This is a genomic window from Pantoea sp. Mb-10 (assembly GCF_021272205.1).
Classification (GTDB): Bacteria; Pseudomonadota; Gammaproteobacteria; order Enterobacterales; family Enterobacteriaceae; genus Pantoea.
On record NZ_JAJSDX010000002.1, the window covers coordinates 115,344 to 230,247 of the forward strand.

A 114,904-nucleotide genomic window follows, 5' to 3' on the forward strand; every position below is an offset into this window, starting at 1 on the left:
TGAATACGTTACGCTTCGCTCCAGATCGGGGCACCTATCAATTGCCCTCTTTCCATAGCGATTGCAGCTCAGGCGGCGCCTCTGCCTCGGGAATTAAAATCACTATCGATCCGGCGTTATGCTGGGTGCTGTAAGTAATTTGAATACGAAAATAGCGCTGATCGCCGCCGCCGATCCTGGGTGCTTCCTCTTCCGGTTTACCCCGCGCCATCGCCTGTTCCAGCACCGAACACACGTGTTTCTTCTGCGGCTCAGACAGCTGCGCCAGCGCGATACGGCGCTCGGCGCGCAGGCCTGGGATAAACGCGATCCCGCCTTCGCGCGCCAGCTCAATAATGGCATCGTCGCTCAGTGGAATGTTCACAATACGCCCACCTCCTGCCAGGCTGACTCAATGGCCTGCGCCACGGTCTGATCGAAGCGTTCACGGCCGTGCTTGATCGTCAGGTTGGCGAAGGTTTTGAAGTCTGCGTCTTGCGGTAAGGTTTTGTCGCACAGCGTGTCATACCAGGCCCAGCCCGCGCGCTCCCAGGCGAAGCCGCCCAGTGCGGTAGCAGCCAGATAAAACGCGCGGTTAGGAATGCCCGAGTTAAGATGCACGCCGCCATTGTCTTCGCGGGTTTCAATGTAATGCTGCATATCGGCAGGCTGGGGATCTTTACCCAACTGCGGATCGTCATACGCGGTGCCCGGCGCCGACATCGAGCGTAAACCGCGCCCGTTAATGCCTTTCGCCAACAGACCTTCACCAATCAGCCAATCTGCATCCTCGGCGCGCTGCTTGAGGTGGTACTGCTTCACCAGCGAGCCAAACACATCTGACATCGATTCATTCAGTGCGCCCGCCTGCTGAAAATAGATCAAACCCGCTTCAGTTTCGGTCACGCCGTGGGTCAGCTCATGCGCGACCACGTCCAGCGCGATGGTAAAGCGATTAAAAATCTCACCGTCCCCGTCGCCAAACACCATCTGCTGGCCGTTCCAGAAGGCGTTTTGATAGTCTTGCCCGTAGTGGACCGTGCCATCCAGCTTCAATCCTTTGTTATCCAGTGAGTTACGCTGATAAACCGTCCAGAAAAAGTCGTAGGTGACGCCGAGATAGTCCCAGGCTTCGTCTGCCGCCACGTCGCCGTTACCCGCGCTGCCTTCCTCACGCACTAAGGTGCCAGGCAGGTTTTGCGTATTTTTGGCATCGTAAACGGCGCGCAACACGTGGCCGGGCTGTGCCGTCTGGCTGGTGGACGGAACGTGCCGATGTGCGGCCATCAGTTGCTGAACGTGGGTGAGGGTACGGCGCGCGGACGCCTGCGGGACGCCGGAGCAGTGTTCGACAATATTACGCAGGATATACGGAGGAATAACGCTGTAAGACATAGTGAACTCCCTGAAGAATGGCTTCATCAGAAAGTATAGACCCGAGACGGCGGGCGCGAGTCGATTGCGTCCGCGTCGGTTTTAGCGTGGCTTACGCCGGGCCGTTTTCTGCGGCACCAGTGCGGTGACCTGACTCTCTACCCAACCATCATCCAGCCGCGTACGCAGCAGATCGCCTTTGTTCAGCTGCTGGGTTTTTTTCACCACTTGGCCCTGCGTGTCGGTGGTCACGCTAAAGCCGCGTGCCAGCGTGGCAAGCGGACTGACGCCCTCCAGCTGCGCCGCCAGCGTGCCAAATCGCTGGCGCGAATGATTAAGCTGTTTTTCCATGCCCTGCTGCAGGCGATAGTGCCACTGCTGGAGCTGCTGCTGCGCGCGGTAAATGCGACCCTGTGGCTGCTGGGCGGCGAGCCGCTGCTGCAGGCGATCCTGCTGGCGCGTGGCGTGACGCAGACGCTGATCCATCGCTTCGCTCAAGCGACGCTGTAGCTGAAACAGCGCCGTTTGCTGGCGCGCCAGACGCAGCTGTGGATGCTGCTGCTGTAAGCGGTGCTGGAGACGCGTAAAGCGACGCTGCTGTTGGGCCAGGTAATAATCCATCGCCATCTCCATGCGCTGCTGCTGCGACTGCAGGCGGCGCAAGAGCTCAAGCTGATTGCGGCTCACCAATTCGGCCGCCGCCGAAGGCGTGGGCGCGCGCAGGTCGGCCACAAAATCCGCGATGGTCACGTCGGTTTCATGCCCTACGGCGCTCACAATTGGCAGGCGACTGGCGAAGATAGCGCGCGCGACGCGCTCATCGTTGAAGCTCCAGAGATCTTCCAGCGAGCCGCCGCCACGTCCCACAATCAGCACGTCACATTCGCCGCGCTGGTTCGCCTGCTCAATGGCGCGCACAATGCCGGCGGGCGCATCCACGCCCTGCACCGCGGTAGGGTAAATCACCACCGGTAACGAGGGATCGCGCCGCTGCAGCACGCGCAGCACATCGTGCAGGGCCGCGCCGGTCGCCGAGGTGATCACGCCCACCTGACGTGCGGGCTGCGGCAGCGGCTGTTTGTACCGCTCATCGAACAAGCCTTCGGCTGCCAGGCGCGCTTTGAGCTGCTCAAACTGCTGCTGCAACAGCCCTTCGCCTGCCGGGTGCATGCTTTCCACAATCAGCTGATAATCGCCGCGCGGCTCATAGAGCGTGACGCTGGCGCGCACCAGCACCTGCTGACCATGCTGAGGACGAAAGGTGACGCGGCGGTTGCTGTTGCGGAACATCGCGCAGCGCACCTGCGCGCCGTCATCTTTCAGCGTGAAATACCAGTGGCCAGAGGAGGGCTGCGAAAAATTCGATATTTCAGCACTCAGCCACACCAGCCCCATCTCATTTTCCAGCAGTTGACGCACCGTGGTGTTGAGGCGGCTGACGGTAAAAATATTGGCGGTAGGCGGTAGCGACATGTGATGGAGATCAAATTTTAAATCAGAGAGTTAATCCGCTGATACTACAGGGCTGGTATTGAGGATCAAGACATTTTCCTAAAAAACACTGGAGGCAATCGATTTCGGCCTGTATAATGCCGCGGCAATATTTTATCTGTTTTAATCACCCTCAGGTGGAGATATTGCAATGCTAAGAATCGCGAAAGAAGCCCTCACATTTGACGACGTCCTGCTCGTTCCCGCTCACTCCACTGTTTTGCCTAACACCGCTGACCTCAGCACCCAGCTCACGAAAAACATCCGTTTAAACATCCCTATGCTCTCTGCGGCGATGGATACCGTGACCGAAGCCGGTCTGGCTATCGCGCTGGCGCAAGAAGGCGGCCTCGGTTTTATTCACAAGAATATGTCGATTGAGCGCCAGGCGGACGAAGTGCGTAAGGTTAAGAAGCACGAGAGCGGTGTCGTTACCGATCCGCAAACCGTGCTGCCCGAGACGACGTTGGCTGAAGTTCAGGCGCTGACCGAGCGTAATGGCTTTGCTGGCTATCCGGTGGTGAACGGCGATAACGAGCTGGTGGGGATCATCACCGGTCGTGACGTGCGCTTCGTGACCGATATGTCGCTGCCTGTGACGGCGGTGATGACGCCAAAAGCGCGTTTGGTGACGGTCAAAGAGGGTGAAGCACGCGACGTGGTACTGCAAAAAATGCACGAAAAGCGCGTTGAAAAAGCGCTGGTGGTTGATGACAGCTTCCACCTGCTGGGCATGATCACCGTAAAAGATTTCCAGAAAGCCGAACGTAAACCTAACGCCTGTAAAGATGCGCAGGGCCGTCTGCGCGTCGGCGCGGCAGTCGGTGCAGGCGCAGGCAATGAAGAGCGCGTTGATGCGCTGGTCGCTGCGGGCGTTGACGTACTGCTGATTGACTCATCGCACGGTCATTCTGAAGGCGTGCTGCAGCGTATCCGCGAAACCCGCGCCAAATATCCTGACCTCGACATCATCGGCGGCAACGTGGCCACCGGCGCAGGCGCCCTGGCGCTGGCGCAGGCTGGCGTGAGCGCGGTGAAAGTGGGCATTGGCCCCGGCTCTATTTGCACCACGCGCATCGTCACTGGCGTGGGCGTACCGCAGATCACGGCGGTTTCTGACGCGGTTGCCGCGCTGGAAGGCACCGGTATCCCGGTGGTGGCGGATGGCGGCATTCGTTTCTCCGGAGATATCGCTAAAGCGATCGCGGCTGGCGCGGCGGCTGTGATGGTGGGCTCGATGCTGGCAGGCACCGAAGAGTCTCCGGGCGAAATCGAGCTGTATCAGGGCCGTGCGTTCAAATCCTACCGCGGCATGGGCTCGCTCGGCGCGATGTCTAAAGGTTCGTCCGACCGCTACTTCCAAAGCGATAACGCCGCAGACAAACTGGTGCCAGAAGGCATTGAAGGCCGCGTTGCCTATAAAGGCCGTTTGAAAGAGATTGTGCACCAGCAGATGGGCGGCCTGCGCTCCTGCATGGGCCTGACCGGCTGCCAGACCATTGACGATCTGCGCACCAAAGCTGAATTCGTGCGCATCAGCGGCGCCGGCATCAACGAAAGCCACGTGCACGACGTGACCATCACCAAAGAGTCGCCGAACTACCGCATGGGTTCATAAGCTTTAGCATTCAACGCCCGGCACCCGCCGGGCGCTTTTTATTTATTACATCCATCCCAATGGAAACGCCTCAATGACGACTGAAAATATTCATAAACATCGTATTTTGATCCTCGATTTTGGTTCTCAGTATACGCAGCTGGTTGCGCGCCGGGTGCGCGAGCTGGGCGTCTACTGCGAACTCTGGGCATGGGATGTCACCGAAGCGCAAATTCGCCAGTTCAACCCCAGCGGCATCATCCTTTCAGGCGGCCCTGAAAGCACCACCGCGTTAGACAGCCCGCGTGCACCTGACTATGTGTTCAACGCGGGCGTGCCCGTGCTGGGCGTGTGCTACGGCATGCAGACCATGGCGATGCAGCTGGGCGGCAAAGTTGAAGGGTCAAACCAGCGTGAATTTGGTTATGCGCAGGTTGAAGTGACCACGCAAAGCGCCCTGATCCGTGACATCGAAGATGCCATCAGCGCGGCAGGTAAACCGCTGCTGGACGTGTGGATGAGCCACGGCGATAAAGTCACCGCCATCCCCGCTGACTTCGTGACCGTCGCCAGCACCGAATCCTGTCCGTTTGCCATTATGGCCAACGAAGAGAAGAAGTTTTATGGCGTACAGTTCCACCCGGAAGTGACGCACACGCGTCAGGGCCTGCGTATGCTGGAGCGCTTTGTGCGCGACATCTGCGGCTGCGAGGCGCTGTGGACGCCAGCCAAAATCATCGAAGATGCGGTTGAGCGCATTCGTCAGCAGGTCGGCAATGACAAAGTGATCCTCGGCCTCTCGGGCGGTGTGGACTCGTCCGTTACCGCCATGCTGCTGCACCGCGCCATTGGCGAACGCCTTACCTGCGTGTTTGTGGACAACGGCCTGCTGCGTCTGAATGAAGCCGAGCAGGTGATGGAGATGTTCGGCGATCACTTCGGTCTGAACATTGTGCACGTACCGGCGGAAGCGCGTTTCCTGGATGCACTGGCAGGGGAGAACGATCCCGAAGCCAAGCGGAAAATCATCGGGCGCGTATTCGTGGAGCTGTTCGACGAGCAAGCGCTGCGCCTGGAAGACGTTAAGTGGCTGGCACAGGGCACCATTTACCCGGATGTGATCGAATCTGCGGCGTCGGCTACCGGTAAAGCGCACGTGATCAAATCGCACCACAACGTCGGCGGCCTGCCGAAAGAGATGAAGATGGGCCTGGTTGAACCGCTGAAAGAGCTGTTCAAAGATGAAGTGCGCAAAATCGGCCTGGAACTGGGTCTGCCGTACGACATGCTCTATCGTCATCCATTCCCTGGGCCGGGCTTGGGCGTGCGCGTGCTGGGCGAGGTGAAGAAAGAGTACTGCGATCTGCTGCGCCGCGCCGATGCCATCTTTATTGAAGAGCTGCGTAAAGCGGATCTCTACAACAAAGTGAGCCAGGCCTTTACCGTGTTCCTGCCGGTGCGTTCGGTGGGCGTGATGGGCGACGGGCGCAAATATGACTGGGTGGTTTCACTGCGTGCGGTGGAAACCATCGATTTCATGACCGCGCACTGGGCGCACCTGCCGTACGATTTCCTCGGCCGCGTCTCCAACCGCATCATCAATGAAGTCGACGGCATCTCCCGCGTGGTGTACGACATCTCCGGTAAGCCACCGGCCACGATTGAGTGGGAATGATCTCTTTTTATTTTGCTGCTAAGCCCGCTTAACTGCGGGCTTTTTTTTATTGATAAAAGCGGTATTGGGTTGCTGCACCGACGCATAGAAACGCGTCTCTTGCGGCTAAACTTGGCGAAGATTTTATGATGCTGCATGTAACGTTGATATCGTGATATTACATCAGCAAACTGCTGTTTCTGTATTTTTGCAAAAGTACAGGTGGATTTCGTATGCGTGAGGATAAAGGGATTTATGGTTTCGATTCACATGGGCAACGTGGAGAAAACGGCGCAGATCAGCGACTGGGTAATTTACTGGAGCGATAAATATGAAGCGTTGCAGTTGACCTGTCATTACCCGTCGAAAAAAACATTCACGCGCCCGCTGAGTGATTGTCGTGTGAGTCCTTACCGAGAGCTGAATGAGGTATTACTGACCAAGCCGGGTAGCAGCATCGTCACGCCAGTAATGAAGGTTATGATCTATGGTGAGCGTTATGCCGTCGTTTATTACCCTGAAAGTAGAAAACCTTACGTCTATAAGATGGATGACATTCGTTTTGCCGCGTCAACGGGTCTTAAAAAAACGAAGGTGTTTGACTACTTTTTAGCGGTGGCAAGGGCGCGTCAGGCTTGCGCGAAGTCGAAGCTTGATCAGGATATTGCTGCGAACGTAGTGCGCCAACTCGAAAAACTTCCCGACAGCGCAAGCACCGCATTGCAGGCCTATTGCAGCAAGCAAAATGGAACGCTGATGCATGACCAAGCGCTTATTTTTCCTTTCGGCCTGAATGAAAGTCAGCTGGCCGCGGTTGAGCAAGCTTTTCGCGCTCAAATCAGTGTAATTGAGGGGCCACCAGGCACCGGTAAAACGCAGACCATCCTGAATATTATTGCCAATATTTTATTGCAAAGTCAGACCGTAGCCGTGCTGTCTAACAATAATGCCGCCGTAGAAAACGTTTACGAAAAACTCGATAAATGTGGTTTAGGGCATCTCATTGCCAGACTCGGAAATACCGAGAACCGCACTGACTTTTTTGTGCAACTGCCGTCTTTGCCTTCAGGCGAACCGGAACCCGCGCCGTCTATGGAAGCGATTCAACAGCATCTAAAAAATGTGAAGCAGTCTTTGCATGATTACAACCGTGCAGCGCAATTACAGGTTGAACTCGACGAGCTCAGTATTGAACGTCGCTATTTACAGCAGTGGCAGAGTGAGAACAGCGTACAAACGAATATTTCCCTGGACAAATATGGGCTAACGCCGAGCAAAACCACGGACTTAATGGCTTACCTTGCTTATTTGGGTGAAAAACGCATCCGCCTGAAAGATCGCCTTGAGCTGTTATTTAAATTTGGCGTTTTTCGCACCAAACCTTTAGCGCATGAAGATGCCCGCTTGTCGGTATTTCATGCCCTACAAATGCATTACTACGACAAGGCGATTGAAAATAAAGAGGGAGAGTTGCAGGCCTGCCAGAAGCGACTTGAACGCGGTCATTTCGACGCAGAGCTGAAGCTGTTGACCCGTGCATCCATGCTCTATTTGAAGCAGCATCTGCACTCGCACGTGCCATCGTCAGGCTCATTCGATGCCAAAACGTATCGGACTTCACAGCAATTCGATGCTTTCCTTCGGCGGTTTCCAATTATAGGAAGCGGTACTCACTCAATTGTGAATTCAATCGCGCCCGGAGCAATTCTTGACTACGTCATTATTGATGAAGCCTCGCTGCAGGATATCGTGCCGGGTATTTTGCCGCTTGGGTGCGCCAGGAACCTGATCGTAGTGGGTGATAATCATCAGCTGGCACACATCCCCGTAAAATTAGGTTTGGCTGCGCCTGAGCAAGCTTATGATTGCGAGCGATACAGTTTGCTTGATTCATGTATCAATGTATTCCAGGCGTCGCTGCCTAAAACACTGTTAAAAGAACACTACCGCTGTCATCCTAAAATCATCCATTTTTGCAATCAGCAGTTCTACGATAATGCCCTCATTCCGATGACTGAGGACAATGGAGAAAAAGCCCTGCGTTTGATCGTGACGGCTAAAGGGAATCATACGCGTCAGAATACCAACTTGCGCGAGCTGGATTCACTGATTAGCGTACTCGAAAAAGCGGACGAACCTGTGGTGGTCACTGATGAAAACCGCGGCTTTATTGCGCCGTTTCGTGCTCAAGTGATGCTTTCGGGCAACTACTTACCCGAGGATTTCGTCAAAGACACCGTTCACAAATTTCAGGGCAGGGAGTGCGATGAAATCGTCTTTTCAACCGTGCTCGACAAAAAGCGTTATAACCAGCACCTCGCCAGGATAAATTTTGTAGACGATCCCCGCATGATTAACGTGGCCGTTTCGCGTGCTAAAAACTGTTTTACTTTGGTAACGGGCGATGAGGTCTTTAGCAAAAATAACCGCCATATCGCCGCTTTAATGCGCCATATTGAGTATTACGCAGAAGAGGAGCAGGTGGTACGCGCGCCCGTTGTGTCTGCCTTTGACCTCCTTTATCGAGAATATGACCAATCTCTTGCCCGTTTAAATACGCGCTTAAGACCACAAGACTCGCGTTATAAATCTGAGCAAATCGTGGCTGAGTGCCTGCGGGAGGCTTTATCTGAACACGCGAGCGGGGAGCTGATTTACCACGATCAAATAAAATTGGATCAGCTGGTATCACCGAGTGATACGTGTTTAACAGAGCGGGAGCGCAGCTTTATTGCGCGCGCGAGCTGCGACTTTGTCATCTACTACAAAATTGGTAAGACGCCTCTGGGTGTCATCGAGGTTGATGGCGGGTTCCACGATCGTCCTGAGCAGGCAGCGCGGGATGCCTTGAAAGACAGTATTTTAGCGAAAGGCGAAATAATGATCCTGCGCTTGCGGACGGTCGAGAGTCGTATTGAAGAGAGGATTGCCGAATTTATCGCTCAGTGGATAAATCCAGCGCGCAGTGAGTAAGCCTTGCAAGGGAGGGGGCATCAATAAGCCTCAGGAATGTCATCGTTAGCAAGTCGCCCGTACAGCGCATAGTTAGTAAATACAAACTCACCCGTTTCGGTGCATGATGGGGCCCGTTTACCGCTTCCTGGATGAGATAATGCTGTCGTTCAAAGTGATTTTAGTCGTGTTTCTGTGCGCGGTGTTGCTGTCGCTGGCGGCCAGTTTGGCGCAGGCCACGCGCAGCGAGGAGGGCATCAGCCCGCGCGGTGGCTGGGCCAGCGCGCGGCGTGACTCGGCGGGATTGGCGCCCGATCCCACGCGTTATGTTAACGAGGCGATCGTGCAGGTCTACGCGGCGCCGACCTACGGCTGGAAAGGGGTGGTGGCGGTGCATCCGTGGATCATCTTTAAGCGTGCCGGTGAAACGCGCTACACGCGTTACGAAGTGATCAGCTGGGGCAGCGGCGACAAAGTGCGACGCAACGCCAATCTTGCGGATGGCTACTGGTACGGTGCCCGTCCGCGCGTGCTGGTGACGCAGCGCGGTGACGCCGCTGCCGCCCTGATCCCGCAGATTGAGGCAGCCATTCGCAGTTATCCGTGGCCGACCACGTACCGCGCGTGGCCGGGGCCCAACAGCAATACGTTTTTGGCGCATATCGGGCGTGAAGTCCCGGCGCTCAAGTTGGATCTGCCCGCCAATGCGCTGGGCAAAGATTACCGTTCGCTGCGGCATCCGCTGGGATTGCCGCCCTCAGGGCGCGGTGTGCAGCTCTCACTGCTGGGCGTCTTGGGCGTAACGGTAGGCGCTGAAGAGGGCGTAGAGGTGAACGTGCTGGGTCTCAATATGGGGGTGGATTTTACCCCCCTACGCCTGCGGCTGCCGTTTATTGGTGGCATTGGGCAGGACAATGTGCAGAAAGATAATCCCTGATCGCACGCCGCCACGGCGCTGAGAAGGCCATGGCGGCGCCAGGGGAGATCAGCAGACGCCGAAATCCCCGTCTTCGTGATAGAGGTTAACGTTGTCCGCGTTGACTTCAATCTCTTTTTTGACCGGATCGTCCACGCGGGCGCACCACAGCTTCTCGCCTTCCACGCGCAATACCTGCATCTTCGGGCCGCCGGTTTTTGCCTGGACGAAATCATTTACAGTAAACATCGTTGCTCTCCTTCCGGTTAGTGATTATTCACGCGTTACAAGTGGCGTTCTCTGGTTGAGCTTAATGCGGCAGCAAAAAGATCGTGGCCAGACCGAGAAAAATAAAGAAGCCGCCGGTATCGGTAAGGGCGGTGATCAGCACGCTGGAGCCCACCGCCGGATCCCGTTTCATTTTGGTCATTAATAGCGGAATCAGCACGCCCATCAGCGCGGCCAGCAGCAGATTCAGCAGCATAGCCAGCATCATCACGCCGCCGAGTTGAAGATTGTCATACATCAGCCACGTCAGGGCGCCCATGATGCTGCCCCAGAACAAGCCGTTGATCAGCGCAACGCCGAGCTCACGCAAAATCAAAAACGAAAAGTTACCCGGTTCAACCTGGTGCAGCGCCAGCGCGCGCACGATCATGGTGATGGTCTGGTTGCCGGTATTCCCCCCGATGCCTGCCACGATTGGCATCAGCGTCGCCAGCGCCACCAGCTGTGAAATTGTCGCCTCAAACAGCCCAATCACGCGTGAGGCAATAAACGCCGTGCAGAGGTTGATCGCCAGCCACGTCCAGCGCTTGCGCACCGCTTTGCGCACCGGCGCAAACACGTCCTCTTCCTGACTGATACCGCCCATTTTACGGATATTGCTCTCGTTCTCCTCGTTCACCAAATCGATCACATCCTCCACGGTGAGGCGGCCCATCAGCTTGCCTTTGGCATCGATAACCGCAGCGGAGATCAGGTTGTAACGCTCAAACGCGCTGGCGGCATCCTCGGCTTTGTCGTTGAGCTGGAACGTGGTGGGGTGTGCGTTCATCACGCTCGCCACCTGCGTATCCGGCTGATTCAGAAGAATATCGGTCAGCGGTAGCTCGCCGAGCAGCTGGTTGTGCTCGTTGGTAATGAACAGCTTATCCGTGCCGGCAGGCATACTTTTGCGCTTGCGCAGGAAGCGCTGCACTGTTTCCAGCGTGACGTCCGCGCGCACCGTGAGAATATTGAAATCCATCACCCGGCCCACGCGGTCGCGGTCGAGCTCAATCACATCCAGCAGCCGTGCGCGCAGGTCCGGCTCCAGCGTGGTCAGCAGACGTCCGGTCAGGTCACGCGGCAGATAGCGGGCAAGGTACACCTGGTCGTCGATATCCAACGGCTCGATGGCGCGCAGAATATCCCGGTCGCTCATCTCCTCTGTCAGGCTGTCCCAGACCGTTTCAGAGGCTTCCACCAGCACGCGTCCGCGCCGTTCGGAGGGCACCAGACGCCACAGCGCCTGACGCGCCTCTTCCGGCAAGGCTTCGAGAATATCGGCGAGGTCAGCCGCGTGCAGCGTCGTGATGGCCTGTTCAAGCTGGTGCCGCCAGCCGGTTATCTCGCGCAGCTCGGCCGCATTGAGATCCACGGATTTGTCCAGCAGGACATCCACAAGATCGTCTTGACTGAGCAGCAGATGAAGAATGGATTGACGGGTTTCTAAGAGTTTTTGTGCGTGCGAAGCAGACATAACGCGTCCTTTGTGTCTGTAAAGTCACACAAAGTGTAGCGCGTTGAGCGAAATCAGGGCGTTATGCGTGCGGCAGCGTGCGTCAAATGGCCGTTAACGGGCACCAGGCGGCGCGGTAACCGATTCAGAGGCGATTTTCTTTTGCTGGTGATGCTCGATCGCACCGGGGATGATAAAGATCAGCCGGCCCGCCAGAATAAGGAAACTGATGAATAAAACAATGCGGGTCATGTTACTGGTTTTGTGACGTCTTCGTGCAGGTATGGCGCTGTTCACGCGAGGTGTTCCTGTCATTACCCAAGTGGGCGGGAGTAATATTTAGTCACAGTTCGATTTTAAGGTCAATCGCTGTGTGAAAAATAAGCAGGTTGCCGAGGGGGCACGGCGTCGATAGGCGCAGCGGAGAAACGCAGGGGGTGTCCCCCTGCGCGTTATTCATAGCTGGCTTTTTGCGCCAGCAGCGTGGCGAAGCGGTATTTCAGGCGCTGACCGTTTTCATCACGCCGATGCAGCTCGCCCACCTCTTCGTTGTATTTCACGATGTGCCAGTTGCGATAATAGTGGCTCAGCTCGCCGGATTTGAAGGTAAACGGAAAGTTTTGCGTATTGGGATAATCGTTGGTGTCCATCGCCGACACGATCAGGTTATAACCGTATTTGCGGGTGCTGGCCTGCATATCGGCGATCAGCTGCGGAATGGTCTGTGGCTGCAAAAACATCATCACCACGGTGGAAAACACAAACTCATAGCTGCCGTTGAAGCGTACCTGGTTGAGGTCGCAGCGCTGCGTGTGCAAATTCTGCAACTGCTCTTGCTGAATGATGGCGTTCAGCGAAGCCAGGCTGGTGGGATTATCGTCCCAGCCGGTAACGGTAAACCCATGCTGGTTCAGAAACAGGCTGTTGCGCCCGTGGCCGCAGCCGAGATCCAGTGCGTTGCCCGGCGTGAGCTTGGGCAGCGCCGCCACCACTTCGGAGTGGGGGGGCGTTAAGCCATATTTTTCGGCGAAATAGGTATCAGGACGTGAAGTGCTCATGGTGAACGGGCCCACAGGCCCGAATTACTCCTCTTTCAGCGTGAGTTTCCAGCCGCTGACATCGTTCCAGTAGGTTTGCTCGCGCTCGAAGTCCAGCTGTACCAGCGTATTTTGGCTGAAGTAACCCTGCGGGAAGGTGAGGGTCCAGTTGCCTTCGTCGGTGGTCAGCGTAAGTGAATCGGGGCGCGTGGTGGCCTGCCGCTGGTTATTTAACAGCGTGCTGAGGCGCAGTAAAAACACCATCGGCAGAAACTGTTTCTTTTTAAACAGGGTGAAACGCGGCATTTCGTCGGGTTTCACAGCCTTACGGTGGTAGCGTACCAGCGTCGCCAGCAGCATTTGCTGATCCTGATTAAAGCCCGGCAGGTTAGAGTTTTGCAGGATATAGGCCGAGTGGCGCTGCATACCGCTGTGGTTAATGGTCAATCCCACTTCGTGCAACAGCGCCGCCCACTTCAGCAACGCCGCCAGCTGCGGGTTCGCCAGCTTGGGGTTCTGTGCCTCCCACTGCTGATAAAGCTGCTCGGTGGTCTCCAATACGCGGCGCGCCTGATCGCTATCAATCGCATAGTGATTTGCCAGGCTTTGTGCGGTGCGACTGCGAATATCCTGATGGCGGAAACGGCCTTCCATCTCATACAGCACCCCTTCACGCAGCGCGCCGTCAGAGAGGCGCAGCTCGCGCAGCGCCAGCGCGTCAAACACGCCACACAAGATCGCCAGACCGGGCACGAACACCGCCTTACGCTCCTCCGAGAGGCCAGGCAGGCTCAGCGCATTGAACGATTTATGCTTGAGCACTTCGGCCACCAGCATCTCCAGCGAATCGGGCGTGATAAGCTTCTCTTTCTCGCCCATGGCCAGCAGTACTTCACAGGCCGCTTTGATGGAGCCGGACGCACCCAGCGCATATTGCCAGCCGTGCAGACGATACTGCCACGCCATGGTCTCCAGCTTTTGTGCCGCAGAGAGGCGCGCGCGACGGAAGTACTCCGGCGTGATGTCGCCTTTCGGGAAGTAAAGATTCGCGAAGCTCACGCAACCCATGCGGCGGCTTTCCACCAGCTGAGGCTCGAAATCCTCACCAATCACTAATTCTGTCGAGCCGCCGCCGATGTCGATCACCAGCTTGCGACCTTTCTCTGGCTGCGTGTGCTCTACGCCCATGAAAATCAGACGTGCTTCTTCGTTGCCCGAGATCACTTCGATTGGATAGGGGATAACCTCGGCGGCACGCTGCAGAAAGGTTTCCGCGTTGGTGGCGATGCGCAGCGTGTGGGTGCCCACAATGGTGACGTTGGCCGGGCTAAACCCTTGCAGGCGTTCGGCAAACAGCGCCAGACAGCTCAAGCCGCGCTCAATGGCGTCTTCACTCAGGCGATTTTGCGCATCCAGACCGTCGGCCAGATGCACGCGCTGCTTCAGGCGACCCAGCACCTGTAACGCACCATCCACCACACGGGCAATCACCATATGGAAGCTGTTAGAGCCGAGGTCAATCGCAGCAAACTCCTGCGGCTTCGGCGTATTTTTATGAGAGATTGGCATAGGCGTTATTCAGGTTGTTCCAGTTGCTTGATGTAGTCGTAGATCGCCAGCTGCGCTCGCACCTTTTTGCGATTGCCGCGCGGAACATAACGGTTAGTCAGCTCTTTGTCCACGATGCGTGCTTTCACCGTATCGCTCAGCAAAATGGCCATGATATCGATAATGCGCTGCTTCAGGCGTGGGTCCAGCACGGACACCGCCACTTCTATACGGTAATCAATGTTACGCGTCATCCAGTCGGCTGAAGACAGAAACACTTTTTTATCGCCGCCGCTCTCGAAAATATAGACGCGGTCGTGCTCCAGATAGCGGTCAACGATACTGGTAATACGAATATTTTCGCTGATACCAGGCAGGTCAGGGATCAGCGAGCACATGCCGCGCACCAGCAGATTGATTTTTACCCCGGCCGACGAGGCGGCGTAAAGTCGGTCAACCAGGCCATTATCCACCAGATTATTGACCTTGAGCGTGATGCCGCACGGGTTCCCCTGCTGTGCGTTAGCAATTTCTGCATCAATCAGTCGGTAGAGCATGTCGCGTGAGTTTTGCGGCGAGACCATCAGGTGTTCAAACGACACCGGGCGATACGGGTTCTCAATAAAGTTGAACACGCGGCGCACTTCATTGGTAATACGCGCATCGGCGGTCAGTAGCGAATAGTCGGTATAAAGGCGGGCGGTTTTCTCATTGAAGTTACCGGTGCCAATGTGGGCATAGCGCACCACTTCGTCACCTTCACGGCGAGAAATCAGGAAAAGCTTGGCGTGAATTTTCAGGCCCGGCGCCGAGAAAATCACGTGCACGCCCGCTTCAGTCAGGCGCTTGGCCCAGCGGATGTTGGCTTCTTCGTCAAAGCGCGCCTGCAGCTCCACCACCACGGTGACTTTTTTGCCGTTGTGCGCCGCGTGGATCATCGCATCCATGATGCGCGAATGTTTTGCCACGCGGTAAATGTTGATTTTGATCGCCAGCACGTTGGGATCGAAGGACGCCTGACGCAGCAGCTCCAGCACGTGTTCAAAGGTGTGGTAAGGGTAGTAAAGCAGCACATCGCGATTACGCACCGCATCAAAACCGTTACGGAAGCCATCAAAACCGATATGGCGAATCGGCGGCAGTGGACGATTTTCCAGGTTGGCTTTACCGACGTTAGGGAAACCAATGAAATCTTTGAAGTTGTGATAGCGGCCGCCGGGCACGATGGAGTCGTAATTGGAGATGGAGAGCTTGTGACGCAGCATCTCCACCATCGCGTCGGGCATGTCACGCTGATAAACAAAGCGCACCGGCTCGGCGGTCAGGCGCTGCTTGAGGCTGGAGGACATCAGTTCCAGCAGGCTCGACTCCATCTCTGTCACCAGGTCATATTCGGCGTCGCGCGTCATTTTCATGGAGTAAGCATTAAGCGCATCGAAATCAAAAAAGCCTTTGAAAATATCATCCAGGCAGTAACGCAGAATGTTGTCGAGTAAAATCATTGGCTTGCGACGACGCGGCGACTCCGCCGGCAGGTTGACAAAGCGCGGCACCTTGTCCGACGGGATCTCAAGCAGCGCGTAACGAATCTCTTCGCCGCGAATGATCTCCACCGCCAGGTAGGTGTAGTCGTCTTTCAGAAACTCAATCAGGTCGGTGTCGTGATTGATGAGAATGGGGGTCACGTGCTGACGCAACTGATGCTTGAAGTAGTGACGCAGCCACTCTTGCTGATTGGTCGACAGCTGACGTTCGTTGATCAGAAAGATTTGATTACGCGCCATTTCCAGCAGCAGATCGTTGTAGAGGGCGTCAAACTCCTGATCCGATTTCTGTACCCGCTGCTGAATTTTTTTGAGCACATGGCGCAGCGGCGTCGGGGTGCCTTGTTCTTCGCCGATCAGGATGCGCCGTTTTACATCGGCAAAGCGGACTTTATAGAATTCTTCGAGATTGTTGGAATAAATGCCTAAAAAACGCATGCGCTCGATCAGCGGATTGCTCTTATCGGCCGCTTCTTGCAGCACGCGTTCGTTGAAGGTTAACCAGCTTAATTCTTTTTCTATATACAGCTTTTCCTGACCCATTCTGACTCCGTAAGGCTGTTGCTGGACGGAATGTCCGGCGGAAAATGTCGCAAAATCGCGGCTCCGCTCAGTGTCCATCACCATTATGGCGAGAGTATGGCAAGCTTGTCCAACGTCAACAGTTGTCTTATCAATCAGCTACGGGCAACATAGCCACCTGTCTTCGTGAACCCCCTGGCCTGCATGAGCATAAATCGCATTCCCGTCCACTTCAGTGACCGTCGTCGCCGCGCCGTCGATCGGCTGGTGCGCCGCATGGTCACGGCGTGTGGCGTGGGCATTTTACTGCTCATGCTGCTGCTTTTTTTCTGGCTGGTCGCGGTGGTGTTACCGCTGTTCAGCGCGCCGGGTCTGCATGCGCAGCCTGCACAGCAGCTGTGGGACCGGTCGCCCGCGCTGGCAATCGGCATTGAGGATCGTCTGGGATGGCGCATTAGCCGCAGCGAAGCCCGCTTTATTCCGCTGGATGGTCAGCCCGCTGCTGAAGCGCTGGCGCTGCCGGGCGAAGCCGACGCCGCCGTGACCAGCAGTGACAATCGCAGCGTGTTGCTCAATATCCATGGCGAGCTGCTGTTGATGCAGCCGCAGGTGCGCCAGCAGCACGGTGAGTGGGATTTCCCCTTTGGCCATCGCCCGCTGCGCCTGTTGCAAGGCGCGGTGAGCACCATGGCGCTGGCGACACTGGATGACCAGCAGTGGCGGCTTGCGCTGCAAACGCCTGCGGGGATCACGCTGATGACGCTGCGCGATCGCGCCACGGTGACGCAAATCGTGTTGCCGAATGAGCAGGCGGATCGCCTGCTGCTGTCACCGGATGGTTCGCTGCTTTTTGCCGTGCAGGGACGTTTGCTTAACGTCTGGCAAATTTCCGCGTCGGGCGCCCAGCTGCGCGAAACGCAAACGCTAAGCCAGCCGCCGCAAAGCCTCCATATGCTGGCCGGAGGGCGCACGTTACTCATTCAGGATGCCCAGGGCGTCAGTCAGTGGTTTGCTATTGTGGGCGACCAGGGGCCCCGCCTGCATGCCATTCATCGTTACCAGGCGAGTGAGCAGGCGCAGGGTGTGGTGACGGAGCCACAGCGTCGGGTTTTTGCCACTTTCACGTCGCAGGGCTGGGTACGGCTGTTCGCCAGCAAGCAAGCGGGGCCGATTCTGTCGCGCCAGTTTGCGCCGGGCATTACGGCGTTGGCGTTTTCTGCGCGCGGCGACCGGCTAATCGTGGAGCGGGCAGGGCAGTGGCAGCCGTTCGTGCTGGATAATCCGTGGCCAGATTTCACCTGGCGCAACCTCTGGCAGAAAGTGTGGTACGAAAACTATCCGCAGCCGGATTGGGTGTGGCAATCCACTGCCGCGGGTGACAGCTATCAGGCAAAATTTAGCCTGATGCCGATGGTGATAGGCACGCTCAAAGCCGCCGCGCTGGCGCTGCTGTTCGCCACGCCGCTGGCGCTGGCGGCGGCCATGTATACCGCGTGGTTTATGTCGCCAGGCTTGCGCCGCTGGGTCAAACCCGGCATTGAAATGATGAGCGCGCTGCCAAGCGTTGTGGTCGGGCTGATTGCGGGCGTCTGGCTGGCGCCGCACGTCAGCAGCGCCCTGCCGGGCGTACTGCTGTTGCCGCTGGTGCTGGCGGCGACGCTGCTGCTCTGCGGACAACTCACTCCGCGTCTGCCCGCGCGCTGGCGGCGTCCCGGCAGCGAAGTGCTCCTGCTGCTGCCGCTGCTGTTAGCCGTGACGCTGCTGACGCTATGGCTGCCCACGCAGCTCTGGCCTGACGTCGGCGCGCGGCTGGCGCATTATGAGCAACGCAACCTGCTGGTGGCGGCGCTGGCGATGGGATTTGCGCTGGTTCCGCTGATTTTTACCCTGGCGGAAGATGCGCTCTTCAGCGTCCCTGCTGCGCTGGGGCAGGGCTCGCTAGCGCTGGGCGCGACGCCCTGGCAAACCCTCACGCGCGTCGTGCTGCCGGGCGCATCGGCGGGCATCTTTGCTGCCCTGATGATTGGCTTTGGCCGCGCCGTGGGAGAGACCATGATTGTGCTGATGGCGACGGGCAATACGCCGGTGAGTGAAGGCGGGCTGTTTGCTGGGCTGCGCGCGCTCTCGGCCAATATCGCCATTGAGATGCCGGAAGCTGCTGCGGGCAGCGCCCATTATCGCATTCTGTTTTTAAGCGCGCTGGTGCTGCTGATTTTTACGCTGTTGATTAACACCGTCGCCGAGCTGATTCGGCAACGTTTACGCCAGCGCTACAGCCAGCATGAGGCACAGGGATGAAAGCGATGCGACAAAACGATCGCTGGCGCTGGCTGACCGCCGGTGCCGTTGCGGTTTGCCTGCTGGCATTTACCCTGCTGGTTGGCCTGCTCGGCTGGCAAGGCCTGCGCGCATTCTGGCCCCATCCGGTAGACCAATACCTGTTTCAGCCCCCCGGGGGCGCGGCGGTGACCGTGTTGGGAGAGACCGTGCAGCAAAAGCAGCAGGGCTCGCGCTGGCACTACACGGTGAAAACCGGCAACCGCGACTTTGCGGCACCCGATTTCCGCCTCTTAGTTAGCGAAGGGGCGGCCAAAATGCGCCGCCCTGCGGACGCCATCGTGCTCCAGCGCCGCAGCGGCGGAAACGCATACGGCTGGCTGATCGAACTGCGCGAGGACAATGAGGTATTGACCGCGCGCAACCGCAACGCGCTGCTGCAGCAGCGCCTGCACCAGGTGCACGAACAACTGCGGCAGGCCAGTGACATTCGCCGTATCGACATGGCGCGGGTCAATGCACAGTTAGATGCGCTGCAATTACAGGCCGAGGCGCAGCGGCGCAATAACGCGTTTACCCCTGAAGTTGAATCCGAATATGAAGCCAATCGCGCCGCGTTACAGCGCCGCTTCAGCGCGCTGGCGCAACAGCTGGCGTTGGTGCAGCAGGCCAGCCAGCGCGACACGCTGGTACTGCGCGATGTCCAGGGGCAGGATCATCTCATCCCCCTCGCTAACGTGGTGGATGCCTGGTATCCCAACGCCATGAGCCCCGGCCAGAAAGTGCAGCACTTTTTGCGGCAGATTGGCCAGTTTGTCAGTGATTCTCCCCTTGATGGCGGCAGCGAAAACGGCGTCTTTCCGGCGATCTTTGGCACAGTGCTAATGGTATTACTGATGTCGGTTATTGTGATGCCGCTGGGCGTCGTCGCCGCCATCTGGCTGCATGAATACGCGGGGCGCAACGCCTTGACGCGACTGGTGCGCATCGCGGTGGTGAATCTGGCCGGCGTGCCGTCGATTGTGTACGGCGTATTTGGCCTGGGCTTTTTTGTCTGGCTGGTGGGCGGCACGATCGACCAGCTGTTTTTCGCCAGCACGCTGCCGAATCCCACTTTTGGCACGCCCGGACTGCTGTGGGCTGCCTTGACGCTGGCGCTGTTGACACTGCCCGTGGTGATCGTGGCAACCGAAGAGGGATTATCGCGTATCCCGGATAACCTGCGGCAGGGATCGTTGGCGCTGGGCGCGACGCAGGCGGAAACGCTGTGGCGCGTGGTGCTGCCGCTGGCGGTGCCGGCCATGCTCACCGGACTGATTCTGGCCGTGGCGCGCGCCGCAGGCGAAACGGCGCCGCTGATGCTGGTCGGCGTGGTGAAGATGGTCCCCGAGCTGCCGGTGGATGCGGTCTTTCCTTATCTGCATCTCGATCGCAAATTCATGCACCTCGGCTTTCAGATTTACGATCTGGCGTTCCAGAGCCCGAATATCGATGCGGATCGACCGCTGGTTTACGCCACCGCGCTGCTGCTGGTGGTGATTGTTCTTTCGCTCAATGTGCTGGCAATGGCGCTGCGCCATCGGCTGCGCGAGCGCTACCGGCTTATGCTGCCCTAGAAGGTTTTCTCATGACGCCCGATTACGACATTGCGCTTACCGTTAATCAGCTGTCGCTGTGGTACGGCGAACGCCAGGCGCTGAATAATATTGCGCTGCAGATCCCGAAAAATCGCATCACGGCGCTGATCGGCCCTTCCGGCTGCGGCAAATCCACGCTGCTGCGCTGCTTTAATCGCATGAATGACGTGATTGACGGCTGCCGTATTGAGGGGGAGATCGGGCTCGATCAGCTGGCTATTACCGAGCCCAGCCAGGATCTGCCGGCGCTGCGCCGTCGCATCGGCATGGTGTTTCAGCGGCCCAATCCCTTTCCCAAGTCGATCTACGAAAATGTGGTGTACGGCCTGCGTTTGCAGGGGGTGCGCGATCGCCGGGTGCTGAACGCCGCCTGCGAGCGCGCGCTGCGAGCGGCGGCGCTGTGGAGCGAGGTCAAGGATCAACTGGGGCAGAATGCCCTGACGCTTTCAAGTGGGCAGCAGCAGCGGCTGGTAATTGCCCGCGCCATCGCCATCGAACCGGAAGTGCTGCTGCTTGATGAGCCGACTTCGGCACTCGACCCCATCTCCACGCTGGTGATTGAAGAGTTGATGACCACGCTAAAGCAGCACTTTACGCTGGTGCTGGTGACGCACAATATGCAGCAGGCGGCGCGCGTCTCCGATTACACCGCCTTCATGGACAGCGGTCAGCTGATTGAATTTGATGAAACCGACCGTATGTTTACCGCCCCGCGCGTGCGCAAAACCGAAGAGTACATTACCGGACGCTTTGGCTGAGCAATGCCGTACACCGCGAGAGATGAGAAATCTTTCAGGCAGAAGAGAGAGCAGGCGAAGCGTCTACGGGCGCTGACGACCGCACCCGCAAACTGAGCCACACGTGAAAATCAGTCGTGCGCGTAACCGTGGGCGGGCAGCGGGGCGCCATCCAGCCAGGCCATGCCTTCACGCATCTGCAAACGCCCGTCAATAAACCACCCGATCACCAGCGGATAGATCGCGTGCTCCTGATGCTGAACGCGAGCGATGACATCCGCTTCCGTGTCGTCGGCAAACACCGGCACGCGCGCCTGCAAAATTACCGGGCCGCCATCCAGCTCCTCTGTGACAAAGTGCACGGAGGTGCCGTGTTCGGTGTCGCCGTTCTCCAGCGCCTGGCGGTGCGTGTGCAAACCAGGGTATTTCGGCAGCAGCGAGGGGTGAATATTGAGCAGACGATCGTGGTAGTGCGCCACAAACGCGCTGCTCAAAATTCGCATGTATCCCGCCAGCACCACCAGATCGGGGGCGTAAGCGTCGATCGCCTGCATTAGCTGGCGATCAAAGGCTTCACGGTTGGGATAATCGGTGGCAGTCAGCGCATGGGCAGGAATGCCCGCCTGCTGCGCGCGGGTCAGCCCGAAAGCGGAAGCCTTATTGCTGAACACGGCAGCGACGCTGCCGTTAATGCGCCCGCTGGTGCAGGCGTCGAGGATGGACTGGAGATTACTGCCGTTGCCGGAGATCAGGACAACCAGCTTTTTCATGGATTGATAACCACGCGCTCGTCGGCGTCGGAGGCGATAATGGTACCAATTTTCCACGCCTGCTCGCCGGCATCGGTCATCAGCTGTACCGCTTTATCGGCATCAGCCGGACTCAGCGCAATCACCATGCCCACGCCGCAGTTAAAGGTGCGGTACATTTCGTGGCGGCTGACGTTACCGGCCTGCTGTAGCCAGCTAAATACCGCCGGCCACTGCCAGCTTTTCTCATCCAGCACCGCCTGCGTGTTGTCCGGCAGCACGCGCGGGATATTTTCCCAGAAACCGCCGCCGGTGAGATGGGCGATAGCGTGCACGTTAACCTGCTCAATCAGGTTCAGAATATTTTTGACGTAAATGCGCGTAGGGGCCAGCAGATGGTCAGCCAGCGATTTGCCGTCCAGCTGTTTGGTTTCAGGATCGGTCTGGCTCACTTCCAGAATTTTGCGCACCAGCGAGTAGCCATTGGAGTGCGGACCGCTGGAACCCAGCGCGATCAGCACGTCGCCGTCCTGCACTTTGCTGCCGTCGATGATCTCCGACTTTTCCACCACGCCCACGCAGAAACCGGCGACGTCATAATCTTCACCGTGGTACATGCCCGGCATTTCGGCGGTTTCGCCACCCACCAGCGCGCAGCCAGACTGCAGGCAGCCTTCGGCGATGCCGGTGATCACGGCGGAGGCAGTCTCCACATCCAGCTTGCCGGTGGCGTAATAATCCAGGAAGAACAGCGGCTCGGCGCCCTGGACCACTAAATCATTCACGCACATTGCCACCAGATCGATGCCGATGCTGTCGTGACGTTTCAAATCCATCGCCAGACGCAGCTTGGTGCCGACGCCGTCGGTTCCGGAGACCAGCACTGGCTCGCGGTATTTCTGCGGCAGCGCACAGAGCGCGCCGAAGCCGCCCAGCCCACCCATCACTTCCGGGCGGCGGGTTTTTTTCACTACGCCTTTAATGCGGTCAACCAGATCGTTACCGGCATCAATATCAACGCCGGCGTCTTTGTAGCTGAGAGAGGTTTTGTCGGTCACTGCGGAATCCCCACGCGATTGCGGTTGGTGGCAAAAATTAAGCGCGGCAATTCTACCAGCGCAGGCAAACGTTTGCGAGTCCGATCTCACGGCCGTTGCAGCGCGCTATTTTTTTGCGCATCCTTATACCGGACGCACTCGGCGTTGACTAATCACCTGTGGCGCATTCACAAAAAGGCGGTATAATCCCGCGATTTTTTTTAGCTCAACACATTCCGGGAGAACAATCATGAAGATCGTGGAAGTCAAACACCCGCTGGTCAAACATAAACTGGGCTTGATGCGTGAGCATGATATCAGCACCAAACGCTTCCGCGAGCTGGCGTCAGAAGTGGGGAGCCTGCTGACGTATGAAGCCACAGCCGACCTGGAAACCGAACGCGTCACCATTGAAGGCTGGAACGGCCCGGTGGATGTCGATCAAATCAAAGGCAAAAAAATCACCGTGGTGCCGATCCTCCGCGCCGGTCTGGGCATGATGGAAGGCGTGCTGGAGCACGTGCCCAGCGCGCGTATCAGCGTGGTGGGCGTTTACCGTGATGAAGAGACGCTTGAGCCGGTGCCGTACTTCCAGAAGCTGGTTTCCAACATTGAAGAGCGCATGGCGCTGGTGGTGGACCCGATGCTGGCCACCGGTGGCTCAATGATCGCCACCATCGATCTGCTGAAAAAAGCGGGCTGCAGCAGCATCAAGGTGCTGGTGCTGGTCGCCGCGCCAGAAGGCATTGCGGCGCTGGAGAAAGCGCACCCTGACGTGGAGCTGTACACCGCCTCCATCGATCGTGGACTCAACGAAAAAGGCTACATCATTCCTGGCCTCGGTGACGCCGGGGACAAGATTTTTGGTACAAAATAACCATTGAGCCGGCCAGAGAGTCGGCTTTTTTTTGGCAAAAAAACACCACAACAACAACCCGTAGCCGCATGCAGGTGGCCGCAGCGCTGCGCGCCATCTGCCTGCACGCGGGATAGGGGATAGATGATGACAAGACGCGCTATTGGCGTAAGCGAGCGCCCGCCGCTCCTGCAAACCATTCCACTCAGCCTGCAGCACCTGTTTGCCATGTTTGGCGCCACGGTGCTGGTGCCCATTCTGTTCCACATCAACCCGGCGACCGTGCTGCTGTTCAACGGCGTGGGCACGCTGCTGTATCTGTTTATCTGTAAAGGCAAGATCCCGGCCTACCTCGGCTCAAGCTTCGCCTTTATTTCTCCGGTACTGCTGCTGTTGCCGCTGGGATATGAAGTGGCGCTGGGCGGATTTATCCTGTGCGGCGTGTTGTTCTGCATTGTGGCGCTGATCGTTAAAAAAGCCGGCACGGGCTGGCTGGACGTCATGTTCCCGCCGGCGGCAATGGGCGCGATTGTCGCGGTGATTGGCCTGGAGCTGGCGGGCGTGGCCGCTAACATGGCGGGACTGTTGCCCGCAGAGGGCAGTGCGCCAGACGGCAAAACCATTACCATTTCCCTGGTAACGCTGGCGGTGACGGTATTTGGCTCGGTGCTGTTCCGCGGTTTTCTTGCGATCATCCCGATTTTGATCGGCGTGCTGGTGGGCTATGCGCTCTCGTCTGCCATGGGCATCGTAGACTGGCGCGCGGTGGAAAACGCGCCCTGGTTTGCCTTGCCGACCTTCTACACGCCGCGCTTTGAGTGGGCGGCGATGCTCACCATTTTACCGGCCGCGCTGGTGGTGATTGCCGAGCACGTCGGTCACCTTGTGGTCACCGCCAATATCGTGAAGAAGGATTTAATCCGCGATCCCGGCCTGCATCGCTCGATGTTTGCCAACGGGTTGTCCACCCTGATTTCCGGCTTCTTTGGCTCCACGCCTAACACCACCTACGGTGAGAATATTGGCGTGATGGCCATTACCCGCGTTTACAGCACGTGGGTCATTGGCGGCGCGGCGATCTTCGCCATTCTGCTCTCCTGCGTCGGTAAACTGGCGGCAGCGATCCAGGCGATCCCGGTGCCGGTGATGGGCGGCGTATCGCTGCTGCTGTACGGCGTGATTGGCGCCTCCGGTATCCGCGTGTTGATTGAATCCAAAGTGGACTACAACAAAGCGCAGAACCTGATCCTGACGTCAGTGATCCTGATCATTGGCGTCAGCGGGGCCAAAGTGCACATCGGCGCGGCGGAGTTGAAAGGGATGGCGCTGGCCACGTTGGTGGGCGTAGCATTGGCGCTGATTTTCCGCATTATCAGCCTGTTACGCCCAGAAGAGGTGATTCTGGACGCGGAAGAGAAGCGCGACGCATAGCGTCCACGCGCGGGCACGGAAGCCCGTTTTGCCTGCGCTAAGGATCGTGCTAAACTTGCGCCGTTTTCTGCCCGCTCATCCGTTGAGGTACTTCTGAACACGCCGGCACAGCTCTCACTGCCACTCTATTTACCCGATGATGAAACCTTTGCCAGTTTCTGGCCGGGGGAAAATCCAGCGCTGTTAGCCGCGCTCAAGGGCGCGCTCGCGCAGCAGCACGGCAGCTATCTCTATTTTTGGTCACGCGAAGGCGGCGGGCGCAGCCATTTGCTGCATGCGGCCTGCGCGGAGATGTCCGCGCGCGGGGAAGCCGTGGGCTACGTGCCGCTGGATAAGCGCACCTGGTTTGTGCCGGAGGTGCTGGAAGGCATGGAAAACCTGGCGCTGGTGTGCATCGATAATATTGAGTGCATCGCCGGCGATCCCGAATGGGAAATGGCGATCTTTGATCTCTACAACCGCATTCTGGAACTGGGGAAAACCCGGCTGTTGATCACCGGCGATCGCCCGCCGCGTCAGCTCAATCTGGGCTTGCCTGACCTGGCTTCGCGCCTCGACTGGGGGCAGATTTACCGCCTGCAGCCGCTGTCTGACGAGGACAAATTGCAGGCGATGCAGCTGCGCGCTGGACTGCGCGGCTTTGAGCTGCCAGAAGATGTCGGACGCTTCCTGCTGAAGCGCCTTGACCGTGAAATGCGCACGCTGTTTGATACGCTGGATCGCCTCGATCGCGCCTCCATCAGCGCGCAGCGCAAGCTCACCATTCCGTTCGTGAAAGAAGCACTGGAACTTTAAAGGATCGCCAGTACCGCCTCAGGTGGTCGGCCGATGCGCGCCCGCTCGCCGTTGACCACAATGGGCCGCTCGAGCAAAATTGGCGTTTCTATCAGCGCCTGCAGCAGGCGATCCTCACTCAGCGCCGGGTTGTCTAAATCCTGTTGTGCATACGCCTCTTCACCCCGCCGCATCACCTCGCGTGCGCTCTGCATGCCCAGCTGACGCAGCAGCGTTTTCAGCGTGGCCCGATCCAGCGGTGTCTCCAGATAGCGCACTTCTTCAATCTCCAGGCCCTGCGCCTGCAGCAGCGCCAGCGTGGCGCGACTCTTGCTGCAGCGCGGATTGTGATAAATACGCACCATTCTGCTTAACCTTTTTGGTATTGACGGAAGCGCTTTTGCAGCTCCCGGAACTGATCGATACGCGCATCGTAGCGCGCTTGTTTGAGGCTGCCCAGCGGCACTTGGGCGCTGGCGCTGCTCAGCGTGGTGATCGCCTGATCGAGCTGGCCATTCAAGGCCAGGCCTTCCGCGCGTGCCGACAGCTCCTCATCGCGCAGCCCCTGCATCGCTGACGCCTGCGCCAGCAGATCCCAGGCATTGACGTCATCGGCGTGGGCGAAGGTGTAGCGATTCAAAATGCGACTGGCGTTGGCAGGCTGTTTTGCTTCGACATAGGCGTTCGCCAGGTTCAGCTGCAATACCGGATTGCTGCTGCTGCCCTTGGCGGCCGTTAACAGCGCAATGGCCTGCTGGGGCTGGTGCAGACCGATATCAATGTCGGTCATGATATCCAGCAGCCAGACATTATCAGGCTGTTTGGCCAATAGCGGGGCAATGATTTTTTTGGCGTTCTCAAAGCTTTTGGCCTGCAAGAACTGCACCGCGCGTCCGTACTGCGCGGCCATTTGCTCGCGCGTGTTGCCTTTGGCGTATTCGTTGAGCAAGTCGTCGGTGAGCTGATTGCGTCCGGTAGAATACATGCCGAGCGCGCGCACTTTGGCCAGGTAAAAGCCTTCGCTGGACTGCACCACCACAGGACGCATCTGATTGGCCCGATTACGCGCGTCCGCCAAACGGCTGTCTGGCAGCGGGTGCGTGAGTAAGATCTCCGGCGGTTTGGAGGAGAAGCGACTTTGGTCTGCCAGCTTCTGCAAAAAGTTCGGCATCGCCTGCGGGTCAAAACCGGCGCGTTGCAGCACCTGAATGCCAATGCGATCCGCTTCCTGTTCATTGCCCTGCGTAAAGCTAATGATACCTTGCTGGGTGCCTGCCAGCGTCCCGGTGAGCGCGGCCATGCCCACTTGTGGGCTGGCGATGGCCAGCAAAATCGATCCCAAGGCGCCGACCCACGTCAGCGGGGCATTGCGCTTCTGCTCCTCCATGGCGCGCGCCAGGTGACGCTGCGTCACGTGTGAGATTTCGTGCGCCATCACCGACGCTAGCTGGCTTTCATTGTCGGTATAGCGAAACAGCGAAGCGTGCAGCACCACGTTGCCGCCAAAGAAGGCAAACGCGTTCAGCTCATCATTTTGAATCAGGAAAAAGTGAAAAGGCGTGCGCACCGAGTAAGCGTGGGCAACCAGGCGCTGGCCCAGTTCGTTAATGTATTGGTTCAGCAGCGGATCGTTAATCAGCGGCGCACTGGCGCGCAGCTGACGCACATAGAAATCGCCAATTTGCAGTTCCTGATTAATCGAAAGCGTGGAGCCTGCGGTGGTGCCCATGTCAGGCAGGGTATCACTCAGGTCGGCGCGAGAGGGCAGCGCGGCCGTGAGCAGCAGAGCGGGAAAGAGCGTCGCCAACGCTGTTTTTTTCAACCGGTTTAACATGCCTTGATCCTGTAAATGTTGCCGCCAGCGAATCGGGCGCGCGTTCAGGGATGCTGCGCGAAATGCGGTGTCCGTCGGGCTCTATCTTAGACAAGCGCATCACGCAAGCAAGCGACGGGGCCGCAAAAAAACACGCTGCGCGCGCACCGCGCCTGAACGCGATTGAGGCAGCACGAAGCTCACCTGCACTGCCGTGGGGCGGTATTTTGGCGAAGTGAGCAAAAATTGCAGTAAAAAATTGAATGCTTTAGCACGGCCCAACGGCGCTCAATGATCTTTTTTGCTTAAAGTTACGTAAATTCACTCAAAAATATTGAATTTGGCACGAATTTTTCCAGGTTTAGTCTGAAAAACGGCCGTGATTCCCCTCATTGTACCGGTGTCATCCATCAGCATTGTTTATCGTGTCGGCAGCCTCACGGCCAGGGCGCACAGTTAAGACTGGTCGCGAAACCGGCTGGCGACAACCTTAGTTGCATTGTCATGCTCCCCTTTATCACGACCAATCATAGTGAGAGCGGTGAGAGGACCTCCATCAACGTCTTGATTCGTTGCGCCGAACGGCGCGGCGTTTCTGCCAGAAAGCGGTGCCGCCGCCCAGTAGGCTGGGCGTTTAGCGCTGCGTTCGCTGTGGTATAGATAACGCACTTTAAGGCGGACGGGCGGGAAGGCCTTACGCCTGCCCGCTGTCAAGGCGCCGCCCATTTTGATGCGGTTTGACAGGCGCAGCAGCGCTGCCCGGTCACCGGCATCTTTTTTTATGGTTGAGGAGAAATGTAATGCGTCCAGTATCGTATGTGGTGATTGCCGCGTTAGCGGGTTTTGTCGGCGGAAACCTGCTGCAACTGCCTGAGTGGGCATCGAAAATCAGCGGTAAATTTGCCGAACAAAAAACCGAACCGGCTGATTTCTGGAGCACGCCCGCGATTGAGGGGTACGGGAAAATTCACTTTGTGAATGTGCCTGACTACAATCCGGCGACCACACCCGGTTTGAGCAACAAAATTGTCTTCCAAATTAACCGTAACGAAGGGGACATCCACAAGCCTAATCTGGGCCTTGAGCGCGTCGCACGCGTGACTAACCTGTATTACGCGGCAGGCGTTCCGCTCGACAAGCTGAATTTCGTGGTCTCCATTAACAGCGATGCGGTGCCCGCTGCGCTTAACAACGAACAGTTCAAGAAAGCCTACGGCAGCGACAACCCGAATCTCAAACTGATTGATGAGCTGGAAAAAGCCGGCGTGAAGGTCACGATTTGCGATCAATCGGTGGCGTTTCATCAGCTGGAGCGTAACTGGATCGATACGCGGGTGACGCATACGATTTCCAGCGGTACCACGGTTGCCACGCTACAAAATGAAGGCTACGCCATCCTCGTGCTGTAATGGCGCCTCGACAGCAGCGTTCGCTGCTGTCATCTCTCCGTCACTTCACCGCGATGTTCCTGTCACACGTTACCGCTAGTTTATGCGCCGATGAGATCGATCTCATTGCAAGCAGACGAGGCGAAGATGACGGATTTAGTGCAGGTAGCGAAGCGGGCTGGCGTATCACGCGCAACGGCGGCGCGTGCCTTTTCCGATCCGCATCTACTGCGTCCTGCCACTTTGCAGAAAGTGCTGGATGCTGCTGACCTGCTGGGGTTTCGCCCCAATCATATTGCCCGTCAGTTGCGGACGCAAAATTCGACCACGCTAGGTGTCTTACTGCCTTCACTGATTAATCCTATTTTTTCCCATCAGCTACAGGCCATGGAGCTGCGCGCGCGCGCGGCGGGATATGGGCTGCTGGTGGCGACCAGCGATTATCAACCCGAACGCGAAGCGGTAATTGTCGAGCATATGCTGCGCCAACGCGTGGCGGGTCTGGTGTTAACCGTGGCGGATGCGGACAGCAGCGCGGTACTGACAACGTTACAGGACGCTGGCATGCCGTTTGTGCTGGCGCATAACGTGCCGCAGACCCATCCGTGGCGCGCGGTGTACGTGGATAACCACGCGGCGATGCGCGAGGCCACAAACGCACTGCTGGCGCTTGGCCACGTGAACATTGGCATGGTGGCCGGGCCGATGTTGCAGTCCGACCGCGCCCGACTGCGCTATCAAGGCTACTGTGAGGCGATGCGTGCGGCCGGACACCAGGCGCGACCGGTGATCGAGATGCGCAGCCATACCCACTCCGAATTTTCGTTACTGGCGCCACATCTGCGCGGCGCGGCGCCGCTTAGCGCGGTGGTCTGCACCAACGATCTCCTCGCGATAAGCCTGATGGGAGCCGCCGCGCGTGCCGGCGTACGCGTCCCGCAGCAGCTGTCGGTGATGGGGTTTGATGGCGTGGCGATTGGCGAACAAATTGCGCCGTCGCTGGCCAGCGTAGTACAGCCAGCAGATCGTCTCGGTAACGCGGCGATTGAGATGTTGTTACAGCCCGCCCGCGATGACCGTCGCGTACTGGCACACCATTTACGGCGCGGTGAAAGCGTTGCCGCGCCTCCTTTTGTTTGCTCGCCACTTCCAGGAAATCGCTATGACGCGCTATGAAAAAGTCAAAGCCATTATCGGCACCGTTGCGTTTATCGCCGCTTCGCTGCTGAGTCTGCAAACCCGCGCGGCGGAAACCGCCATTTGTTATAACTGCCCACCTGAATGGGCAGACTGGGGAACGCAGCTCAAAGCCATTGCTAAAGAGACGGGCATCGTGGTGCCGCAGGACAACAAAAACTCAGGCCAGGCGCTCGCACAGCTGGTGGCGGAGCAGGGCAATCCGGTTGCCGACGTGGTGTATTACGGCGTCAGCTTCGGCATTCAGGCTGATAAAGCGGGCGTCACCGCCGCGTATCAGCCTGCCCACTGGGATGACATTCCGTCAGGTATGAAAGATCCCGCCGGTAAATGGGTGGCGCTGCACTCGGGTTCGTTGGGCTTTATGGTTAACGTCGACGCGCTGGGCGGCGCGCCCATACCGCGCTCGTGGGACGATCTGCTGAAGCCTGAATACAAAGGCATGGTGGGGTATCTTGATCCGGCCAGCGCCTTTGTCGGCTATGTTGCGGCGGTAGCGGTCAATCAGGCCAAAGGTGGCACGATGCAGGACTTTGCCCCGGCGCTGAGCTGGTTTAAAAAATTGCAGGCTAACCAGCCGATCGTGCCCAAGCAGACGGCTTACGCCCGCGTGCTTTCCGGCGAAATTCCTATCCTGCTCGACTACGATTTCAACGCCTACCGTGCCAAATACAAAGACCACGCGAACGTGGCGTTTGTGATCCCCCAAGAGGGCACGGTCACCGTCCCTTACGTTATCAGCCTGGTGAAGCACGCGCCGCATGAGGCCAACGGCAAGAAAGTGATCGATTACGTACTCTCTGACAAAGGCCAGGCGCTTTGGGCGAATGCGTTCTTACGCCCGGTGCGCCCGTCGGCGATGTCGGCAAGCGCCAAAGCCTTGTTCCTGCCGGACAGCGACTATGCTCGTGCGCAAACCGTGAATTATTCGCAGATGGCTGACGCACAAAAAGCGTTCTCCGCCCGCTACCTGAGCGAGATCCGCTGATGGTGCTTGCAGACACGTTAACGCTGACACAGCGACGCATAAGACGCTCACACCGTGCGTGGGGCTGGCTGATGTTGCCTGCGCTGCTGTTCTTCTGCGCCTTTTGGCTGTTGCCGTTTGCCAGACTGTTGCAGATGGGCATGCAAGCCGATCGCAGTACTCAGCACAGCGGATATTGGACGGTGATTTCACAGCCGCAGTATCTGGTGAGCCTGCTGCATACCGTGCTGTTGTCGCTGACAGTGACATTGGTGACGTTGATGATTGCCGCCACGGTGGGCTGCTTTCTGGCGCGTCAGCGTTTTCCCGGCCGTAGTGCGCTGTTGGCGCTGCTGACCTTTCCGCTCGCGTTTCCTGGCGTGGTGGTCGGGTTTCTGGTGGTGATGCTGGCCGGGCGCCAGGGCCTGCTGGCGCAGATCAGCATGAACCTGCTGCACACGCGCTGGACGCTGGCGTACTCGCTGACCGGGCTGTTTATCGGTTACCTCTATTTTTCGCTACCGCGCGCCATCGTCACGCTGGTCGCGGCCAGTGAAAAGTTGGATACCGCGTTAGAGGAGGCCGCGCGATCGCTGGGGGCAAGCCAGTGGCACATCATCTGTGACGTGATTGTTCCGGGGTTGCGGCCAGCGCTGCTCTCCACTGGCGCGCTCTGTTTCGCCACCAGCATGGGGGCGTTCGGCACCGCCTTTACGCTGGGCACCGATCTCTCCGTGCTGCCGCTCACGATTTATGGTGAGTTCACCAACTATGCGAATTTCGCTACTGCCGCCGCGCTGTCCGTGGTGATGGGCGGTGTCGCCTGGCTGGCGCTGATGTTGGCGCGGGCGTTGACGCACAGGGAGCCAACATGAAACGGCGTGGTTTATTTTACCTGCAGCTGCTGGTTACCACCGTCACCGCGCTGTTTATGATTGTGCCGGTGGTGCTGTCGATGCTGGCGGGGGTGACCCAAAACTATTTTGTTGGCCTGCGCAGCGGTTTTACGCTCCAGTGGGTGATACAGGTATGGCAACTTTACGGCGACACGTTTTGGCTCTCGCTGTTAATCGCCCTCTGCTGTCTGCTGGTCACGCTCGCCATTGGCGTGCCCGCTGCATGGGGATTGTTGAAAGCGCCGAGACGCTGGGCTGCTCGGATAGAAGAGTGTCTGATGCTACCCGTTGCGCTGCCGGGCCTCGCGACCGCCCTTGGCATCATTTTGCTCTACGGGCAGTTTTCTGCGCTGCGCGGAAGCTGGCTGTTTATCCTGATTGGTCACGTACTCTTTACCCTGCCATTTATGGTGCGTCCGGTGCTGGCGGTGATGCAGGCGATCGACATGCCGCGGCTGGAAGAGGCCGCCGCCAGCTTGGGGGCCCGTGGCTGGCAACGCTTTTTCTCCGTGGTGATCCCCAACTGCCGCAACGGCATTCTGGCCGGCGCGTTTATGGTGTTTACGCTGTCGGTGGGCGAGTTCAACATCACCTGGATGCTCCACACTCCGCTGACCAAAACCTTGCCGGTCGGCCTGGCGGATAGCTACGCCTCGCTGCGGCTGGAGGTGGGTTCGGCTTATACGCTGCTTTTTATTCTGCTGATTTTGCCGCTGTTGCTCATGCTCAACGGGCTTAATCACTGGCTCAATCGCGCGGTGTCGCGCACCCCTAAGGAGACAGCATGAATCACGCTGCGGTTACCGTGACGCTGCGCCAGTGTGCGCGTCACTTTCATCACCACCAGGCGCTACATCCGCTTGATTTGACGATTCATTCCGGCGAAACGCTGGTACTACTCGGACCGTCCGGCTGCGGCAAAACCACGACGCTGCGCATCATTAGCGGGCTGGAACGCTGCGACGCGGGTGGCGAAGTGTGGTTCGACGATCGCAACGTGACCGCCTTGCCGATTGAGAAGCGCAATGTCGGCATGGTGTTCCAGAACTACGCGCTGTTTCCCCATCTTAACGTGGCGCAGAACGTGGCCTACGGGTTGAAAATGCAGGGCGTGGGGCGCGCTGAGCGTGACGCGCGCGTGGCGGAGATGCTGGCGCTGGTGGATCTTGGCGCGCTGGCGCAGCGCAGTATAGATAAGCTCTCCGGGGGACAGAAACAACGCGTGGCGCTGGCGCGCGCATTGGCCGCTCGTCCGCGCGTGCTGCTGTTTGATGAGCCGCTGGCGGCGTTGGACGCACGTTTGCGCGATCGGCTGCGTATGGAGATCGGTGACCTGTTGAAACAGCTGGCGATTACGGCGGTGTATGTCACGCACGATCAGCAGGAAGCGATGGCGCTGGGCGATCGCATTGCGGTGATGGAGCAGGGGCGGCTGGTGCAGATCGATACACCGCAGAATGTGTACCAGCGTCCGGCAACCCCGTTCGTGGCTGATTTTGTCGGGGCCATTAACTGTATTGAGGTTGATGCGCGCGGTGAGCCGCGGCGCTTTTGCCGTCCAGAGGACGTGCTGCTCGCCAGTGAGCCTCGCTATGCGCGTCACGGCGTGATTCTCTCCAGTACGTTTCTGGGCGCATCGCAGCGGCTGATGATCGACATCGGCCTGCCGAAGCCGATGCAGGTAGATCGGCACGCGCGCGAGGCGTGGCGGCCTGGGCAGTCGGTAAGTTGGATGCTGGCGCAGGAAGCGGCGCTGCAATTTTCACCCACATAAGGAGCGCTGCGATGTCTCAGCCAATGACGCTGATTGCGCATATCAGTGACTTACACATTAAAGCGCAGGGACGCTTGTCCTATAAAAAAGTAGACACGCTGGCCGCGCTGCATCGGGCTATTACCACGCTCAACGACCTGATGCCGCGCCCAGATATGGTGGTGGTCAGTGGCGATCTGGTGGATTTTGGTACTGCGGAAGCGTACCAGACGCTGCGCGAGGCGCTGGCGCGCTTGACGCTGCCGTTCAGGCTGATGCCGGGTAATCATGACGATCGCCAGCGTTTACGCGCCGCCTTTCCCGATCACGCCTACTTGCAGCAGGGCGAAACGCTGCACTGGCAGTTGGAGGTTAAGGGGGTACAGCTGCTGGCACTCGACTCCAGCGTGCCACAGCAGCCGTGGGGGTTTGTGGATGAGGCGCAGCTGACATGGCTTGAGCTGCAGCTTGAGCGTGCGCCACAGCTGCCTACGCTGGTGTTTCTGCACCATCCGCCTTTTTTCTGCGGCATTGAGCATATGGATCAACAGCCGCTGCGTAACGCCGAAGCGCTGGCGGCGGTCATTCAACGTCATGCTCAGGTGGAGCGCGTGCTCAGCGGGCATTTGCACCGTGCGGTACAGGCGCGATTTGCCGGCACGCTCGCCTGCGTGGCACCCGGCGTATCGCATCAGGTCGCGCTGGATTTTTCAGCGGCGGGGCCTGCCCATTTTGTCCTGGAACCGCCCGGCTTTCTGCTGCATCGCTGGCAGCCGCAGCAGGGCATGAGCACCCACCAGTGTGCGATTGGCGATTACCCCGGCCCGTGGCCGTTTTATGATGCGCACGGGTTGGTGGATTAGCATCGCGCCCGCCGCGGTTATTTCTGCGCGCCGTTGATTCAGTACCGTGATTAGCTTCACTTCTCGGTGTACAATTAGGGATCTTTTCACCAGGGTCGGCACCCCATCGACCACAAGAGCCTCAGGCGCGCACATGACAACTCTTTCTCTCCAAACGGCTGCGGCATGCTAATGCGCGCCTGGCCCAAAAAGGATCTTCGCACCCTTATTGCGCTCCTGGCGATTGCCAGTATTGTCATCACCTTAGCCAACGCGCTTTATGCCACCTGGCGCGTGCAGCGTATGGTACTGATTGAAAGCACGCTGGCGGCGAATCGCGCGTATGCCACGAAGCTGGCGTCCACCACCGAAGTGTTTTTTCAATTGGCGCAGTCACAGCTGCACTATAGCGCCAATTTGTTAGGGCAGGACTTCGATAACCCGGCGCTGGCACAGCAGGAAGTCAACCGCCTGCGCGAGCAGACCAGCAGCTTCAATTCCGTGGCGGTGGTAGACAGCAACGGCGTGGTGAAAGCGATTTCGCCTGAATCATTGATGCTAAAAGGGATTCAGCTTACCAGTCAGGCCTCACGCGAGGCGCTGGCGCAGCGCCAGCCGCTGGTTAGCCGCCCCTCTGTTTCAGCGGCCAATAATCTGATTGTTTTTGTCTCATGGCCGGTGTGGAACAGCGAAGGGCGCTATCTTGGTTATGTCGGTGGCACCATTTATCTGAAGAAAAAAAGCATCCTGAATGAACTGCTGGGCGAACAGTTTTACCGCGACGGGACGCGCGTGTTTGTCCTGGATCGCAATAATCAGGTGCTTTATCACCACAACAGCCAACTGATCGGTAAAACGCTGCCTGAGGTTGTGAGCGATCGCGATCGCAAAGAGAATAGCAACGGCCAATTGCAGCTGGATGAAGAGGGGGCCGGACGACTGGCCGGTTACGCGGTTGTTCCCACCACCGGCTGGCTGGTGGTGGCACTAAAATCCACCGACATGACGCTGCAACCGCTTTCGGGGCTGCTGCTGCAGGTACTCAAAAATTCCGTGCCGTTTGCGCTGCTGACGCTGCTGATAGCGGTGATTTTTGCGCGCCTGATTGCGCTGCCGCTGTGGCAGCTGGCGCGTAAAGCCAGTCAGATGGATGCGCAAAGCGTGTCAGGAGACATTGGCCGCATCGATGCGTGGTACTTTGAAGCGGCACAGGTTAAGCGCGCGCTGCTCACCGGTATTGGCGTGGTGCAGGATAAAATCGGCAAGCTTAAATTCGAGGTGCAGACCGATCCGATGACCAATCTGCTGAATCGCCGTGGTCTCAGTGCGGTGCTGGATTACTTTAGTACCATGCAGCAGCCTTTTGCCGTGCTCGCGCTGGATATCGATCATTTTAAACGGGTGAATGATAACTACGGTCACGACGTTGGGGATGAAGTGATCAAGCAGGTGGCGCGTACGCTGCGTCTGAGTGCGCGCCAAAGTGACGTGGTGTGTCGCAACGGCGGAGAAGAATTTTTAATGCTGCTGCCTGCCACGCCGCTGGACGAAGCGCGCGCGATCGCCGAGCGGGTGCGCATCAGCATTGCGGAAAGCCAGATTGAGCGCGTTGGACACATCACGCTGTCGGTGGGGATTGCCAGCTGGCAGGTGGGGCAGAGCAGTCAGGAGCAGAGCTTAAAACAGGCGGATGCCGCGCTCTATCAGGCGAAAAACGCTGGACGAAACTGCGTGATGATTGCTGGGCAGGATGCGCTGGTGAGCAGTATTAAACGCGAGCCGTGACAGGTGCCCGCCTGGCGCAATCTGCGCTGGGCGGGACAAGCGTGTATGACAGCGGCTCAGGCGGATTTCAGATAATCCAGCACAATATCGTGATGGTTGGCGGTTTTGAAATCATCGAACACTTTCTCAACGTTGCCATTGGCATCGATCAAGAAGCTGATGCGATGAATGCCGTCGTAGGTTTTCCCCATAAAGGTCTTTTCACCCCAAACGCCAAACTGCTGGCAAACTTCATGGTTTTCATCCGACAGCAGCGTAAAGTTCAGCAGCTCTTTTTCCGCGAAACGTGACAGTTTTTCCGGCTTATCGGTGCTGATACCCAGCACTTCTACGCCCGCTTTTTTCATTTCATCCATATTGTCGCGCAGACCGCAGGCCTGCACGGTGCAACCGGGCGTCATGGCTTTCGGGTAGAAGTAGACCAGAACGCGCTGTCCCTGGAAGTCGGCCAAATTTACTTGTTCGCCGTCCTGATCGGGCAAGCTAAATTTCGGTGCGGTATCACCGGCTTTCAGTGGATTCATCACAACTCTCCATTTTTCTGTGCATGCTGTGGGTAAACACCGGCAGCGCTTACCGCGCCGGGGCGTAACCCTCTGGGTTATTTCACAACACGGCATGTCACGGGGACAGAGTGTGTGGCGAAATAACCCGGAGCCTGGTTAAACGGTGCTGTCAGCGCCGTCTTTGACACTATAAAGACGAATCGCGCCTTGCGCATGCAGTTCTTCACATAGCGCGGTAAAGGCCTGCTCAAACGGTGCGCTGGCATGATTCGCCGGACTGTGCGCTGTCATTTGAATATAGAGGGTGGGCGGCGCATTGTCTTGGGCGGGTTTAATCCGCGACACCAGCTCGGCGATATTCATCTGATGTTTATCGAATAAATCCGTAAAGCGCTCAATGATGTGTGGGGAGTCCGGCACTTCAACCTGAACCCAAACGGTGGCCGGCATCGGTGGCGTCACGCGCGCGTTGGTGCGCTTCATCACGATCAATAGCTCCAGTTCCGCACCTTTCATCGGCAGCGTCGATTCAATCAGCGTTATCGCGTTCCAGCTGCCGGAAAGCAGCATGATGAACGTGAATTCATCACCGAGCATCGCCAAACGGCTGTCTTCTATATTACAGCCGCAGCTGCTGACGTGGCGGGTGATGGTATTGACGATACCCGGACGATCAACGCCCACTGCGGTGATCACCAAATGGTGAGGCTGTAACTGCGACAAAGTGGCGTTTCCTGTACGTTCGCTAATAACCATAAGGTAAACATAAAAAAAACTGCTGACAAGCGCGGGAATGGCGTGGCTCGCTTGCTTTTCTTTCAGGGTAAACCGTAACATGAGGCACTTGTTTGTCGAGGGGATAGCCCATGTTCACCGGAAGTATTGTTGCGCTCATTACGCCAATGAATGAAAAAGGTAATGTCTGCCGCGAAAGTCTCAAAAAACTGATTGATTATCATGTTGCCAGCGGCACCGCAGCGATTGTTTCTGTTGGCACCACCGGCGAATCCGCCACCCTGAGCCACGAAGAGCACGGCGATGTGGTGCTGCAAACGCTTGAGCTGGCCGACGGCCGTATCCCGGTGATTGCGGGTACCGGTGCCAATGCCACTGCCGAAGGCATCTCTCTCACCAAACGTTTCACGGGCACCGGCGTGGTCGGCTGCCTGACGGTGACGCCGTATTACAACCGTCCCACCCAGGAAGGGCTTTATCAGCACTTTAAAGCGATTGCTGAAAGCACCGATCTGCCGCAGATGCTCTACAATGTCCCCTCGCGCACCGGTTGCGATATGCTGCCTGAAACCGTCGCTCGCCTGGCCGAAATCAAAAATATTATCGGAATCAAAGAGGCAACCGGGAACTTATCGCGCGTTTCTCAGATCCAAGAGCTGGCTGGAGAAGCGTTCATTATTGTCAGTGGCGATGACGCTACGGCGCTGGACGCCATGCAGCTGGGCGGAAAAGGTGTCATTTCGGTCACGGCCAACGTTGCTGCACGTGAAATGGTTGAACTCTGTGCGCTGGCACAAGAGGGCAAATTCGCCGAAGCGCGTCGCCTGAATCAGCGTCTGATGCACCTGCACCAGACGCTTTTCTGTGAACCGAATCCTATCCCGGTAAAATGGGCAGCAAAACAGTTGGGATTAATCGCGGATGACACGCTGCGTTTGCCAATGACGCCGCTGACCGACGCTGGTCAGGCGAAAATGGGTCAGGCGCTTATCAAAGCGGGTTTGCGCTAATTTAGGGAGAGTCAATGAGTTATTCAGTTAAGCGCTCGACGCTGGCAACGGCGGTGGGTCTTTCCACGCTGATGCTGCTAACAGCATGTTCCAGCGATCAGCGTTATAAGCGCCAGGTCAGCGGTGATGAATCTTACCTGCAGGCGCCTGAACTGCGTGATTTAAAAGCCCCGTCGGGCTTGATTCTGCCGCTGCAGAATGGGGATTACGATGTGCCGCATTCCGTGGCTAAAGGTGCCGTAGGCAAAGCGCTGGATATCCGTCCGCCTGCGCAACCGCTGGCGCTGGTCAACGGTACGCGGGCCCAGTTTAGCGGCAATACGGGTGTGCTTGCGATTGAAAACAGCCGCAGTGCGATCTGGCCGCAGGTGGTCAGCGTGATGCAATCCTATAAATTCCCGATTGCGCAGCGCGACGACGCCTCTCAGCAGTTGACCACGGATTGGGTGCAGTGGAACCGCGCCGACGAAGATAACCAGTATCGCGGACGCTATCAGATTAGCGTGCAGAAACAGAGCTACCAGCAGGTGCTGACGGTCCGTCTGTTAGAGCTGCAGCAGCAGGGCAAGACGGTCACGTCTCCGGCGCAGGTTCAGCGTTATACCGGCCAGATGCTTAACGATATCAGTACCGGCCTGGATAAAATCGATACCGCCAATGCCGACGCTGCTTCGGGTCGTGCCAACGGCCAAATCGACGTGCAGAGCGGCGCAGACGATACCGGTTTGCCGCTGCTGGTGCTGCGCGCACCGTTTAACGTGACCTGGCAGCGCCTGCCAGCGGCACTGAAACGTGTGGGCATGGACGTGAAAGATGACAACCGCTCGCAGGGCAGTTTGAAGGTCAGCTACAGCGCACCGGGCACCAGCGCGTTCGATGCGATTGGCGCGAAAGATCCTGAGCTGCCAAACGGTGATTACAAATTGCAGGTCGGCGATCTTGATAACCGCAGCAGCCTGCAGTTCATCGATCCAAAGGGCCATGTGCTTACCCAGACGCAAAACGACGCGCTGGTGGCCGTGCTCCAGGGCGCGCTGAACAAATAAATTGCCAAAGGGCCGGAGATTCTCCGGCCTTTTTGTTTTGGTTTTGGCATAATAGCGCCCGGCGAGGTAAACGATTGCGTCACGCAGTCATCGCGCGGTGAAACACCGCTGAACACGGGTTCTTTCATGTTTGGAGTTAACAAGATGCAAAAGCGAGCTGAGTTGTATCGCGGTAAAGCGAAAACCGTATACAGCACCGACAATCCGGATCTGCTGGTACTTGAGTTCCGCAACGATACGTCAGCAGGCGACGGTGCACGAATCGAGCAGTTTGATCGCAAAGGCATGGTCAACAACAAGTTTAACCACTTCATCATGACCAAATTGCAGGAAGCGGGCATTCCCACGCAGATGGAAGCGCTGCTGTCGGACAATGAAGCGCTGGTAAAAAAACTGGAGATGGTGCCGGTCGAGTGCGTCGTGCGCAACCGCGCAGCCGGATCGCTGGTGAAGCGCCTGGGCGTGGAAGAGGGGATGGTACTCAATCCACCGCTGTTTGATCTCTTTTTGAAAGATGACGCCAAACACGACCCGATGGTCAACGAATCTTACTGCGAGACTTTCGGCTGGGTCAGTAAAGCCAACCTGGCGCGTATGCAGGAGCTGACTTTTAAAGCCAACGACGTACTGAGTAAGCTGTTCGATGATGCCGGTTTAATCCTGGTGGACTTCAAGCTGGAGTTTGGTCTGTTCAACGGCGAAGTGACGCTGGGCGATGAGTTTTCCCCGGACGGCGCGCGTCTGTGGGACAAAGAGACGCTGGATAAAATGGACAAAGACCGCTTCCGCCAGAGCCTGGGCGGCGTAGTCGAAGCGTATGAAGCGGTGGCGCAGCGCCTGGGCGTCAAGCTGGATTAACGGCAGCAGCGCTAAACGTCTTATCCGCAGGCCGTCATCGTAGACGGCCTTTTTTATTTCTGTCTTTTCCGCCGTTTCCCTCACGCACCGTGCTGGTGCTTCGTCGCGACGCCAACTAAAATCAGGCAACACCCGCTGAAGATGGAAAGGAGCAGGCCATGCGCTGGCAAGGGCGTCGCGAAAGCGACAATGTAGAAGATCGTCGTGATGCGTCACCGGGTTTCGGCGGCGGCGGGCGGCAAATCCGTATTCCGCGCGGTAAAGGTGGGATTATTCTGTTGGTTGTGGTCGCAATAGCGGGTTACTACGGCTATGACCTGACGGCACTGCTACAGGGCGGCGCGCCCGTTTCGCAATCGCAGCCGGTAAACAGCGCCAAGAGTGACGAGGATGCAAAATTTACCTCGGTGATCCTGGCCACCACCGAAGACACCTGGAGCACGCTGTTCCAGAAAATGGACAAAAAGTACGTTCCGCCCAAGCTGGTGATGTATCGCGGCGCCACGCGCACCGGCTGTGGCACCGGGCAGTCAGTGATGGGGCCGTTTTACTGCCCGGCGGACCAAACCGTGTATATCGATTTGTCGTTCTACGATGAAATGAAAACCAAGCTCGGCGCAGGCGGCGATTTTGCTCAAGGCTATGTGATCGCCCATGAAGTGGGACACCACGTGCAAAAATTGCTGGGTATTGAGCCGAAAGTACGGCAAATGCAGCAGGGCGCTTCGCAGACGCAAGTCAATCAGCTGTCGGTGAAAATGGAACTGCAGGCCGACTGCTTTGCCGGCGTGTGGGGCCACTACGTGCAACAACAGAATATGCTGGAAGTGGGCGATCTGCAGGAAGCGCTCAACGCCGCGGAAGCGATCGGCGACGATCGCCTACAGCAAAAGAGCCAAGGCCGCGTGGTGCCTGACAGCTTTACCCACGGCACATCAGAGCAGCGATACACCTGGTTTAAGCGCGGCTTCGACAGCGGCAATCCGGGGCAGTGTAATACCTTTGCTGAACGTTGATGTCGCCCTCTGAATTGACCGCCGAATTAGCGCGCGCCGGGATTCGTGGTCTGTGCGTGATCGCCGGTGAGCCTGATTGGGCGCTGGCGCAAAGTAAGCCGTGGCAGCGCCAGCTGCCCGGCGACTGGCTCACGTTGAGTGATGCCGCCGATTGGCCCGAGCGTGAAAGCCTCTCTGCCTTTCGTCAGCTGCTGGGCCGCGAATTTCAGCACGCAATTTTTGATGCCCGCCGCGGTTTTCACGCCGAGGCATTTGCTGCGCTCGCGGGTACGCTGCGCGCGGGCAGTTGGCTGCTGCTGCTGGTACCACCTTGGCCTACGTGGGCTGAACAGCTGGATGACGATAGTCTGCGCTGGGCTGACGTGGCGCAGCCCATCGCCACGCCGCATTTTATTCGCCACTTGCAGGCGTGCCTGCTGCGCGATCCTGACATTCTGCTGGTACGTCAGGGCGAGCCGCCGCGTCTGCCGCGCGCCCACCGTCGCCCTGCGTGGCAGCACACGGGGCCGCAGCAGCAGGCGAACATAATGCAGCAGTTGCTTCACCTTGATGCGGGCGTGGCGGTACTTACCGCTGCTCGCGGGCGCGGTAAATCTGCGCTGGCAGGGATGCTGGCGCGGCATGTGCCGGGTAGCCTGGTCACTGCGCCTGCCAAAGTGGCTACCGATGTCATGGCACGCTTTGCCGGCGACGCGTTTCGCTTTATGGCCCCGGACGCCATTTTGGCCGAGGCGGTGACGCCGCGGACCGCATGGCTCATCATTGATGAAGCGGCGGCGATCCCCGCGCCGCTGTTGCAGCAGCTGGTGCAGCGTTTTCCCCGCGTGCTCCTCACCACCACGGTACAAGGTTATGAAGGCACCGGTCGCGGATTTATCCTGCGCTTCTGTGCCACGTTGCCCAACGTACATTATTTTCAGTTGGATACGCCGCTTCGCTGGGCGGCGAACGATCCGCTTGAGCAGTGGGTCAGCCAGGCGCTGCTATTTGAGGACGCAACGGAGAGCGCGGGAGAGGGGGACATTACCGTGAGCCAGGCCAGCCCCGAACAGCATAGGGATGCGCTGAAAGCCGGTTATCGCTTGCTGGCAAGCGCCCACTATCGTACCTCGCCGCTGGATTTACGGCGCATGCTGGATGCACCCGGCATGCGCTTTTGGCTGGCGCAACAGGCAGGCTCCGTGGTAGCGGCGCTCTGGCTGGTGGACGAGGGCGGGCTGGATGCGGCAGTGGCCGCGGCCGTCTGGGCGGGCGTGCGGCGACCGCGCGGAAATCTGGTCGCGCAATCGCTGGCGGCGCACGCCGGGTTTGCGGAAGCGGCTACGCTGCGATCGCAGCGTATTACCCGCATCGCCGTACAGGCGGCACGGCGTCAGCAGGGGGTGGGTACACGGCTGGTGGCGCAAGCCTGTGCCCAGGCCGACTGTGACTATCTGTCGGTCAGTTTTGGCTACACCGAGACGCTATGGCGCTTTTGGCACCGCTGCGGTTTTACGCTGGTGCGCATCGGCACCCAGCGTGAAGCCAGCAGCGGCTGCTATGCCGCGATGGCGATGCGCGCGCTCACGCCAGCGGGCAAAGCGCTGGAACAGCGGGCGGCGCAGCGCCTGGCACGCGACAGCCTCTGGCTGCGCGATCTGATCGCGCTGCCGCTGGCCACCGAACCTCACGGCGTGGATACGCAGGTGAACGAGGACGATTGGCCGCTGCTGGCCGGCTTTGCCTGGGCGCAGCGGCCCTATGAAGCGAGCTATGCCGCGCTACAGCGTCTGGTGCGATGTCACCCGCAGCAGAGGCTGGCACAGCTGCTGCTTGAGAAGCAGCCGCTACACCAGGTGGCTGCGCGGGCGGGCCTCAGCGGGCGCAAAGCCCTGATTCAGGCGTTGCGCGATGAAACCGCAGTCGCGCTCTCCGTGCTGGATAGCGATGCCGCGCAGCAGTGGCAGGCTCGGTTAGCCTTGTTGAAATAGATGCGTCAAGGCATTCAAATTTTCCCACTATCATTTTTATTGCTGCGGCGTAGAGTGATCGGAGGAGGAATGTATGGCACTACGATATGTAATTGTTCAGCAACCTAGCCGCGCCGCGCAGCTATTTTTGCTTTATCACGGCGTGAATGATAATCCGGACGCCATGGCGCAAATCGGTAGCTGGTTCGCCAACGCCTTTCCCGAAGCGCTGGTGGTTTCGGTGGGCGCGCCCTATCCCGGCAGCGTGCCGCAGGGACGACAGTGGTTTGCGGAACGCCCTGAGCACGATCGCTCCCAACAGCAGTGCGTGGATGCGGTGATGCCGACCTTTATTGAATCGGTCCATCACTGGCAGCAGCAGAGCGGCGTTCAGGCGCAGGCCACGGCGCTGGTAGGCTTTTCGCAGGGCGGTACGATGGTGCTGGAAGGCATTAAGGCCGAACCGGGGCTGGCGGGGCGCGTCATCGCTTTCAGCAGCCGCTTTATTACGCTGCCTGAGCGCGCCACCACGCGCAATACCATTCATCTCATCCACGGTGATTACGATGAGCAAGTGCCGTTGCATCATGCGGAAAAAGCGATGCAGCAGCTGACGCATCTGGGCGGTGACGTGACGCTGGATGTGGTGGACGATCTGCCGCACGCCATCGACGACCGCAGTATGCAGTTTGCGCTAAACCATTTGCGTTATACCGTGCCGCGCCGCTACTTTGATGAGGCGCTCAGCGGCGGCAAACCCGGCGATGACGATGTGGTGATGATGCTCTAAACGGGCAGGAAAAGCGCAGGGCGCTGCATGATGCGCCCTGCTGAGGTTGGCAGACGTTATTTCTTTTTGTTCGGCCAGTCGTCTTCGTCATCCCACTTGTCGTTAAAGTCACGATGGGGTGGCAAATCCGGTTTGTTTTCCATGTATTTTTTATGGTCGATGCGTTTGAGATCTTTATAGACGTTCATGAGCACGCCCACCATCAGCAGGATCACCAGAACCCACCAGTACTCTTTTATCCACTCCATGCCTGTTCTCCTTCGGCGTGTTTACGCGATCAGCTGTTCCATAATGCGCTGATACATGCGGCTCAGCAGTTGCAGATCGGACGCTTTTACGCACTCATTGATTTTATGAATGGTGGCATTCACCGGGCCAAGCTCCACCACCTGCGCACCCATACGCGCAATAAAGCGTCCGTCTGAGGTACCGCCGGTGGTCAGCAGCTGGGGCTTAATTTCATTATAGTGCGCAACGGCGTTGGTCACGGCGTCCACCAGCTTACCGCGCGTGGTCAGAAACGGTTGGCCTGATACCGTCCACGTCAGGGTATAGCGCAGCTGGTGGCGATCCAGCAGCGCCTGAACGCGATCTTTGATCATCTGGTCGGTCAGCTCGGTGCTAAAGCGGAAATTGAACTGTACAACGCATTCGCCCGGAATCACGTTATTGCTGCCGGTGCCAGCCTGCACGTTAGCAATCTGCATACTGGTGGGCGGGAAAAATTCATTGCCTTGATCCCACTCCGTGGCCACCAGCTCGTTTAAGGCGGGCATGGCGCGATGCACTGGATTATCGGCCAGGTGCGGATAGGCGACATGGCCCTGTACGCCGTGCAGCGTGAGATTAGCCGTCATGGAGCCGCGGCGGCCGTTTTTGACCACGTCGCCCACGATCTCCGTACTGGACGGCTCGCCAACCAGGCAATAATCCAGCCGCTCGTTACGCGCCATCAGGCGCTCCACCACTTTTACCGTGCCGTTAACGGCACTGGCTTCTTCATCTGAGGTAATAAGGAATGCCAGGCGCCCTTTATGCTGCGGGTGCGCGGCCACAAAACGCTCTGCCGCCACCACCATCGCGGCCAGCGAGCCTTTCATATCCGCCGCGCCGCGGCCAAACAGCATACCGTCACGAATAGTGGGTTCAAACGGCGGGTTGATCCAGCGATTGGCGTCTCCCGGCGGCACCACATCGGTATGCCCGGCAAACGCCAGCGTCTCGCCGTGGCCGCGCGTGGCCCACACGTTGAGGGTATCGCCGACATGCATCTGCTCAATGGTAAAGCCAATGGCTTCCAGACGCGCAATCAGCAGCGCCTGACAACCCGCATCATCCGGGCTGAGCGACGGGCGACGAATGAGCTGTTGTGCCAGCTCGATAACCGGACAAAACATGCTAGTCGTTCTCCTGGATAAAGGTGTGATAACGGGCGGCGTCGAACCCCACCAGCAAGGTGCCGTTGGGGGCTGCCAGCACCGGGCGTTTGATAATGGCGGGATGGGCGAGCATCAGGGCGCGGGCACCCGCTGCACTCTGGGCGGCGTCACGTGCCTCCTCGGGCAGCTTGCGCCACGTGGTCCCGCGTGTGTTGAGCAGCGCCTCGTGGCCCACCTGCTCGACCAACGCATGCAGCAGCGCGTCATCCAGGCCGTCAACGCGATAATCATGAAAAACATAGTCGATGTTGGCGGCCTCAAGTGCCTTGCGTGCTTTCTTAATGGTGTCGCAATTCTTGATCCCGTACATCACCCACTGCGCCGTCATTACCTGCTCCCCATCCTGTGAAAATAAAGCGCGAGTTTATCATAGCGCCCGCCTGCGGGGGGATCTTTGCCCTAAACACGCCACGCTTTTTTCGCATGCCGTTAAGGCGATGGCTGGTCGCAAACCCGGTCCAGTAAACGTTTTCACTCACGGCCCAAATTATTGCTGAGCGTATCATTAGTGCTCTAAGGATTATCCTAAGCGTGAAAGTGTGCTACACGATTTAACAACGTGTTTTTGTGAGTCGTAATAACAAGTTGCTGAAGTGTGCGTCAGTCCGCAATTCTGCTAACAGGCAAACTTTAAGTGTTTTTATCGATGGTGACGAGAGATGGAAACGTATTCACCTGCAGAAAAAAACGGCGTAGAATTGCTTCTACAATAAGAGAGGTAAAACATGGTCGACACCGAAATGGGGAACTGGAAAGAATTCATCGAAGCGATGTTGCGCAATAAGTAACACGCGGAGAACAAGCAGGGCATTCCAACTTGTTTGTATTCTAACCACACAGAGCAATAAAAGCCGCTATGTCGCCATAGCGGCTTTTTTATGTCAGTCGTGCGGCTTCGCCCGCAGCGGAAAGCGTCGGCGCACCAGCACAAAGAACAGCGGTACAAAGAAGATGGCCAGTAGGGTGGCGGAAATCATGCCTCCCATCACGCCTGTGCCAACGGCATGTTGACTGCCCGAGCCCGCGCCGCTGCTGATGGCCATTGGCAGCACGCCAAAGATAAACGCCAGTGAAGTCATAAGGATAGGCCGCAGGCGCTGGCGCGAGGCTTCCAGCGTAGCGTTGACGAGCTCGGTGCCTTTGGTGTTGATCTCATTGGCAAACTCCACGATCAAAATGGCGTTCTTGGCGGACAAGCCAATGACGGTGAGCAACCCGACCTGGAAATAGACGTCATTCTCCAACCCGCGCAGCCAGGTGGCGATCAGCGCGCCAACCACCCCCAGCGGCACGACCAGCATCACGGAAAACGGAATAGACCAGCTCTCATAGAGGGCAGCCAGGCACAAAAATACCACCAGCAGGGAAATCGCATAGAGCGCCGGGGCCTGCGATCCAGACAGTCGCTCCTGATAAGAGGCACCTGTCCATTGGAAGCCAACGCCCAGCGGCAGCTGCTGCACCAGTTTTTCCATCACATCCATGGCGGTACCGCTGCTGACGCCGTTGGCTGCTTCACCGACAATCTCCAGCGACGAATAGCCGTTGTAGCGCTCCAGGCGCGGTGAACCGGTTTCCCAGTGGCTGGTGGCAAAGGCTGAGAAGGGCACCATTCCGCCGCTGCTGTTGCGCACATACCATTTGTTTACATCGTCTGGCAGCATGCGAAACGGCGCAGCGGCCTGGACGTATACCTTTTTCACTCGGCCGCGATCGAGGAAATCGTTCACGTAGGTGGAGCCCCAGGCCGTGGTCAGGGTGTCATTGATTGTATTCAGGGAGACGCCGAGGGCCTGCGCCTTGCGCTGGTCGATATCAATTTGTAGCTGCGGGCTGTCATCCAGACCATTGTGCCGCACGCGCGACAGCGCCGCATTATTGTCTGCCAGCGCCAGCAATTTATCGCGCATGGCCATCAGCTGCGTATGGCCGATACCGCCGTGATCTTGCAGTTCCAAATCGAAGCCGGAGGAGCTGCCGAGGCCGGTGATGGCGGGCGGGCTGCTGGCGATCACCCGCGCCTCTTTGATTTTTTTGAAAGCGCTGGTGGCGCGATCGATAATGGCAAAGGCGGTGCGATCGCTGCTGGAGCGCACCTCCCAATCTTTCAGGCGTATGAACAGGCGCGCGACGTTTTGTCCGTTACCGCCCGGACCGGCCCCAATGGTTGAAAACACCGACACGACGTTCTCTTTCTCGGCGGTCATATAGTAGTGCTCAACCTTTGCCACCACCTTGGCGGTTTGCTCCAGCGTGGCGCCCGGCGGAAGCTGTACCTGCGTGAGGAAAACCCCGCGATCTTCCTGGGGCAGAAAAGAGGTGGGAAGGCGCAAGAACAGAAACGCCATCACGCCCAGCAGCGCGAGGTAGATCACCAGCCAGCGTCCGCCTTTTGCCACGATGCGCGCAACGCCGCGCTCATAGCGCTCGGCTCCCGCGTTGAAGTTGCGATTAAACCAGCCAAAAAAGCCGCGCTGACCGTGCTGCTCGCCTGCAGACAGCGGTTTTAGCAGCGTGGCGCACAGCGCAGGCGTCAGGATCATCGCCACCAGCACCGACAGCACCATTGCGGCAACGATGGTGATGGAGAATTGCCGATAAATGGCGCCCACCGTGCCGCCAAAAAACGCCATCGGCACAAAGACCGCCGACAGCACCAGCGCAATCCCCACCAGTGCGCCCTGAATCTGGCCCATGGATTTGCGCGTCGCCGCGCGGGGTGACAGTCCCTCATCGCGCATGATGCGCTCCACGTTTTCGACTACCACAATGGCATCGTCAACCAACAGGCCGATGGCGAGCACCATGGCAAACATGGTCAGCGTATTAATGGTAAAGCCGCAGGCGTAGAGCACGGTAAACGTGCCGAACAGCACCACCGGCACGGCGATAGTGGGGATCAGCGTGGCGCGAAAATTCTGCAAGAACAGATACATCACCAGGAACACCAGCACGATCGCCTCCAGCAGCGTCTTCACCACGTCCTTGATGGAGGCTTTGACGAATGGCGTGGTTTCAAAGGCGACTTTGGCTTCCAGCCCGTGCGGGAAATAGTGCGACAGCTCGTCCACCCGCGCGCGCACCAGCTTATCGGTGTTCATCTCATTGGCACCGGACGCCAGCTTAATGCCAAGGCCGGAAGCAGGCTGTCCGTTGTAGCGGCTAAGGTAATCGTATTTTTCGGCGCCGAGGGCGACGGTGGCGACATCGCCCAGCGTCACCACGGATCCGTCGCTGTTGCTTTTGACGGTAATGGCGCGGAACTGCGCCGGCGTTTGCAGCATCGACTGCGCGTTGACCGTGGCGTTGAGCGCCTGCTTGTCAACCGACGGGAGGCCGCCCACCTGGCCCACCGCCACTTGCGTGTTCTGCGCCTCGATGGCGGACACCACATCATCGGTGGTCAGCGCGTAGGCGATAAGCTTATTGGGATCGAGCCAGATGCGCATGGCGTATTGCGAACCGTAGGCATCCACTTGGCCCACGCCCTCAATGCGGCTCAGCGGATCCTGAATGTTACTGGCGACATAATCAGCAATATCCTGTTTGTCCATGCTGCCGTCGGTTGAGACAAAGGCAATCATCAGAATGTTGCTGTCACCGGTTTTATTCACGGTCACGCCCTGTGATTGCACGGCGGCGGGCAGCTTACGCAGCGCCGTTTGCAGTTGGTTCTGTACCTGCTGACGGGCTTCATCGGGATTGGTACCCGCGCTGAAGGTCAGCGTAATTTGCGCCTGGCCGGTGTTGCTGCTGTTGGAGGACATGTACATCAGGTTATCGATGCCGGTCATATTTTGTTCGATAACCTGCGTCACGGTGTTTTCCAGCGTTTGTGCTGAAGCGCCGGGATAGTTGGCGGTAATGCGCACATTGGGAGGCGCGAGGTCGGGATACTGCTCAATCGGCAGCGAAACAATGGCCAGCGTCCCACACAGGCACAGCAAAATAGCCAGCACCCAGGCAAAGATGGGGCGGTCAATAAAAAAGTTCGACATGAAACCGACACTCCTCAGCTGCGTATTTTACGTATTATGTGGCGAACGCCGACGCCCCTTGACGTAGACGGGCGCAGCAACGCAAAAGCGCCCGTCTACGCTTGCCAGCGCTTACTCTACGCAGCATTGAGATGAGAATAGTGGATAAATCATGGAGAAAGTGTAAATGCCGTCCGACGCCTGACGGGCGCTCACCTCTCGCGGCGCTCCAGCCAGAGCAGGGTCGCGGCGAGGCGAGAACGCACCTCAAGCTTGCGTAGGAGATGGCGTATATGGACCTTTACCGTCTCCTCGGCAATGCACAACAGAGCAGCGATCTCTTTGTTCGACAGGCCGCGCGCCACTTCCTGCAGCACCTGACGTTCACGCTCGGTGAGCTGTTGAAACGGATCGGCGTTTGACGCTTTCGTCGCGATGGCGCTTTCCACCGCCGCGCTCAACACGCGCTCCCCGCGCGCGCCGCGCGCGATCTCCGTGAGCAGTAATTCCGGTTCGCTGTCTTTTAACAGGTAGCCCGCTGCGCCAGCTTCCAGCAGCGCATGAATATCGCTGTCCGCATCAGAGACGGTGAGCACCAGCACGCGGGCGGTAATGCCCTCGGCGCGCAGCGCATTCAGCGTATCGAGTCCGGACATGCCTTTCATATTGAGATCCAGCAAAATGACGTCGGGCAATAACCGCCGCGCTTCGGCCAGCGCCTCCGTGCCGTTGTTCGCTTCGGCAATGACCTCAAGCTGTGGCTCTAGCTGCAATAGCTGACGAATCCCTTGGCGCATGAGCGGATGATCGTCCACGATCATTACCGTAAGGGGGGAAGACATGGTGATTTCTCCTGTTAAGGCGGCGCTGTTGGGCCCGTTTCACGTGAGGGAAACAGCAGCGTCACGCAGGTACCCGTCGGCTGCGATGTGACCGTTAAGGTGCCAGCGAGGCGCGCAGCGCGTTCCTTCATAATTGCCAATCCAAAATGGCCCGGCACGGCGTCGTGCGCAGGCATACCACAGCCGTCATCCTCAATGCTGAGGTCACACTGACCGTTGTCCTGTGGCTGAAAGCGCACATGAATATGGCGTGCCTGCGCATGGCGCAGCGCGTTGAGCAAGGCCTCACGCGCAATTTGCAACACGTGCACCTGCTGCTGCGCATCCAGCGCGGGTAAACCGGGATACGTGTGAAAGTGGATCTCTGCCGGCGTCTGCGTCTGCAGCGGTGCGATCATGGCCTGCATGGCCAGATTCAGATCGGCATGATTGATGGTGAGCCGAAAGGTCGTCAGCAGTTCGCGCAATTGCTGATGGGCCTCGGTCAGCGCGCGATCAAACTCGGTAATAATCGCCAGCGTCTGCGGCGCCGTGTCCGTTATCTGACGCCGCAGCAGCGTCAGCTGAATGCGCATGAACGCCAGCGCCTGAGCCAGCGAATCGTGCAGCTCGCGCGCAATCGTGGCGCGTTCTTCCGTGAGTAACATCTGGTGATACTGCTTTTGTGTTTGCCAGATCCACAGCGATCGCGCCAGCATGTTCGCCAGACTTTGCATCAGCGCGAGGTCTGGCGAATGGCCTGATGTCTGCCAGCGCATCGCTCCGCGCAGTTGGTTCATCTGCGCCACCTCAACGCGCTGCCAGCCGCGGCTGGCATCATGGGAGCCAGTGTGGAACGCCACATCGTTGACCTCGAGCGTTAAGGCGCTGAGGGCTTCTCGCGCCAGCACCTTATCAAGCACAGCCTGAAACAGTTCTGGCTCAAGCGTGCTGCTGGTGAGGATCTGCGAGCTTTCATAGAGCAGCGTGAGGGTACGGTTGGCCTCGGTCAAGGCTTCAGTTTTGTGGCGCACCGTCGACTCAAGTAATTGATAGTTTTCATGAAGCCGCGCGGCCATGGTGGTAAACGCCTCCGCCAGCACGCCCAGCTCATTTGGTTGGGCACTGCACAGCGGCGGAAAGACAAAGTTGCCTTGCTCAACGTAATGGCTGGCAGTCATCAGGTCATTGAGCGGCAGCACCACGCGGCGGCGGATAAAGCGCAGCGTCCACAGCGCAAGCGCCACAATCGCCAGCACGCCAAACAGACTGCTGCCCGCCACCAAATGCATCTTCAGTTCTGCATAGCGCTGTAGCGCCAGCACAAAGCGATCGATTTCACCCACGTAGCTGGCAATGCTCTGCTGATAAACACGGCCCGATTCAGGTTGCAGCGTTTGCTGTAAATCCGGCCAACTGTCACGAAGATAGCGATAGCGACTGACCACCTCATTGGGCACCCAAGGCCGCTCTAGCTGGGTCAGGGCGGGGGATTGCAGCGTCTGTTGATAAAGTTGGAAATGGCGTGCGAGCCGCTGCGCGTCGCGCGCGTCATCCCATGCCAGTCGGTAAATTTGCATGCGCAGCGAACCGGCCACGTTAACCGCTTCAGCATCGGAGAGGCTGCGCGAAAGCGTCACAAGCGCGAGGCCGGTGGTGACGACCGACAGCAGTACAATCAGCCCCAGCGCACGCGCGATGGTGCGGGTAACCGGACGTGCGACGATCACTTTTGCTTCCTCTGACCTACCGCGCAAGACACAGGGCAGGGCCATGACTGCGGTAGACGGAAGGGATTCACAGAAATATCCACGTCTCTTTACGTTTCCTTATATTCCCGACGCAACGCTGGCGAAATATTGAGCGTATTTACGCACGCATAACCTGGTTTTCATTACAGCAATAATAATTCAGTTGTCCGTTTTCAATGCGAAGAACAACAGGAGAATTTATGAATAAGCCACTTGCTATTCTGACTGCTGCCTTTCTGACCAGCGCCAGCTTTACCGCGCTGGCCGCGCAACCGCTCAGTGCCGCGGAGGCACAAAATCTGCAACCATCCGGCACAGTGTCCGTGACCGGTGTGCGGGGATCGCTGGATGATGCCACCCGCCATCTTTCCCAAAAAGCGGAGGAGATGGGCGCCAGCCACTATCGCGTGATCGGCATGCAGAATCCCGGCGACTCCAGCCTGTGGAGTGGGAGCGCAGAAATTTATCGTTAGCGCTTGTTTTGGTTGTTTATTAACCGATTCACTCTCCGTGTAACCCCTCTTTACCGGCCATCTGGCCGGTTTTTTTGTGCACCGCGACCAATTCTTACAAAACAACTCGTGCAACCAAAAGGTATATTTTGCTTCGTTCTTGCAGAACGGGTAGGATTCATCGCCGTAATTTCCCGGCTCGCTGCGCGACACCGTTCCGCCGCGATGTGAGCAGGTTTTACTCCATTTCGCACCGCTAAACGCAAACGTTTGGTCATGCGGTGATTGATGGTCAGGACAAACAGGAAAGCTATGAAACCTACTAAAAAAACCGCAGCCGAACAGCGCGCTGCGAAAAGACGCTGGCTCAATTCCCACGACTCCGGTTACCACAAAGCAATGGGTAACCGACAGGTACAAATGATCGCCATCGGCGGCGCAATCGGCACCGGTCTGTTTCTGGGTGCGGGTGCACGTTTGCAGATGGCCGGTCCGGCACTCGCGCTGGTTTATCTGGTGTGCGGCATCTTCTCCTTCTTTATCCTCCGCGCGCTCGGTGAACTGGTACTGCACCGTCCCTCCAGCGGCAGTTTCGTCTCCTACGCCCGTGAATTTCTCGGCGAGAAAGCGTCTTACGTTGCCGGCTGGATGTATTTTGTCAACTGGGCGATGACCGGCATCGTTGATATCACTGCCGTTGCCCTTTACATGCATTACTGGGGGGCGTTTGGTGATGTGCCGCAGTGGGTCTTTGCGTTAGGTGCGCTAGCTATTGTTGGCACCATGAACATGATCGGCGTGAAATGGTTCGCTGAAATGGAGTTCTGGTTTGCGCTGGTTAAGGTGCTGGCGATCGTCGTCTTCCTGATCGTGGGCGTGGTGTTTCTTGGCAGCGGCAAACCGCTGGACGGCAACGCCACCGGTTTCCACCTGATCACCGATAACGGCGGTCTGTTCCCGCATGGGTTGCTGCCCGCGCTGGTGCTGGTGCAGGGCGTGGTCTTTGCCTTTGCCTCGATCGAGCTGGTCGGTACGGCTGCAGGGGAGTGTAAAGACCCGAAAACCATGCTGCCGAAAGCGATCAACAGCGTAATCTGGCGTATTGGCCTGTTTTATGTCGGCTCGGTGGTGCTGCTGGTGATGCTGCTGCCGTGGAACGCTTACCAGGCGGGGCAGAGTCCGTTTGTGACCTTCTTCTCCAAGTTGGGCGTGCCTTACGTCGGGAGCATCATGAATATCGTGGTGCTCAGCGCCGCGCTCTCCAGCCTTAACTCTGGTCTCTATTCCACCGGGCGTATTCTGCGCTCCATGTCGATGGGCGGTTCCGCGCCGCAGTTTATGTCGAAAATGAGCAAGCAGCAGGTGCCTTACGCCGGTATTCTTGTGACCATTGCGGTGTATGTGGTGGGCGTGGTGCTGAACTACTATGTGCCGTCTCAGGTCTTTGAGATCGTGCTGAATGTGGCCTCGCTCGGGATTATCTCTTCATGGGGCTTTATTGTGGTGTGCCAGATGCGCCTGCGCAAAGCCATTAAAGAGGGAAAAGCCGAAGACGTGAGCTTCAAACTGCCGTGGGCGCCAGTGACATCATGGCTGACGCTGCTGTTCCTGGTGAGCGTGCTGGTGCTGATGGCCTTTGACTACCCGAACGGCACTTACACCATCGCCTCAATTCCGCTGATTGCGGTGCTGCTGGTGCTGGGTTGGTTTGGCGTACGCAAGCGTGTGCACGCGGAAGCCATGAAAGAGCACGAGCATCATGACGATCAGGATGATGCGTCAACGCTGGCGGAAGAAGGCTCGCGTTAATCGTCCTGTCTCTGCCTGACGGGAGCCTCTGTGCTCCCGTTTTTTTTCTACGATCTGCCGCAACCTACCCAGCGTTCTCCCGCAAGCCGCCTTGCTAATGGCACGCGAAGGGGCCGTTCATCTTTACATTTCGGATAGTTTTCTTGTGTATATAGCCCTATTATTTCAGGCTCCCTCAATGCGGTAGTGGAGCGGCTATGTCGTTAAAAATCACCATCATTAAAGATAAGTTACTGTCAGATAACTACTTTATCCTGCGTAACCTTACTTACGAACTCACGCGCACCAATGGCGAGGTTATTCGTCATAAACGTGAAGTTTACGACCGAGGTGATGGTGCCACCATCCTGCTCTACAACCGTGCAAAAAACAGCGTACTGCTGATCCGCCAGTTTCGCATTGCCACTTACCTGAACGGCAATGCCAGCGGAGAACTGGTCGAAACCTGTGCCGGGCTGCTGGACCACGACACCCCAGAAGCGTGCATCCGTAAAGAAGCCATTGAAGAGACGGGCTATCAGGTGGGGGAAGTTGAAAAACTGTTTACGCTTTACATGTCGCCCGGCGGCGTTACCGAGCAAGTGCATTTTTTTGCTGCGGAATACAGCGAAGCCATGCGCGCCAGCGCCGGCGGCGGCGTAGATGATGAAGAGATCGCGGTGCTTGAACTGTCGTTTCCTGAGGCGATGGCGCGGGTAAAAGATGGGCGGATTTGCGACGGCAAAGCGGTCATTTTACTGCAGCATGCGCAACTGGCCGGCTGGTTAAAAGCCTAAACGATCCGCACGTGGCCAAGCGAATGGGCAGGATAACGCGCGGCGCGCCCGGCGCCGTTCGGTCATAATCCAGGTCCGCTCGCGCTTGCAAACGACATCGCGTTATCACCGGAATAGCGTCCTTTTCTCTGCGGTTGATAACGATAATCATCGCTTCGTCCCCGTTCTGCCTGGCGTTTTTTGATCTCACCGGTTTCATTAAAGGATGATTAATGAAGGCCCCGTTTTATTGGCGTACACTTTCTTACTCTTTGAATTCAGGCTGCTTTCACTGATTTCAGTGCTATAGAGCGGGCGGTTATTGGCGCCTCGAACGGGGTAAAACCCATCCCGTTGGGGATCAAAGGTGCCTGCGGCATTCTTGCCCCCGCCTTTCAACCCCGCCTGCGTCCCTATCTGGCCATTCCACACAATCTTGTCGCCCGGCTCGTCAGGACGAGGTGCATTGCTGACGCGCACCGCGCCACTGCACGCCGGTTATTTTTCCAAAGGGACATGTTGGAGTAATTCACTGCTGGGTGAGGGGGCTATTTTTTCAGAGAATACGCGGGTGTGGGTATTTTTGCGGCGAGTAGCCGTTATGGAAAATAACGTAGTATCGTTCACGCGGTCTTCATTTAAGAAAGCGCGCAGCGGAGTGGTGATGAGCGGGGCACCACCAAAAAGCGCGTACCCTGAGTAAGGATGTTAAAGTTCAGGGAAATCAGTCAGTGAGAACGATGACACGATGAGTTAAGGTCATATCAACGGACGTCGTGAGAGGGATACCCACACGGTAAGCCGATGATACAGGGGCTTTGGCTATCAGACTTGCCGCAGACATTTTACGATGCGCTGTCTGCTTTCGGCACGATTTGTCCGACGAATCCGATTGAGCGTGAAAAGCGTGAAACCGATGATGAATGCTGACTTTTCCACCTTATGACGTTACCAGACGGCGGCTTTTTCAGCAGTGAGTCGGGCTCTTTGGGCTAGCTCACAGTTTCACGCTGATAGCGGCGCTGACGTTGCGCTATTATTTTCTTTCCGGGAATGGGGATTGGTTTTCGTTGATGTCATATTGGATGAAGTCGCTGCATGTATTGCCTTTTTTTTACGTCGTCTGCGCTCAGGCTGAGCCACTGCAAAAGGCGTTTTCTGACTGGCAAATCACCTGCAATAATGCAGCCTTCTGCGTGGCGCGGAGTTTCCCTGGCGACAAAGGGTTAGTCATGACGATTTCGCGTCATGCGGGCGTTGACGATCGTCCGCTGCTGCGCATCGACTATGGCAGCAGCTACAGCGGAGAACTGCCTGGCGGCACGCTAAAAGAGAATTTATTACTGGATCAGCGCCGTCTGACGCCCGATTTAAAGCATTGGACGGTGGAGCCGCATCATCTTGCGACCAGCAACGCGATTGCCATTGACGAGTTTTTGGCGCAAACCCTGGATGCGAGCAACCTGCAATTAACGTTCCAGCCCAGCGCCATGGTGTCACTGCGCGGCATGAAAGCCGCGCTACTGCTGATGGATGATGTGCAGGGTCGCGTCAACGGGGCCAGCGCATGGGTCAAGCGCGGCACCCGCGCCCAGTGGGATGTGCCACCGCCGCCCGCCTTGCCCGCGCTTCCAGCGCCGTTGCCGCCGCCCGCGCCGCTAACCCATGATGAGGCAGCCGGGCTCATTGATTACGGCACGTGGCGCATCAACACGGATAACTGTTCACTCGATCCCCTGCGGCGCGAGGTCAGCGTCGCGCCGCTTTCCGACAGCAAAGCGCTGTTGCTGATGAGCTGTGAGGCCGGGGCGTATAACGTCGTTGATTTAGCATTTGAAGTCTCTCGCGCGCCGCCCTATATGTCACGCGGTTTGACGCTGACGCTCCCGTTTACGCCGCCGTCGCGCAGTGATACGCAGCTGGAACTCATGAATGCAGATTTCGATGCCAGCAATGGCATGCTGTATACCTTTAGTAAAGGGCGCGGGCTGGGGGATTGCGGCATCGCGACGCGCTGGCAGTACGACGGTAAAACGTTTGTGCTGGCAGAATATGCGGAAGAGAAGACCTGTGATGCCTGGCACAGCAGCGATGACTGGCCCACCCTGTGGGTCAGCCAGCCGCAGAGTGCGCCGCTGTCACGTTAACGCGGCGCTTGTGCTGGCGCGCCTGTCAGGGAATGGCTTGTACCATCATCGGCGATCCGTTCTGATTGCCTACCAGTTCCGCCAGCAGATTATTCACGCCATCGCTCATCGGCGTAAAGCGCGTGAGCGGTGAACGCGTCACCACCACAAACACGCCCACGTTGCGCTGCGGTACCATCGCCATATAGGTGATGAAGCCGCCGCCGCCGCCGGTTTTCTGGATAATGCCCGGGCGACCTGCTTTCGGCCCCATGTAAACCCAGCCCATACCGAGCGCATCGGCGCGACCTGGCACGTCCATGCCTTCTACTTTGGTCAACTGATCGCGGCGATAAATCAGCGTCTGCAGGCGATCAATTTGCGGTGTGCGGTGATTCACTGCCGAATTCAGGAACTGCTGCATCCAGCGGCCCATGTCATCCGGCGTAGAGTAGACGCCGCCGCTGCCAATGGCGGCCAGCGTATTATTGCAGGGGCTGGCGCCTTTTTCCGCCACCATCAAACGCTGACACTGATCCGGCGACGGCGTAAACGTGGTGTCTTTCATGCCGAGCGGCCGGGTCACCAGCTGCTGCAGCAGGGAGGGATAGGGCATGCCTGCCGCTTTGGCCAGCGCGTCCCCGAGTAAATCAAAGCCAAGGTTTGAGTAGGCGGCTTGGGTGCCGGGCGTGGCTTTCAGCTGCGCACGCTGCAGCCACTGCCAGCGGTCGGCGCGGGTAGGCCAGACGAACACCGGACGTTGCGGCCTGCCGCCTGGCTGCTCGCGCGGCAGGCTGGCGGTGTGGGTGGCGAGGTTAATCAGGCGAATGGGCTGGCCATTGTAAGTGGGGACGCGCGCGCCGGCAGGGGCATATTTGCTCAGCGGATCGTCGAGGCGAATTTGCCCGCGCTCAGCCATTTTTACCATGACTTCGCTGGTCATTAGCTTGCTCAGGGACGCGATGCGAATCACCGAATCCTGCTGAGGACGCACATTATTGCCCGGGCGCGTTTCGCCAAAGCTGGCAAACACGCGCTGGTTGCCGTCAATCGCCACCAGCGCCATACCGGTCGCGCCGCTGCCATAAAAGATGTGTTCCGCATAACGATCAACGATCTGCGAGGCCAGCAGCGGGTTCGGTGAGGTCTGTGCCTGGCTTTTGAACGGCAGAAGCGACGCCAGCAGGGCCAGTAATAAAGGAGTACGATTTTTCAACGGGAAAGCGTCCGGATTCAGAATCTGAGAAAAGCTTATAGTAATCAGTTTGCGCGCAGCGGGAAGGGGGAAGATAAGGTTTTTTTCTGTATCAGGCTATGAAACGAAACGGCCCTTTCCCGGCGGGAAAGGGCCGTGAGGTTAGGCCGGTTTAAGCAGTGACTCCGCCTGGCTCACCACGTTCTCTACCGTGAAGCCAAAGGCCGGGAACAGCTTGCCAGCCGGCGCAGACTCGCCAAAGGTGGTCATGCCGACAATTTTGCCGTCAATGCCCACGTATTTGTACCAGTAGTCAGCGATGCCCGCCTCGACCGCAACGCGTGCGCGCACGGTAGAGGGCAGGACCGATTCGCGGTAGCTGACGTCCTGCTTGTCAAACACGTCGGTGCTTGGCAGCGATACGACGCGCACTTTATGGCCGTCGGCGCTGAGTTTGGCTTCGGCACCCAGCGTGATTTCGACCTCAGAGCCCGTGGCGATCAGAATCACGTCCGGCGTGCCCGCGCAATCTTTGAGCACGTAACCGCCGCGTGCGATGTTCTCCACCTGCGCCTGACTGCGCTCGGGCTGCAGCAGGTTCTGGCGCGACAGGATCAGGGCGGTGGGGCCGTGATGACGTTCAATCGCCGCTTTCCAGGCCACGGCGGTCTCCACCTGATCGCACGGGCGCCAGGTGCTAAAGTTCGGCGTCAGACGCAGGCTCGCCAGCTGCTCTACCGGCTGGTGCGTTGGGCCATCTTCACCCAAGCCGATGGAGTCGTGGGTGTAGACCATGATTTGCCGCGCTTTCATCAAGGCGGCCATGCGCGCTGCGTTGCGCGCGTATTCCACGAACATCAGGAAGGTCGCGGTATACGGCACAAACCCGCCGTGGTGCGCGATACCGTTCGCGATGGCCGTCATACCAAACTCGCGCACGCCATAGTGGATATAGTTACCCGCAGCGTCGTCTTTCAGCGATTTAGATCCCGACCAGATCGTGAGGTTGCTGGGGGCCAGGTCAGCCGATCCGCCGAGAAACTCTGGCAGCATCTTGCCGAAGGCTTCCAGGGTATTCTGCGACGCTTTGCGGCTGGCGATCTTTTGCGGATTCGCCTGCAGTTCGCTGATGAACTTCGCCGTTTCGCTTTCCCAGTCAGCCGGCATTTCGCCGTTCAGGCGACGCTGGAACTCGGCGGCCAGTGCGGGATGTGCCTGCTGGTAGGCGGCAAACTTCGCGTTCCAGTCTTGCTCTTGCTGCTCACCGGCGGCTTTGGCATCCCACTGCTGATAGATATCGTCCGGGATCTCGAATGGCGGATAATCCCAACCCAGCTGCTTGCGCGTTAACGCGATCTCGTCGTCACCCAGCGCAGCGCCGTGCGACTCCTCTTTACCGGCCTTGTTCGGTGATCCAAATCCGATTACCGTGCGGCAGATAATCAGCGAGGGCTTATCGGTGACGCTCTGCGCCTCTTTAATGGCAGCGGCGACGGCGTCCGGATCGTGTCCGTCAATGCCTTCTTTGCTGCCCACGACGTGCCAGTTATAGGCTTCAAAACGCTGATGGGTATCGTCAGTAAACCAGCCTTCCGTTTCCCCATCGATAGAAATGCCGTTGTGATCGTAGAAGCCAATCAGCTTGCCGAGTCCCAACGTGCCCGCCAGCGAGCACACTTCGTGAGAAATCCCTTCCATCAGGCAGCCATCGCCCATGAACACATAGGTAAAGTGGTCGACAATTTCATGGCCGGGTTGGTTGAACTGCGCGGCTAACGTGCGTTCTGCAATCGCCAGGCCCACTGCATTGGCCAAGCCCTGGCCCAGCGGGCCGGTGGTGGTTTCCACGCCTGGCGTGTAGCCGATTTCCGGGTGCCCCGGCGTTTTAGAGTGCAGCTGGCGGAAGTTCTTCAACTCTTCCATCGGCAAATCGTAGCCGGTCAGGTGCAGCAGGCTGTAAAGCAGCATCGATCCGTGGCCGTTCGACAGAATAAAGCGGTCGCGGTCGGCCCAGGCTGGATTGGTGGGGTTGTGCTTGAGAAAATCGCGCCATAGCACTTCGGCGATATCCGCCATGCCCATTGGCATGCCCGGATGCCCGGAATTTGCTTTTTGTACCGCGTCCATGCTTAAAGCACGGATGGCGTTCGCCAACGCTCTGCGTGAAGACATAGGGTTCTCCCTTCTAAGGTGGGGCACAGAGGACGAGCGGATTCGCCCGTCCTGGGTAAAAGTGACTTACAGACGCGCCGCCAGCACGTCTTCCAGCTTCTGCTGATCCACGGCAAACTGGCGAATACCGTCAGAGAGTTTTTCTACCGCCATCGGGTCCTGATTGTGTTCCCAGCGGAACTCTGCTTCAGACAGCGGGGCCGGCTGATGAAAACCTTCCGTCGATGGCGTGAGTTTGCGTTCAACCGGGGCGTCGCTGTTGGCCAGCTCTTCCAGCAGGTTTGGCGAAATGGTCAGGCGATCGCAGCCTGCCAGCGCGACAATTTGCTCTACTTTGCGGAAGCTGGCACCCATGATGATGGTGTTGTAGCGGTGTCTTTTGTAGTAGTCATAGATGCGACGCACGGATTTCACGCCCGGATCTTCATCCACCACGTAAGGGTCAAGCGGTTTGCGCGTGTTGTACCAGTCATAGATGCGGCCGACAAACGGCGAGATCAGGAACACACCGGCCTCTGCGCAGGCGCGCGCTTGGGCGAATGAAAACAGCAGCGTCAGGTTGCAGTGGATGCCATTTTTTTCCAGCTCCTCGGCGGCCTTGATGCCTTCCCACGTTGATGCCAGTTTGATCAGGATGCGTGAGCGATCGATGCCATACTCTTCATACAGACGCACGAGCTTTTCCGCTTTGGTCACACACATGCCACGATCGAAAGAGAGGCGCGCATCCACTTCGGTCGAAACACGGCCCGGTACGCTTTTCAGAATTTCCATACCGAGATTGATTGCCACCTTGTCGCTGGCATTAATGATTTGCGTCTCTTTGCTGCCGCCCTGCTTTTTCGCATAGTCGATGGCGTCATCAATAAGATGCTTATAGCCTTCCAGACCGGCGGCTTTCAGGATAAGAGAAGGGTTGGTAGTGGCATCTTCGGGATGATAATTGCGGATGGATTCAATATCACCGCTGTCGGCCACCACGGTGGTGAACTGTTTTAATGCGTCTAGCTGGTTCATCGCTTAACTCCTTGAATAGCAATAAAGGGGGCAAAAGAGCCGCACTGGCAGCCGTGGGCCTCGTTGCGTCCCGGCCTCATGCCGGTTCAACACAGTGCAACAGTCACATCATGAAGAAAATGCGTTTTCTCTGATTGTGGCGTCAGGGCGCGTTTGTAAGAGAGGAGACTGCCTAAACGTTTCAGCTCTTTTTTATACCATCCCTAAGGATAGCAGGCTGCGCCAAAGCCGCAGGCGAAGCCGTGACGAACTGTGCAGCCTTGGCTGTGTGATCTTTGAGCATCTTCACTCTCCTGGCGCGTCGGTCTCCTTATACTGGTGCCTTTTCAGCCGAGCCATAGGATGCCCAATGGACGATCAACTGAAGCAAAGCGCACTCGATTTCCACCAGTATCCCACTCCGGGAAAGATTCAGGTTTCTCCCACCAAGCCCTTGGCGACGCAGCGCGATCTGGCGTTGGCCTATTCGCCCGGCGTGGCCGCGCCCTGTCTGGAGATTGCCGCCAATCCGCTGGCCGCACACCAATACACCGCACGCGGTAACTTGGTGGCGGTGATCTCCAACGGCACGGCGGTATTAGGCCTCGGCAATATCGGGGCGCTGGCGGGCAAGCCGGTGATGGAAGGAAAGGGCGTACTGTTCAAAAAGTTTGCCGGCATTGATGTGTTTGACCTCGAAATCGACGAGCACGATCCCGATAAGCTCATTGAAGTGATCGCTGCGCTGGAGCCCACCTTCGGCGGCATCAACCTTGAAGATATCAAAGCGCCCGAATGCTTTTACATTGAGCAGCAACTGCGCGAGCGCATGAACATACCGGTGTTTCATGACGACCAGCATGGCACCGCGATTATCTGCACCGCTGCGGTGCTGAACGGCCTCACCATTGTAAAAAAAGCCATCAGCGACGTACGGCTAGTGGTATCAGGCGCAGGCGCGTCGGCCATTGCCTGCCTGAATCTGCTGGTGGCGCTGGGCTTGCAGCAGCGCAACATTGTGGTGTGTGACTCAAAGGGCGTGATTTACCGCGATCGCGAGGCCGATATGGCGTCAACCAAAGCGGCCTACGCCATTGAGGATAACGGTGCGCGCACGCTGGATGAGGTGATCGGCGGCGCCGACATTTTTCTTGGCTGCTCAGGTCCCAAAGCGTTAACGGCGGAGATGGTGGCGAAAATGGCACCCGATCCCCTGATTTTGGCGCTGGCCAATCCCGAACCGGAAATCATGCCGCCCTTGGCAAAACAGGTGCGCCCCGATGCCATTATCTGTACCGGCCGCTCTGATTTTCCTAACCAGGTGAACAATGTGCTCTGTTTCCCGTTTATTTTTCGCGGCGCGTTGGACGTGGGCGCTACCGCCATTAATGAAGCGATGAAGCTGGCAGCCGTGCGGGCGATTGCCGCGCTGGCGCAGGCGGAGCAGAGCGACGTCGTGGCATCAGCGTATGACGATCAAGAGCTGAGTTTTGGCCCGGATTATCTGATTCCCAAGCCGTTTGATCCGCGTCTGATTGTGCAAATTGCGCCGGCGGTGGCGCAAGCCGCGATGGATTCCGGCGTCGCGACGCGGCCGATTGCCGACGTTGATGCCTACCGTGAGCAGCTCACGGAGTTCGTCTATAAAACCAACCTGTTTATGAAACCGATCTTCTCCCAGGCGCGTAAGGCGCCTAAACGTGTGGTGCTGGCAGAGGGAGAAGAGGTACGGGTGTTACACGCTACACAGGAGCTGGTTTCGCTGGGGCTGGCGAAGCCGATATTGATCGGCCGCCCCAATGTGATTGCGATGCGCCTACAAAAGCAGGGATTGAAGATCGAAGCCGGGAAGGATTTTGAGATTGTGAATAATGAGTCCGACCCGCGCTTCAAGGCGTACTGGAATGAGTATTACCAGATCATGAAGCGGCGCGGCATGACGCCGGAAATGGCGCAGCGGGCGGTGATCGGCAACCCAACGCTGATTGGTGCCATCATGGTACTGCGCGGTGAAGCGGACGCGCTGATTTGCGGCACCATTGGTGACTACCGTGAACATTATGACGTCGTGGAGAAGGTTTTTGGCTTACGCGACGACGTGAAGGTGGCGGGCGCGATGAATGCGCTGCTGCTGCCCAGCGGGAATACCTTCATCGCTGACACCTACGTCAATGAGGACCCCAGCGCGGAGCAGCTGGCGGATATCACGCTGTTAGCGGCCGAGACGGTACGGCGGTTTGGCATAGAGCCGCGCGTCGCCCTGCTGTCGCACTCCAGCTTCGGGACGTCAAACGCGCCCGGTGCGCAGAAAATGCGCGACGCGCTGGCGCTGATCCAACGGCGCGCGCCCGAGCTTGAGGTCGATGGCGAGATGCACGGCGATGCGGCGCTGGTGGAGAGTATCCGCCGCGAACTCATGCCCGACAGCCCGCTGAAAGGCACCGCGAATCTGCTGATCATGCCGAACGTGGAGGCGGCGCGAATCAGTTATAACCTGCTACGCGTCTCTTGCTCTGAGGGCGTAACCGTCGGCCCAGTGCTGATGGGGATCAGCAAGCCAGTGCACGTACTGACGCGCATTGCATCAGTAAGGCGGATTGTGAATATGGTGGCGCTCGCGGTAGTGGAGGCGCAGACAGAACCGTTGTAAGGGGCGCCTGACCGCGCCTGTTGGCCTTGCCACAAAGCCGTGGCGGGGCTTTCGCCGCAGGCAGCGGCGGGCTTATGCCGCAGGCAGCGGCGAAGCTCCCTCGCTGCACGGTGCAAATTTCGTTCGCCACTGGCACTGGCAGGTGCCTTTGCCGCGCTGCGGCGACCGAGCAGAGGGCGCCAGGCCGCGCCCTCTGCACTCCCCGGCCCTGCGCCAGCCCCGCTCGCCGCTGCGCGGTGCCTTCACTCCCTCAGCCTTCCTGACGGACCGGCGTCGATTCGCTCCTGCTCAACGCCGCCTTTCGCCGCATCCATGCGGCTCATCCTGGAAAGCCTCACTCGTTCAGCGAGTGGGGATGGCGCTATCAACCCCCGCTGCAAGCCATGACTTTTTTCGCAGCCGCCGCGCGGCGGGAAGATTTTTAAGGTGCGTCCGCACCGCGCGGCGTTAAGCAAAATCCATCTTTCGCGTTTTTTGCGTTTAGACGCCAGTGCGTGGCTGAAAGACTTTTAAGTACCATCCCGCCCGCGGGGATGTTAACCAGAAACCGTTTCTTCCATGTGTTTTCTGTTTTTTCAGCCAGCTATTGTTTTCGCAGACCCGTTTACGGCCGCCCAGACAACACCAGACAAAAAACAGAAAAAGGCTCTTAAAGGCGGCGGTATTGAGCGCCATCCGGAGCGCCGAACGGAGCGTGACGGCCAGGACGAAGCGGCAGGGATGCCGCTGAGAGGGCGGCATGAGCCAGGGATGGCGAATCCGCGCGGTCCGTGAGGCTGGCGCGGCGGAGTGAGGGAACAGCGGAGGCTGGCGCAGGGCGCGGATTGCAAAGGGCCGCGCCTTCGGCCCTTTACCCGTACGCCGCAGCGGGGCGGCTGCAACTCCCGCAGGGTTAGCGGGCGGAACCCGCTCAGAGCAATGCCGACTGAGCGGCCGGAACCCACGCAGAGTCAGGCCAGCGCAGCGGTCAACGCGCGAGCCCGCGCAACTAAAGACCGGCATAGCGGGTCGGAACCCGCGCAGAACCGGCCCTTTGCCCGTACGCCGCAGCGGGGCGGATGAAACTGCCGTGCGGTTAGCGGGCGGAACCCGCTCAGTGTGTACTACATACCGGCATAGCGGGCCGGACCCCGCTCACCATCAACCGGCTGAGCGGCCGGCCCCCGCTCACACCCAATCCCGCACGGCGAGGAAATCGGTATATAACGCCGCTTCGGGCGATCCCGGTTCCGGCGCGTAGCTGTATTCCCAGCGCACCAGCGGTGGCAGTGACATCAAAATCGATTCAGTGCGACCACCGGTTTGCAGACCAAACAGCGTGCCGCGGTCCCAGACCAAATTAAACTCCACGTAGCGACCGCGGCGGTAAAGCTGGAACTCGCGCTCGCGCTCGCCCCACGGGAGGGTTTTGCGCCGCGCGACGATCGGCAGATAGGCATCAAGGTAGCCATTGCCCACCGCCTGCATAAAGGCGAAGCAGTGGTCAAAGTCAGGGGTGTTCATATCATCGTAAAAAATGCCGCCGATGCCGCGCTGTTCGTTGCGGTGCTTAAGGTGGAAATAGTCATCGCACCACTTTTTGTAACGGGGATAGACATCCTCGCCAAAGGGCTGGCAGAGATCAAACGCGGTTTGATGCCAATGGCGCGCATCCTCTTCGAAACCGTAGTAGGGCGTCATATCAAAGCCGCCGCCGAACCACCACACCGGATCCTCGCCCGGCTTCTCGGCAATAAAGAAGCGCACGTTAGCGTGGCTGGTGGGGATGTAAGGGTTTTCAGGATGGATCACCAGCGACACGCCCATCGCCTCAAAGCTGCGTCCGGCCAGTTCAGGGCGATGCGTGGTTGCGGATGCTGGCATCTGGTCGCCGTACACGTGCGAGAAATTGACGCCGGCTTGCTCAAATACCGCACCGTTACGCAGCACGCGGCTGCGTCCGCCGCCGCCGCCTGGGCGCTGCCAGTCATCTTCCGCAAACGTCGCCTGGCCATCGGCGGCCGCGATCTGGCGGCAAATGTCATCTTGCAGCGCGAGTAAAAAAGCCTTAACGCGCGAAATATCGGGATTGCTCATGGGGCGCCTCACTCCAGAAAATTTTCGCGATTCTAGCACAGCACGCGGTTAAGCCTGACGCCGATCGTATTCGTCAAAGTACTTAATGATGCCATTGGCAATCGCGCTGGCGATCGTTTGGCGGAACGCGGTTGTGCCGAGTAGCTGCTCCTCGCGAGGATTAGTAATAAATGACGTCTCCACCAGTACAGAAGGAATAGACGGGGATTTAAGTACGGCGAATGCCGCCTGCTCGGTATGCTGGCTGTGTAAGTGATGCACCGGACGAATATGATCCAGCACGTGTTTGCCCAGCGTCAGGCTGTTACGGATGGTATCGGTTTGCACCAGATCAAACAGGATCTGGTTCAGATAGTTATCTTTTTCCTGCACCGCCACGCCGCCCACTTTATCGGCATCGTTTTCACGCTGTGACATATAGCGCGCCATGGCGCTGCTGGCACCGCGATTGGACAGGGCAAACACCGAAGCGCCGTTGGCGTCTGGGCTGGTATAGCCGTCGGCGTGAATCGACATAAACAGGCTGGCCCCGTGCTGATGGGCAATCTCCACGCGCTGATACAGGGGAATAAAATGATCGCTTTCGCGCGTTAAGCGCGCCTCGACCTTGGGATGCTCACGCAGCAGGGAGCGCACCGTCTCCGCAATGGCCAGCACCACATGTTTCTCTTCCGATCCCTCTTCGCCCACCGCACCGGAGTCAATGCCGCCGTGGCCAGGGTCGAGCATCACGATGTGTTTACCGTTTGACGCAGGTTTAGGGGGCGTTGCGCGCGTGCGCAGCGACGAGCGCGCCTCTTCGGCCTGAACGCCGCGCGGCGACAGCACCGCCAGCGCCAGGCCGGAAAGAATCAGCTGGCGGCGATTGGTGAGCCGTTTCAGCAATGAAATGGTTGTCATTTGATATCCCTGATAAAAATCCTGACCGTGTTATAGCCTAACCGGTGGCGCGGAGCGACGAGCGAACTATTTCAGCCCATTAAATTGTATTTCCACCCGCTAACAGCATGTTCGCCGCTTTTTTCCGCCATTGCGTGGCGAGAGGGTTGCACCGGGCAAAGAATGCGTGATAATCAGCGAATTGTGCCTACTAGCAGGGTAAGGTTGATGGAAATCCGATCTTTCCGCCAGGAAGATTTTGAAGAAGTAATTACGCTCTGGGAGCGTTGCGATTTGTTACGTCCGTGGAACGATCCGGAACTGGATATTGAGCGCAAAATGAACCACGACCCCGAGCTGTTTCTGGTGGCAGAAGTGGGCGGCGAAGTTGTGGGGACGCTAATGGGCGGTTACGACGGCCACCGCGGCGCGGCCTATTACCTGGCCGTGCACCCGGATTACCAGGGGCGCGGCTTTGCCAATGCGCTGATGAACCGCCTGGAGAAAAAGCTGATTGCGCGCGGCTGCCCCAAAATTAACCTGATGGTGCGTGAAGAGAACGATCAGGTGATCGCGTTCTATGAAAAGCTGGATTATGAGCCGGTCGATTCGATGCTGTTGGGCAAACGGCTAATTGAAGATCGCGAGTATTAAGCCGCCATGACGCGGTTGAACTACATGCCAGAAGATTACGATGCGAAAGGGCAGCTGCGGCTGCCGTTTTTTTTCTGGCTGATCCTGGTGCTACAGGCGCGCACCTGGCTACTGCTGGTGATGGCGGGAGCCTCTCGCCAGCAGGGCAGCGATCTGCTGGCGCTGTTTTATCCCGATGCCCACGCCTTTTGGCTGGGGCTGGCGCTGGGAGTGCCTGCCGCCGCCGGGCTGCTGCTCACCGGCTACCGCCAGCGCTGGCCGCGACTCTGGTCAGGCTGGCGCTATGTGCTGGGCGTTTCATTCCTGGTGAGTGTGATTGCGCAGGCAATCGACGTTAGCGGCGATGAGAGTGCGACGTCACCGCTGCCGCTCTTACTGATGCTGTTTGATGGGCTGGCATTGTGGGCGCTGCTTACGCATCGCCGCCTGCGCGACTGCTTTCTGCCTGCGTCTGCGTCATTGGTCTAAACTTTTTGCCCCATTACGACTCCAACAGGCACGCTATTCGGCAATCACATCAAGGAGTGTTCATGAAAGTTGTTGGTCCCGCTCTGCTCGCCAGTGCCATGCTGCTGGCCGGTTGCGCCAGTTCGTCCTCCTCTTCCAGCGCCAGTGAAAGTCACTGGTATAACCCGCTGAGCTATCACTGGTCGGCGCTTAACCCGCTGCACTGGTTTGGCTCATCGCTGACGGTGAGCGAACAGGGCGTGGCGGGCCTGAACGGCAGCACGCCCATGACGGAAGCCGCCATCGAGCGCGCGCTTGACGGTGATTATCAGCTGCGTCAAGGCATGCGTACCCAGAACGGGCAGGTGGAAGATTTCTGGCAGGCGCTCGACGATGGCAAAGTGAAGCTGCAGATCAGCGGCCAATCCAGCGTGGCGCGCATCGCGGTAACCGATGAGCGCGCGAAAAGCGCGGACGGCAGTAAACTTGGCGATCCGTTCAGCGCGAAATTCAGTAAGGCATTTAACAACTGCAAAATGTTGTCTGGCACGGAAGCGCGTGACGTGGTGTGCCGCGCGCCGGGTAGCCAGCATATTTCCTATGTGTACAGCGGCGAGTGGCACGGTCCAACCGGGTTGATGCCCTCGGATGAGACGCTGAAGACGTGGAAGCTTTCCCAGCTCGTGTGGGAGAAATAAGGGGAGGGGGCCAGAGCGCTGGCAAGGCGCGGCGGGTGTCCGGCCCGCCACGCCGGGATATCGTGAGCGGGGTCCGGCCCGCTCAACTGCCGGTGAATTGTGAGCGGGGTCCGGCCGCTCAGCCGGTCTTTATTGAACCCTGAGCGGGTTCCGCCCGCTAACCCTGCGGGAGTTGCAGCCGCCCCGCTGCGGCGTACGGGCAAAGGGCCGGTTCTGCGCGGGTTCCGACCCGCTATGCCGGTCTTTAGTTGCGCGGGCTTGCGCGTTGACCGCTGCGCTGGCCTGACTCTGCGTGGGTTCCGGCCGCTCAGTCGGCATTGCTCTGAGCGGGTTCCGCCCGCTAACCCTGCGGGAGTTGCAGCCGCCCCGCTGCGGCGTACGGGCAAAGGGCCGAAGGCGCGGCCCTTTGCAATCCGCGCCCTGCGCCAGCCTGCGCTGTTCCCTCACTCCGCCGCAACGGCCTCACGGACCGCGCGGATTCGCCATCCCTGGCTCATTCCGCGCTCTCAGCGGCATCCCTGCCGCTTCGTCCTGGCCGTCACGCTCCGTTCGGCGCTCCGGATGGCGCTCAACACCCGCGCCTTTAAAAGCCTTTTTCTTTTTTTCTATGTGGTGTTGTCTGGGGGCTGCAAGCCAGTTTGCAAAGACGGTGGCTGGCTGAAAAAACAGAAGACAGAAACACAAGATTGAAACGGCTTCTGGTTAACACCGCGCGGGCGGGATGTTATTTAAAAGTCTTTCAGCCACGCACTGGCGTCTAAAGACAAAAAACGCGAAAGAAAGGTTTTACTTAACGCAGCGCAGCCTGAGCGCACCTTAAAAATCTTCCCGCCGCGCGGCGGCTGCGAAAAAAGTCATGGCTTGCAGCGGGGGTTGATAGCGCCATCCCCACTCGCTGAACGAGTGAGGCTTTCCAGGATGAGCCGCATGGATGCGGCGAAAGGCGGCGTTGAGCAGGAGCGAATCGACGCCGGTCCGTCAGGAAGGCTGAGGGAGTGAAGGCACCGCGCAGCGGCGAGTGGGGCTGGCGCAGGGCCGGGGAGTGCAGAGGGCGCGGCCTGGCGCCCTCTGCTCGGTCGCCGCAACGCGGTAAAGGCACCTGCCACAGCCTGTGGCGAACGAAAGAGGCACCGAGCTTCGCGCCAGCGAGAAAGCACCCAGCCGCTGCCTGCGGCAAAAGCACCTGCCGCTGCCTGCGGCAAAAGCACCCAGCCGCTGCCTGCGGCTAAAGCCCCGCCACGGCTTGTGGCAAAGGCACCTGCCATTGCCATGGCGAACGAAAGATGCACCGTGCATCGCGCCAGCGAGAAAGCACCCAGCCGCTGCCTGCGGCAAAAGCACCCAGCCGCTGCCTGCGGCTAAAGCCCCGCCACGGCCTGTGGCAAAGCCCTCTCCCCTTATGCTTTTTTTTACTTTGAAATCCCTAAACGATATATAAAACTGTTACAGCTTTCCCTGAAGTTATAAATACACTGACTGCATCTAATGGCATTGGCGTAAGCGCTGAAAAATCAGGGTGCAGCATGACACTTCCGGTGGCAAAAAAATGGGTGAGCGGCATGGTACTGTCGCTGGCGTTAGCCGGTGGCGTACAGGCCACGGAGTTGTTGAACAGCTCTTATGATGTTTCACGCGAGCTGTTTGTTGCCCTGAATGCGCCCTTTGAAAAACAGTGGAATGCCGCCCATCCTGGCGACACGCTCACCATTAAACAATCTCACGCCGGTTCTTCAAAACAGGCGCTGGCGATCCTGCAAGGTCTCCGGGCTGATGTGGTGACGTACAATCAGGTTACCGATGTGCAGGTGCTGCACGACAAAGGCAATTTGATTCCGGCGGACTGGCAGTCGCGCTTGCCCAACAACAGTTCGCCGTTTTACTCCACCATGGCGTTCCTGGTGCGCAAAGGGAATCCGAAACAGATTCATGACTGGGCGGATTTGGCACGCGATGACGTCAAGCTGGTGTTCCCGAATCCTAAAACCTCCGGTAACGGCCGCTATACCTATCTGGCGGCGTGGGGCGCGGCCGATCGGGCCGATGGCAACGATGAGGCCAAAACCCGCAACTTCATGACGCGCCTACTGAAAAATGTTGAAGTATTTGATACCGGCGGACGCGGCGCGACCACCACTTTTGCCGAGCGTGGTTTGGGCGACGTACTGATTAGCTTTGAGTCAGAGGTCAACACCATCCGCCAGCAGTATGGCAAGGATGAGTACGAGGTTATCGTGCCTAAAAATAACATCCTGGCCGAGTTCCCCGTGGCGTGGCTGGACAAAAATGTTGAGCGCAACGGCACAACTGACGCGGCCAAAGCCTACCTGAATTATCTCTATACGCCTGAGGCACAGAAAATTATTACCCAGTATTACTATCGCGTGAACAATGCCGCCTTGATGGCGCAGCAACAAAATCGCTTCCCGCAAACCGCGCTGTTTAACGTGCAAGCGACCTTTGGTGGCTGGGCCAAGGTGATGCAAACCCATTTTGCCAGCGGCGGTGAGCTGGATAAATTACTGGAAGCGGGGCGGGGCTGATGTTTGCATCTGCACAGAAACGCGTCCTGCCCGGCTTTGGTTTGAGCCTGGGCACGAGCTTATTTTTTACCTGCCTGATCCTGCTGTTGCCCATCAGTGCGCTGCTGTTACAGCTTTCAAAGATGACGTTGTCCCAGTACTGGGAAGTGATCAGCAGCCCGCAGCTCGTTGCTGCCTATAAAGTGACGCTGCTCTCAGCAGGCGTGGCGTCGCTGTTTAACGCGGTGTTTGGCATGCTGATGGCGTGGATCCTCACGCGTTACCGTTTTCCTGGCCGCACACTTCTGGATGGCTTGATGGATCTGCCTTTCGCCTTGCCCACGGCGGTTGCCGGTTTAACCCTGGCGGGTCTGTTTTCGGTGAACGGCTGGTACGGTCAGTGGCTGGCGCAGTTTGACATCAAAGTCTCTTACACCTGGCTCGGCATCGCGGTAGCGATGGCTTTCACCAGCATTCCCTTCGTGGTGCGCACGGTGCAGCCGGTGTTGGAAGAGTTAGGCCCGGAATATGAAGAAGCGGCTGAAACGCTGGGTGCCACGCCGTGGCAAAGTTTCCGGCGTGTCGTGCTGCCGGAAGTGGCGCCTGCGCTGCTGGCGGGAACTGCGCTCTCCTTTACCCGTAGTTTGGGCGAATTTGGCGCGGTGATCTTTATTGCCGGCAATATTGCCTGGAAAACCGAAGTGACCTCGCTGATGATTTTTGTTCGTCTGCAGGAGTTCGACTATCCGGCCGCCAGCGCTATCGCCTCGGTGATTTTGGCGGCCTCGCTGCTGCTGTTATTTGCAATTAACACCCTGCAGAGCCGCTTTGGCCGCCGCCTGGGAGGCCACTGATGGCAGAGATTTCACAGCTTAATCACGCTGCGCGCCAGCCGATCAACTGGGCGAAGTGGTTATTGATTGGCATCGGCGTGCTGGTTTCCCTGCTGCTGCTGGTCGTGCCGATGGTGTCGATTTTCTGGGAGGCACTGCATCAGGGCCTGGGGCAGGCGCTAGCCAATCTCCAGGACAGCGACATGCTACACGCCATCTGGCTGACGGTGCTGGTGGCGCTGATTACCGTGCCGGTGAATTTGCTGTTTGGCACGCTGCTGGCCTGGCTGGTGACGCGCTTTACTTTTCCCGGACGCCAGCTGCTGCTGACCCTGTTTGACATTCCGTTTGCGGTGTCGCCGGTGGTCGCGGGACTGATGTATCTGCTGTTCTGGGGCGTCAACGGCACCGCGGGCGGCTGGCTGGATACCCACCATATTCAGCTGATGTTCTCGTGGCCCGGCATGGTGCTGGCAACCATTTTTGTGACCTGCCCGTTTGTGGTACGCGAGCTGGTGCCCGTGATGTTGAGCCAGGGCAGTCAGGAAGATGAGGCGGCCGTGCTGCTCGGGGCTTCCGGCTGGCAGATGTTTCGTCGCGTCACCTTACCGAACATCCGCTGGGCCATGCTATACGGCGTGGTGCTGACCAACGCGCGCGCCATCGGTGAGTTTGGTGCGGTCTCCGTTGTGTCAGGATCGATTCGCGGCGAAACCTATACCCTGCCGCTGCAGGTAGAATTACTGCATCAGGATTACAACACCGTCGGGGCCTTTACCGCTGCGGCACTGCTGACCCTGATGGCAATTGTGACGCTGTTTCTGAAAAGCATTGTGCAATGGCGACTCGCGCATCAGCAAACGCGCCAACAGGAGGAAAATCATGAGCATTGAGATCAAACACATTCATAAAGCATTTGGCCGCACGCAGGTGCTTAACGATATCTCTCTGGACATTCCTTCCGGCAAGATGGTGGCGCTGCTGGGACCTTCTGGGTCCGGGAAAACCACGCTGCTGCGCATTATTGCAGGACTTGAACACCAGAATAGCGGGCAGATCTTTTTCCACGGCAAAGACGTGACGCGCATTCACGCACGCGAACGCCAGGTGGGCTTTGTGTTTCAGCACTACGCGCTGTTCCGTCACATGACGGTCTTCGACAACATTGCTTTTGGCCTCACGGTGCTGCCGCGCCGTGAGCGCCCGTCCAGCGCAGAAATCAAACAGCGCGTCACGCGTCTGCTGGAAATGGTCCAGCTGGGCCACCTGGCGAACCGTTTTCCCGCCCAGCTTTCGGGCGGCCAGAAGCAGCGCGTGGCACTGGCGCGCGCGCTGGCAGTCGAGCCGCAAATCTTGCTGCTGGATGAGCCTTTTGGCGCGCTGGACGCCCAGGTGCGTAAAGAGCTGCGCCGCTGGCTGCGTCAGCTGCATGAAGAGTTGAAATTTACCAGCGTCTTTGTAACGCACGATCAAGAAGAAGCGATGGAAGTGGCCGACAGCGTGGTCGTGATGAGCCAAGGCAATATTGAGCAGGTTGGTGCGCCGGACGAAGTCTGGCGTGAGCCCGCGACGCGCTTTGTGCTGGAGTTTCTGGGCGAGGTCAACCGCTTTGACGGCGAGGTCCATGGCTCACAGTTCCATGTTGGCGCACACCGTTGGCCGCTGGGTTACACGCCTGCGCATCAGGGTGCGGTTGAATTGTTCCTGCGTCCGTGGGAAGTGGACGTTTCACGCCAGAGCAGCCTTGAAACACCCTTGCCGGTTCAGGTGCTGGAAGTGAGTCCGCGTGGTCACTTCTGGCAGCTGGTAGTGCAACCGCTGGGCTGGAAGGGCGACATGTTCACGGTGGTGTATCAGGCAGAGCAGGCGGCGCCCGTGCGCGGCGATCGCCTGTTTGTGGGCTTACAACAGGCGCGACTCTACCAAGGCACGTCCCCGCTGCGTCCGGTTGCCTTTGCCGAAAGCGCCTGATATTTTTGGCACTCCTTCGGGCGGGTTTTCCCCGCCCGATTTGTTTGCCTCTCTTCTGCTGGAATTAAATCGTGACCACACTGGAAAACACCATCGGCAACACGCCGCTGATCAAGTTGCAGCGCCTTGCGCCCGCCAACGGCAGCGAAGTGTGGCTCAAACTTGAGGGCAATAATCCTGCTGGGTCGGTGAAGGATCGGGCCGCCTGGTCGATGATTCATCAGGCAGAGCGACGCGGCGAGATCACACCCGGCGACCAGCTGATTGAGGCAACCAGCGGCAATACCGGCATTGCGCTGGCGATGATCGCCGCCATGAAAGGCTATCGGCTGCGGCTGCTGATGCCGGAGAACATGAGTCAGGAGCGGCAGGATGCGATGCGTGCCTACGGTGCCGAGCTGGTGCTGGTTTCACGTGAAGTTGGCATGGAAGGCGCGCGCGATTTAGCGCAGGCGATGGCGGCGCGGGGTGAGGGAAAAGTCTTGGATCAATTCAATAATCCGGATAATCCGCTTGGCCATTTTCTTACTACAGGGCCAGAGATTTGGCAGCAAACGGCGGGTCGCATCACACATTTTGTCTCCAGCATGGGCACCACCGGCACCATTTCGGGCGTGGGGCGGTTTTTCAAACAGAACGCACCGCAGGTCAAAGTGATCGGATTGCAGCCGCAGGAAGGCAGCAGCATTCCGGGTATTCGCCGCTGGCCTGACGCTTATATGCCGGGCATTTTCCGCCCGGAATTTATTGATGACATCATCGATATGGCGCAACACGAAGCCGAAGAGACCATGCGCGCGCTGGCACAGCGGGAAGGGGTGTTTTGTGGCGTGAGCTCTGGCGGTGCCGTGGCCGGTGCGCTACGCGTGGCGCAGGCGCAGCCGGGAAGCGTGGTGGTGGCGATTGTGTGCGATCGTGGCGATCGCTATCTCTCTACTGGCGTGTTCCGCTGATCTGACCGCGTTATTTTATTGTGAGCCTGTGTGCAGTATAACGCTGTACACAGGCTTTTTTATTTACGGGCGCAGCGCAGCACGTCACTGTAAGGATCGCGTAAAAGCGGCTGCGTCCGGCGCGGACTCAGGACAAAATAGCGGCAATTTTGCACGAGAGAACACGATGAAAATTCTGCTGGTAGATGACGATCTAGAGCTTGGCACCATGCTGAGTCAGTACCTGATTGGTGAAGGTTTTGAAACGCAGCTGGCGTTGACTGGCGCTGCCGGTATTGCTGGCGCAATGTCAGGGCAGTATGACGCGATGATCCTCGATATCATGCTGCCCGATATGAGCGGCATTGACGTGCTGCGCCAGCTGCGGCAGAACAGCCGTCTGCCAGTGATCATGCTTACAGCGAAAGGCGACAATATTGATCGGGTAATTGGCCTGGAAATGGGGGCCGACGACTATATGCCGAAGCCGTGCTATCCGCGTGAGCTGGTGGCACGCCTTCGCGCGGTACTGCGCCGTTTTGACGAGCCGCCGCCGCTGGTGGATAAAAAAGTGCTGCTGCATTGGGGCGATCTCACGCTGAATCCCGCGACGCGCGTGACCGAATGGCAGGGCAGGGCATTTGACCTCACCGCTTCGGAATTTAACCTGCTGGATTTGCTGATGCGCGCCCCGGATCGCGTGGTCTCCAAAGATGAGCTGTCAGAAAAAGGCTTGGGACGTCCGCGTGAAGCCTACGATCGCAGCGTTGATGTGCATATCAGCAATATCCGGCAGAAATTGGCGGCGCTAACAGCGGATAGCATCACCATCGAAACCGTGCGCAGTATCGGTTATCGCATTCGATGAACTCGCGCTATCGTGGTCGTATGTTCTGGAAGATCCTGCTGGGATTCTGGCTGGTATTTTTTATCATCAGCCAGCTGATATGGCTGGGTTTTACGCTCTCTGGCTCACACCGGGAGCCACCGCAAATGGCGGCAGTGCGCCGCATTGTTGATCTGCAAATGGCGTCAGCGGCGTCGGTGCTGGAGCGCGGGGGGCCTGAGGCGCTGCGCGATATGATGGCTGATTGGGCACCTAACGATCGTCAATTCTTCTCGGTGGCGCTGCATGATACGCCGCCGGCGTCCTCTGCGGTCGCTGACGTCACGTCGACCTCTTCGCTTCACGGCGCATTTCCCGACGTGATGGAACGCTGGGTAGACGGGCCGGATGGCCACCATTATCTCTTGCGCTACGACGTCAAAGGGCTGCGCGAAGACAGCAAAATGGGTGGCGATCGGGGACGACGTATTCTCAATATCCCCGAACCGATGTTTATCTTCGCGGGCGTCGTGGGTCTGCTGTTCAGCCTGCTGCTGGCCTGGAATTTGACGCGGCCAATGCGCCAGTTACGACAGGGCTTTGCGCGCGTATCACACGGCGATTTATCGGTGCGTCTCTATCCGGTGATGCGCAAACGTCACGATGAGCTGTCACGCGTGGCGCAGGATTTTGATGCCATGGTGGAACGCCTCGACACGCTGGTTAAAGCGCGAGAAGAGCTGCTGCACGATATTTCTCATGAGCTACGCTCGCCGCTGGCGCGTTTACAGTTGGCTACCGGGCTGGCGCGCCAGACGCCCGATTCCGTCGCATCCTCGCTGGATCGCATTGATGAAGAAGCGCGGCGGCTCGACAAGATGATCGGCGAGCTGTTAACCCTCTCGCGCGCAGAGCATGAAAGCATGCCGGGAGAGCACTATTTTGACCTCACGGGTTTGCTGCATGCCGTGGTCACCGATGTGCGCTATGAGGCGCAAATCCCCGGCGTGGAGATTGCGCTAGCGGTGGATGAGGGGCACGACTACACGGTGCACGGCAACGCCGAACTGATCCGTCGCGGCGTCGAGAATGTGCTGCGCAACGCGCTGCGTTTTTCCACGCCGGGGCAGCGTATTGATGTCAGCCTGCAGGTAGAGCATCACTGGCTGGCGATCCGCGTGCGCGATCGCGGGCCGGGCGTGGACGACGAGAAGCTCTCCAGCATCTTCGATCCCTTCGTGCGCGTCAATTCACCGCTGTTGGGCAAAGGTTATGGCTTGGGGCTGTCGATTGTACGCAAGGTGGTGTTGGCGCATCACGGCGAAGTGCAGGCGGTCAATTGCCCAGAAGGCGGCCTTGAGTTGACGCTGCGCCTGCCGCACTGGCGGCCCGAAAAGTAGCTGGGCGCGGAGGGGCATCGAAACAAAAACGGCACCGCGAAGGTGCCGTTTTGTTGAATAACCGTGAGGTTATTTTTTAATGCGAATCACCGGGGTTTCACCCACGGTCACTTGGCCAGTTAACTTGGTGAGATCTTTGATCTCGTCCATGTTGGAGATGACCACCGGGGTCAGCGTGGATTTCGCTTTCTCTTCCAGCAGCGGCAGATCAAATTCGATCACCACATCGCCTTTTTTCACTTTCTGGCCTTCTTCAGCAATACGCTTGAAGCCTTCGCCTTTCAGCTCCACCGTATCAATACCGAAGTGGACAAACAGCTCAATACCGTTGTCTGACTCGATGGAAAAAGCGTGGTTAGTTTCGAAAATTTTGCCGATGGTGCCATCAACAGGCGCGACCATTTTGTTGCCAGTGGGCTTAATGGCAATACCGTCACCCACGATTTTCTCTGCAAACACCACATCAGGTACGTCTTCGATATTCACGATTTCGCCTGACAGAGGCGCAACGATATCAATGGTCCCTGACGCGCTCTCTGATTTTTCGCCAAAAAGTTTAGAAAACAAACCCATGATCTTCTCCTAAGCAGTAATTTGGGGCCAGCATCTCGTGGATCAGCAGAGCGTTTTCTCTTTAATGAACTTGTTGACCAGATTCATTAAATCTTCCGCCGTGGGTTGAGCCAGAGCCTGCTCCGCCAATGCCTTCGCATCTTCGAAGTTAGTATTGCGAATGATCTTCTTGATGCCAGGAATTGAAATGGCACTCATGCTGAATTCATCCAGCCCCATTCCCAGTAACAGTAGTGTAGCACGTTCATCACCCGCCAGCTCACCGCACATGCCGGTCCATTTCCCTTCGGCATGTGACGCATCGATCACTTGCTTGATGAGGCCAAGAACAGACGGCGTCATAGGGTTATACAGGTGTGAAATCAAATCATTACCACGATCGACGGCGAGAGTATACTGCGTCAGGTCATTTGTCCCAATACTAAAGAAATCGACCTCCTTCGCCAGATGGCGGGCAATCACGGCAGAAGCCGGGGTTTCTACCATGATACCGACTTCGATGGTCTCATCGAACGCTTTGCCTTCTTCACGCAGCTGCGCTTTCAGCGTGTCCAGCTCGCCTTTAAGCGTGCGTACTTCTTCTACTGAGATAATCATCGGGAACATGATGCGCAGCTTACCAAAGGCCGACGCACGCAGGATGGCGCGGAGCTGAGCGTGGAGAATTTCTTTGCGATCCATAGCGATACGGATAGCGCGCCAGCCGAGGAACGGGTTCTCTTCCTTCGGCAGGTTCATGTAAGGCAGGTCTTTGTCGCCGCCGATATCCATGGTGCGCACAATCACGGCCTGAGCGCCTACGGCTTCCGCCACGGCTTTATACGCCTGGAATTGCTCTTCTTCCGTTGGCAGTGAATCACGATCCATAAACAGGAACTCGGTGCGATACAGGCCAACGCCTTCTGCGCCGTTGCGCTCTGCACCGGCCACATCGCGCACGGTGCCGATGTTGGCACAGACTTCAACCTGATGCCCGTCCAGCGTGATGGCAGGTAGATCTTTCAGTTTCGCCAGCTCGTGTTTTTCAGAGAGATACTGCGCCTGAATGGCTTTCAGCTCCTCCAGCACGTCCTCGCTTGGGTTCACGTAAATTTTGTTGTTTACGCCGTCCAGGATCAGGAAATCACCGTTCTTCACCGTTGCCGTGACGTTGCCCGTACCGACAATGGCTGGCAGCTCCAGCGAGCGCGCCATGATGGAGGTGTGTGATGTACGGCCACCTAAATCGGTGATGAAGCCCAGCACTTTTTTCAGGTTCAGCTGTGCGGTTTCTGACGGCGTTAAATCTTTCGCTACCAGAATCGACTCTTCGGCAATCGCACTCAAATCGACAATGTGCAGGCCCAGAATGTTTTGCAGCAGGCGCTTACCGATGTCACGCACGTCAGCCGCGCGCTCTTTCAGGTATTCGTCGTCCAGCTCTTCCAGCGCTTTCGCCTGGCCATCGACAACGGAGTGCGCTGCGGCGTCGGCGGTAAGGCGATCTTTTTTGATCAGATCAATGATTTCCTGCTCCAGCTCTTCGTCTTCGAGCAGCATGATGTGACCTTCAAAGATCGCCGCTTTCTCTTCGCCGAAGGTTTCACCGGCTTTGATGCGAATAGCCTCAAGCTGTTCAGCCGCTTTACTGCGTCCGTCAAGAAAGCGCTGAACTTCCTGCTCTACCTGGTCGTCAGTAATTTTTTTACGGTTGATGACGATCTCATCTTCGATCAGCAGCAGTGCTTTGCCGAAAGCGATACCCGGTGATGCTAAAATGCCTGAAATCATAACCCTACCTTTTAATCACGATGGCTTGTTGACCCAATGCGGTGCCACTGTCGCGGAGCCTACTCTAAGGAAGCAAGAACGCGGACAGGTTGTCCGCGATCAATATGTTTGCACTCAATGGGGCAAAGAGGTCGTTTTGATGACGATCTGAGCGGAATTACTCCAGCTCAGCCATCAGCTTCACCAGATGCTCAACGGCTTGCTGCTCATCTTCACCTTCTGCGGACAGCGTCACGACGGTGCCTTGCGTCAGACCCAGCGTTTGCAGTTTGAACAGGCTTTTCGCGCTTGCGGATTTGCCGTTAGAGGTGACGGTGATTTCTGACTGGAAAGCTTTGGCTTCTTTGACGAACTGAGCAGCGGGACGAGTGTGCAGGCCGTTTGGTGCGGTAATGGTAACTTCTTGCTGGAACATGCGGTTTCCCCAACTTATTCAGGTTTGGTGTTATGAATCTAAAGTCTAGCCTGGAGCCACAACTTTAGCCTGTATAGGCGCGCCAGTGGCCAAAACGGGCCAACTGCGCATGAAAACGTGCGTTTTTTACTTGCAGGTCAAAAACTGCGCGAAATCGTCACTGTTCTAATTATGCCGCGATTTAGCGTTTCACCAAATCGGTAATTCGGTATGCCTTGATCCACTTCAAAGGCGGATTAATTTCAGGCACCGAAATAATTGGAAGCTTAAATACCAGAGCCGCATCACTGAAATCAATCAGCATGGTAGTGAAAGTGAGATCTGCGCCACAAAAAAGCACCCCTGAGGGTGCTTTTTCAGGTGCTTTCGGAATTTGACGATTACTGCTGCAACTCTTTCTCCGTGAACAGATCGGCAAACAGCGCGGTACTGAGATAGCGCTCGCCGGAGGAGGGCAGAATCACCACAATCGTCTTGTTGGCAAACGCCTCATCTTCCTGCAGCTTAAGGGCCGCCGCTACCGCAGCACCAGAAGAAATGCCCGCCAGGATACCTTCTGCTTCCATCAGCTGGCGTGCCGTCGCGATCGCTTCTTCGTTGGAAATCGCTACCACGCGGTCTACCAGATTGAGGTCAAGGTTGCCTGGAATGAAACCGGCACCAATGCCCTGAATCTTGTGCGGGCCGGGTTTGATCTCTTCACCCGCTATCGCCTGCGCAATGACCGGCGAATCCGTTGGCTCGACCGCGACCGTAATCAGATCTTTTTTGCCCTTGGTGTTTTTAATGTAGCGACTCACGCCGGTCAGCGTACCGCCGGTACCGACGCCCGCAATGAAGACATCCACTTCACCGTCGGTGTCCTCCCAAATTTCGGGGCCGGTGGTTTTTTCGTGAATTTCCGGGTTAGCCGGATTACTAAACTGCTGCAGTAACACAAATTTATCCGGATCGCTGGCGACAATCTCTTCCGCTTTGGCAATTGCGCCTTTCATCCCTTTCACGCCTTCGGTGAGCACTAAATTGGCCCCGAGTGCTTTGAGCAACTTACGGCGTTCAATGGACATGGTTTCAGGCATGGTCAGCGTTAATTTATACCCGCGCGCAGCCGCCACGTAGGCAAGCGCAATGCCGGTATTGCCGCTGGTGGGCTCCACCAGCTCAACGCCCGGCTTCAAAATGCCGCGTTTTTCAGCATCCCAAATCATATTGGCACCGATGCGGCATTTGACGCTGAAGCTAGGGTTACGCGACTCAACCTTCGCCAGGATGCGTCCATTACCGATGCGGTTCAGTCGAACCAGCGGCGTATGACCAATTGTCAGCGAGTTGTCTTCATAGATCTTACTCATTGCCTGTCCTTAACTGTATGAAATATTGGGAACCCTCAGAGCATACCCGTTCTGACCCGGCGCGGAAGGAAAGAAATCGTATATCTATATAGCGCACGACCATAAGCCCTGCGAAAAAGTGCATAAGGCCAGCGCCTAGGGCAAACGGGCGTGTTGCTGGCGATAGCGATCTACCCACATTGCCGTCGCGCCGCACACGGCGACCGGCATGATGGCCAAGTTGAGGATCGGGATCACGGTAAACAAGCTCACCATGGCACCAAATTGCATATTGGCGGTTTTATGCTGGCGCAGCGCGGTGCGCATTTGCTGAAAACCCACTTTGTGGTTATCGAACGGGTAATCGCAATACTGAATGGCTAACATCCATGCGCTGAATAAAAACCACAATACGGGAGCGACCGTTTGGCCAAAGCCGGGGATGAAATAGAGCAGCAGCAAACCCAGCGCACGCGGCAGATAATAGGCAAGTTTCTGCCATTCGCGTTTCATAATGCGCGGCACATCCTTAACCATGCCTGCCCAGCCGCTGTCCGGAAGCGCTTTACCGGTCAGGCGCGCTTCCAGCTGTTCCGCCAGCAGGCCGCAAAACGGCGCGGCAATCCAGTTGGCGAGCGTGGAGAAGAAATAGCTGAACACCAGGAGAATGGAGATCACCGACAGCGGCCATAGCACGTAGCCCAGCCATTGCAGCCAGTCAGGAACCTGTGCCATTAAGGCAGGGATCCAGACGCCGAGTCGGTTAAACAACCAGAAAAACGCGCTGCCAAGCAGCAGCACATTGACCAGCAGTGGAACCACGACGTAACGCCGAATACCGGGCAAACGCACCAGCTTCCAGCCCGTAGCAAAATAATGAAGACCGTTGAACGATGAAACCGACTGTGTCACAGGCATAGCGAGCCTTTCTCCTTTTTTACATGGCGCAACCATCATAACCTGGCTTTTTCACTGACACAGGCGAACTTTGCGCGAAAAAACAACAAAAAGGGGCGTCGGAGCTATCTAATTTGTCAGAAAATACTGCACAGACTTGCACTTGTTTAGCAGGGCAAATACAGTTAAGGGATAAAGTTTGCCGCGGTGGCAAGGTATTGGAACAACAGAGAATACAATGATGCAGGATTTGCGTCTGATATTAATCGTTGTTGGCGCGATCGCCATAATAGCACTGCTTCTTCACGGGCTGTGGACCAGCCGTAAAGAGCGCTCTTCTGTGTTTCGCGATCGCCCGCATAAACGTCTGAAACAGCGTGAAGAAGCCGAAGACGATCTGCTGAATGATGAAGAAGATGGCGTCGGTGAAGTGCGCGTCCATCGTCATCGTGACGCCGATGATGAACCTCATTTTGAGGCGCCAGCGGCGAAGCCTGCTGCACCGCGTGCGTCAGAGGCTGCGCGCTCGCCATTTTCACGTCAGGAAAATGCGCTGACGGGCGATCCCTTGTTGGATAACGAACCGGTGCGTCAGCCTGCGCCACAGCCGCCGTCTGCTCCGCCGCGTCCGGCACCGCAGCCCGCTGCGCAGCCTAAGCCGCAGCCACAGCATCAAACTATTCAAGCCGATCCGCTGCTGGATAACGAACCGCTTTCTGCCACACAGCCTGCGCCGGAATTCAGTGCTGCTGACGAGCCAGAACCTGAGTATGCGCACGACGCGCCTGCGGCCAGCGCAGAAGCGCCAGCGCCGCAGCCTGCTGAACCTGCCGCTGCGCCAGGCAGCAAAAAAGAGGCCGTGCTGGTGCTGCACGTAGCCGCGCACGCCGGGGGCGTATTAAATGGCGAAGCGCTGTTGCAGGGTATTCTGCAAGCAGGCTTCCAGTTCGGCGAGATGAACATCTTCCATCGCCATCTTAGCCCAGCCGGCAGCGGCCCTGTGCTGTTCAGCTTGGCCAATATGGTGAAGCCCGGTTCCTTTAACCCGGATGAAATGAGCGACTTCAGCACGCCCGGTATCTCCATTTTTATGATGGTGCCGTCTTACGGCGATGCGAATCAGAACTTCAAGCTGATGCTGCAATCGGCGCAGCGCATTGCCGATGACGTCGGCGGCGTGGTGCTGGATGATGAGCGTCGCATGATGACGCCGCAAAAGCTGGAAACCTATAAATCCCGGATTCGTGAAGTGATTGGCTAACAGAATCCCACTGCGATGCATATCAACTAAACCCCCGCCTGTCGGGGGTTTTTTATCGGATGACACAAAATGAAATCAGTTCAGGAGCAGATTACCGCGCTGCGCACCACGTTACATCATCATGAATACCTCTATCACGTCATGGACGCGCCAGAGATTCCGGATGCCGAATACGACCGCCTCATGCGTGAGCTTCGGGAGCTTGAAGCTGCCCATCCTGAACTGATTACGCCCGATTCGCCGACGCAGCGCGTGGGTGCCGCGCCCCTCACGGCGTTCGAACAGGTGCGGCATGAAGTGCCAATGCTGTCGCTTGATAACACATTCGACGAAGCGGGCTTTCTGGCATTCAATAAGCGCGTGCAAGATCGGCTCAAAAGCAGTGACGATCTCACTTACTGCTGTGAACTCAAGCTGGATGGCCTGGCGGTAAGTCTGCTGTATGAAAATGGTCTGCTGGTGCGTGCCGCCACGCGCGGCGATGGCACCACGGGCGAAAACATCACGGCAAATGTGCGCACTATTCACGCCATCCCGCTGCGCCTGCGCGGCGACAATATTCCGGCGCGTGTAGAAGTGCGTGGCGAAGTGTTTATGACCGAAACCGGCTTTGAAAAATTGAACGAAGAAGCCCGGCGCACCGGTGGAAAAGTGTTTGCGAACCCGCGTAACGCGGCAGCCGGTTCGCTGCGTCAGCTCGATCCACGCATCACAGCCAAACGTCCGTTAACCTTTTTCTGCTACGGTTTTGGCCTGCTGGAAGGCGGCGAGATGCCCGCCAGCCACTGGCAGCGTCTGCAGCAATTTAAGGCATGGGGGTTGCCAGTCAGCGAGCGTATTCGTTTAGCGCATACCGCGGATGAGGTGTTGGCCTTTTACCATCAGGTTGAGCAGGATCGTCCCGGTCTGGGATTCGATATCGACGGCGTGGTGATCAAAGTGGATTCCCAGGCGCTGCAGGAGCAGCTCGGCTTCGTGGCGCGCGCGCCGCGCTGGGCTATTGCGTTTAAATTCCCGGCGCAAGAGCAACTGACCGTGGTGCGTGACGTTGAGTTTCAGGTGGGCCGCACGGGCGCCATTACACCGGTGGCGCGTCTTGAACCGGTGCAGGTGGCGGGCGTAATGGTGAGCAATGCGACGCTGCATAACGCCGACGAAATTGCACGCCTCGGACTGCGTATTGGCGACAAAGTTGTCATTCGCCGTGCGGGTGATGTGATTCCGCAGGTGGTCAACGTGGTGGAGTCTGAGCGCCCGGATGACACCCGCGAAGTGATTTTCCCCAGCCACTGCCCGGTATGTGGCTCTGACGTAGAGCGCGTAGAAGGCGAGGCCGTCACGCGCTGCACTGGCGGCTTGATCTGCGGCGCCCAACGCAAGGAGGCGTTAAAGCACTTTGTTTCACGTCGGGCGATGGACGTTGACGGCATGGGGGACAAAATCATCGATCAGCTGGTGGAAAAGGAGTATGTCAAAACCCCGGCAGATTTATTCCGCCTCTCAGCGGGCAAGCTGACCGGACTCGATCGCATGGGGCCGAAATCTGCGCAGAACGTAGTGAATGCGTTGGAAAAAGCGAAGTCCACCACGCTGCCGCGCTTCCTTTATGCGTTGGGTATCCGGGAGGTCGGGGAGGCCACCGCTGCCAATTTGGCCAATCATTTTGGCTCGCTGGAGCAGGTGATGGATGCCGATCTCGAGGCGCTGATTGCCGTTCAGGATGTCGGCAAAGTGGTCGCCGCCCACGTACGTAATTTCATGGAAGAAGAGAGTAACCGCGAGGTAATACGCGAGCTGACGCAAGAGATAGGCGTGCACTGGCCGCAGCCGGAAGTGGTGGATGTGGCCGCGCTGGATAACGCATTCGCGGGCAAAACCGTGGTGCTAACCGGTTCGCTCTCCCAGATGAATCGTGACGATGCCAAAGCGCGCCTGGCGGCGCTGGGGGCGAAAGTCAGCGGCAGCGTCTCCAGCAAGACCGATCTGTTGATTGCGGGCGAAGCGGCAGGATCAAAATTGGCGAAAGCCCAGGAGCTGGGCATCCCCGTGATTGACGAAGCCGAGATGATTCGCCTACTCGGAGAGGCGCGTGGATAAGCATCAGTTAGTTGCCATCGCGAACACGGCGATGCCGTTTGGCAAATACCGTGGGCGTATGCTGATTGATTTACCCGAGGAGTATTTGCTGTGGTTTGCGCGCAAAGAGGCGTTTCCCGCTGGAACATTGGGCGCGTTAATGCAGCTCACGCTGACCATTAAAACCGAAGGGTTACAAGCGCTGGTGGAACCGCTCAGGCAGCGCGAGCAATAAAACGGCCCGCATGGCGGGCCGGGGTTTCTTAGGATTTCTGGAGTGGCGTTTGCGCGGTTTCATGCGCCAGTCGCTTCTCGTTACCGACCTTATAGCGCTGGGCGATAAACGAACAGACCATCAGCTGTACCTGATGGAAGATCATCAGCGGTAGCACAATCATCCCCACGCTGCTTGCCGGGAACAGAATATTGGCCATCGGCACGCCGTTGGCCAAACTCTTCTTCGAACCGCAAAACAGCACCACGATCTCATCGGCACGGCTGAAGCCAAACAGGCGTGAGGCGGCCACGTTAATGGCGAGAGCAATAAACAGCACCACAATGCTGCCTGCCAAAATCCACAGCAGTGTGTCCACGCCAACGCGATGCCAGATCCCGTTTACCACCGCTTCACTGAAGGCGGAATAAACCACCAGTAAAATGGAGGTTTGGTCGGTTTTGCCTATCAGGCTGCGGTGTCTTTCCACCCAGCCGCCGATCCAGCGGCGTGAAAGGTGCCCCAATACGAAAGGCACCAGCAGCTGCAGCATGATTTTGCCAATCTGCTCCAACCCATTGCTGGGCGCATCGCTGTGCACATTCATCACCAGGTTTACCAACAGCGGCGAAATAAAAACGCCCAGCAAGCTGGACGCAGAGGCGGCGCAGACCGCCGCGGCAACGTTGCCACCCGCCATCGACGTGAAGGCAATGGAGGACTGCACCGTGGCTGGCAAAATGCAAAGGTAAAGGAAGCCGGTATAGATTTCAGGCCCCACGTTGACCGGATGCCACCAAACCAGTAGCAACCCCATGATCGGAAACACCACAAAGGTGCTGCACATAATCCACAAATGCAGTCGCCAGTGGCTGCTGCCGGCAATGATTTTTTCACGTGACAGCTTGGCGCCATGCATGAAGAACAGCAGGGCGATCGCCGCCGTGGTGAGGTATTCGAAGAAATCCACAAAGCCGCCTTTGGCAGGGAAAAAGCTCGCCAGCAGCACGGTGATAATGAGTTTAATCATCATCGGGTCAAGACGGAGAAAGCCCATTGTTACAATCCGATTAACGGTGAAAAGATAAGGGGGATTGTGCGTCAAACGGGTTTAGAAATAAAATTGATTTATTGCATTAATCTATGAGCTGTATCGATGAATTACACGTTGCGTCAACTGAAAACCTTTGTCGCCGTCGCGCAGCAGGGCAGTTTTAGCCAGGCAGGGCAAGCGATCGGATTAAGCCAGTCTGCGGTAAGCCACAGTATTAAAGAGCTGGAGGCAGAAATGGGCGTGCGCTTGCTGGATCGCACGACGCGCGAGGTGATGCTGACCGAAGCGGGCGAGCAGCTTGCCACCCGGCTGGAACGCTTACTGGAGGAGCTGAATACCACGCTGTTGGATGTCCGCAGCTATGGCGAACAGCGCAGCGGCACGGTGCGCGTGGCCGCCAGTCAAACGCCTTCCGCGCACCTGATGCCGCAGTGTCTGGCCAGCTGTCAGCAGCGTTATCCGGATATTCGCGTGATGCTCCACGATCGCGTCCAGCAGTGGGTGCTGCAGAGCGTGCGTAACGCCGAAGTGGATTTTGGTATTGTTATTGGCCCGCTAACCGACAGCGAATTCGACTGCGAAGCGATACTGCATGAGCCATTTCTGCTGTTATGCCACGAAAATGACGCGCTGGCGCAAGTCGATAAAGCGCAGTGGGCGATGCTGGCGGGGCGTAAAATGGTCCTGCAAGATTATGCCTCGGGCAGTCGTTTGCTGGTGGATGCGGCGCTAAAGGCGCAGGGCGTGTCGGTGCAGGTGGCGCAGGAAATCGGTCATCCCGCCACGCTCTATCCTATGGTGGAAGCAGGCATTGGCATCAGCATTTTACCGGCGCTCGCGCTACCGCTGCCGGCAGGGCGAAAGCTTAAGGTGCGTCGCCTTTATCCGGAAATCTTTCGCAGCCTGATGCTGATCAAGCGTAAGAATCGGTCGTTGACGCCCGCCGCGGAGGCTATCTGGCAGGAAGTGCGTCAGCAGGCGGACCTGCTGACGCTACAGCGCACGCGTGAGCCTGCGTTTTAAACGTACACGTCGAGCTGGTTGGTGCTACTGGGGCGGTTAACCCCATCCGCCGCCTTCGCCGTCTCAGGCTTTGCAGCTTCTTGTTTCTGCTCTGCTTTTTCGGCCTGCTGTTGCTGAAGCTGCGCGATTTGTGCCTGGATCATTTGTATCTGTGATTCCAGTAACTGCTGCTTCTGCCCCTTTTGCTCGGTGGTCAGCGTCGTGTCGTTGGCCAGCTCTTTCAGCTGTTTCATGACGCTTTGAATCTGCTTATTCAGCGCGGCGATCTGCGAAGCCGCAGTGCCGCCGCCACCACCACCCGTACTGACTGAATCAATAGCGCTTGATATCGTGGACATGGTTTCTCCTTGGTAGTTGCCCTCATCAGTATCGGCATTGCAGAGGCGCACTTGAGGGGAGAATGATGACAGTAAGCAAACGTGCCCGAGTGGCGTATGGAAAGAGAAGGGGGGCGACCCGTTCAGCGCACAGAAACAAAAAAAGCGCCAGTTAGGCGCTTTTCTCTGAATTTGGTGGGTCGTGCAGGATAGCCATCGGCCCGATGGGCCTCGCCCTGCGGGTGATGCTGACGCATCAGCCTGCCTCGCGCGGCGAGGCAGTCGAACCTGCGGCAGGTTCTCATCCTGCACGTTAGCGTTCGGCGCACAGAAACGAAAAAAGCGCCTGTTAGGCGCTTTTCTCTGAATTTGGTGGGTCGTGCAGGATTCGAACCTGCGACCAATTGATTAAAAGTCAACTGCTCTACCAACTGAGCTAACGACCCGAAGTGGTGGGTGATGACGGGCTCGAACCGCCGACCCCCTCCTTGTAAGGGAGATGCTCTACCAACTGAGCTAATCACCCACTTCGGTACTGCTTAACAAGCGTGTCATCTGACTAAGATATGGTGGGTGATGACGGGCTCGAACCGCCGACCCCCTCCTTGTAAGGGAGATGCTCTACCAACTGAGCTAATCACCCATATCTTAACACTTGTTCACTGCGGGCCACCTTAAGAGTGGTGGGTGATGACGGGCTCGAACCGCCGACCCCCTCCTTGTAAGGGAGATGCTCTACCAACTGAGCTAATCACCCCCGCTGTGTGGAGTCGCATTATAGGGATCCTTCAAAGTGAGTCAACGCTTTTTAAAACTTAAATGTGCGTTCGCTTTAAATTTAGGCATCCTGCGCTGCTTTTAGCCAATGTGCTGGTTTTATTGGCAGAAAAAGCCGCTTTGCGCCGTGAGGCGGTGGCAACAGTCATTGAGGAATCATCGCCACCTGCTAGAATGTGCGCACTGTTTTTTCGCGTTAACCCGTTTTTTTGTCATCCAGATGAAGAAACCCGCGCATCTAAGGCAATGCTGAATGAAAATCAAAACTCGCTTCGCACCCAGCCCCACGGGCTACCTGCACGTGGGCGGTGCCCGTACTGCTCTTTACTCGTGGCTGTTTGCCCGCCATTACAAGGGTGAATTTGTTCTGCGTATTGAGGATACCGACTTAGAACGCTCAACGCCGGAGGCCATCGAAGCGATCATGGATGGCATGAACTGGCTGAGCCTCGATTGGGATGAGGGTCCGTATTACCAGACCAAACGTTTTGATCGCTATAACGCGGTAATTGATGAAATGTTAGAAGCGGGCACGGCTTATCGCTGCTACTGCTCAAAAGCGCGTTTAGAAGCGCTGCGTGAAGAACAAATGGCCAACGGTGAGAAACCGCGTTACGACGGCCACTGCCGCGACAGCCATGAACACCATGCGGCGGATGAGCCTTGCGTGGTGCGCTTCCGTAACCCTCAGGAAGGATCAGTGATTTTTGACGATCAGATCCGGGGGCCGATTGAATTCAGCAACCTTGAGCTGGACGATCTGATCATTCGCCGTACCGATGGTTCCCCCACTTACAACTTCTGTGTGGTGGTCGACGACTGGGATATGGGCATTACGCATGTGATTCGCGGTGAAGATCACATCAACAACACGCCGCGTCAAATCAACATCCTGAAGGCGATTGGCGCGGAAGTGCCGACTTACGCACACGTCTCCATGATCCTGGGTGATGACAGCAAAAAGCTCTCCAAGCGCCACGGCGCGGTGGGCGTCATGCAGTATCGCGATGACGGCTACCTGCCGGAAGCGCTGCTCAACTACCTGGTGCGGCTGGGGTGGTCCCACGGTGACCAGGAGATTTTCAGCGTAGCCGAAATGACCGAGCTGTTTACGCTCGACGCGGTCAGCAAATCCGCCAGTGCTTTCAACACCGAAAAACTGCAGTGGCTCAATCACCACTATATTAATTCCCTGCCGCCCGAGTACGTGGCTACGCACCTGCAGTGGCATATCGAGCAGCAGAAGATTGATACCCGCACCGGCCCAGAGCTGGCAAAGCTGGTGACGCTGCTCGGTGAGCGCTGCAAGACGCTGGTAGAGATGGCGGCGTCCTGCCGTTACTTCTATGAAGAGTTCGATGAATTTGACGCTGACGCGGCAAAGAAACATCTGCGTCCGGTTGCGCGTCAGCCGCTGGAAGTGGTGCGTGACAAACTGGCGGCCATCAGTGATAGCGACTGGCGTGCTGAAAGCGTCCATCAGGCAATTCAGGGCGCGGCAGATGAACTCGAACTGGGCATGGGGAAAGTGGGGATGCCCCTGCGCGTGGCCGTCACCGGTGCGGGCCAATCACCTGCGCTGGATGTCACGGTCGAGGCGATTGGCCGCAGCCGCAGCGTTGCCCGTATTGATAGGGCGCTGGCGTTTATCGCCGAGCGGGAAGCCAACGCGTAATCGCACAACGCTACGCCAATAAAGACGAAAACCGGAAGCCACTGCTTCCGGTTTTTTTATGCTTCGCTGATCCCCAGGCGGGTTAGCACGCCGCGAATCCCTTCTCTTAGCAGGAGCGCAGCAAGCTGTTCTTGCTCGGCGGGCGTCATTTGCTGGACAGAATTAATTAATAACGCAGGTAACGTATTTTGCTGGGCGCCATAGTGCGCCGTCGGTTCACTGGCGTGTCGCGTTGACTGAATAAAACTTTTTACACGCTCATCAATGTGTATCAACCGCGCCTTGCCGCCCTGAACGCCGGGCTTTGGCGTGGTTGTCCAGTTTTCCCGCTTGATCCACTTATTCACCGTTTGCCGACTGTAGCCCGTTTCCTGTGCGAGCTCTTCGGGGGTAAGCCATTCCTTTTTCACGATGCTGTCCCTGTTAAATACATTAGCAGTACATATTACAACAAAACGTTACGTGAAAAAGTAATCAGGCGGGAAAATGCCTTTTGTCGAGCGACAAAAGGCAGAGAAAGGATCAGGCTTCGCTGGTTTGTTCAGCAGCAGGACGGAATGCGAGGAAGTAGGCAAGGCCGACAAAAACGGCGCCGCCCACGGCATTTCCGAGGAAAACGGCAACCACGTTAGGGGCAAAATCGGCCCAGCTCAGCTGGCCAGCAAAGATGGCGGCAGGCACGATGAACATGTTTGCGACCACGTGCTGGAAGCCAATGGCCACGAACGCCATCACCGGGAACCACATACCAAAAATTTTACCGACCACGTCTTTACTGGCGAATGCCAGCCAGACGCCGAGGCACACCAGCCAGTTACAGCCGATACCGGAAATGAACGCGTGCATAAAATCGGCGTTCACCTTGGCATGCGCAATCGCCACGGTCTTTTTCAGATAGTCACCTTCCGTCATGCCCAGCATATGGCCAAAGAACCATGCAACCGCGATGCTGCCAAGGAAGTTGGCGATAGTGATCCAGAACCAGTTGCGCAGTACGCTCAGGCCGCTGATGCGGCGCGCGAACCAGGCAATCGGCAGCGTCATCATATTGCCTGTCAGCAGCTCACCGCCTGCCAGCACGGTCAAAATCAAACCGACGGGAAATACGGCTGCGCCAAGGAAGCCGCCAAAGGATCCCCATTCTGCGGGGAGTTGGTTAATAACGTGCAAATCCAGTAAGAACCCTGTGGCGATAAAGGCACCGGCCATAAAGCCCAGGATAATAAGGGTTGAGACCGGCAGGCGGCTTTTTGCCACGCCAGCCTGAATCGCCAATTGAGCGATCTCTTTGGGTGTATGAAGTGACATAGTTCAGGTTTCTTTTATTGGTTTAGGGGAAATGCTACCGATTGCGTGTGTTAACCCTGGAAAGCGAATCGGTTAATTAGCGCGCTAAGTTTACACGTACCGTTAACGAACACAAGATTATTCCTAACACCGTTAACCTGCATGTAACGCCTTCCGCACGTCTTTAGGCAGAAGGTGAGGCGCTCATAAGGTTAAAAAGTGTCAGATTAACGTGGCGTTGCCGCCTTTTTCAGCGATTAAACGCGGAACGAGATTTTAGCGTTGACACTCCTGAGGCGGTCTCATATTATGCCGTCCGTCGAGGCAACTCGGCGGTTTTTTCGGTACGGGGCTATAGCTCAGCTGGGAGAGCGCTTGCATGGCATGCAAGAGGTCAGCGGTTCGATCCCGCTTAGCTCCACCAAACCGCGCCCAACGGTTTGAGTCGAAAAAACAGTTTCCAGATGTGGGGGTATAGCTCAGCTGGGAGAGCGCTTGCATGGCATGCAAGAGGTCAGCGGTTCGATCCCGCTTATCTCCACCAACTCTTCGTTCATTCAGAACGCACGTAACACACTCTTTTATTCCGATAGGCTTATTTTTTCCTGCGATCGCTGATGGCAATGTGCTACGCCCTGCGTTTGGCGATCGGTGGCCCCTGCGTTTTAACGGTTGATCAGTGACGACAGCGCGATCGACGGCGTGCGCGATGACGTCATCTATGCGAGTGAGAAGGCGTGCGCCCAGAACAGGCAGGGAGAATCGCAGAGAGAATGGGAAGGGAGCAGGGCGAGCCGCAGCTCGCCCTGGGTCATCAGAACGCCAGCACCAGTCCAGCAATAGCAGCGGAAAGCACGCTCACCAGCGTTGATCCATACAGCAACTTCAATCCAAAGCGCGACACCACGTTGCCCTGTTCTTCGTTCAGGCCTTTAATGGCGCCCGCCACGATGCCGATGGACGAGAAGTTAGCAAACGACACCAGGAACACCGACAAAATGCCTTCGGCGTGCGGAGAGAGCTGCCCGGCAATTTTCTGCAGATCCATCATCGCGACAAATTCATTCGATACCAGCTTGGTCGCCATGATACTGCCAACCTGCAGCGCTTCACTGGATGGCACGCCCATTACCCATGCAAAAGGATAGAAAGCGTAGCCCAGAACGCCCTGGAAGCTGATGCCAAAGATCAGCTCAAACAGGGCGTTCAAGCCTGAAATCAGGGCGATAAAACCAATCAGCATGGCGGCAACAATAATGGCGACTTTGAAACCAGCGAGAATATATTCACCGAGCATCTCAAAGAAGCTCTGACCTTTATGTAACGCTTGCAGCTGCAGATCTTCTTCGCTGTCTACGCGGTAGGGGTTAATCAGCGACAGCACGATGAAGGTGCTGAACATGTTTAACACCAGCGCGGCCACCACGTACTTGGGCTGCAGCATCGTCATGTAGGCACCGACAATCGACATTGAAACGGTGGACATCGCCGTGGCCGCCATGGTGTACATCCGGCGCTGCGACATTTTGCCCAGAATATCTTTATAGGCGATAAAGTTTTCTGACTGTCCCAGAATCAGCGAACTGACGGCGTTAAACGACTCCAGCTTGCCCATGCCGTTGATTTTCGACAGCACGGTACCGATGCCGCGGATGATCCACGGCAGAATACGAAAATGCTGCAAAATACCAATTAGCGCCGAAATAAACACGATCGGGCATAAAACATTCAGGAAGAAGAAGGCGAGTCCTTTTTCACTCATGTTGCCAAACACAAAGTTGGTGCCCTGTGCGGCATACTGCAGCAGGTGGTCAAACAGACCGGCAAAGCCTTTTACAAAGCCGAGACCCGCCTCGGAGTTGAGGAAGAACCAGGCCAGCAGAACTTCAATAACCAAGAGCTGTACGATGTAGCGAATGCGGATGCTTTTGCGATCGTGGCTTACCAGCAAAGCCAGTGCAGCAACCACCACTAATGCCAACAGAAAGTGCAAAATAGGGAACATGGGGGCTCCAAATTTGAGGAGGGTTGTATTTTGCTGCGTATTCTATGTAACGCGTTACTTAAAAACGAGATCAAAACCACATTATAAGTATTCGGTATCACGTTATTTTTAAGATAAGTTTTACCGCTCACATCCTTTTCACAAAAGCGTCACAATAAATATCCACAAAAAGATTGTCTATAATTTGACCTGCGCGTAGATTGAGCGCTGAGGCACAGTTTTGGCAAGGGCTGACTTTGCGTTTAAGTATAGCAATGGCTATACTTTATAGCAGTATCTATCACTGCGATAATTACAACCAACTATCATCTGCGCTGATGAACCGCTAGCCTGCATCGGTCATCCAGCATCACGACAGGGTTAATCACTATGGCAGAAAGTCGCACCGTTGAGCGCGTGGCTCGCGGAGCCAGAAAAATCAAGCTTGCACTGCTGGGCCCTGCTTTTATTGCGGCGATTGGCTACATCGATCCCGGCAACTTCGCCACCAATATTCAGGCCGGAGCGGCCTACGGCTACAAGCTGCTATGGGTCGTGGTGTGGGCCAACGTGATGGCGATGTTGATTCAGCTGATGTCGGCCAAGTTGGGCATTGCCACCGGTAAAAATCTGGCGGAGCACATCCGCGATCGCTTCCCGCGTCCCGCCGTATGGTTCTATTGGGTGCAGGCGGAAATTATCGCTATGGCTACCGATCTGGCGGAGTTCATTGGCGCCGCGCTAGGCTTTAAACTGCTGCTGGGCATCTCGCTGTTCCAGGGGGCAGTGTTAACCGGTATCGCCACCTTCCTGATTTTAATGCTGCAAAGTCGCGGTCAGAAACCGCTGGAGCTGGTGATCGGCGGGTTACTGCTGTTTGTCGCGGCGGCCTATATTGTGGAGCTCTTTTTCTCACAGCCTAACGTCAGTGCGCTGGTAAAGGGCATGGCGCTGCCAACGCTGCCAACCTCGGATGCGGTGTTCCTCGCCGCTGGCGTGTTAGGGGCCACCATCATGCCGCACGTGATCTACCTGCATTCGGCGCTGACGCAGCACGGCAATCGGGGCAGCAAAGCAGAGCGCTACTCGTCAACCAAACTGGACGTGGCGATCGCCATGACCATTGCAGGCTTCGTCAATCTGGCGATGATGGCCACGGCGGCAGCGGCGTTCCATTTCAGCGGTCACACCAGCATTGTCGATCTCGATGAAGCTTATCTGACGCTGCAGCCGCTGCTGGGACATGCCGCAGCGATAGTATTTGGTTTAAGCCTGGTGGCGGCAGGCCTCTCTTCCACCGTGGTGGGCACCTTGGCGGGGCAGGTGGTGATGCAGGGCTTTATTCGTTTCCATATTCCCCTGTGGGTGCGTCGCACCGTGACCATGCTGCCCTCTTTTATTGTGATTTGGGCGGGCTGGGATCCCACCCGCATTCTGGTGATGAGCCAGGTGCTGCTGAGCTTTGGTATTGCGCTCGCCCTGATGCCGCTGCTGGCTTTCACCGGCAACCGTGAGCTGATGGGCGATCAGTTAGTGAATTCACGGCTGATGCAGAATACCGGTCGCCTGATTGTGGTGCTGGTGGTGGCGCTCAACCTCTACCTGCTGGTGGGGGAAGCGCTGGGCTGGTAGCTCCGAGTATGCAAAAAAATCCCGGCACAGCGGCCGGGATTTTTTTTAGTCGTGATGATGGTGATGTTTATGGCGTTCGTGGCGACGTTCGTGACGCCAGTGCTCGCGCTGCTCATGCTCGCGCTCGCGCCAGCGTCGCTCCCGTTCACGTTCATACGCCTGATGCTGCCGCCATGCGTCGTGACGCCACCAGCGGTTATCGTGATAGCGATAGCGATCGTTCCACCAGCGCGGCTCACGCCAGTGGCCGCCGTCCCAGTAGTAACCGCGCCGATCGCGGTCGCCGAGCTGCAGTGTCACGCCGGGAGCTAAATTGATGGTCGCGCCATTGGCTTCTGCTGTGTGCGGTGCCAGAGGGCTCAAACTTGCCAGCAAAGCGGCAAACAAAAGAACACGTTTCATACTTTCTCCTTGCGGCAACGTCGAGGTTGCCGTCACGCCAGTGTGCCATAGCGGCACCGCCGCGCGCTGCGCCGCAGTCTGAAAAGCGTCAGGAAAATCTGAAATGAGAATTTTCTGCTGCGACAAGCCTTCACTGCTGGTTGAGCAGGTAAGCGGTTACACCAAGATCTTGTCGATGGTTTCGAGCTCCTCTGGCGTCAGCGCGGCCTGACTCAGCATGGCGATAGCATCGTCAATCTGCGTGGTTTTACTGGCGCCAATCAGCACCGACGTTACCCGCGCATCGCGCAGTACCCAGCGCAGTGCCAGCTGCGCCAATTTTTGTCCACGCGACTGCGCGAGAGCGTGAAGTTGCGCGACCTTGGCCATCTTTTCTGGCGTCAGCTGATTCTCCTTGAGGAACTGGCTGCCGCTGGCGACGCGTGAATCCTCTGGAATGCCCTGCAGATAGCGGTCGGTCAACACGCCACCGGCCAGCGGGGAGAAGGCGATGCAGCCAACGCCGCTGTCACCCAGTACATCCAGCAATCCCTGTTCTGGCGTGCGCTCAAACAGCGAATAGCGCGGCTGATGGATCAGGCAAGGTGTGCCGAGATCGCGCAATATTGCGATCGCCTCTGCGGCCCGATCCGCCGGGTAATTTGAAATCGCCGCGTATAACGCTTTTCCCTGACGCACCACCTGATCCAACGCGCGCATGGTCTCTTCCAGCGGCGTGTCGGGATCCGGGCGATGATGATAGAAGATATCCACGTACTCCAGGCCCATGCGCTTCAAGCTCTGATCGAGGCTGGCAATCAGGTACTTACGCGATCCCCAATCGCCATAAGGCCCCTCCCACATGGTGTAGCCCGCTTTGGTGGAGATCACCAACTCATCGCGTAAACCGTGAAAATCTTCCCGCAGAATGCGGCCGAAGTTGGCCTCCGCAGAGCCCGGCGGCGGACCGTAATTATTAGCAAGATCAAAATGGGTGATACCGCGATCGAACGCGTGGCGCAGCAGTTCGCGACTGTTATCCACGCGCGTGCTGTCGCCAAAGTTATGCCACAGGCCGAGAGAAATCGCCGGCAGCTTCAGGCCGCTGCGGCCGCAGCGACGGTACTGCATCTGTTGATAGCGTTGCGGATGGGGAAAAGCAGTCATGCGGGATTTTCCTGTTTCAGCGAAAGTGAAAAAGACGTCAGCCCAGCAGTGTATGCGTTTACACTGCGTTGAAATACTGCGCCGATCACATCCCTCAGAATGATCTGTTGTCGTAACGATCGCTTGCCAGACATCACCGGACGATCGCGGTGAAAATATCGCCAATTCAGCCACATCGGTGATAATCGAAGGACTCCCTTGAGAAGGAATGCCTCATGAAATCCCTGACCGTTGGCGACTATTTACTGCACCGTTTACAGCAGGCGGGCATCCGGCATCTGTTTGGCGTACCGGGCGACTACAACCTGCAATTTTTGGATAGCGTCATCGCCCACCCTGACATTACGTGGGTGGGCTGCGCAAACGAACTGAACGCGGCCTACGCGGCTGACGGCTATGGTCGCTGCAACGGCGCGGCGGCGCTGCTCACCACTTTTGGCGTAGGCGAACTCAGCGCCATGAACGGTATCGCGGGCAGCTATGCCGAGTACGTGCCGGTGATCCACATCGTCGGTGCGCCGTCGACGCGGGCGCAGCAGCAGGGCGACTGTGTACACCATTCGCTGGGTGACGGCGATTTTGGCCATTTTTTGCGTATGGCGCAGGAGATCAGCGCCGCCGTGGCGGTGTTGAATCATGAAAACGCCGTGGCGGAGATTGATCGTGTGATAGATGAAGCGCGGTATCAGCACCGTCCGGGTTACCTGCTGCTGGCGGTTGATGTGGCTAGCGCCAGCGTCACGCCTGGGGCAGTAAAGCAACCTGCCCGGACGCCTGTCACTGACGCAATGGCGGCGTTTTCCGCGGCGGCGGCGCGCATGCTGGGTGAGGCGCAGCGCGTCTCACTGCTGGCTGACTTCCTCGCGTCGCGTTGGCAAGTACACGCTGCACTCTGCGCGCTGCGCACCCTGCGCGCCATCCCCAGCGCCACCTTATTAATGGGCAAAGGCGTATTGGACGAACAGCAGCCGGGCTACGTGGGCACTTACGCCGGTGCAGGCAGCAGCGAGGCGGTGCGTGAGGCGATTGAGACGGTAGACGTCACGCTGTGCGTGGGCGTGCGCTTCACCGATACGCTAACGGCGGGTTTTACCCAGCAGTTGCCCACCGAGCGCGTTATCGACCTCCAACCGTTTCACGCCACGGTGGGCGGCGAACGTTTTGCGCCGCTCACTCTGCAACAGGCACTGGACGCGCTGCAGCCGATTTACCAGCGCTACTGTGCCCGCTGGCCGCTGGCGGAGCCTGCAGCGGAAGAAGACGCGCCGCTTCCTGCTGCTGCGGTAATCAGTCAGCACCATTTCTGGCAGGCGATGCAGCGCTTCCTGCAGCCCGGTGATATTATCCTTGCCGATCAAGGCACCGCAGCCTTTGGCGCGGCGGCGCTGCGGTTGCCGCAAGCGGCACAGCTGCTGGTGCAACCGCTTTGGGGATCCATTGGCTATACTCTTCCAGCAGCGTTTGGCGCACAAACGGCGCAGCCTACGCGCCGCGTGATCCTCATTATTGGCGACGGTTCGGCGCAGCTCACCATTCAGGAGCTGGGCTCTATGCAGCGCGACGGACAGCAGCCGATCATTTTCTTGCTCAATAATGAAGGCTATACCGTAGAGCGGGCGATTCACGGTGCCGAGCAGCGCTACAACGATATTGCACAGTGGAACTGGACGGCGCTGCCACAGGCAATGAGCTGCAACAGTGCCGCGCAAAGCTGGCGGGTGAGCGAAACGGCCCAGCTGGAAGCGGTGATGGTGCAGCTTGCGGCGTCGCGTCGCCTGTCGCTGGTAGAGGTGGTCATGGAAAAACAGGATCTCCCGCCGCTGCTGCGCAAGGTTACTGCAGCGCTGCACCAGCGCAATAGCGGCTAAGTTTCGGAAAGTTGCCTCTATACAGCGGGCTCAGCAATCGCCAGGCTGTGCCTCACACCAGACAGAAGGCGCCCATCGTGCAGGTGGGCGTTGTTGTTTTACTGGCAGGCTTTTATAGTGTCCTGCAATTATTTATGACCCAAGCGGAGCAGCAGAAGAATGACAAAATACGCCCTGGTCGGCGATGTGGGTGGTACTAACGCCCGTCTTGCCTTGTGTGAGGTGGAGAGCGGCGCCGTCTCCCAGGCCACAACATTCTCAACATCAGACTACGACAATCTTGAAGCGGTAATTCGCCACTATCTGGATGAGCAAAAACAGGATGTTAAGCATGCCTGTATCGCCATTGCTTGCCCAATAACCGAAGACTGGGTTGAAATGACCAACCACGATTGGGCCTTCTCCACCCGCGCCATGAAGGCGAACCTGGCCTTTGAGACCCTGGAAATCATCAACGATTTCACGGCGGTTTCGATGGCCATTCCGATGCTCAGTCGCGATGAAGTGATTCAGTTTGGCGGCAAAGATCCGATTGAAGGCAAGCCTATTGCCATTTACGGCGCCGGCACCGGCTTAGGCGTGAGCCACCTGGTGCACGTGGATAAACGCTGGGTCAGCCTGCCGGGCGAGGGCGGTCATGTGGACTTCGCGCCAAACAGCGAAGAAGAGAGCGTGATTCTGGATGTACTGCGCGCCGAACTGGGCCACGTTTCAGCGGAGCGCGTGTTGTCTGGTTCGGGCCTGGTAAATCTTTATCGCGCCATTGTGAAATCCGACGCGCGTGAACCGGAAAACCTCAAGCCGCGCGATGTCACCGAGCGCGCGCTGCAGGACACCTGTATCGACTGCCGTCGTGCGCTCTCGCTGTTTTGCGTCATCATGGGCCGCTTTGGCGGAAACCTGGCGCTGAACCTCGGCACCTTCGGCGGCGTGTATATCGCAGGCGGCATCGTGCCGCGCTTCCTGGATTTCTTTAAGGCATCCGGTTTTCGCGCCGCGTTTGAAGATAAAGGCCGCTTCCGCGATTACCTGGTGGATATTCCGGTGTACATGATCACGCACGATCAGCCGGGCCTGCTCGGTGCCGGCGCGCACCTGCGTCAGACGCTGGGTCGCGAGCTTTAATCCTCGGGCGAACGGTGCCAGCCGTTCGCCTTACAGCCGCATCAACAGCCGAAACGCCTTGGTCTTGCTGCGGCTGACCGGCACTTGCGCCGTCAGGTCGCGCAGTTTGAGCAGGTAGGTATTGTTAAACCACGGCTCAATTTCCCGAATTTTACTCAGGTTGACGCAGTAAGAGCGGTGGCAGCGGAAAAACACCTGTTCAGGTAAACGGCTGCAAAACTCCCCGAGCGTCATCGACATCACATAGGCTTCGCGCCGGGTATACACAAACGTCAGTTTTTCATGCGCTTCTACGTAATAGATATCGTTGATATCGGTCACGATAATGCGCTCGTCCTTGAGCAGATTCACCGTTTGCGGCGCAGTGAGCGCGCTGGTGGGCTGCGCCTGGGCATGAGAGACGCTGGCTTCCAGCTTATTGAGCATGGTGATAATGCGCGCCTCGTGATACGGCTTAAGGATGTAATCAAACGCATCCAGTTCAAACGCCTCAACGGCGTGCTCTTTCCACGCGGTGATAAACACAATCAGCGGCTTGTGGGCAAACTGATTGATATTCTGCGCCAGCAGCATGCCGTCCAGCGACGGAATGTTGATGTCGAGGAAAATCACGTCAACCCGATGCTGCTGCAAATATTTCAGCACATCCAGCCCGTCATCAAAACAGGCTTCGACGCTGATTTGGCTGTGCTGGGCGATCATCCAGCTCAGCTCCTGACGGGCCAGAAATTCATCTTCTACGATAATGGCTTTCACGCGGTGGGCTCCGTGAGGTGAGAGGAGGGACGTAGCGTGCGCTGCCCGGCTTTGGGCAGCGTAAAGGCGATCTCCGTGCCGGGATTCAGGCGGCTAATCTGTAAGCCTTGTCCTGAAAGCAGCTTGACGCGATGGTGCACGTTGAGCAGGCCAATTTTATTGCCTGGCATGTCGTCGCGCGCCACGCGGGCCATCACCGCATCGCTGATGCCGGCGCCGGTATCGCGCACCGCGATGCGCACGCGATCCCCTAAATCTTTGACGCTCAACGTCACCACCCCTTTGCCGCGACACGGCTGGATACCGTGCACGATGGCGTTCTCCACCAGCGGCTGAATCAGCAGGCTGGGCAGCGCAAAGTGCAGATCTTCGTCCACGTCATAAATCATGCTGAGCTTGTCGCCGAAGCGCGCCTGCTCAATGGCGATGTAATCTTTCACCTGCCACAGCTCTTTTTTAATATCGATGGCTTCGTCATCGTTCAGCTCCAGGTTGTAGCGTAAATAGCGGGACAGGTTGATCACCAGCTGGCGCGCCGTGTCCGGATTCAGCCGGATTGACGCGGAGATGGCATTGAGCGCGTTAAACAGAAAATGCGGGTTAATTTTGCTTTGCAGCGCGCGCAATTCGGCTTTGTTGGCCATTTCACGCAACTGTTCAGCGCGCGACACTTCCAGCTGCGTAGAGATAATTTGCGACAGGCCTACCGCCATCTCTTTTAGCGCGTCAGTAATGCGGTGCGCTTTGCGGTAGTAGATTTTTAGCGTACCGGTGACCTCGCCTTTTTCCCTTAAGGGAATCACCAGCATAGAGTGGATGTCTTTGGTGCGGTGCGCTTCATCATTGTTTTTGATAATGATTTTCCCCGAAGCGATCGCCTGTGCGGTTGTCGGGCTGATGCCATCGTCGCCGTTATGGTAGTTTTGCGCGCCGTAACCCACGTAGGCCAGGATCTGGCGTGTGTTGGTGATGGCCACCGCGTCGGCGTGAATATCGTTGCAGATGATTTCACAGACCTGGCGCAGCGAACGGCTATTGACCTGGCGAAACAGCGGCAGCGTTTTGTTGGCAATGTCCAGCGCCAGCTTGGCCTGCCGTGCGGCAATCGCCTCCTTTTCGCCTTCCACGCTTTGCACCAGCAGCACAATCAGGCCGATGCTTGACGCGCCCAGAATCATCGGTAGCGCGATGTCAGATACGATCACCCAACCCTGCGCCGTTGGCTTGGCCCACAGCACAATCAGCAGCATGGTAAAGGCTTCGCACAGCATGCCGGCCACAATGCCGATGCGCCAGCGGCGGGCCTTATCAACGCGCCGGTGAATCAGCCCTGACGCCAGGCCCGCGAGCAGGCTGGTGATGAGGCAGGGCACGGCGGTGATGCCCTCCATATCAATTAAATAGCGGTGAACGCCCGCGATGACCCCAGTGGCAATGCCTACCCACGGACCGAATAAAATGCCACCCGCCATTACCGCGATCACGCGCACGTTAAGCAGCGAGCCCTCAACGTGGATCGCGGACCAGGTACTGAACAGGGCGAACAGCGAGAAGATCGCCGTGACGGCCATTTTTTCGCCGAGTGTGTGCTCATCTTTCTGCAACAGCTGACGAAACAGGCGCGTGCGGGTGAGGAAGAACAGACAAATCAGCATCAGCGCGGCGCGGTCAAACACGGCCAGCAGCATATCAAAATGGGAAAGCAAAGGGATCTCTCAGCGCCGAGGGGGGTAGGCTCATGATAAAAAATGTGTCCGCCAACTGCCAGCACTGCGGCGCGTAACCTGCCATTGTGCGCATCTACATCAATTTTTTGCCGTTGTAACACGCGCTCCAGGCACGTAACTTGTGCGGCGCGCTGGTTGTCGCCGAAACGGTTTGCTATCGTGCCGGGGAGCGATTCACTGAGTAGCGCTATGCAATTAATGACCCCGCGTTTGTGCCTGACCCGGCTTCAGCCGGAAGACTGGCACATTTTTAAAACCGTGCACCAGCAGGCCGCCACCATGACATGGGTGAGCGACATTCCCGATGAAGAGGATATCCGCCAGCGCTTCACCGAGCGCCTCGTGCCGTGGCAGATCACCAGTTTTCATATGCTCTGCCTGGTAGCGCGGCTCCGCGACAGCGGCGAACCTATCGGCCTGTTTGGCTGCAGCGCAGAGTGGGCGCCGCATCGCCAGGCGGAAGTGGGGTATATGCTCGCGCAAGCGTTTACCGGCAAGGGCTACGGCAGCGAAGCGCTGGCGGCGCTCTGCACCTTTTTGCTCGATGCAGAATTTCATAAACTCAAAGCGCTGGTGGTGGAGGGGAATTGGCCGTCCCGGCGCATTTTGGAAAAGAATGGTTTCGTGCTTGAGGGAACTTTGCAGGATAATTATCTGCTAAAAGGCGATTGGGTAAACGACTGGGCGTTTGGCCGCCTTAATCCGCGCGCGTAAAAAATATTTTCTGCTGCGCTCGACAGCGTTATCCGCAACGCGTTATGTTCATGCTTCGGTCACCGCAGTGACCAACGTCGCTCGGACGGTCCGGGCGCTAACGTAATCCCGAGGATAACATGGCTGATAACAGCACCCCCCGTCGTTTCTCGCGTATAGAACGCCTTCCGCCCTATGTGTTTAACATCACTGCTGAATTGAAGATGGCTGCGCGTCGGCGCGGCGAAGACATCATCGATTTCTCGATGGGCAATCCTGACGGCGCCACGCCGCCGCATATCGTGGAAAAACTGTGCCAGGTGGCACAGCGGGAAGATACCCACGGCTACTCCACGTCAAAAGGTATCCCGCGCCTGCGTCGTGCAATCGCTCGCTGGTATGCCGATCGCTATCAGGTCGATATCGATCCGGAATCAGAAGCGATTGTCACGATTGGATCAAAAGAGGGACTGGCGCACCTGATGCTGGCCACGCTGGATCACGGTGACACCGTGCTGGTACCCAATCCCAGCTACCCCATTCATATCTATGGCGCAGTGATTGCTGGTGCACAGGTGCGCTCAGTGCCGCTGGTCGCCGGCGTGGACTTCTTCAACGAACTCGAACGCGCCATCCGCGAAAGCTATCCCAAGCCCAAGATGATGATCTTGGGGTTCCCGTCGAATCCCACTTCGCAATGCGTCGAGCTGGATTTCTTTGAGCGCGTGATTGCGCTGGCGAAGCAGTACAACGTGCTGGTTATCCACGATTTGGCCTACGCGGATATTACCTACGACGGCTGGAAAGCGCCGTCGATCATGCAGGTGCCCGGTGCACGCGACGTGGCGGTGGAGTTTTTTACCCTGTCGAAAAGCTACAATATGGCGGGCTGGCGCATCGGCTTTATGGTCGGCAACAAAGAGCTGGTAGCGGCATTAGCGCGTATTAAAAGCTATCACGATTATGGCACCTTTACCCCGCTGCAGGTGGCGGCCATCGCCGCGCTGGAAGGGGATCAGCAGTGCGTGCGCGATATTGCCGAACAGTACAAGCGCCGTCGCGACGTGCTGGTCAAAGGGCTGCACGAGGCGGGCTGGATGGTGGATCTGCCCAAAGCGTCCATGTACGTGTGGGCAAAAATCCCCGACCACTACGCGCATCTCGGCTCGCTGGAGTTTGCTAAGCTGCTGCTGCAAGAGGCGAAGGTGTGCGTCTCGCCGGGCATTGGCTTTGGTGATTACGGTGACACTCACGTGCGTTTTGCGTTGATCGAGAACAGCGATCGGATTCGTCAGGCGGTACGGGGCATTAAAAGCATGTTTCGCGCGGACGGTATTTTGCCGGGCACGGTGAAGACGTTAGAAGACGCGGAGTAAATGAAGAGGGCGACCCGATGGTCGCCCTGCCTGGCATCATTTCAGCATCAGCACAAAGGTGCCAACCCAGATTAACAGGAAAAAAGAGATTCCCATCAAAGCGTATCTCACAGAACAACTCCTCTGAGCAGTTATCATGCTGGCGATCCCAACCCAGCGTAACCCGAACAGAACAAGAGAAAGGTGGAGTTCATGGGTGCTGCACGCTTTCATCTCAGGTGGTTCCAGGCAGGCCCAGAACAGGATCGAGCGCTAATCTACCCGCATTTTTCTCAAAAATAAATAGGTCAGTTCTGAGAAGTTGCTCACATTTTCAGCGGGGCTGAATTTCCGGCACCGCTGACATCCCCACGCGCAGTTTAGACAGATTCGGCTGATGCGTATCCAGCACAATTTTCACCGGCAGGCGCTGCACCACTTTCGTGTAATTACCGGTGGCGTTGTCGGGCGCAATTGCAGAAAAGGTGGCCCCGGTGGCCGGCGCAATGCTGTCGACATGGCCGGTGAAAACGGTTCCGGGCAGGGCATCTACGCGGATCTTTACCGCTTGTCCCGGCTGCACATCACCCAACTGCGTTTCCAAAAAATGCGCGGTGACGTAAGCCTGCTGCAGCGGTACTACCGCCAGCAGACGGGTGCCCGCGCTGACGTAAGCGCCCTGGCGCACGGTACGTTGCGCCACCATGCCGTCAACCGGCGCCACAATGCGCGTATAAGAAAGATTTAATCGCGCTTGATCGACGCTGGCTTCGGCGGTGCTGACATCCGCTGCCGCCTGACCCACTGCGGCCTGCAGCACGCCCACTTGCTTTTGCGCCGCAGCCAGCGCTGCCTCACTTTGCCGCACCGTCGCGGCAGCGCTACGCTGGGTTGCGTTGGCTTTCTGCTGTGCGTCGGCGGCGATGGTGCCGCTTTTGAATAGCCGATCGTAGCGCGACGCGCTTTGACCCGCATACTGCGCAGCGGCCTCGCTGGCCGCCAGCGCCGCGCGCGCCTGCGCGATGGTGGAGCGCTGCTGTTCAAGCTGCGCCTGGCTGCTCAGCAGCTTTGCCTGACTCACCTGCACATTCGCCTGTGCGGCTTCCAGCGCCACGCGGTAGTCGCGATCGTCTAGCGTGGCCAGCACATCGCCAGCCTTGACCGGTTGGTTATCCTGCACGTTGACCTGCGCCACATAGCCCGACACCTTCGGTGCGACCAAGGTGTAGTCGGCGTTGACATAGGCATCGTCGGTGCGGCGGTCGTGGGCGGTCAGCGCTGACCAGACAAAAAAGGCCATGGCCAGCAGCACAAGCAGCAGGGCGCACAGCAGCAGCGTTCTTTTTGAAGCAAAAGCAGGCATATCGATTATCCCGACGTGGTCGTAGCAGGTTGAATAAGGGTGTGTGGCGGCCAGACGCGCGTTGGCAGCCAGGCGGTGAGTAGCAGCAACAGGGCGGCGAACACCGTGAGCATTTGCCACGCGTCGCTCAGACTGAGCACCATGGCTTGGTGTTTCACCAGCGCGGCGAAGCCGCTAAGCGCCTCGGTGCTGGCGGGCGTGCCGTCTGGCAACAAAGGCAGGCTGCGGCTTGACTGTGCCGCGTCCGGTGCCGTCATCAACCACGGCTGCGTTGCGGCGCGATTTAGCAAAACGTTGGAGTGAAACTGTTCGCGGTGGCTGATAAACCACGATACCAGGGTGCTGGCGGCAATGCTGGCGAAGCCGCGCACGGTGTTAAACATCGCAGAGGCGAACGGCCCTTCCGGCGGTGCGACCACGCTGGTGGCGCTCATCAGAATGGGCAAAATCACCATCGGCTGGCCGAACGCCTGCAAAATCTGAATGGACCAAAAGTTTTGCCGCGCCCAGTCGCTGGTGACATGCATGCCCATCCAACAGGCCGTCACCAATAATCCCACTCCGGCAGTGAGCACCCAGCGGCAATCGATCGCGCGCAGGTTGAGCAACGCCGCGATCAGCGGGGCAATCAACAGCTGCGGCAGACCCACGGCCAGCGCCAGCGGGGCAAACTGCAGCGGACGGAAGCCCGCGACCTGGCTGAAATAGGCGGAGGGCAACGCCGAGCCGGAGAGCGTGAGAATCAGTACGCCCGCTAATCCCAACAGCCCGTGCGCAAGGTTACGCCGCCGCAGCATCTGGAGCTTGAACAGCGGTAACGGATGAAACCATTCATTAATAAAAAACACGATCAGCAACGCGAGGGCGCTGAATACTAAGGCACTAAACAGCGGCGAACTAAGCCAGTCCAGCCGCTCTCCTTGGGTGAGTGCGAGGATCAGCAGCGCCATTCCGCTGCAGCCGGTGAGCATGCCGAACAGATCCATCTGCTGAAAGCGCTCACGGCGCAGCGGGTCCTGCGGCAATCCCCAGCCAATCAGCAGCATCGCAACCAGCATCGCGGGCACAATTTGCCAGAACACGAACGTCCAACCGACGTTATCCGTCCAAAACGCCGCCAGCGTCGCGGCAAGATTGGGACCAAAGGTGGCGGTCAATGCATAAGCCCCTAAGCCATAGAGCTTGATCGGCGGCGGTAAAAAGCGCAGCGCGACGGTCATCAGCAGCGGCGGCAGCGCGCCGCCAAACACGCCTTGTACCACGCGCAGGGCGATAAACAGCGGGGCGGTGGGCAGCAGCGGTAACACCATACCGCAGAGGGTAAAGCCCAGCGAAACCGCCAGTGCAAAGCGGCGCAGCGAGAAGGTGACGGCAAACCAGGGGGCAATCATCATGGCGGCCACTTCGGCCGCCTGATACGCGGAAATCACCCAGCTACCCTGGTCGGCGCTCAGCCCCAGGGCGGCACGAATGTCCGCCAGCGCGATATCGGTCACGCGGTCGTTGAGGCCGGAGGTTAATGCCGCAATCAGTACGCCCACTAACCCCAGCGCCAGACGCAGGGTAAACGGATGCGGAGCAGGAGTCGCTGCAGGCTGGGCGGGCATGGTAAGGATCTCTGAGTTTATTGGTGCAGTGTACTGCAATGTGATACAGAAGGCGCATCTTACATTTCGATATGATGTATTGCAATGTGATACAGGGTGTGAAAGTGCGATCATTCGCGCTAGAGTAAGGCAGGCCAAAAAGGAACGCACAATGGTGGAACGTCCCTCAAACCGCGAGGATGAAAAAGCCGGTGGCATTCAGGTCATCGCGCGTGCGGCAAAAATACTCCATGCGCTGGGCGAACATCCCAGTGGCATGAGCCTCGGTGAAATCGCGCAAGCGGTGGATTTACCGCGCTCAACGGTGCAACGCATCGTGGCCGCGCTGGATAATGCGCAGCTGGTGCGCAGCAGCGGGGCCGGAGGCCTGCGGCTGGGTCCCGCCTTGCTGAAACTGATTTCCAGCGTGCACAGCGACGTGGTGGATATCGTACGCCCTTTTCTTGAACAGCTCTCTGCGGCGGTGAATGAAACGGTGACGCTCTCACGCGCCAGCGGCACCCAGCTCGCCATCGTGCACTATGTGGTGGCTTCCCGCGAGCTGCGCGTGGTGCCGCGTATGGGCCTCAATCTGCCGCTGTATAGCACGTCCGGCGGGCGTGCGCTGCTGGCGCTGGAGTGCGATGAGGACGTGCGCGTTATCGTGGGCGAGGCCTATAAAGAACTCACGGAAAAAACCGTAAAAACCTTGCCCCAGCTGCTAACACTGATCTCCGAGGTGCGCACCAGCGGATTGGCGATCGACCGTGGCGAAACGCTGGAAGGCATATCGACGATGGCGGTGGCCATCGACACGCTGCTTGGCCGCTTCTCAATTTCTCTGCTGGTGCCAGACGGGCGCTTCCAAAAGCACGAGGCGCGTTACCGCGCAGAGATCGTGAGGTGTCGGGACGCGCTGATGCGCGAAATCGGGAAAATGACCGTCGTGGAGGAGTAGGGACAGATGAAAACGTTATTGATGGCGATTGATAATTCACCGGTGGCAGAAAAAGTGGTGGCGCTGACGCTGGAACAAGCGCAGGCGCAGCAGGCGCAGGTTGCCGTGCTGTGCTGCATCGATCCGGCATATTCATCCTGCAATTTACCGATTGAGATCGCGGCGGGTGAAGATCCGGACGATTTCGCCGTTGCTAAAGATGAACAGAACACCGCGGAGAAAGTTGTGCGTCAGGCCCTCGCGCCGCTGCTGCGCGCCGGCATCACCGCACGCGGCCTGATTGTGGCGGGCGAAGCCGCAGAAACCATCGTGGCGCAGGCCAATGCGCTGCATGCCAGCATGATTATTATGGGCCGCCGACCGCTCTCGCCGTTTAACCGCTTGCTGAAAGGATCGGTCAGCGCGGCGGTGATTGAGCACGCCCGCTGCCCGGTACTGATTGACGTTCGCAAGGATTAATCGCGCGCATGTTTGCTTCTCTTCCTCTTACGCTGGCGGCGTTGGCGCTGCTGGCGGGCGTGATTTTTCTGCTGGTGCGCACCACTTCGCTGCGTGCGTGGCAGGGCATTGCGCTGTTTTTATTGCCGCTGCTGCTCGCGAATATACTGTGGTTCAGCTGGTTGCAACCCCGTCAGGCGCGGCAAGCGATGGCGCAGGAGGTAGCGACGCAGCTGAGTATGGCGCCTGGCTACCGTCAACTCAAAGCGCAGGAACCGGCGCTGTGGCAGCTGCTGAACCGGGAGCTATTGCACAAGCGTCAGGCGGGCGTGCCTGCCGATCGCGCACTGGGCGAACTGCGCGGCTGGCTGCTGGATCTGGTGAACCAGCGCATGGCAAGGGCGGACGACGAGACGCTGGTCAATTATTTGCATGTCTCCGTAGAGGAAATGCAAGCGCTGCAGCAGGCTAGCCCGCAACAGTGCTTTCGCTTTTTATATCCGCAGGTAAGTGGCGGCGTTAATTTGCAGCAAACGCTGCCCCCCGCGCTCTGGCAGCGCGACGCGCAGGCGTTGGATCAGCTGCTGCAAAACAGCACCGGTGCGCCGCGACCCGTGGATCAGGCGCTGGCGCAGCGCGACCTGCAGCGTATTGTCGCCACGCTCAACGGCCAGTGGGGAGATAAACTGCAGCAGCTTTCACTGCCAGCCGACACCGCCGTGGACCGCGGTGCCCTCTGTGCCATGTCGATTGGGCTCTATCAGGGCATCCTCGCATTGCCTGCCAAACAGGCTGCCAACGTTTTGCGTAAAATGGTCAGCCTTACCGGTTAGACGACGAAACAATGCCCGCAGTGCGCGGGCATCAAGGTCACTCTTACTGTTTTTATTTCGGGGTATTACCTGGTGTGGTGCAGACTGCGTGTTGTCTGACTGCATCTTCTCACCGCTCAATAGATAAGAAAAACCGTTTGGTTGTATCAATTTGATTGGTAAAAGCTAACCCTTTGCAGACATTTCGCGCTTCTTTCCTATAGAAGCGCGTGGCGAAGCCTTTTACACTGCTTCGCTTAACGAGGATCCCATGATGAAAAAAATCTTTATCAGCGCCATTGCGCTTTTGCTGCTGGCTGGTTGCAGCGTAAATAAACCCGGTGGATTTGAACGCGTCGATGAAGATGCGCGCGCCAATACTGTTCAATATCGTTACGATCCCCAGCACGTTAATAAAGACGCTATGGAGATGGATTTGGCGAGTTATTGTAACCAACGCGGATTTGATAAGGTGGAATCACTGCCGGCGCAGGACAGTTATCTGCCAGGATTGAAAAAAACGTGGTACCAGTGTAATTACGCAATCAAAAGTTAAAAAAAGGGCGGGGTAATTCCCGCCCTTACTTAATTTTTTATTATTTGCTGTGTGTGCTTTGCCCAACTACCAATAATGTCCACGGTGATAGCCTCGGTCATGATGCCAGTCCCCGCGTCCATCATGATGCCATCCGGGCCCCCGTCCATCGTGAATGATGCAGCCGCTTAACACGCTTATTAACATCAACACGGACGCGGCCTTTATACACTTTCTCATGGACAGTCCTCCTCTTTTCCAATGCTTGCAGGTTACGCAGGAAAAGTGGAGCGAGGATGCAGCCAGTGTAGAGTTATTTCTGCAACTATTACGAGATATTTCCGCTTCCGTTAAAAAAAACGGCACAACGAAAAAGAAGTTAATCAGAAAAAACCGAATGCGACTAAATAATAACGCGAATATTCCGAAAAGCAAGGCGTGAAAAATAATGCAATCAACAAAAAGGCGGTAATACACGGGCGCGGCCGATGGCTTAATGCCCGTTTATCGCATAATTATGCAGTGGGCAGCGAATCACGCAGCGATTGGCGCTGCGGCAAACGAATACTTAATGAAAGCACCAGCGATAAGACCAACAGCGTCATAATTAAACTGAATGTTACGGTAAAGCCGCCAAACAGCGTGGCCACCAGCGAGCCCAGGACGCTACCAATACCAAAGCCCAGATAGATCAGCCCGTAGTTTTTGGTGAGATTGTTTAGCCCAAAGAAATCGCTAACCAGCGCCGGATACACGGTTATTGTCCCGCCAAAGCTGAAAGCAATGCAGGCCAGCGAGACGAAAAATGTGGTCTCGTTCATGTGGGTAAACAGCAGAATACTCATACCAAACAGCGACACAATTTGCGCCAGCGAGATCACGCGGATCCGCGCCATTTTATCGGACAATACGCCCAGCACCAGGCGACCGCTCAGATTGGCAAGGGCGATGACCGTGACCGCATTCGCCGCGGTTTGCGTGCTGAGGTGCACCATGCCCTCACCGATATCTTTGGCGACGCCAATGACATAGAGACCGCTCATGCAGGCCGTCAGGAACATCAAGGCCAGCATCCAGTATTGCGGCAGCCGCACCGACTGCGCCAGCGTGAACTCTTTGCGCGTTTCATCCGCCCGCCGCGCGTTTTCCTGCATCGGCGCATCGCGCATCAGTAGCGCGCCGCCTATCATCATCACCATCGCCAGCACGCCCCAGATCATAAAGGTATTTTCCAGACCGAAGCGGCTCAGCAGGGCTCCACAGATAAACTTGAAACCCAGACTGCCCAAGCCGTAAGCGCCGATGGCGCAGGCGGAGATCACCCCTTTGCGCGCGGGAAACCACTTCACGCAGTTTGACAACGTCATCAAATAACCCGCGCCGTCGGCCAGGCCAACCAAAATGCCCGCGCTGAGATAGAGCATCATCATGTTATTTGCATGGGCGGTCAGCCAGAAACCTATCGCCATCAGTACGCCCGCGCCCAGCGTGACATTGCGCACGCCGAAGCGCTCCTGCAACTTGCCCGCCAGGGAAGAAGCAATGGCTAAGCCAAGGCTCAGCAGGCCGAATGAAAAGGCGACGTCACCGATCGGTGCATGAAGCTTTTGCGCCAGTGGCCCATTAAATAAACTCCAGGTGTAGACCGACCCCAACGCTAACTGGGTGATCACGGTGCCAATCAGCGTCAGCGTGCGTTGACGAGCGTATAGCCGGGATATTGCCGTATTCATTGTCATTTCTCCCCTGCGGGAATGCGGAAATTAGGCTCAGCATAAGCCGCCCTCGCGCGGGCGCGACGACAAAGGGCATAAAGGGCAGCGGGGGCGGCATGAAATGCCGCAGACAGGGAATGAATGGCGCGCGCAGGCAAAAAGCATGTCATTTATGGCACAGCCGTTACGCTTGGTTAATAGGTGTAACCTAATGTGATAAGCGCACCGATCCGCCTGCAACATGGCGATTTTTTTGCCAGGCTGTACATTCACTCAACAGGAGGAAATATGAAAGACCGAGCATATGAATCCATGTCCAGCGGAGACGAAGTGTGTTGCATCATCGGTCAGGCGGTGGTCGAGTTAAGCGACGAGCATCAGCCTGTCAATAAAGCAACGCTGGCGCACAAGCTCCTGGCAATGGCCGATCGCGACACCGACGATGAACGTGTCCTACTTTATTGGATTGCCCGAAAAGCGGTGAATAAACCGCACCAGCTTGATATCGGCGTCCAAGGCTGGCGTTAGTCGCGCCGCGAGCGGGCAGGGTGCCCGCTCTTGCTTTTTTCAGGCTGTCTGCGAGCGGTAAACGCGCGGCCAGCGTATAAACATCACCCCGTTGCCTGCCAATATCATGACCAACCCGACAATCGCATTGGTGTGCCACGTATAGCCTTCGTAAAACGTGGAGAGCGTGAGTGCCACGAGGGGAAACAGCAGCGTACTGTACGCGGCTTGGCTGGCACCGATGCGGCCTACCAGCGTGAAATACGCCCCGAAGCCGATGACCGATCCAAAGAGGGCTAAATAGCTCAGCGCGCCCACCCACTGCACATTCCAGGACGGCGTCAGCGCCTCACCACGTACCCATGCCAGCACGCCCATCATCAGTGCGCCATAGAGCATGGCATAGCTGTTGGTGGTTAAAATGTCGCGCCGCTGTCGCTGATGGCGTGTCGCAATCATATTGCCGAGGGAAAAACCCAGTGTGCCGAGCGCACTCAGCCCAACGCCCCACAACAGATGGGGATGGCTGTCGGCGGTTTGGATATCGTGCCAAAACAGGGCGATCATGCCGCCCAATCCCAATACGCTAGCGGGCAGCAAGCGGAAAGAAGGGCGCTGACGGAAAAAAATCCAGCTGTTGAGGGCGTTATACAGTACCGCCATGGAAAAGATTACGGATTCCAGCCCCGTACTAATCCACGCCGCCGCATGATAAAAACAGACGAAATTAAAGCCAAATACGCAGCAGCCCTGGAGTAAGCAAAACGCGTGGTCGCGTCGGGTAAGCGTATGCAGCCGCTTCACCAGACTCAGCACCAGCAGCATCACCAAGGCGGCCATTAGAAAGCGCCAGAACACCGCCGTCAGCACCGGGGTTTGTGCGGCCGTCTGCTGAAGAAAAATTGCAATCCAGGTGGTGCCCCAGATCAGCACCACTGCAAGGTATAACACGCCATTCATTGCACAGGCTCCGTGATGAATTGAACCGACAGGATGGCGCAATCATGCCGACGCTCGCTTGCACGGCGTTGCGCGGCAGTTGCAAATTCTTGCGCTTTTTTTTCTCTGCGTCGCCCGCGGGCTGTTCTCTGAACGGCCCTGCCCGTAAACTGCAGTGATGAATACGGTGAAAAATAGCGAATGATGCCTGAATACCAGACCTTTACGATGCTTCAGCGCCACAAAGCGCAGCTGCGTGACAGCGTGCAGCTGTCTGGCGGTATCCAGCTCGCCGCTTGGTTTAACAGCGGCGATCGGGTCACTAATCTCAGCAATCACCATACCCTGAGTCTTTACACCGCGGGCGGCTATGACACCTGGCATAAAACGCCGGGTGGCTGGCGTAACGGCGGCGCGCCGGATCGCTTTTGCCTGATGCCATCGGGGGTGGAGTCGACCTGGGATCTGCGCGCCGACCTCGCGTTTGTTCATCTTTACTGCACCGAAGCCCATTTACGGCAGCTGGGCGAGCAGATCTGGGATCGCAGCCCGGCAAGCCTCGCGCTGCACGAGAAAATTTTCGCGGATGATGACCGCATAACGCAGCTTTATCGTCACTTCTTGCTCAGCACCGACTGGCACTCTCCCGCCAACCAGCTCATGCTCAGCAGCGCGTCAACGCTGCTGATGACGCACCTGTTACAGCGCTACAGCACCCAGCAGTGGCAATTGCCTGCGGTTCGTGGCGGACTGGCACCTGCGGTACTGCGCCGGGTGCTGGCGTTTATTGATGCCCACCTCGAGAGCCCGTTAACGCTAATGCAGCTGGCGCAGGAGGCGACGCTCAGCGAATACCATTTTGCGCGCATGTTTCGCCGCAGCGTGGGGGAGGCGCCGCATCAGTATGTGATGCGCCATCGTATGGAAAC

General features: G+C 57.6%; 101 protein-coding genes, 6 tRNA genes and 1 other RNA gene (1 of these 108 running past the window's edge). 58 read left to right on the forward strand and 50 right to left on the reverse strand.

Annotation, left to right across the window (positions count from 1 at the left end; translation table 11 throughout):
• Positions 1-37: 37 nt before the first annotated feature.
• The 3 genes from LU196_RS03860 to xseA all read right to left on the reverse strand — a co-directional run bounded on the left by LU196_RS03860 (position 38) and on the right by xseA (position 2,826).
• A complete protein-coding gene (locus LU196_RS03860; protein WP_370640961.1) occupies positions 38-364 on the reverse strand; it encodes a protealysin inhibitor emfourin in 327 nt (108 codons plus the stop codon).
• Positions 361-1,374, reverse strand: a complete 1,014-nt coding sequence (locus tag LU196_RS03865; protein ID WP_232760844.1) for a M4 family metallopeptidase — start codon at positions 1,372-1,374, stop codon at positions 361-363. Before LU196_RS03865 ends, LU196_RS03860 begins: the two co-directional genes overlap by 4 nt.
• 81 nt (positions 1,375-1,455) lie before the next feature.
• Positions 1,456-2,826 carry an exodeoxyribonuclease VII large subunit gene (gene xseA / locus LU196_RS03870; RefSeq protein ID WP_232760843.1) on the reverse strand — a complete coding sequence of 457 codons (1,371 nt, stop codon included), beginning with the start codon at positions 2,824-2,826 and terminating at the stop codon, positions 1,456-1,458.
• A gap of 169 nt (positions 2,827-2,995) precedes the next feature.
• On the opposite strand from xseA, the gene guaB reads away from it, so the two are divergent.
• From guaB to LU196_RS03890, 4 genes are all read left to right on the forward strand, one after another.
• Positions 2,996-4,462, forward strand: coding sequence for an IMP dehydrogenase (gene guaB / locus LU196_RS03875; RefSeq protein ID WP_232760841.1), 1,467 nt, complete (start codon positions 2,996-2,998; stop codon positions 4,460-4,462).
• A 73-nt stretch (positions 4,463-4,535) separates the two neighbouring features.
• Entirely contained in the window at positions 4,536-6,116 is a 1,581-nt protein-coding gene (gene guaA, locus LU196_RS03880; protein WP_232760840.1) for a glutamine-hydrolyzing GMP synthase, read from the forward strand.
• Between the two features lie 234 nt (positions 6,117-6,350).
• A complete protein-coding gene (locus LU196_RS03885) occupies positions 6,351-9,068 on the forward strand; it encodes an AAA domain-containing protein (protein WP_232760838.1) in 2,718 nt (905 codons plus the stop codon).
• A 139-nt stretch (positions 9,069-9,207) separates the two neighbouring features.
• Positions 9,208-9,984: a DUF3750 domain-containing protein gene (locus LU196_RS03890; RefSeq protein WP_232760837.1), complete on the forward strand. Its 777-nt coding sequence runs from the start codon at positions 9,208-9,210 to the stop codon at positions 9,982-9,984.
• A 48-nt stretch (positions 9,985-10,032) separates the two neighbouring features.
• Here LU196_RS03890 and LU196_RS03895 read toward each other — a convergent pair whose 3' ends face one another.
• From LU196_RS03895 to ppk1, 6 genes are all read right to left on the reverse strand, one after another.
• Positions 10,033-10,212 (reverse strand): DUF2158 domain-containing protein, encoded by a 180-nt coding sequence (locus tag LU196_RS03895; RefSeq protein ID WP_232760835.1) that lies wholly within the window; start codon positions 10,210-10,212, stop codon positions 10,033-10,035.
• Between the two features lie 61 nt (positions 10,213-10,273).
• Entirely contained in the window at positions 10,274-11,707 is a 1,434-nt protein-coding gene (mgtE, locus tag LU196_RS03900; RefSeq protein ID WP_232760834.1) for a magnesium transporter, read from the reverse strand.
• A 93-nt stretch (positions 11,708-11,800) separates the two neighbouring features.
• Positions 11,801-11,983 (reverse strand): YfgG family protein, encoded by a 183-nt coding sequence (locus tag LU196_RS03905; protein ID WP_232760832.1) that lies wholly within the window; start codon positions 11,981-11,983, stop codon positions 11,801-11,803.
• A 155-nt stretch (positions 11,984-12,138) separates the two neighbouring features.
• Entirely contained in the window at positions 12,139-12,744 is a 606-nt protein-coding gene (gene tehB / locus LU196_RS03910; RefSeq protein WP_232760830.1) for a tellurite resistance methyltransferase TehB, read from the reverse strand.
• A 24-nt stretch (positions 12,745-12,768) separates the two neighbouring features.
• Entirely contained in the window at positions 12,769-14,292 is a 1,524-nt protein-coding gene (gene ppx, locus LU196_RS03915; protein WP_232760829.1) for an exopolyphosphatase, read from the reverse strand.
• 5 nt (positions 14,293-14,297) lie between these two features.
• Positions 14,298-16,358 carry a polyphosphate kinase 1 gene (ppk1, locus tag LU196_RS03920; protein ID WP_232760828.1) on the reverse strand — a complete coding sequence of 687 codons (2,061 nt, stop codon included), beginning with the start codon at positions 16,356-16,358 and terminating at the stop codon, positions 14,298-14,300.
• A 183-nt stretch (positions 16,359-16,541) separates the two neighbouring features.
• On the opposite strand from ppk1, the gene LU196_RS03925 reads away from it, so the two are divergent.
• From LU196_RS03925 to pstB, 3 genes are read left to right on the forward strand one after another with little or no spacing between them, the layout of a single operon-like run.
• Positions 16,542-18,635: an ABC transporter permease subunit gene (locus LU196_RS03925; RefSeq protein ID WP_232760827.1), complete on the forward strand. Its 2,094-nt coding sequence runs from the start codon at positions 16,542-16,544 to the stop codon at positions 18,633-18,635.
• Positions 18,632-20,230, forward strand: a complete 1,599-nt coding sequence (gene pstA / locus LU196_RS03930) for a phosphate ABC transporter permease PstA (RefSeq protein ID WP_232760826.1) — start codon at positions 18,632-18,634, stop codon at positions 20,228-20,230. The genes LU196_RS03925 and pstA overlap by 4 nt, the downstream gene beginning before the upstream one ends.
• An 11-nt stretch (positions 20,231-20,241) precedes the next feature.
• Positions 20,242-21,009, forward strand: a complete 768-nt coding sequence (gene pstB, locus LU196_RS03935; protein WP_232760825.1) for a phosphate ABC transporter ATP-binding protein PstB — start codon at positions 20,242-20,244, stop codon at positions 21,007-21,009.
• A gap of 110 nt (positions 21,010-21,119) precedes the next feature.
• Here pstB and purN read toward each other — a convergent pair whose 3' ends face one another.
• Both purN and purM read right to left on the reverse strand, forming a co-directional pair.
• The gene (purN, locus tag LU196_RS03940) at positions 21,120-21,758 is read right to left on the reverse strand and encodes a phosphoribosylglycinamide formyltransferase (RefSeq protein WP_232760824.1); all 639 of its coding nucleotides are present in this window, start codon (positions 21,756-21,758) and stop codon (positions 21,120-21,122) included.
• Positions 21,755-22,795, reverse strand: a complete 1,041-nt coding sequence (gene purM / locus LU196_RS03945; protein WP_232760823.1) for a phosphoribosylformylglycinamidine cyclo-ligase — start codon at positions 22,793-22,795, stop codon at positions 21,755-21,757. The genes purN and purM overlap by 4 nt, the downstream gene beginning before the upstream one ends.
• Before the next feature lie 229 nt (positions 22,796-23,024).
• Between purM and upp the strand changes: the two genes are divergently transcribed.
• The 3 genes from upp (at position 23,025) to hda (ending at position 25,856) form a co-directional block, all read left to right on the forward strand.
• Positions 23,025-23,651, forward strand: coding sequence for a uracil phosphoribosyltransferase (upp, locus tag LU196_RS03950; RefSeq protein WP_232760822.1), 627 nt, complete (start codon positions 23,025-23,027; stop codon positions 23,649-23,651).
• A 126-nt stretch (positions 23,652-23,777) separates the two neighbouring features.
• Positions 23,778-25,061, forward strand: coding sequence for a uracil permease (uraA, locus tag LU196_RS03955; RefSeq protein WP_232760964.1), 1,284 nt, complete (start codon positions 23,778-23,780; stop codon positions 25,059-25,061).
• A 93-nt stretch (positions 25,062-25,154) separates the two neighbouring features.
• Positions 25,155-25,856, forward strand: a complete 702-nt coding sequence (hda, locus tag LU196_RS03960) for a DnaA inactivator Hda (protein WP_232760963.1) — start codon at positions 25,155-25,157, stop codon at positions 25,854-25,856.
• Here hda and arsC read toward each other — a convergent pair.
• Both arsC and LU196_RS03970 read right to left on the reverse strand, forming a co-directional pair.
• A complete protein-coding gene (gene arsC / locus LU196_RS03965; protein WP_232760821.1) occupies positions 25,853-26,200 on the reverse strand; it encodes an arsenate reductase (glutaredoxin) in 348 nt (115 codons plus the stop codon). The genes hda and arsC overlap by 4 nt on opposite strands.
• Before the next feature lie 5 nt (positions 26,201-26,205).
• The gene (locus tag LU196_RS03970; protein ID WP_232760820.1) at positions 26,206-27,669 is read right to left on the reverse strand and encodes a M48 family metallopeptidase; all 1,464 of its coding nucleotides are present in this window, start codon (positions 27,667-27,669) and stop codon (positions 26,206-26,208) included.
• Between the two features lie 779 nt (positions 27,670-28,448).
• Between LU196_RS03970 and LU196_RS03975 the strand changes: the two genes are divergently transcribed.
• From LU196_RS03975 to LU196_RS04010, 8 genes are all read left to right on the forward strand, one after another.
• On the forward strand, positions 28,449-29,057 hold the full coding sequence (locus LU196_RS03975) for a DsrE family protein (RefSeq protein ID WP_232760819.1): 609 nt from the start codon (positions 28,449-28,451) through the stop codon (positions 29,055-29,057).
• A gap of 126 nt (positions 29,058-29,183) precedes the next feature.
• The gene (locus LU196_RS03980) at positions 29,184-30,212 is read left to right on the forward strand and encodes a substrate-binding domain-containing protein (RefSeq protein WP_232760818.1); all 1,029 of its coding nucleotides are present in this window, start codon (positions 29,184-29,186) and stop codon (positions 30,210-30,212) included.
• Complete coding sequence (locus tag LU196_RS03985) at positions 30,199-31,221, forward strand: ABC transporter substrate-binding protein (protein ID WP_232760817.1); 1,023 nt, start codon at positions 30,199-30,201, stop codon at positions 31,219-31,221. Before LU196_RS03980 ends, LU196_RS03985 begins: the two co-directional genes overlap by 14 nt.
• The gene (locus LU196_RS03990) at positions 31,221-32,075 is read left to right on the forward strand and encodes an ABC transporter permease (protein WP_232760816.1); all 855 of its coding nucleotides are present in this window, start codon (positions 31,221-31,223) and stop codon (positions 32,073-32,075) included. Before LU196_RS03985 ends, LU196_RS03990 begins: the two co-directional genes overlap by 1 nt.
• The gene (locus LU196_RS03995; RefSeq protein ID WP_232760815.1) at positions 32,072-32,884 is read left to right on the forward strand and encodes an ABC transporter permease; all 813 of its coding nucleotides are present in this window, start codon (positions 32,072-32,074) and stop codon (positions 32,882-32,884) included. Before LU196_RS03990 ends, LU196_RS03995 begins: the two co-directional genes overlap by 4 nt.
• Positions 32,881-33,870 (forward strand): ABC transporter ATP-binding protein, encoded by a 990-nt coding sequence (locus tag LU196_RS04000; RefSeq protein ID WP_232760814.1) that lies wholly within the window; start codon positions 32,881-32,883, stop codon positions 33,868-33,870. The genes LU196_RS03995 and LU196_RS04000 overlap by 4 nt, the downstream gene beginning before the upstream one ends.
• A gap of 11 nt (positions 33,871-33,881) precedes the next feature.
• Complete coding sequence (locus LU196_RS04005; protein ID WP_232760813.1) at positions 33,882-34,712, forward strand: phosphodiesterase; 831 nt, start codon at positions 33,882-33,884, stop codon at positions 34,710-34,712.
• 165 nt (positions 34,713-34,877) lie between these two features.
• Entirely contained in the window at positions 34,878-36,476 is a 1,599-nt protein-coding gene (locus LU196_RS04010) for a sensor domain-containing diguanylate cyclase (RefSeq protein ID WP_232760812.1), read from the forward strand.
• 56 nt (positions 36,477-36,532) lie between these two features.
• Here LU196_RS04010 and bcp read toward each other — a convergent pair whose 3' ends face one another.
• A complete protein-coding gene (bcp, locus tag LU196_RS04015) occupies positions 36,533-37,000 on the reverse strand; it encodes a thioredoxin-dependent thiol peroxidase (protein ID WP_232760811.1) in 468 nt (155 codons plus the stop codon).
• Positions 37,001-37,138: 138 nt separating this feature from the next.
• Complete coding sequence (locus LU196_RS04020) at positions 37,139-37,705, reverse strand: glycine cleavage system transcriptional repressor (RefSeq protein ID WP_232760810.1); 567 nt, start codon at positions 37,703-37,705, stop codon at positions 37,139-37,141.
• A gap of 143 nt (positions 37,706-37,848) precedes the next feature.
• On the opposite strand from LU196_RS04020, the gene dapA reads away from it, so the two are divergent.
• The 6 genes from dapA (at position 37,849) to ypfH (ending at position 44,386) form a co-directional block, all read left to right on the forward strand.
• Positions 37,849-38,727, forward strand: a complete 879-nt coding sequence (gene dapA, locus LU196_RS04025) for a 4-hydroxy-tetrahydrodipicolinate synthase (protein WP_232760809.1) — start codon at positions 37,849-37,851, stop codon at positions 38,725-38,727.
• A gap of 14 nt (positions 38,728-38,741) precedes the next feature.
• The gene (gene bamC / locus LU196_RS04030; protein WP_232760808.1) at positions 38,742-39,773 is read left to right on the forward strand and encodes an outer membrane protein assembly factor BamC; all 1,032 of its coding nucleotides are present in this window, start codon (positions 38,742-38,744) and stop codon (positions 39,771-39,773) included.
• Between the two features lie 144 nt (positions 39,774-39,917).
• Positions 39,918-40,631, forward strand: coding sequence for a phosphoribosylaminoimidazolesuccinocarboxamide synthase (gene purC, locus LU196_RS04035; RefSeq protein ID WP_232760807.1), 714 nt, complete (start codon positions 39,918-39,920; stop codon positions 40,629-40,631).
• A 158-nt stretch (positions 40,632-40,789) separates the two neighbouring features.
• The gene (locus LU196_RS04040) at positions 40,790-41,647 is read left to right on the forward strand and encodes a neutral zinc metallopeptidase (protein ID WP_232760806.1); all 858 of its coding nucleotides are present in this window, start codon (positions 40,790-40,792) and stop codon (positions 41,645-41,647) included.
• The gene (locus tag LU196_RS04045; RefSeq protein WP_232760805.1) at positions 41,647-43,617 is read left to right on the forward strand and encodes a tRNA(Met) cytidine acetyltransferase TmcA; all 1,971 of its coding nucleotides are present in this window, start codon (positions 41,647-41,649) and stop codon (positions 43,615-43,617) included. The genes LU196_RS04040 and LU196_RS04045 overlap by 1 nt, the downstream gene beginning before the upstream one ends.
• A gap of 73 nt (positions 43,618-43,690) precedes the next feature.
• Positions 43,691-44,386 (forward strand): esterase, encoded by a 696-nt coding sequence (gene ypfH / locus LU196_RS04050; RefSeq protein WP_232760804.1) that lies wholly within the window; start codon positions 43,691-43,693, stop codon positions 44,384-44,386.
• 56 nt (positions 44,387-44,442) lie between these two features.
• On the opposite strand, the gene LU196_RS04055 is transcribed toward ypfH, so the two are convergent.
• The 3 genes from LU196_RS04055 to LU196_RS04065 are packed head-to-tail and all read right to left on the reverse strand — an operon-like array spanning position 44,443 to position 46,153.
• Complete coding sequence (locus LU196_RS04055; RefSeq protein ID WP_232760803.1) at positions 44,443-44,634, reverse strand: YpfN family protein; 192 nt, start codon at positions 44,632-44,634, stop codon at positions 44,443-44,445.
• Positions 44,635-44,655: 21 nt separating this feature from the next.
• Positions 44,656-45,783, reverse strand: a complete 1,128-nt coding sequence (gene dapE / locus LU196_RS04060) for a succinyl-diaminopimelate desuccinylase (RefSeq protein ID WP_232760802.1) — start codon at positions 45,781-45,783, stop codon at positions 44,656-44,658.
• 1 nt (position 45,784) lies between these two features.
• The gene (locus tag LU196_RS04065) at positions 45,785-46,153 is read right to left on the reverse strand and encodes an ArsC family reductase (protein WP_232760801.1); all 369 of its coding nucleotides are present in this window, start codon (positions 46,151-46,153) and stop codon (positions 45,785-45,787) included.
• A gap of 397 nt (positions 46,154-46,550) precedes the next feature.
• On the opposite strand from LU196_RS04065, the gene ypfM reads away from it, so the two are divergent.
• Complete coding sequence (ypfM, locus tag LU196_RS20380) at positions 46,551-46,613, forward strand: protein YpfM (RefSeq protein WP_139221414.1); 63 nt, start codon at positions 46,551-46,553, stop codon at positions 46,611-46,613.
• A 93-nt stretch (positions 46,614-46,706) separates the two neighbouring features.
• Here the strand turns inward: ypfM and acrD are convergent, their stop codons facing one another.
• The 3 genes from acrD to narQ form a co-directional block, all read right to left on the reverse strand.
• Positions 46,707-49,823 (reverse strand): multidrug efflux RND transporter permease AcrD, encoded by a 3,117-nt coding sequence (gene acrD, locus LU196_RS04070; RefSeq protein WP_232760800.1) that lies wholly within the window; start codon positions 49,821-49,823, stop codon positions 46,707-46,709.
• A gap of 191 nt (positions 49,824-50,014) precedes the next feature.
• Positions 50,015-50,644, reverse strand: a complete 630-nt coding sequence (locus LU196_RS04075) for a response regulator (RefSeq protein WP_232760799.1) — start codon at positions 50,642-50,644, stop codon at positions 50,015-50,017.
• A 14-nt stretch (positions 50,645-50,658) separates the two neighbouring features.
• Positions 50,659-52,353 carry a nitrate/nitrite two-component system sensor histidine kinase NarQ gene (gene narQ / locus LU196_RS04080; RefSeq protein WP_232760798.1) on the reverse strand — a complete coding sequence of 565 codons (1,695 nt, stop codon included), beginning with the start codon at positions 52,351-52,353 and terminating at the stop codon, positions 50,659-50,661.
• A gap of 221 nt (positions 52,354-52,574) precedes the next feature.
• Here narQ and LU196_RS04085 point away from each other — a divergent pair, with 221 nt between their 5' ends.
• The 4 genes from LU196_RS04085 to LU196_RS04100 all read left to right on the forward strand — a co-directional run bounded on the left by LU196_RS04085 (position 52,575) and on the right by LU196_RS04100 (position 57,537).
• Positions 52,575-52,847, forward strand: a complete 273-nt coding sequence (locus LU196_RS04085; protein WP_232760797.1) for a YdgH/BhsA/McbA-like domain containing protein — start codon at positions 52,575-52,577, stop codon at positions 52,845-52,847.
• A 291-nt stretch (positions 52,848-53,138) separates the two neighbouring features.
• Positions 53,139-54,635 (forward strand): L-asparagine permease, encoded by a 1,497-nt coding sequence (gene ansP, locus LU196_RS04090; protein ID WP_232760796.1) that lies wholly within the window; start codon positions 53,139-53,141, stop codon positions 54,633-54,635.
• A 197-nt stretch (positions 54,636-54,832) separates the two neighbouring features.
• The gene (gene nudK, locus LU196_RS04095; protein ID WP_232760795.1) at positions 54,833-55,411 is read left to right on the forward strand and encodes a GDP-mannose pyrophosphatase NudK; all 579 of its coding nucleotides are present in this window, start codon (positions 54,833-54,835) and stop codon (positions 55,409-55,411) included.
• Positions 55,412-56,463: 1,052 nt separating this feature from the next.
• The gene (locus tag LU196_RS04100) at positions 56,464-57,537 is read left to right on the forward strand and encodes a DUF1176 domain-containing protein (RefSeq protein WP_232760794.1); all 1,074 of its coding nucleotides are present in this window, start codon (positions 56,464-56,466) and stop codon (positions 57,535-57,537) included.
• A 25-nt stretch (positions 57,538-57,562) separates the two neighbouring features.
• On the opposite strand, the gene ampH is transcribed toward LU196_RS04100, so the two are convergent.
• The 3 genes from ampH to tal all read right to left on the reverse strand — a co-directional run bounded on the left by ampH (position 57,563) and on the right by tal (position 61,900).
• Positions 57,563-58,732 carry a D-alanyl-D-alanine-carboxypeptidase/endopeptidase AmpH gene (gene ampH / locus LU196_RS04105; protein ID WP_232760793.1) on the reverse strand — a complete coding sequence of 390 codons (1,170 nt, stop codon included), beginning with the start codon at positions 58,730-58,732 and terminating at the stop codon, positions 57,563-57,565.
• Between the two features lie 141 nt (positions 58,733-58,873).
• The gene (gene tkt, locus LU196_RS04110) at positions 58,874-60,883 is read right to left on the reverse strand and encodes a transketolase (protein ID WP_232760792.1); all 2,010 of its coding nucleotides are present in this window, start codon (positions 60,881-60,883) and stop codon (positions 58,874-58,876) included.
• Between the two features lie 66 nt (positions 60,884-60,949).
• Entirely contained in the window at positions 60,950-61,900 is a 951-nt protein-coding gene (tal, locus tag LU196_RS04115; RefSeq protein WP_232760791.1) for a transaldolase, read from the reverse strand.
• Positions 61,901-62,249: 349 nt separating this feature from the next.
• On the opposite strand from tal, the gene maeB reads away from it, so the two are divergent.
• Complete coding sequence (gene maeB / locus LU196_RS04120) at positions 62,250-64,529, forward strand: NADP-dependent oxaloacetate-decarboxylating malate dehydrogenase (RefSeq protein WP_232760790.1); 2,280 nt, start codon at positions 62,250-62,252, stop codon at positions 64,527-64,529.
• A 1,167-nt stretch (positions 64,530-65,696) separates the two neighbouring features.
• Here the strand turns inward: maeB and hemF are convergent.
• Both hemF and amiA read right to left on the reverse strand, forming a co-directional pair.
• A complete protein-coding gene (hemF, locus tag LU196_RS04125; RefSeq protein WP_232761552.1) occupies positions 65,697-66,605 on the reverse strand; it encodes an oxygen-dependent coproporphyrinogen oxidase in 909 nt (302 codons plus the stop codon).
• Positions 66,606-66,653: 48 nt separating this feature from the next.
• A complete protein-coding gene (gene amiA, locus LU196_RS04130; RefSeq protein WP_232761553.1) occupies positions 66,654-67,505 on the reverse strand; it encodes an N-acetylmuramoyl-L-alanine amidase AmiA in 852 nt (283 codons plus the stop codon).
• Positions 67,506-67,712: 207 nt separating this feature from the next.
• Between amiA and LU196_RS04135 the strand changes: the two genes are divergently transcribed.
• From LU196_RS04135 to LU196_RS04180, 10 genes are all read left to right on the forward strand, one after another.
• On the forward strand, positions 67,713-68,138 hold the full coding sequence (locus LU196_RS04135; protein WP_232761554.1) for a GNAT family acetyltransferase: 426 nt from the start codon (positions 67,713-67,715) through the stop codon (positions 68,136-68,138).
• 6 nt (positions 68,139-68,144) lie between these two features.
• A complete protein-coding gene (locus tag LU196_RS04140) occupies positions 68,145-68,606 on the forward strand; it encodes a DUF2919 domain-containing protein (protein WP_232761555.1) in 462 nt (153 codons plus the stop codon).
• 62 nt (positions 68,607-68,668) lie between these two features.
• Positions 68,669-69,283 (forward strand): RpoE-regulated lipoprotein, encoded by a 615-nt coding sequence (locus LU196_RS04145; RefSeq protein ID WP_232761556.1) that lies wholly within the window; start codon positions 68,669-68,671, stop codon positions 69,281-69,283.
• Positions 69,284-70,806: 1,523 nt separating this feature from the next.
• Positions 70,807-71,823, forward strand: a complete 1,017-nt coding sequence (locus LU196_RS04150; protein ID WP_232759407.1) for a sulfate ABC transporter substrate-binding protein — start codon at positions 70,807-70,809, stop codon at positions 71,821-71,823.
• The gene (gene cysT, locus LU196_RS04155) at positions 71,823-72,656 is read left to right on the forward strand and encodes a sulfate/thiosulfate ABC transporter permease CysT (RefSeq protein ID WP_232759408.1); all 834 of its coding nucleotides are present in this window, start codon (positions 71,823-71,825) and stop codon (positions 72,654-72,656) included. Before LU196_RS04150 ends, cysT begins: the two co-directional genes overlap by 1 nt.
• Positions 72,656-73,528 carry a sulfate/thiosulfate ABC transporter permease CysW gene (gene cysW, locus LU196_RS04160; protein ID WP_232759409.1) on the forward strand — a complete coding sequence of 291 codons (873 nt, stop codon included), beginning with the start codon at positions 72,656-72,658 and terminating at the stop codon, positions 73,526-73,528. Before cysT ends, cysW begins: the two co-directional genes overlap by 1 nt.
• Entirely contained in the window at positions 73,518-74,606 is a 1,089-nt protein-coding gene (gene cysA / locus LU196_RS04165) for a sulfate/thiosulfate ABC transporter ATP-binding protein CysA (protein WP_232759410.1), read from the forward strand. Before cysW ends, cysA begins: the two co-directional genes overlap by 11 nt.
• Before the next feature lie 71 nt (positions 74,607-74,677).
• Entirely contained in the window at positions 74,678-75,559 is an 882-nt protein-coding gene (gene cysM / locus LU196_RS04170; RefSeq protein WP_232759411.1) for a cysteine synthase CysM, read from the forward strand.
• Positions 75,560-75,725: 166 nt separating this feature from the next.
• The gene (locus tag LU196_RS04175; RefSeq protein ID WP_232759412.1) at positions 75,726-76,406 is read left to right on the forward strand and encodes a response regulator transcription factor; all 681 of its coding nucleotides are present in this window, start codon (positions 75,726-75,728) and stop codon (positions 76,404-76,406) included.
• Positions 76,403-77,764, forward strand: a complete 1,362-nt coding sequence (locus tag LU196_RS04180) for an ATP-binding protein (RefSeq protein WP_232759413.1) — start codon at positions 76,403-76,405, stop codon at positions 77,762-77,764. The genes LU196_RS04175 and LU196_RS04180 overlap by 4 nt, the downstream gene beginning before the upstream one ends.
• Positions 77,765-77,833: 69 nt before the next feature.
• Here LU196_RS04180 and crr read toward each other — a convergent pair whose 3' ends face one another.
• The 5 genes from crr to cysZ all read right to left on the reverse strand — a co-directional run bounded on the left by crr (position 77,834) and on the right by cysZ (position 82,771).
• Positions 77,834-78,337, reverse strand: a complete 504-nt coding sequence (gene crr / locus LU196_RS04185; RefSeq protein WP_232759414.1) for a PTS glucose transporter subunit IIA — start codon at positions 78,335-78,337, stop codon at positions 77,834-77,836.
• A 42-nt stretch (positions 78,338-78,379) separates the two neighbouring features.
• Complete coding sequence (ptsI, locus tag LU196_RS04190; protein ID WP_232759415.1) at positions 78,380-80,107, reverse strand: phosphoenolpyruvate-protein phosphotransferase PtsI; 1,728 nt, start codon at positions 80,105-80,107, stop codon at positions 78,380-78,382.
• A 157-nt stretch (positions 80,108-80,264) separates the two neighbouring features.
• Positions 80,265-80,522: a phosphocarrier protein Hpr gene (gene ptsH / locus LU196_RS04195; protein WP_007889063.1), complete on the reverse strand. Its 258-nt coding sequence runs from the start codon at positions 80,520-80,522 to the stop codon at positions 80,265-80,267.
• A 380-nt stretch (positions 80,523-80,902) separates the two neighbouring features.
• Entirely contained in the window at positions 80,903-81,874 is a 972-nt protein-coding gene (gene cysK, locus LU196_RS04200) for a cysteine synthase A (RefSeq protein ID WP_232759416.1), read from the reverse strand.
• Between the two features lie 135 nt (positions 81,875-82,009).
• A complete protein-coding gene (gene cysZ / locus LU196_RS04205) occupies positions 82,010-82,771 on the reverse strand; it encodes a sulfate transporter CysZ (protein ID WP_232759417.1) in 762 nt (253 codons plus the stop codon).
• A 217-nt stretch (positions 82,772-82,988) separates the two neighbouring features.
• Here cysZ and zipA point away from each other — a divergent pair, with 217 nt between their 5' ends.
• The 3 genes from zipA (at position 82,989) to LU196_RS04220 (ending at position 86,322) form a co-directional block, all read left to right on the forward strand.
• Positions 82,989-84,011 (forward strand): cell division protein ZipA, encoded by a 1,023-nt coding sequence (gene zipA, locus LU196_RS04210; protein WP_232759418.1) that lies wholly within the window; start codon positions 82,989-82,991, stop codon positions 84,009-84,011.
• Between the two features lie 69 nt (positions 84,012-84,080).
• On the forward strand, positions 84,081-86,108 hold the full coding sequence (gene ligA / locus LU196_RS04215; RefSeq protein ID WP_232759419.1) for an NAD-dependent DNA ligase LigA: 2,028 nt from the start codon (positions 84,081-84,083) through the stop codon (positions 86,106-86,108).
• A complete protein-coding gene (locus LU196_RS04220; RefSeq protein WP_232759420.1) occupies positions 86,101-86,322 on the forward strand; it encodes a putative quorum-sensing-regulated virulence factor in 222 nt (73 codons plus the stop codon). Before ligA ends, LU196_RS04220 begins: the two co-directional genes overlap by 8 nt.
• Before the next feature lie 28 nt (positions 86,323-86,350).
• On the opposite strand, the gene LU196_RS04225 is transcribed toward LU196_RS04220, so the two are convergent.
• Complete coding sequence (locus tag LU196_RS04225; RefSeq protein WP_232759421.1) at positions 86,351-87,358, reverse strand: bile acid:sodium symporter family protein; 1,008 nt, start codon at positions 87,356-87,358, stop codon at positions 86,351-86,353.
• 99 nt (positions 87,359-87,457) lie between these two features.
• Here LU196_RS04225 and LU196_RS04230 point away from each other — a divergent pair, with 99 nt between their 5' ends.
• Positions 87,458-88,378 carry a LysR family transcriptional regulator gene (locus tag LU196_RS04230; RefSeq protein ID WP_232759422.1) on the forward strand — a complete coding sequence of 307 codons (921 nt, stop codon included), beginning with the start codon at positions 87,458-87,460 and terminating at the stop codon, positions 88,376-88,378.
• On the opposite strand, the gene LU196_RS04235 is transcribed toward LU196_RS04230, so the two are convergent.
• From LU196_RS04235 to LU196_RS04260, 6 genes are all read right to left on the reverse strand, one after another.
• Positions 88,375-88,716: a FlxA-like family protein gene (locus tag LU196_RS04235; RefSeq protein ID WP_232759423.1), complete on the reverse strand. Its 342-nt coding sequence runs from the start codon at positions 88,714-88,716 to the stop codon at positions 88,375-88,377. The genes LU196_RS04230 and LU196_RS04235 overlap by 4 nt on opposite strands.
• Before the next feature lie 172 nt (positions 88,717-88,888).
• A non-coding RNA gene (locus LU196_RS04240) (RtT sRNA) lies at positions 88,889-89,021 on the reverse strand.
• A gap of 44 nt (positions 89,022-89,065) precedes the next feature.
• Positions 89,066-89,141, reverse strand: a tRNA-Lys gene (locus tag LU196_RS04245).
• Between the two features lie 4 nt (positions 89,142-89,145).
• Positions 89,146-89,221, reverse strand: a tRNA-Val gene (locus LU196_RS04250).
• Between the two features lie 41 nt (positions 89,222-89,262).
• Positions 89,263-89,338 (reverse strand) — tRNA-Val (locus LU196_RS04255).
• 38 nt (positions 89,339-89,376) lie between these two features.
• A tRNA-Val gene (locus LU196_RS04260) sits at positions 89,377-89,452 on the reverse strand.
• A 273-nt stretch (positions 89,453-89,725) separates the two neighbouring features.
• Between LU196_RS04260 and gltX the strand changes: the two genes are divergently transcribed.
• Positions 89,726-91,147, forward strand: a complete 1,422-nt coding sequence (gene gltX, locus LU196_RS04265) for a glutamate--tRNA ligase (RefSeq protein WP_232759424.1) — start codon at positions 89,726-89,728, stop codon at positions 91,145-91,147.
• Between the two features lie 56 nt (positions 91,148-91,203).
• On the opposite strand, the gene LU196_RS04270 is transcribed toward gltX, so the two are convergent.
• Both LU196_RS04270 and LU196_RS04275 read right to left on the reverse strand, forming a co-directional pair.
• Positions 91,204-91,557, reverse strand: a complete 354-nt coding sequence (locus tag LU196_RS04270; protein WP_232759425.1) for a YfeC-like transcriptional regulator — start codon at positions 91,555-91,557, stop codon at positions 91,204-91,206.
• 112 nt (positions 91,558-91,669) lie between these two features.
• Positions 91,670-92,455, reverse strand: coding sequence for a formate/nitrite transporter family protein (locus LU196_RS04275; protein WP_232759426.1), 786 nt, complete (start codon positions 92,453-92,455; stop codon positions 91,670-91,672).
• A 327-nt stretch (positions 92,456-92,782) separates the two neighbouring features.
• Between LU196_RS04275 and LU196_RS04280 the strand changes: the two genes are divergently transcribed.
• Positions 92,783-92,858: transfer RNA gene (locus tag LU196_RS04280), tRNA-Ala, on the forward strand.
• 44 nt (positions 92,859-92,902) lie between these two features.
• A tRNA-Ala gene (locus LU196_RS04285) sits at positions 92,903-92,978 on the forward strand.
• A gap of 270 nt (positions 92,979-93,248) precedes the next feature.
• Here LU196_RS04285 and LU196_RS04290 read toward each other — a convergent pair.
• A complete protein-coding gene (locus LU196_RS04290) occupies positions 93,249-94,439 on the reverse strand; it encodes a NupC/NupG family nucleoside CNT transporter (RefSeq protein ID WP_232759427.1) in 1,191 nt (396 codons plus the stop codon).
• 369 nt (positions 94,440-94,808) lie between these two features.
• Here LU196_RS04290 and LU196_RS04295 point away from each other — a divergent pair, with 369 nt between their 5' ends.
• The gene (locus LU196_RS04295; protein ID WP_232759428.1) at positions 94,809-96,050 is read left to right on the forward strand and encodes an Nramp family divalent metal transporter; all 1,242 of its coding nucleotides are present in this window, start codon (positions 94,809-94,811) and stop codon (positions 96,048-96,050) included.
• 45 nt (positions 96,051-96,095) lie between these two features.
• Here the strand turns inward: LU196_RS04295 and LU196_RS04300 are convergent, their stop codons facing one another.
• Positions 96,096-96,452, reverse strand: a complete 357-nt coding sequence (locus LU196_RS04300) for a DUF2502 domain-containing protein (RefSeq protein ID WP_232759429.1) — start codon at positions 96,450-96,452, stop codon at positions 96,096-96,098.
• Between the two features lie 156 nt (positions 96,453-96,608).
• On the reverse strand, positions 96,609-97,598 hold the full coding sequence (gene mgrA, locus LU196_RS04305; protein ID WP_232759430.1) for an L-glyceraldehyde 3-phosphate reductase: 990 nt from the start codon (positions 97,596-97,598) through the stop codon (positions 96,609-96,611).
• A 215-nt stretch (positions 97,599-97,813) separates the two neighbouring features.
• Between mgrA and LU196_RS04310 the strand changes: the two genes are divergently transcribed.
• Together LU196_RS04310 and glk are read left to right on the forward strand one after the other, a co-directional pair.
• Positions 97,814-99,466, forward strand: a complete 1,653-nt coding sequence (locus tag LU196_RS04310) for an alpha-keto acid decarboxylase family protein (protein WP_232759431.1) — start codon at positions 97,814-97,816, stop codon at positions 99,464-99,466.
• A 159-nt stretch (positions 99,467-99,625) separates the two neighbouring features.
• Positions 99,626-100,591: a glucokinase gene (gene glk / locus LU196_RS04315; RefSeq protein WP_232759432.1), complete on the forward strand. Its 966-nt coding sequence runs from the start codon at positions 99,626-99,628 to the stop codon at positions 100,589-100,591.
• Between the two features lie 30 nt (positions 100,592-100,621).
• On the opposite strand, the gene LU196_RS04320 is transcribed toward glk, so the two are convergent.
• Both LU196_RS04320 and LU196_RS04325 read right to left on the reverse strand, forming a co-directional pair.
• Positions 100,622-101,347 carry a LytTR family DNA-binding domain-containing protein gene (locus LU196_RS04320; RefSeq protein ID WP_232759433.1) on the reverse strand — a complete coding sequence of 242 codons (726 nt, stop codon included), beginning with the start codon at positions 101,345-101,347 and terminating at the stop codon, positions 100,622-100,624.
• Positions 101,344-103,035, reverse strand: coding sequence for a sensor histidine kinase (locus tag LU196_RS04325; protein ID WP_304622724.1), 1,692 nt, complete (start codon positions 103,033-103,035; stop codon positions 101,344-101,346). The genes LU196_RS04320 and LU196_RS04325 overlap by 4 nt, the downstream gene beginning before the upstream one ends.
• A gap of 228 nt (positions 103,036-103,263) precedes the next feature.
• Between LU196_RS04325 and LU196_RS04330 the strand changes: the two genes are divergently transcribed.
• Positions 103,264-103,788 carry a GNAT family N-acetyltransferase gene (locus LU196_RS04330; RefSeq protein WP_232759435.1) on the forward strand — a complete coding sequence of 175 codons (525 nt, stop codon included), beginning with the start codon at positions 103,264-103,266 and terminating at the stop codon, positions 103,786-103,788.
• Positions 103,789-103,907: 119 nt separating this feature from the next.
• Positions 103,908-105,143 carry an alanine transaminase gene (gene alaC / locus LU196_RS04335; protein ID WP_232759436.1) on the forward strand — a complete coding sequence of 412 codons (1,236 nt, stop codon included), beginning with the start codon at positions 103,908-103,910 and terminating at the stop codon, positions 105,141-105,143.
• Between the two features lie 36 nt (positions 105,144-105,179).
• Here alaC and ypdK read toward each other — a convergent pair whose 3' ends face one another.
• The 3 genes from ypdK to LU196_RS04350 all read right to left on the reverse strand — a co-directional run bounded on the left by ypdK (position 105,180) and on the right by LU196_RS04350 (position 108,092).
• The gene (ypdK, locus tag LU196_RS04340) at positions 105,180-105,254 is read right to left on the reverse strand and encodes a membrane protein YpdK (protein WP_232759753.1); all 75 of its coding nucleotides are present in this window, start codon (positions 105,252-105,254) and stop codon (positions 105,180-105,182) included.
• Between the two features lie 202 nt (positions 105,255-105,456).
• The gene (locus LU196_RS04345) at positions 105,457-106,485 is read right to left on the reverse strand and encodes an HlyD family secretion protein (RefSeq protein ID WP_232759437.1); all 1,029 of its coding nucleotides are present in this window, start codon (positions 106,483-106,485) and stop codon (positions 105,457-105,459) included.
• Between the two features lie 5 nt (positions 106,486-106,490).
• Positions 106,491-108,092 carry an MFS transporter gene (locus LU196_RS04350; protein ID WP_232759438.1) on the reverse strand — a complete coding sequence of 534 codons (1,602 nt, stop codon included), beginning with the start codon at positions 108,090-108,092 and terminating at the stop codon, positions 106,491-106,493.
• Between the two features lie 151 nt (positions 108,093-108,243).
• On the opposite strand from LU196_RS04350, the gene LU196_RS04355 reads away from it, so the two are divergent.
• The 4 genes from LU196_RS04355 (at position 108,244) to LU196_RS04370 (ending at position 110,835) form a co-directional block, all read left to right on the forward strand.
• Entirely contained in the window at positions 108,244-109,029 is a 786-nt protein-coding gene (locus tag LU196_RS04355; RefSeq protein WP_232759439.1) for an IclR family transcriptional regulator, read from the forward strand.
• Between the two features lie 6 nt (positions 109,030-109,035).
• Positions 109,036-109,488, forward strand: a complete 453-nt coding sequence (locus LU196_RS04360) for a universal stress protein (protein WP_232759440.1) — start codon at positions 109,036-109,038, stop codon at positions 109,486-109,488.
• An 8-nt stretch (positions 109,489-109,496) separates the two neighbouring features.
• Positions 109,497-110,300, forward strand: coding sequence for a hypothetical protein (locus LU196_RS04365; RefSeq protein ID WP_232759441.1), 804 nt, complete (start codon positions 109,497-109,499; stop codon positions 110,298-110,300).
• A 253-nt stretch (positions 110,301-110,553) separates the two neighbouring features.
• On the forward strand, positions 110,554-110,835 hold the full coding sequence (locus LU196_RS04370) for a lipoprotein (RefSeq protein WP_232759754.1): 282 nt from the start codon (positions 110,554-110,556) through the stop codon (positions 110,833-110,835).
• A gap of 494 nt (positions 110,836-111,329) precedes the next feature.
• Here LU196_RS04370 and LU196_RS04375 read toward each other — a convergent pair whose 3' ends face one another.
• Entirely contained in the window at positions 111,330-112,547 is a 1,218-nt protein-coding gene (locus LU196_RS04375; protein ID WP_232759442.1) for an MFS transporter, read from the reverse strand.
• Between the two features lie 270 nt (positions 112,548-112,817).
• Between LU196_RS04375 and LU196_RS04380 the strand changes: the two genes are divergently transcribed.
• A complete protein-coding gene (locus LU196_RS04380) occupies positions 112,818-113,057 on the forward strand; it encodes a hypothetical protein (protein ID WP_232759443.1) in 240 nt (79 codons plus the stop codon).
• Positions 113,058-113,096: 39 nt separating this feature from the next.
• Here the strand turns inward: LU196_RS04380 and LU196_RS04385 are convergent, their stop codons facing one another.
• Positions 113,097-113,996, reverse strand: coding sequence for a DMT family transporter (locus LU196_RS04385; protein WP_232759444.1), 900 nt, complete (start codon positions 113,994-113,996; stop codon positions 113,097-113,099).
• Positions 113,997-114,179: 183 nt separating this feature from the next.
• Between LU196_RS04385 and LU196_RS04390 the strand changes: the two genes are divergently transcribed.
• Positions 114,180-114,904, forward strand: partial view of a helix-turn-helix domain-containing protein gene (locus tag LU196_RS04390; protein ID WP_232759755.1) — the 5' portion only. It continues 151 nt past the right edge of the window; only the first 725 of its 876 coding nucleotides appear in the window; it begins with the start codon at positions 114,180-114,182; the stop codon falls past the right edge of the window.

What these genes read in the sequence shown, in the direction of transcription:
- LU196_RS03865 (WP_232760844.1), bottom strand. Translation starts at nt 1,374, where the DNA reads ATGTCTTACAGCGTTATTCCTCCGTATATCCTGCGTAATATTGTCGAA.
- xseA (WP_232760843.1), bottom strand. Translation starts at nt 2,826, where the DNA reads ATGTCGCTACCGCCTACCGCCAATATTTTTACCGTCAGCCGCCTCAAC.
- guaB (WP_232760841.1), top strand. Translation starts at nt 2,996, where the DNA reads ATGCTAAGAATCGCGAAAGAAGCCCTCACATTTGACGACGTCCTGCTC.
- guaA (WP_232760840.1), top strand. Translation starts at nt 4,536, where the DNA reads ATGACGACTGAAAATATTCATAAACATCGTATTTTGATCCTCGATTTT.
- LU196_RS03885 (WP_232760838.1), top strand. Translation starts at nt 6,351, where the DNA reads ATGGTTTCGATTCACATGGGCAACGTGGAGAAAACGGCGCAGATCAGC.
- LU196_RS03890 (WP_232760837.1), top strand. Translation starts at nt 9,208, where the DNA reads ATGCTGTCGTTCAAAGTGATTTTAGTCGTGTTTCTGTGCGCGGTGTTG.
- LU196_RS03895 (WP_232760835.1), bottom strand. Translation starts at nt 10,212, where the DNA reads ATGTTTACTGTAAATGATTTCGTCCAGGCAAAAACCGGCGGCCCGAAG.
- mgtE (WP_232760834.1), bottom strand. Translation starts at nt 11,707, where the DNA reads ATGTCTGCTTCGCACGCACAAAAACTCTTAGAAACCCGTCAATCCATT.
- tehB (WP_232760830.1), bottom strand. Translation starts at nt 12,744, where the DNA reads ATGAGCACTTCACGTCCTGATACCTATTTCGCCGAAAAATATGGCTTA.
- ppx (WP_232760829.1), bottom strand. Translation starts at nt 14,292, where the DNA reads ATGCCAATCTCTCATAAAAATACGCCGAAGCCGCAGGAGTTTGCTGCG.
- ppk1 (WP_232760828.1), bottom strand. Translation starts at nt 16,358, where the DNA reads ATGGGTCAGGAAAAGCTGTATATAGAAAAAGAATTAAGCTGGTTAACC.
- LU196_RS03925 (WP_232760827.1), top strand. Translation starts at nt 16,542, where the DNA reads ATGAGCATAAATCGCATTCCCGTCCACTTCAGTGACCGTCGTCGCCGC.
- pstA (WP_232760826.1), top strand. Translation starts at nt 18,632, where the DNA reads ATGAAAGCGATGCGACAAAACGATCGCTGGCGCTGGCTGACCGCCGGT.
- pstB (WP_232760825.1), top strand. Translation starts at nt 20,242, where the DNA reads ATGACGCCCGATTACGACATTGCGCTTACCGTTAATCAGCTGTCGCTG.
- purN (WP_232760824.1), bottom strand. Translation starts at nt 21,758, where the DNA reads ATGAAAAAGCTGGTTGTCCTGATCTCCGGCAACGGCAGTAATCTCCAG.
- upp (WP_232760822.1), top strand. Translation starts at nt 23,025, where the DNA reads ATGAAGATCGTGGAAGTCAAACACCCGCTGGTCAAACATAAACTGGGC.
- uraA (WP_232760964.1), top strand. Translation starts at nt 23,778, where the DNA reads ATGACAAGACGCGCTATTGGCGTAAGCGAGCGCCCGCCGCTCCTGCAA.
- arsC (WP_232760821.1), bottom strand. Translation starts at nt 26,200, where the DNA reads ATGGTGCGTATTTATCACAATCCGCGCTGCAGCAAGAGTCGCGCCACG.
- LU196_RS03970 (WP_232760820.1), bottom strand. Translation starts at nt 27,669, where the DNA reads ATGTTAAACCGGTTGAAAAAAACAGCGTTGGCGACGCTCTTTCCCGCT.
- LU196_RS03975 (WP_232760819.1), top strand. Translation starts at nt 28,449, where the DNA reads ATGCGTCCAGTATCGTATGTGGTGATTGCCGCGTTAGCGGGTTTTGTC.
- LU196_RS03980 (WP_232760818.1), top strand. Translation starts at nt 29,184, where the DNA reads ATGACGGATTTAGTGCAGGTAGCGAAGCGGGCTGGCGTATCACGCGCA.
- LU196_RS03985 (WP_232760817.1), top strand. Translation starts at nt 30,199, where the DNA reads ATGACGCGCTATGAAAAAGTCAAAGCCATTATCGGCACCGTTGCGTTT.
- LU196_RS03990 (WP_232760816.1), top strand. Translation starts at nt 31,221, where the DNA reads ATGGTGCTTGCAGACACGTTAACGCTGACACAGCGACGCATAAGACGC.
- LU196_RS03995 (WP_232760815.1), top strand. Translation starts at nt 32,072, where the DNA reads ATGAAACGGCGTGGTTTATTTTACCTGCAGCTGCTGGTTACCACCGTC.
- LU196_RS04000 (WP_232760814.1), top strand. Translation starts at nt 32,881, where the DNA reads ATGAATCACGCTGCGGTTACCGTGACGCTGCGCCAGTGTGCGCGTCAC.
- LU196_RS04005 (WP_232760813.1), top strand. Translation starts at nt 33,882, where the DNA reads ATGTCTCAGCCAATGACGCTGATTGCGCATATCAGTGACTTACACATT.
- LU196_RS04010 (WP_232760812.1), top strand. Translation starts at nt 34,878, where the DNA reads ATGCTAATGCGCGCCTGGCCCAAAAAGGATCTTCGCACCCTTATTGCG.
- bcp (WP_232760811.1), bottom strand. Translation starts at nt 37,000, where the DNA reads ATGAATCCACTGAAAGCCGGTGATACCGCACCGAAATTTAGCTTGCCC.
- dapA (WP_232760809.1), top strand. Translation starts at nt 37,849, where the DNA reads ATGTTCACCGGAAGTATTGTTGCGCTCATTACGCCAATGAATGAAAAA.
- bamC (WP_232760808.1), top strand. Translation starts at nt 38,742, where the DNA reads ATGAGTTATTCAGTTAAGCGCTCGACGCTGGCAACGGCGGTGGGTCTT.
- purC (WP_232760807.1), top strand. Translation starts at nt 39,918, where the DNA reads ATGCAAAAGCGAGCTGAGTTGTATCGCGGTAAAGCGAAAACCGTATAC.
- LU196_RS04040 (WP_232760806.1), top strand. Translation starts at nt 40,790, where the DNA reads ATGCGCTGGCAAGGGCGTCGCGAAAGCGACAATGTAGAAGATCGTCGT.
- LU196_RS04045 (WP_232760805.1), top strand. Translation starts at nt 41,647, where the DNA reads ATGTCGCCCTCTGAATTGACCGCCGAATTAGCGCGCGCCGGGATTCGT.
- ypfH (WP_232760804.1), top strand. Translation starts at nt 43,691, where the DNA reads ATGGCACTACGATATGTAATTGTTCAGCAACCTAGCCGCGCCGCGCAG.
- LU196_RS04055 (WP_232760803.1), bottom strand. Translation starts at nt 44,634, where the DNA reads ATGGAGTGGATAAAAGAGTACTGGTGGGTTCTGGTGATCCTGCTGATG.
- dapE (WP_232760802.1), bottom strand. Translation starts at nt 45,783, where the DNA reads ATGTTTTGTCCGGTTATCGAGCTGGCACAACAGCTCATTCGTCGCCCG.
- LU196_RS04065 (WP_232760801.1), bottom strand. Translation starts at nt 46,153, where the DNA reads ATGACGGCGCAGTGGGTGATGTACGGGATCAAGAATTGCGACACCATT.
- acrD (WP_232760800.1), bottom strand. Translation starts at nt 49,823, where the DNA reads ATGTCGAACTTTTTTATTGACCGCCCCATCTTTGCCTGGGTGCTGGCT.
- LU196_RS04075 (WP_232760799.1), bottom strand. Translation starts at nt 50,644, where the DNA reads ATGTCTTCCCCCCTTACGGTAATGATCGTGGACGATCATCCGCTCATG.
- LU196_RS04085 (WP_232760797.1), top strand. Translation starts at nt 52,575, where the DNA reads ATGAATAAGCCACTTGCTATTCTGACTGCTGCCTTTCTGACCAGCGCC.
- ansP (WP_232760796.1), top strand. Translation starts at nt 53,139, where the DNA reads ATGAAACCTACTAAAAAAACCGCAGCCGAACAGCGCGCTGCGAAAAGA.
- nudK (WP_232760795.1), top strand. Translation starts at nt 54,833, where the DNA reads ATGTCGTTAAAAATCACCATCATTAAAGATAAGTTACTGTCAGATAAC.
- LU196_RS04100 (WP_232760794.1), top strand. Translation starts at nt 56,464, where the DNA reads ATGTCATATTGGATGAAGTCGCTGCATGTATTGCCTTTTTTTTACGTC.
- tkt (WP_232760792.1), bottom strand. Translation starts at nt 60,883, where the DNA reads ATGTCTTCACGCAGAGCGTTGGCGAACGCCATCCGTGCTTTAAGCATG.
- tal (WP_232760791.1), bottom strand. Translation starts at nt 61,900, where the DNA reads ATGAACCAGCTAGACGCATTAAAACAGTTCACCACCGTGGTGGCCGAC.
- maeB (WP_232760790.1), top strand. Translation starts at nt 62,250, where the DNA reads ATGGACGATCAACTGAAGCAAAGCGCACTCGATTTCCACCAGTATCCC.
- hemF (WP_232761552.1), bottom strand. Translation starts at nt 66,605, where the DNA reads ATGAGCAATCCCGATATTTCGCGCGTTAAGGCTTTTTTACTCGCGCTG.
- amiA (WP_232761553.1), bottom strand. Translation starts at nt 67,505, where the DNA reads ATGACAACCATTTCATTGCTGAAACGGCTCACCAATCGCCGCCAGCTG.
- LU196_RS04135 (WP_232761554.1), top strand. Translation starts at nt 67,713, where the DNA reads ATGGAAATCCGATCTTTCCGCCAGGAAGATTTTGAAGAAGTAATTACG.
- LU196_RS04140 (WP_232761555.1), top strand. Translation starts at nt 68,145, where the DNA reads ATGACGCGGTTGAACTACATGCCAGAAGATTACGATGCGAAAGGGCAG.
- LU196_RS04145 (WP_232761556.1), top strand. Translation starts at nt 68,669, where the DNA reads ATGAAAGTTGTTGGTCCCGCTCTGCTCGCCAGTGCCATGCTGCTGGCC.
- LU196_RS04150 (WP_232759407.1), top strand. Translation starts at nt 70,807, where the DNA reads ATGACACTTCCGGTGGCAAAAAAATGGGTGAGCGGCATGGTACTGTCG.
- cysT (WP_232759408.1), top strand. Translation starts at nt 71,823, where the DNA reads ATGTTTGCATCTGCACAGAAACGCGTCCTGCCCGGCTTTGGTTTGAGC.
- cysW (WP_232759409.1), top strand. Translation starts at nt 72,656, where the DNA reads ATGGCAGAGATTTCACAGCTTAATCACGCTGCGCGCCAGCCGATCAAC.
- cysA (WP_232759410.1), top strand. Translation starts at nt 73,518, where the DNA reads ATGAGCATTGAGATCAAACACATTCATAAAGCATTTGGCCGCACGCAG.
- LU196_RS04175 (WP_232759412.1), top strand. Translation starts at nt 75,726, where the DNA reads ATGAAAATTCTGCTGGTAGATGACGATCTAGAGCTTGGCACCATGCTG.
- LU196_RS04180 (WP_232759413.1), top strand. Translation starts at nt 76,403, where the DNA reads ATGAACTCGCGCTATCGTGGTCGTATGTTCTGGAAGATCCTGCTGGGA.
- crr (WP_232759414.1), bottom strand. Translation starts at nt 78,337, where the DNA reads ATGGGTTTGTTTTCTAAACTTTTTGGCGAAAAATCAGAGAGCGCGTCA.
- ptsI (WP_232759415.1), bottom strand. Translation starts at nt 80,107, where the DNA reads ATGATTTCAGGCATTTTAGCATCACCGGGTATCGCTTTCGGCAAAGCA.
- ptsH (WP_007889063.1), bottom strand. Translation starts at nt 80,522, where the DNA reads ATGTTCCAGCAAGAAGTTACCATTACCGCACCAAACGGCCTGCACACT.
- cysK (WP_232759416.1), bottom strand. Translation starts at nt 81,874, where the DNA reads ATGAGTAAGATCTATGAAGACAACTCGCTGACAATTGGTCATACGCCG.
- cysZ (WP_232759417.1), bottom strand. Translation starts at nt 82,771, where the DNA reads ATGCCTGTGACACAGTCGGTTTCATCGTTCAACGGTCTTCATTATTTT.
- zipA (WP_232759418.1), top strand. Translation starts at nt 82,989, where the DNA reads ATGATGCAGGATTTGCGTCTGATATTAATCGTTGTTGGCGCGATCGCC.
- ligA (WP_232759419.1), top strand. Translation starts at nt 84,081, where the DNA reads ATGAAATCAGTTCAGGAGCAGATTACCGCGCTGCGCACCACGTTACAT.
- LU196_RS04225 (WP_232759421.1), bottom strand. Translation starts at nt 87,358, where the DNA reads ATGGGCTTTCTCCGTCTTGACCCGATGATGATTAAACTCATTATCACC.
- LU196_RS04230 (WP_232759422.1), top strand. Translation starts at nt 87,458, where the DNA reads ATGAATTACACGTTGCGTCAACTGAAAACCTTTGTCGCCGTCGCGCAG.
- LU196_RS04235 (WP_232759423.1), bottom strand. Translation starts at nt 88,716, where the DNA reads ATGTCCACGATATCAAGCGCTATTGATTCAGTCAGTACGGGTGGTGGT.
- gltX (WP_232759424.1), top strand. Translation starts at nt 89,726, where the DNA reads ATGAAAATCAAAACTCGCTTCGCACCCAGCCCCACGGGCTACCTGCAC.
- LU196_RS04275 (WP_232759426.1), bottom strand. Translation starts at nt 92,455, where the DNA reads ATGTCACTTCATACACCCAAAGAGATCGCTCAATTGGCGATTCAGGCT.
- LU196_RS04290 (WP_232759427.1), bottom strand. Translation starts at nt 94,439, where the DNA reads ATGTTCCCTATTTTGCACTTTCTGTTGGCATTAGTGGTGGTTGCTGCA.
- LU196_RS04295 (WP_232759428.1), top strand. Translation starts at nt 94,809, where the DNA reads ATGGCAGAAAGTCGCACCGTTGAGCGCGTGGCTCGCGGAGCCAGAAAA.
- LU196_RS04300 (WP_232759429.1), bottom strand. Translation starts at nt 96,452, where the DNA reads ATGAAACGTGTTCTTTTGTTTGCCGCTTTGCTGGCAAGTTTGAGCCCT.
- mgrA (WP_232759430.1), bottom strand. Translation starts at nt 97,598, where the DNA reads ATGACTGCTTTTCCCCATCCGCAACGCTATCAACAGATGCAGTACCGT.
- LU196_RS04310 (WP_232759431.1), top strand. Translation starts at nt 97,814, where the DNA reads ATGAAATCCCTGACCGTTGGCGACTATTTACTGCACCGTTTACAGCAG.
- glk (WP_232759432.1), top strand. Translation starts at nt 99,626, where the DNA reads ATGACAAAATACGCCCTGGTCGGCGATGTGGGTGGTACTAACGCCCGT.
- LU196_RS04325 (WP_304622724.1), bottom strand. Translation starts at nt 103,035, where the DNA reads ATGCTGCTGGCCGTGTTTGACCGCGCCGCGCTGATGCTGATTTGTCTG.
- LU196_RS04330 (WP_232759435.1), top strand. Translation starts at nt 103,264, where the DNA reads ATGCAATTAATGACCCCGCGTTTGTGCCTGACCCGGCTTCAGCCGGAA.
- alaC (WP_232759436.1), top strand. Translation starts at nt 103,908, where the DNA reads ATGGCTGATAACAGCACCCCCCGTCGTTTCTCGCGTATAGAACGCCTT.
- LU196_RS04345 (WP_232759437.1), bottom strand. Translation starts at nt 106,485, where the DNA reads ATGCCTGCTTTTGCTTCAAAAAGAACGCTGCTGCTGTGCGCCCTGCTG.
- LU196_RS04350 (WP_232759438.1), bottom strand. Translation starts at nt 108,092, where the DNA reads ATGCCCGCCCAGCCTGCAGCGACTCCTGCTCCGCATCCGTTTACCCTG.
- LU196_RS04355 (WP_232759439.1), top strand. Translation starts at nt 108,244, where the DNA reads ATGGTGGAACGTCCCTCAAACCGCGAGGATGAAAAAGCCGGTGGCATT.
- LU196_RS04360 (WP_232759440.1), top strand. Translation starts at nt 109,036, where the DNA reads ATGAAAACGTTATTGATGGCGATTGATAATTCACCGGTGGCAGAAAAA.
- LU196_RS04365 (WP_232759441.1), top strand. Translation starts at nt 109,497, where the DNA reads ATGTTTGCTTCTCTTCCTCTTACGCTGGCGGCGTTGGCGCTGCTGGCG.
- LU196_RS04370 (WP_232759754.1), top strand. Translation starts at nt 110,554, where the DNA reads ATGAAAAAAATCTTTATCAGCGCCATTGCGCTTTTGCTGCTGGCTGGT.
- LU196_RS04375 (WP_232759442.1), bottom strand. Translation starts at nt 112,547, where the DNA reads ATGAATACGGCAATATCCCGGCTATACGCTCGTCAACGCACGCTGACG.
- LU196_RS04380 (WP_232759443.1), top strand. Translation starts at nt 112,818, where the DNA reads ATGAAAGACCGAGCATATGAATCCATGTCCAGCGGAGACGAAGTGTGT.
- LU196_RS04385 (WP_232759444.1), bottom strand. Translation starts at nt 113,996, where the DNA reads ATGAATGGCGTGTTATACCTTGCAGTGGTGCTGATCTGGGGCACCACC.